This is a genomic window from Streptomyces sp. NPDC098101 (assembly GCF_044760185.1).
Lineage (GTDB): Bacteria > Actinomycetota > Actinomycetes > Streptomycetales > Streptomycetaceae > Streptomyces.
Genome location: NZ_JBIWAS010000001.1, coordinates 1252328 through 1364166, shown reverse-complemented (window position 1 = coordinate 1364166; position 111839 = coordinate 1252328). Strand labels below are relative to the sequence as shown.

General features: G+C 74.2%; 97 protein-coding genes, 1 tRNA gene and 2 pseudogenes (1 of these 100 cut by a window edge). 50 read left to right on the top strand and 50 right to left on the bottom strand.

Annotated features, from left to right (window positions below; genetic code table 11):
* Both ACIQVI_RS05570 and ACIQVI_RS05565 read right to left on the bottom strand, forming a co-directional pair.
* Nucleotides 1–956 carry the beginning of a hypothetical protein gene (locus ACIQVI_RS05570; RefSeq protein WP_403591388.1) on the bottom strand. 1366 nt of this gene lie to the left of the window's left edge, so the window shows 956 of its 2322 coding nt (coding positions 1–956); its start codon is at nucleotides 954–956; its stop codon lies beyond the left edge, outside the window.
* A gap of 3 nt (nucleotides 957–959) precedes the next feature.
* A tRNA-Pro gene (locus ACIQVI_RS05565) sits at nucleotides 960–1031 on the bottom strand.
* Between the two features lie 351 nt (nucleotides 1032–1382).
* Between ACIQVI_RS05565 and ACIQVI_RS05560 the strand changes: the two genes are divergently transcribed.
* Nucleotides 1383–2408 (top strand): LacI family DNA-binding transcriptional regulator, encoded by a 1026-nt coding sequence (locus ACIQVI_RS05560; RefSeq protein ID WP_403591385.1) that lies wholly within the window; start codon nucleotides 1383–1385, stop codon nucleotides 2406–2408.
* Between the two features lie 80 nt (nucleotides 2409–2488).
* Here ACIQVI_RS05560 and ACIQVI_RS05555 read toward each other — a convergent pair whose 3' ends face one another.
* A complete protein-coding gene (locus ACIQVI_RS05555) occupies nucleotides 2489–5266 on the bottom strand; it encodes a glycosyl hydrolase (protein WP_403591382.1) in 2778 nt (925 codons plus the stop codon).
* Between the two features lie 408 nt (nucleotides 5267–5674).
* Here ACIQVI_RS05555 and ACIQVI_RS05550 point away from each other — a divergent pair, with 408 nt between their 5' ends.
* The 4 genes from ACIQVI_RS05550 (at nucleotide 5675) to ACIQVI_RS05535 (ending at nucleotide 10423) form a co-directional block, all read left to right on the top strand.
* Nucleotides 5675–6979, top strand: a complete 1305-nt coding sequence (locus ACIQVI_RS05550; protein WP_403591379.1) for an ABC transporter substrate-binding protein — start codon at nucleotides 5675–5677, stop codon at nucleotides 6977–6979.
* An 84-nt stretch (nucleotides 6980–7063) separates the two neighbouring features.
* A complete protein-coding gene (locus ACIQVI_RS05545; RefSeq protein ID WP_403591376.1) occupies nucleotides 7064–8029 on the top strand; it encodes a carbohydrate ABC transporter permease in 966 nt (321 codons plus the stop codon).
* On the top strand, nucleotides 8026–8946 hold the full coding sequence (locus ACIQVI_RS05540; RefSeq protein WP_351973588.1) for a carbohydrate ABC transporter permease: 921 nt from the start codon (nucleotides 8026–8028) through the stop codon (nucleotides 8944–8946). Before ACIQVI_RS05545 ends, ACIQVI_RS05540 begins: the two co-directional genes overlap by 4 nt.
* 73 nt (nucleotides 8947–9019) lie before the next feature.
* Nucleotides 9020–10423: a GH1 family beta-glucosidase gene (locus tag ACIQVI_RS05535; RefSeq protein WP_403591372.1), complete on the top strand. Its 1404-nt coding sequence runs from the start codon at nucleotides 9020–9022 to the stop codon at nucleotides 10421–10423.
* A gap of 131 nt (nucleotides 10424–10554) precedes the next feature.
* Here ACIQVI_RS05535 and ACIQVI_RS05530 read toward each other — a convergent pair whose 3' ends face one another.
* Both ACIQVI_RS05530 and ACIQVI_RS05525 read right to left on the bottom strand, forming a co-directional pair.
* Entirely contained in the window at nucleotides 10555–11922 is a 1368-nt protein-coding gene (locus ACIQVI_RS05530; RefSeq protein ID WP_351972343.1) for a carbohydrate-binding protein, read from the bottom strand.
* A gap of 196 nt (nucleotides 11923–12118) precedes the next feature.
* Nucleotides 12119–13078, bottom strand: a complete 960-nt coding sequence (locus ACIQVI_RS05525) for a LysR family transcriptional regulator (RefSeq protein ID WP_351972342.1) — start codon at nucleotides 13076–13078, stop codon at nucleotides 12119–12121.
* A gap of 155 nt (nucleotides 13079–13233) precedes the next feature.
* Here ACIQVI_RS05525 and ACIQVI_RS05520 point away from each other — a divergent pair.
* Nucleotides 13234–13899: pseudogene (locus ACIQVI_RS05520) on the top strand (GPP34 family phosphoprotein).
* Nucleotides 13900–14210: 311 nt separating this feature from the next.
* On the opposite strand, the gene ACIQVI_RS05515 reads toward ACIQVI_RS05520, so the two are convergent.
* Nucleotides 14211–15470 carry an aromatic acid exporter family protein gene (locus tag ACIQVI_RS05515; RefSeq protein WP_403591368.1) on the bottom strand — a complete coding sequence of 420 codons (1260 nt, stop codon included), beginning with the start codon at nucleotides 15468–15470 and terminating at the stop codon, nucleotides 14211–14213.
* A 180-nt stretch (nucleotides 15471–15650) separates the two neighbouring features.
* Here ACIQVI_RS05515 and ACIQVI_RS05510 point away from each other — a divergent pair, with 180 nt between their 5' ends.
* Nucleotides 15651–16883: an amidohydrolase gene (locus ACIQVI_RS05510; RefSeq protein ID WP_403591365.1), complete on the top strand. Its 1233-nt coding sequence runs from the start codon at nucleotides 15651–15653 to the stop codon at nucleotides 16881–16883.
* A gap of 26 nt (nucleotides 16884–16909) precedes the next feature.
* Here the strand turns inward: ACIQVI_RS05510 and ACIQVI_RS05505 are convergent, their stop codons facing one another.
* Complete coding sequence (locus ACIQVI_RS05505; RefSeq protein ID WP_403591362.1) at nucleotides 16910–18376, bottom strand: aminotransferase class I/II-fold pyridoxal phosphate-dependent enzyme; 1467 nt, start codon at nucleotides 18374–18376, stop codon at nucleotides 16910–16912.
* 270 nt (nucleotides 18377–18646) lie between these two features.
* Between ACIQVI_RS05505 and ACIQVI_RS05500 the strand changes: the two genes are divergently transcribed.
* The 3 genes from ACIQVI_RS05500 to ACIQVI_RS05490 all read left to right on the top strand — a co-directional run bounded on the left by ACIQVI_RS05500 (nucleotide 18647) and on the right by ACIQVI_RS05490 (nucleotide 23704).
* Nucleotides 18647–20431 (top strand): N-acetylglutaminylglutamine amidotransferase, encoded by a 1785-nt coding sequence (locus tag ACIQVI_RS05500; RefSeq protein WP_403591359.1) that lies wholly within the window; start codon nucleotides 18647–18649, stop codon nucleotides 20429–20431.
* A complete protein-coding gene (locus tag ACIQVI_RS05495) occupies nucleotides 20404–22497 on the top strand; it encodes a S9 family peptidase (protein ID WP_403591356.1) in 2094 nt (697 codons plus the stop codon). The genes ACIQVI_RS05500 and ACIQVI_RS05495 overlap by 28 nt, the downstream gene beginning before the upstream one ends.
* 112 nt (nucleotides 22498–22609) lie before the next feature.
* The gene (locus ACIQVI_RS05490; RefSeq protein ID WP_121833385.1) at nucleotides 22610–23704 is read left to right on the top strand and encodes a glutamate--cysteine ligase; all 1095 of its coding nucleotides are present in this window, start codon (nucleotides 22610–22612) and stop codon (nucleotides 23702–23704) included.
* A 29-nt stretch (nucleotides 23705–23733) separates the two neighbouring features.
* Here the strand turns inward: ACIQVI_RS05490 and ACIQVI_RS05485 are convergent, their stop codons facing one another.
* A complete protein-coding gene (locus ACIQVI_RS05485) occupies nucleotides 23734–24339 on the bottom strand; it encodes a hypothetical protein (RefSeq protein ID WP_403591352.1) in 606 nt (201 codons plus the stop codon).
* Between the two features lie 92 nt (nucleotides 24340–24431).
* Between ACIQVI_RS05485 and ACIQVI_RS05480 the strand changes: the two genes are divergently transcribed.
* A complete protein-coding gene (locus tag ACIQVI_RS05480) occupies nucleotides 24432–24869 on the top strand; it encodes a hypothetical protein (RefSeq protein WP_403591349.1) in 438 nt (145 codons plus the stop codon).
* A 55-nt stretch (nucleotides 24870–24924) separates the two neighbouring features.
* Here the strand turns inward: ACIQVI_RS05480 and ACIQVI_RS05475 are convergent.
* A pseudogene (locus ACIQVI_RS05475) lies at nucleotides 24925–26408 on the bottom strand (dienelactone hydrolase family protein).
* Between the two features lie 177 nt (nucleotides 26409–26585).
* Here ACIQVI_RS05475 and ACIQVI_RS05470 point away from each other — a divergent pair.
* The 8 genes from ACIQVI_RS05470 to ACIQVI_RS05435 all read left to right on the top strand — a co-directional run bounded on the left by ACIQVI_RS05470 (nucleotide 26586) and on the right by ACIQVI_RS05435 (nucleotide 35557).
* Nucleotides 26586–27512 (top strand): MerR family transcriptional regulator, encoded by a 927-nt coding sequence (locus ACIQVI_RS05470; protein ID WP_403591346.1) that lies wholly within the window; start codon nucleotides 26586–26588, stop codon nucleotides 27510–27512.
* 201 nt (nucleotides 27513–27713) lie between these two features.
* The gene (locus ACIQVI_RS05465; RefSeq protein WP_351972878.1) at nucleotides 27714–28481 is read left to right on the top strand and encodes a GntR family transcriptional regulator; all 768 of its coding nucleotides are present in this window, start codon (nucleotides 27714–27716) and stop codon (nucleotides 28479–28481) included.
* A 38-nt stretch (nucleotides 28482–28519) separates the two neighbouring features.
* Complete coding sequence (locus ACIQVI_RS05460; RefSeq protein ID WP_030313017.1) at nucleotides 28520–28747, top strand: ferredoxin family protein; 228 nt, start codon at nucleotides 28520–28522, stop codon at nucleotides 28745–28747.
* 14 nt (nucleotides 28748–28761) lie between these two features.
* Nucleotides 28762–30108 (top strand): ABC transporter substrate-binding protein, encoded by a 1347-nt coding sequence (locus ACIQVI_RS05455; protein ID WP_403591342.1) that lies wholly within the window; start codon nucleotides 28762–28764, stop codon nucleotides 30106–30108.
* 14 nt (nucleotides 30109–30122) lie between these two features.
* The gene (locus ACIQVI_RS05450) at nucleotides 30123–31019 is read left to right on the top strand and encodes an ABC transporter permease (RefSeq protein ID WP_403591339.1); all 897 of its coding nucleotides are present in this window, start codon (nucleotides 30123–30125) and stop codon (nucleotides 31017–31019) included.
* Complete coding sequence (locus ACIQVI_RS05445; protein WP_403591336.1) at nucleotides 31016–31762, top strand: ABC transporter ATP-binding protein; 747 nt, start codon at nucleotides 31016–31018, stop codon at nucleotides 31760–31762. Before ACIQVI_RS05450 ends, ACIQVI_RS05445 begins: the two co-directional genes overlap by 4 nt.
* A 55-nt stretch (nucleotides 31763–31817) precedes the next feature.
* A complete protein-coding gene (locus tag ACIQVI_RS05440; RefSeq protein WP_403591333.1) occupies nucleotides 31818–34556 on the top strand; it encodes a fumarate reductase/succinate dehydrogenase flavoprotein subunit in 2739 nt (912 codons plus the stop codon).
* A 224-nt stretch (nucleotides 34557–34780) separates the two neighbouring features.
* Nucleotides 34781–35557, top strand: a complete 777-nt coding sequence (locus ACIQVI_RS05435) for a VOC family protein (protein ID WP_403592280.1) — start codon at nucleotides 34781–34783, stop codon at nucleotides 35555–35557.
* A 184-nt stretch (nucleotides 35558–35741) separates the two neighbouring features.
* Here the strand turns inward: ACIQVI_RS05435 and ACIQVI_RS05430 are convergent, their stop codons facing one another.
* The gene (locus tag ACIQVI_RS05430) at nucleotides 35742–37211 is read right to left on the bottom strand and encodes an MFS transporter (protein ID WP_403591330.1); all 1470 of its coding nucleotides are present in this window, start codon (nucleotides 37209–37211) and stop codon (nucleotides 35742–35744) included.
* A 121-nt stretch (nucleotides 37212–37332) separates the two neighbouring features.
* Here ACIQVI_RS05430 and ACIQVI_RS05425 point away from each other — a divergent pair, with 121 nt between their 5' ends.
* Together ACIQVI_RS05425 and ACIQVI_RS05420 are read left to right on the top strand one after the other, a co-directional pair.
* A complete protein-coding gene (locus ACIQVI_RS05425; protein ID WP_351973537.1) occupies nucleotides 37333–37788 on the top strand; it encodes a MarR family transcriptional regulator in 456 nt (151 codons plus the stop codon).
* 293 nt (nucleotides 37789–38081) lie between these two features.
* Complete coding sequence (locus tag ACIQVI_RS05420; protein WP_403591327.1) at nucleotides 38082–41063, top strand: carbohydrate binding domain-containing protein; 2982 nt, start codon at nucleotides 38082–38084, stop codon at nucleotides 41061–41063.
* A 48-nt stretch (nucleotides 41064–41111) separates the two neighbouring features.
* Here the strand turns inward: ACIQVI_RS05420 and ACIQVI_RS05415 are convergent, their stop codons facing one another.
* Both ACIQVI_RS05415 and ACIQVI_RS05410 read right to left on the bottom strand, forming a co-directional pair.
* Nucleotides 41112–41678 carry a TetR/AcrR family transcriptional regulator gene (locus ACIQVI_RS05415; RefSeq protein ID WP_403591325.1) on the bottom strand — a complete coding sequence of 189 codons (567 nt, stop codon included), beginning with the start codon at nucleotides 41676–41678 and terminating at the stop codon, nucleotides 41112–41114.
* Entirely contained in the window at nucleotides 41675–42037 is a 363-nt protein-coding gene (locus tag ACIQVI_RS05410; RefSeq protein WP_403592276.1) for a DUF1304 domain-containing protein, read from the bottom strand. The genes ACIQVI_RS05415 and ACIQVI_RS05410 overlap by 4 nt, the downstream gene beginning before the upstream one ends.
* A 227-nt stretch (nucleotides 42038–42264) precedes the next feature.
* Between ACIQVI_RS05410 and ACIQVI_RS05405 the strand changes: the two genes are divergently transcribed.
* From ACIQVI_RS05405 to ACIQVI_RS05395, 3 genes are all read left to right on the top strand, one after another.
* Complete coding sequence (locus tag ACIQVI_RS05405; protein WP_403591322.1) at nucleotides 42265–44142, top strand: S8 family peptidase; 1878 nt, start codon at nucleotides 42265–42267, stop codon at nucleotides 44140–44142.
* A 220-nt stretch (nucleotides 44143–44362) separates the two neighbouring features.
* Nucleotides 44363–45292 (top strand): diiron oxygenase, encoded by a 930-nt coding sequence (locus ACIQVI_RS05400; protein WP_403591320.1) that lies wholly within the window; start codon nucleotides 44363–44365, stop codon nucleotides 45290–45292.
* 64 nt (nucleotides 45293–45356) lie between these two features.
* On the top strand, nucleotides 45357–47015 hold the full coding sequence (locus ACIQVI_RS05395) for an FAD-dependent oxidoreductase (RefSeq protein ID WP_403591317.1): 1659 nt from the start codon (nucleotides 45357–45359) through the stop codon (nucleotides 47013–47015).
* A gap of 96 nt (nucleotides 47016–47111) precedes the next feature.
* On the opposite strand, the gene ACIQVI_RS05390 is transcribed toward ACIQVI_RS05395, so the two are convergent.
* Together ACIQVI_RS05390 and ACIQVI_RS05385 are read right to left on the bottom strand one after the other, a co-directional pair.
* On the bottom strand, nucleotides 47112–47690 hold the full coding sequence (locus tag ACIQVI_RS05390; RefSeq protein ID WP_403591315.1) for a Type-2Aa cytolytic delta-endotoxin: 579 nt from the start codon (nucleotides 47688–47690) through the stop codon (nucleotides 47112–47114).
* Between the two features lie 153 nt (nucleotides 47691–47843).
* Entirely contained in the window at nucleotides 47844–48680 is an 837-nt protein-coding gene (locus ACIQVI_RS05385; RefSeq protein WP_403591312.1) for a LysR family substrate-binding domain-containing protein, read from the bottom strand.
* Between the two features lie 63 nt (nucleotides 48681–48743).
* On the opposite strand from ACIQVI_RS05385, the gene ACIQVI_RS05380 reads away from it, so the two are divergent.
* The 4 genes from ACIQVI_RS05380 to ACIQVI_RS05365 all read left to right on the top strand — a co-directional run bounded on the left by ACIQVI_RS05380 (nucleotide 48744) and on the right by ACIQVI_RS05365 (nucleotide 51631).
* Entirely contained in the window at nucleotides 48744–49142 is a 399-nt protein-coding gene (locus ACIQVI_RS05380) for a DUF5997 family protein (RefSeq protein ID WP_351972820.1), read from the top strand.
* Between the two features lie 105 nt (nucleotides 49143–49247).
* On the top strand, nucleotides 49248–50189 hold the full coding sequence (locus ACIQVI_RS05375; protein ID WP_403591308.1) for a universal stress protein: 942 nt from the start codon (nucleotides 49248–49250) through the stop codon (nucleotides 50187–50189).
* A gap of 24 nt (nucleotides 50190–50213) precedes the next feature.
* Nucleotides 50214–50714, top strand: coding sequence for an NUDIX hydrolase (locus tag ACIQVI_RS05370; RefSeq protein ID WP_403591305.1), 501 nt, complete (start codon nucleotides 50214–50216; stop codon nucleotides 50712–50714).
* A 122-nt stretch (nucleotides 50715–50836) separates the two neighbouring features.
* Complete coding sequence (locus ACIQVI_RS05365; RefSeq protein ID WP_403591302.1) at nucleotides 50837–51631, top strand: VOC family protein; 795 nt, start codon at nucleotides 50837–50839, stop codon at nucleotides 51629–51631.
* A 19-nt stretch (nucleotides 51632–51650) separates the two neighbouring features.
* Here ACIQVI_RS05365 and ACIQVI_RS05360 read toward each other — a convergent pair whose 3' ends face one another.
* From ACIQVI_RS05360 to ACIQVI_RS05315, 10 genes are all read right to left on the bottom strand, one after another.
* Nucleotides 51651–51845, bottom strand: a complete 195-nt coding sequence (locus ACIQVI_RS05360) for a hypothetical protein (RefSeq protein ID WP_351972816.1) — start codon at nucleotides 51843–51845, stop codon at nucleotides 51651–51653.
* A gap of 198 nt (nucleotides 51846–52043) precedes the next feature.
* The gene (locus ACIQVI_RS05355; protein WP_403591299.1) at nucleotides 52044–52715 is read right to left on the bottom strand and encodes an ABC transporter ATP-binding protein; all 672 of its coding nucleotides are present in this window, start codon (nucleotides 52713–52715) and stop codon (nucleotides 52044–52046) included.
* On the bottom strand, nucleotides 52708–53736 hold the full coding sequence (locus tag ACIQVI_RS05350; protein WP_403592273.1) for an ABC transporter ATP-binding protein: 1029 nt from the start codon (nucleotides 53734–53736) through the stop codon (nucleotides 52708–52710). Before ACIQVI_RS05350 ends, ACIQVI_RS05355 begins: the two co-directional genes overlap by 8 nt.
* A 38-nt stretch (nucleotides 53737–53774) precedes the next feature.
* Nucleotides 53775–54611: an ABC transporter permease gene (locus tag ACIQVI_RS05345; RefSeq protein WP_351972814.1), complete on the bottom strand. Its 837-nt coding sequence runs from the start codon at nucleotides 54609–54611 to the stop codon at nucleotides 53775–53777.
* Nucleotides 54604–55596: an ABC transporter permease gene (locus ACIQVI_RS05340; RefSeq protein ID WP_383407401.1), complete on the bottom strand. Its 993-nt coding sequence runs from the start codon at nucleotides 55594–55596 to the stop codon at nucleotides 54604–54606. The genes ACIQVI_RS05345 and ACIQVI_RS05340 overlap by 8 nt, the downstream gene beginning before the upstream one ends.
* A complete protein-coding gene (locus ACIQVI_RS05335; protein ID WP_403591295.1) occupies nucleotides 55593–57209 on the bottom strand; it encodes an ABC transporter substrate-binding protein in 1617 nt (538 codons plus the stop codon). Before ACIQVI_RS05335 ends, ACIQVI_RS05340 begins: the two co-directional genes overlap by 4 nt.
* An 88-nt stretch (nucleotides 57210–57297) precedes the next feature.
* The gene (locus tag ACIQVI_RS05330; RefSeq protein ID WP_403591292.1) at nucleotides 57298–58383 is read right to left on the bottom strand and encodes an acyl-CoA dehydrogenase family protein; all 1086 of its coding nucleotides are present in this window, start codon (nucleotides 58381–58383) and stop codon (nucleotides 57298–57300) included.
* Nucleotides 58380–59582, bottom strand: coding sequence for an acyl-CoA dehydrogenase family protein (locus ACIQVI_RS05325; RefSeq protein ID WP_403591289.1), 1203 nt, complete (start codon nucleotides 59580–59582; stop codon nucleotides 58380–58382). Before ACIQVI_RS05325 ends, ACIQVI_RS05330 begins: the two co-directional genes overlap by 4 nt.
* Nucleotides 59579–60547 carry an NADPH:quinone oxidoreductase family protein gene (locus tag ACIQVI_RS05320; protein WP_403591286.1) on the bottom strand — a complete coding sequence of 323 codons (969 nt, stop codon included), beginning with the start codon at nucleotides 60545–60547 and terminating at the stop codon, nucleotides 59579–59581. The genes ACIQVI_RS05325 and ACIQVI_RS05320 overlap by 4 nt, the downstream gene beginning before the upstream one ends.
* 165 nt (nucleotides 60548–60712) lie before the next feature.
* Nucleotides 60713–61300: a helix-turn-helix domain-containing protein gene (locus ACIQVI_RS05315; protein ID WP_403591283.1), complete on the bottom strand. Its 588-nt coding sequence runs from the start codon at nucleotides 61298–61300 to the stop codon at nucleotides 60713–60715.
* Between the two features lie 68 nt (nucleotides 61301–61368).
* On the opposite strand from ACIQVI_RS05315, the gene ACIQVI_RS05310 reads away from it, so the two are divergent.
* Entirely contained in the window at nucleotides 61369–62313 is a 945-nt protein-coding gene (locus tag ACIQVI_RS05310) for an NAD(P)/FAD-dependent oxidoreductase (protein ID WP_403591280.1), read from the top strand.
* A gap of 18 nt (nucleotides 62314–62331) precedes the next feature.
* On the opposite strand, the gene ACIQVI_RS05305 is transcribed toward ACIQVI_RS05310, so the two are convergent.
* On the bottom strand, nucleotides 62332–63075 hold the full coding sequence (locus ACIQVI_RS05305; protein ID WP_403591278.1) for a PIG-L deacetylase family protein: 744 nt from the start codon (nucleotides 63073–63075) through the stop codon (nucleotides 62332–62334).
* Complete coding sequence (locus tag ACIQVI_RS05300) at nucleotides 63072–64004, bottom strand: SIS domain-containing protein (RefSeq protein WP_403591275.1); 933 nt, start codon at nucleotides 64002–64004, stop codon at nucleotides 63072–63074. The genes ACIQVI_RS05305 and ACIQVI_RS05300 overlap by 4 nt, the downstream gene beginning before the upstream one ends.
* Nucleotides 64005–64165: 161 nt before the next feature.
* On the opposite strand from ACIQVI_RS05300, the gene ACIQVI_RS05295 reads away from it, so the two are divergent.
* On the top strand, nucleotides 64166–64825 hold the full coding sequence (locus tag ACIQVI_RS05295) for a hypothetical protein (protein WP_403591272.1): 660 nt from the start codon (nucleotides 64166–64168) through the stop codon (nucleotides 64823–64825).
* A 72-nt stretch (nucleotides 64826–64897) separates the two neighbouring features.
* Here ACIQVI_RS05295 and ACIQVI_RS05290 read toward each other — a convergent pair whose 3' ends face one another.
* The 9 genes from ACIQVI_RS05290 to sigJ all read right to left on the bottom strand — a co-directional run bounded on the left by ACIQVI_RS05290 (nucleotide 64898) and on the right by sigJ (nucleotide 75063).
* Nucleotides 64898–66010 carry a glycoside hydrolase family 5 protein gene (locus ACIQVI_RS05290; RefSeq protein ID WP_351971277.1) on the bottom strand — a complete coding sequence of 371 codons (1113 nt, stop codon included), beginning with the start codon at nucleotides 66008–66010 and terminating at the stop codon, nucleotides 64898–64900.
* 177 nt (nucleotides 66011–66187) lie between these two features.
* Nucleotides 66188–67135 carry an ABC transporter substrate-binding protein gene (locus tag ACIQVI_RS05285; protein ID WP_351971278.1) on the bottom strand — a complete coding sequence of 316 codons (948 nt, stop codon included), beginning with the start codon at nucleotides 67133–67135 and terminating at the stop codon, nucleotides 66188–66190.
* Nucleotides 67132–67806, bottom strand: coding sequence for an ABC transporter permease (locus ACIQVI_RS05280; RefSeq protein WP_403591269.1), 675 nt, complete (start codon nucleotides 67804–67806; stop codon nucleotides 67132–67134). Before ACIQVI_RS05280 ends, ACIQVI_RS05285 begins: the two co-directional genes overlap by 4 nt.
* On the bottom strand, nucleotides 67803–68483 hold the full coding sequence (locus ACIQVI_RS05275; protein ID WP_403591266.1) for an ABC transporter permease: 681 nt from the start codon (nucleotides 68481–68483) through the stop codon (nucleotides 67803–67805). Before ACIQVI_RS05275 ends, ACIQVI_RS05280 begins: the two co-directional genes overlap by 4 nt.
* A gap of 127 nt (nucleotides 68484–68610) precedes the next feature.
* Nucleotides 68611–68997, bottom strand: a complete 387-nt coding sequence (locus ACIQVI_RS05270; protein WP_351971281.1) for a VOC family protein — start codon at nucleotides 68995–68997, stop codon at nucleotides 68611–68613.
* An 88-nt stretch (nucleotides 68998–69085) separates the two neighbouring features.
* Entirely contained in the window at nucleotides 69086–69916 is an 831-nt protein-coding gene (gene nadE / locus ACIQVI_RS05265; RefSeq protein WP_403591262.1) for an ammonia-dependent NAD(+) synthetase, read from the bottom strand.
* 266 nt (nucleotides 69917–70182) lie between these two features.
* Nucleotides 70183–72279: an ATP-binding protein gene (locus ACIQVI_RS05260; RefSeq protein ID WP_403591259.1), complete on the bottom strand. Its 2097-nt coding sequence runs from the start codon at nucleotides 72277–72279 to the stop codon at nucleotides 70183–70185.
* A gap of 73 nt (nucleotides 72280–72352) precedes the next feature.
* A complete protein-coding gene (locus ACIQVI_RS05255) occupies nucleotides 72353–74029 on the bottom strand; it encodes a molybdopterin-dependent oxidoreductase (protein WP_403591256.1) in 1677 nt (558 codons plus the stop codon).
* Nucleotides 74030–74118: 89 nt separating this feature from the next.
* Complete coding sequence (gene sigJ / locus ACIQVI_RS05250) at nucleotides 74119–75063, bottom strand: RNA polymerase sigma factor SigJ (protein ID WP_403591253.1); 945 nt, start codon at nucleotides 75061–75063, stop codon at nucleotides 74119–74121.
* Nucleotides 75064–75195: 132 nt separating this feature from the next.
* Between sigJ and ACIQVI_RS05245 the strand changes: the two genes are divergently transcribed.
* Nucleotides 75196–75564 (top strand): hypothetical protein, encoded by a 369-nt coding sequence (locus tag ACIQVI_RS05245; RefSeq protein WP_403591250.1) that lies wholly within the window; start codon nucleotides 75196–75198, stop codon nucleotides 75562–75564.
* A 21-nt stretch (nucleotides 75565–75585) separates the two neighbouring features.
* On the opposite strand, the gene ACIQVI_RS05240 is transcribed toward ACIQVI_RS05245, so the two are convergent.
* The 4 genes from ACIQVI_RS05240 to ACIQVI_RS05225 are packed head-to-tail and all read right to left on the bottom strand — an operon-like array spanning nucleotide 75586 to nucleotide 78844.
* Nucleotides 75586–76527, bottom strand: coding sequence for an amino acid ABC transporter permease (locus ACIQVI_RS05240; protein WP_403591249.1), 942 nt, complete (start codon nucleotides 76525–76527; stop codon nucleotides 75586–75588).
* Nucleotides 76524–77189 carry an amino acid ABC transporter permease gene (locus tag ACIQVI_RS05235; RefSeq protein ID WP_403591246.1) on the bottom strand — a complete coding sequence of 222 codons (666 nt, stop codon included), beginning with the start codon at nucleotides 77187–77189 and terminating at the stop codon, nucleotides 76524–76526. Before ACIQVI_RS05235 ends, ACIQVI_RS05240 begins: the two co-directional genes overlap by 4 nt.
* Nucleotides 77190–77199: 10 nt before the next feature.
* A complete protein-coding gene (locus ACIQVI_RS05230) occupies nucleotides 77200–78048 on the bottom strand; it encodes a glutamate ABC transporter substrate-binding protein (RefSeq protein ID WP_383412095.1) in 849 nt (282 codons plus the stop codon).
* A gap of 40 nt (nucleotides 78049–78088) precedes the next feature.
* Nucleotides 78089–78844, bottom strand: a complete 756-nt coding sequence (locus ACIQVI_RS05225; protein ID WP_403592270.1) for an amino acid ABC transporter ATP-binding protein — start codon at nucleotides 78842–78844, stop codon at nucleotides 78089–78091.
* Between the two features lie 289 nt (nucleotides 78845–79133).
* On the opposite strand from ACIQVI_RS05225, the gene ACIQVI_RS05220 reads away from it, so the two are divergent.
* From ACIQVI_RS05220 to ACIQVI_RS05210, 3 genes are all read left to right on the top strand, one after another.
* Nucleotides 79134–79592, top strand: a complete 459-nt coding sequence (locus ACIQVI_RS05220) for a Crp/Fnr family transcriptional regulator (RefSeq protein ID WP_403591242.1) — start codon at nucleotides 79134–79136, stop codon at nucleotides 79590–79592.
* Nucleotides 79593–79760: 168 nt separating this feature from the next.
* Entirely contained in the window at nucleotides 79761–81110 is a 1350-nt protein-coding gene (locus tag ACIQVI_RS05215; protein WP_403591240.1) for a carboxyl transferase domain-containing protein, read from the top strand.
* A 107-nt stretch (nucleotides 81111–81217) separates the two neighbouring features.
* Nucleotides 81218–81373 carry a hypothetical protein gene (locus ACIQVI_RS05210; protein ID WP_062760470.1) on the top strand — a complete coding sequence of 52 codons (156 nt, stop codon included), beginning with the start codon at nucleotides 81218–81220 and terminating at the stop codon, nucleotides 81371–81373.
* 106 nt (nucleotides 81374–81479) lie between these two features.
* On the opposite strand, the gene ACIQVI_RS05205 is transcribed toward ACIQVI_RS05210, so the two are convergent.
* On the bottom strand, nucleotides 81480–81803 hold the full coding sequence (locus ACIQVI_RS05205) for a plasmid stabilization protein (RefSeq protein WP_403591238.1): 324 nt from the start codon (nucleotides 81801–81803) through the stop codon (nucleotides 81480–81482).
* 176 nt (nucleotides 81804–81979) lie between these two features.
* On the opposite strand from ACIQVI_RS05205, the gene ACIQVI_RS05200 reads away from it, so the two are divergent.
* Complete coding sequence (locus ACIQVI_RS05200; RefSeq protein ID WP_403591236.1) at nucleotides 81980–82894, top strand: SigB/SigF/SigG family RNA polymerase sigma factor; 915 nt, start codon at nucleotides 81980–81982, stop codon at nucleotides 82892–82894.
* Here the strand turns inward: ACIQVI_RS05200 and ACIQVI_RS05195 are convergent.
* Both ACIQVI_RS05195 and ACIQVI_RS05190 read right to left on the bottom strand, forming a co-directional pair.
* Nucleotides 82854–83318, bottom strand: coding sequence for an ATP-binding protein (locus ACIQVI_RS05195; RefSeq protein ID WP_403591233.1), 465 nt, complete (start codon nucleotides 83316–83318; stop codon nucleotides 82854–82856). The two genes, ACIQVI_RS05200 and ACIQVI_RS05195, sit on opposite strands and share 41 nt — an antisense overlap.
* A complete protein-coding gene (locus ACIQVI_RS05190; protein ID WP_403591230.1) occupies nucleotides 83311–83724 on the bottom strand; it encodes an STAS domain-containing protein in 414 nt (137 codons plus the stop codon). Before ACIQVI_RS05190 ends, ACIQVI_RS05195 begins: the two co-directional genes overlap by 8 nt.
* Nucleotides 83725–83987: 263 nt before the next feature.
* On the opposite strand from ACIQVI_RS05190, the gene ACIQVI_RS05185 reads away from it, so the two are divergent.
* Complete coding sequence (locus ACIQVI_RS05185; protein ID WP_351971984.1) at nucleotides 83988–84578, top strand: isochorismatase family protein; 591 nt, start codon at nucleotides 83988–83990, stop codon at nucleotides 84576–84578.
* A 40-nt stretch (nucleotides 84579–84618) separates the two neighbouring features.
* Here the strand turns inward: ACIQVI_RS05185 and ACIQVI_RS05180 are convergent, their stop codons facing one another.
* From ACIQVI_RS05180 to ACIQVI_RS05155, 6 genes are all read right to left on the bottom strand, one after another.
* Nucleotides 84619–84978 carry a hypothetical protein gene (locus ACIQVI_RS05180; RefSeq protein WP_351971985.1) on the bottom strand — a complete coding sequence of 120 codons (360 nt, stop codon included), beginning with the start codon at nucleotides 84976–84978 and terminating at the stop codon, nucleotides 84619–84621.
* Nucleotides 84979–85021: 43 nt separating this feature from the next.
* On the bottom strand, nucleotides 85022–86782 hold the full coding sequence (locus tag ACIQVI_RS05175; RefSeq protein ID WP_403591226.1) for a tetratricopeptide repeat protein: 1761 nt from the start codon (nucleotides 86780–86782) through the stop codon (nucleotides 85022–85024).
* 252 nt (nucleotides 86783–87034) lie between these two features.
* Complete coding sequence (locus ACIQVI_RS05170) at nucleotides 87035–88114, bottom strand: hypothetical protein (RefSeq protein WP_351971987.1); 1080 nt, start codon at nucleotides 88112–88114, stop codon at nucleotides 87035–87037.
* Nucleotides 88115–88364: 250 nt separating this feature from the next.
* Nucleotides 88365–89075 carry a 4'-phosphopantetheinyl transferase family protein gene (locus ACIQVI_RS05165; protein ID WP_403591223.1) on the bottom strand — a complete coding sequence of 237 codons (711 nt, stop codon included), beginning with the start codon at nucleotides 89073–89075 and terminating at the stop codon, nucleotides 88365–88367.
* A gap of 10 nt (nucleotides 89076–89085) precedes the next feature.
* On the bottom strand, nucleotides 89086–89316 hold the full coding sequence (locus ACIQVI_RS05160; protein WP_053642658.1) for an acyl carrier protein: 231 nt from the start codon (nucleotides 89314–89316) through the stop codon (nucleotides 89086–89088).
* A 72-nt stretch (nucleotides 89317–89388) separates the two neighbouring features.
* A complete protein-coding gene (locus ACIQVI_RS05155) occupies nucleotides 89389–90246 on the bottom strand; it encodes a hypothetical protein (protein WP_403591219.1) in 858 nt (285 codons plus the stop codon).
* A gap of 475 nt (nucleotides 90247–90721) precedes the next feature.
* Here ACIQVI_RS05155 and ACIQVI_RS05150 point away from each other — a divergent pair, with 475 nt between their 5' ends.
* From ACIQVI_RS05150 to ACIQVI_RS05120, 7 genes are all read left to right on the top strand, one after another.
* Nucleotides 90722–91810 (top strand): phytanoyl-CoA dioxygenase family protein, encoded by a 1089-nt coding sequence (locus ACIQVI_RS05150; protein ID WP_403591216.1) that lies wholly within the window; start codon nucleotides 90722–90724, stop codon nucleotides 91808–91810.
* Nucleotides 91792–93108, top strand: a complete 1317-nt coding sequence (locus ACIQVI_RS05145; RefSeq protein ID WP_403591213.1) for a DUF6271 family protein — start codon at nucleotides 91792–91794, stop codon at nucleotides 93106–93108. The genes ACIQVI_RS05150 and ACIQVI_RS05145 overlap by 19 nt, the downstream gene beginning before the upstream one ends.
* 46 nt (nucleotides 93109–93154) lie before the next feature.
* The gene (locus ACIQVI_RS05140) at nucleotides 93155–94882 is read left to right on the top strand and encodes a condensation domain-containing protein (protein WP_403591211.1); all 1728 of its coding nucleotides are present in this window, start codon (nucleotides 93155–93157) and stop codon (nucleotides 94880–94882) included.
* Nucleotides 94879–96168, top strand: a complete 1290-nt coding sequence (locus tag ACIQVI_RS05135; protein WP_351971993.1) for an MFS transporter — start codon at nucleotides 94879–94881, stop codon at nucleotides 96166–96168. Before ACIQVI_RS05140 ends, ACIQVI_RS05135 begins: the two co-directional genes overlap by 4 nt.
* 128 nt (nucleotides 96169–96296) lie before the next feature.
* Nucleotides 96297–97274, top strand: a complete 978-nt coding sequence (locus ACIQVI_RS05130; RefSeq protein ID WP_403591208.1) for a hypothetical protein — start codon at nucleotides 96297–96299, stop codon at nucleotides 97272–97274.
* A gap of 256 nt (nucleotides 97275–97530) precedes the next feature.
* Nucleotides 97531–99393 (top strand): HSP90 family protein, encoded by a 1863-nt coding sequence (locus tag ACIQVI_RS05125; RefSeq protein ID WP_351971995.1) that lies wholly within the window; start codon nucleotides 97531–97533, stop codon nucleotides 99391–99393.
* Nucleotides 99394–102378: a hypothetical protein gene (locus tag ACIQVI_RS05120; RefSeq protein ID WP_403591205.1), complete on the top strand. Its 2985-nt coding sequence runs from the start codon at nucleotides 99394–99396 to the stop codon at nucleotides 102376–102378.
* Nucleotides 102379–102434: 56 nt separating this feature from the next.
* Here the strand turns inward: ACIQVI_RS05120 and ACIQVI_RS05115 are convergent, their stop codons facing one another.
* Entirely contained in the window at nucleotides 102435–103733 is a 1299-nt protein-coding gene (locus tag ACIQVI_RS05115; RefSeq protein WP_403591202.1) for a ricin-type beta-trefoil lectin domain protein, read from the bottom strand.
* 212 nt (nucleotides 103734–103945) lie between these two features.
* On the opposite strand from ACIQVI_RS05115, the gene tpx reads away from it, so the two are divergent.
* Nucleotides 103946–104446 (top strand): thiol peroxidase, encoded by a 501-nt coding sequence (gene tpx, locus ACIQVI_RS05110; RefSeq protein ID WP_121829256.1) that lies wholly within the window; start codon nucleotides 103946–103948, stop codon nucleotides 104444–104446.
* Between the two features lie 84 nt (nucleotides 104447–104530).
* Here the strand turns inward: tpx and ACIQVI_RS05105 are convergent, their stop codons facing one another.
* A complete protein-coding gene (locus tag ACIQVI_RS05105) occupies nucleotides 104531–104947 on the bottom strand; it encodes a Fur family transcriptional regulator (protein ID WP_351972579.1) in 417 nt (138 codons plus the stop codon).
* Nucleotides 104948–105196: 249 nt separating this feature from the next.
* On the opposite strand from ACIQVI_RS05105, the gene katG reads away from it, so the two are divergent.
* From katG to ACIQVI_RS05075, 6 genes are all read left to right on the top strand, one after another.
* Nucleotides 105197–107449 carry a catalase/peroxidase HPI gene (katG, locus tag ACIQVI_RS05100; protein WP_403591199.1) on the top strand — a complete coding sequence of 751 codons (2253 nt, stop codon included), beginning with the start codon at nucleotides 105197–105199 and terminating at the stop codon, nucleotides 107447–107449.
* Nucleotides 107450–107696: 247 nt separating this feature from the next.
* Nucleotides 107697–108092, top strand: a complete 396-nt coding sequence (locus ACIQVI_RS05095; RefSeq protein WP_351972581.1) for an amphi-Trp domain-containing protein — start codon at nucleotides 107697–107699, stop codon at nucleotides 108090–108092.
* A 135-nt stretch (nucleotides 108093–108227) separates the two neighbouring features.
* Complete coding sequence (locus ACIQVI_RS05090; protein WP_351972582.1) at nucleotides 108228–108698, top strand: DUF6325 family protein; 471 nt, start codon at nucleotides 108228–108230, stop codon at nucleotides 108696–108698.
* Between the two features lie 28 nt (nucleotides 108699–108726).
* On the top strand, nucleotides 108727–109017 hold the full coding sequence (locus ACIQVI_RS05085) for an SHOCT domain-containing protein (protein ID WP_403591195.1): 291 nt from the start codon (nucleotides 108727–108729) through the stop codon (nucleotides 109015–109017).
* 68 nt (nucleotides 109018–109085) lie between these two features.
* Nucleotides 109086–110399 carry a DUF2254 family protein gene (locus ACIQVI_RS05080; protein WP_403591192.1) on the top strand — a complete coding sequence of 438 codons (1314 nt, stop codon included), beginning with the start codon at nucleotides 109086–109088 and terminating at the stop codon, nucleotides 110397–110399.
* Between the two features lie 124 nt (nucleotides 110400–110523).
* On the top strand, nucleotides 110524–111357 hold the full coding sequence (locus tag ACIQVI_RS05075; RefSeq protein ID WP_403591189.1) for a class II glutamine amidotransferase: 834 nt from the start codon (nucleotides 110524–110526) through the stop codon (nucleotides 111355–111357).
* Nucleotides 111358–111839: the final 482 nt, after the last annotated feature.

Below are 111839 nucleotides of genomic sequence, written 5' to 3'. Positions count from 1 at the left end.
CGCTTGCGGACCATCGAGGCGACGGCGTGCCGGAGGAGCCCGAGGCGCCGCGCGTCGAGCGGGCGGCCGGCGACGGTCTCCTCCAGGGCCCCGCGCAGGATCCCGGGGTTGCCCTTGGGGTCGCGGTGTCCGCCGCAGCGGGTGTGCTCGCGGGCCAGGACCCGGTAGCGGTCGAGGAGGGCGGCGCCGCGCGCGTGCCACCCGTCGCCGGGGTCGCGGTCGAGGACCCGGTGGTCGGGGCCGGCCGTCTCCAGCCAGTGCCCGAGCAGTTCGTCGGCGAAGGGCCGCCAGACGCGGAGCGCCTCGCGCTGGGTCTCGACGGCGTCGTTCGGGCCCCGGCGGGCCAGGGCGGCGCCCGTCTGCGCGACGGTGCGGCGGTGCACGGCGCCGGTGTCGGGGGCCGGGGCCCCGGACGGGCGCGGGGTGAAGCGCAGCGTGCCGGCGAACGGGCTGATCTCCCGGACGAGTCCGAGGGCCGCCTCGGTCTCCCCCGCGCGCACCAGCCAGGCCACCGTGAGCAGCGCGGCCTCCTCGGGGACGGTCACCTCGTAGCGGGCGCCGTCGAGGAGCGCCCACAGCTCCGCGAGGCCCTCCTCGGTGAGGCAGTGGGCGAAGAGGGCCTCCCGGTCCTCCGGTACGCCGGCCTTCCGCGCCGCCTCGGCCTCGTACGGCAGGAGGGGGCCGCCGGCCCTGGCACCGCCCGTGGCGAAGCCGCCGTGCAGCACCTCCGGGGTCACCCAGGCGGGCAGGCCCCGGACGGGGGTGCGCGAGCCGATCCGCAGCGTGCCGTCGGCCATTCCGGAGAGCACCCGGCGCCAGCCGCGGACCCGTTCCCCGGCACGGGCGCGCGTGGCGGGATCCTCGTGGGTGAGGGCGGTGGTGAAGGCGCGGGCCAGTCGGCCCTCGGCGTAGGAGGCGGAAGGGATCTGCGGCTGCTCGTCAGCGTGGGTGTCCATAAGCCGACGTGGCGGGTTCCGCCCCCGCGCCCTCCGGGTCCCGAGCCCGGCGCTCTGCTGCTGAGCTACACGTCGTAGGGCCCTGACGGTAGTGAGGGCGTCGGGAGGGGGCAACGAGATTTCTCCGGGGCGGGCCACGGGGTCGAGCGGGGTGCGCCCCGGAGTCGCGAGGGGGACGCCGCAGACTCGGGCGGGGTACGCCTTGGAGTCGGCCGGGGTACGCCGCAGACTCAACCGGGGCGGGCTGCAGGCTCGACCGGGGTGCGTGCCGTTCTCCGGCCGGAGCCGGACGCATTCTGCTTGGGAGCGCTCTCAGAAGGTGGGGGCTACAGATATCCTGAACCGGACGAGAACGCGCACCGTACCCGTGCGCGCCCCGCACGATCCGGTACACCGCCCGGCCGACGCAGTCGAGGAGCGCCCGCCTTGCCCGAGCAGACCACGGGGCCCCGCCCCACGCTGGAAGCCGTCGCCGCGCGCGCCGGCGTGTCCCGCGCCACGGCCTCCCGGGTCGTCAACGGGGGCGCGGGCGTGCGCGCTCCCCTGGTCGAGAAGGTCCGCAGAGCCGTCGACGAGCTCGGGTACGTCCCCAACCACGCGGCCCGCACCCTGGTCACCCGGCGCAACGGCGCCGTGGCCGTGATCATCGCGGAGCCCGAGTTCCGGATCTTCTCGGACCCGTTCTTCGAGCAGCAGGTGCGCGGCATCAGCCGGGAACTGACGGCGCACGACTCCCAGTTGGTGCTGCTGTGGGTGGAGGGCCCCGGGGACCACGAGCGGATCGCCCGTTATCTCGGCGGGGGGCACGTGGACGGCGCGCTCGCGTTCTCGCTGCACAGCGACGACGCCCTGCCGGCCGTGATCGAGGGGGCGCGGATCCCGGTGGTCGTCGGCGGGCGTCCGGCCCCCGGCAGCGGTCCGGCCGTGCCCTTCGTCGACTGCGACAACCGGGGCGGCGCCCGGGAGGCGGTGCGGCACCTGGTGGACCTCGGGCGGCGGACCATCGCCCACATCTCCGGTCCGGCCGACCAGACTTCGGCGATCGACCGGCTGCACGGCTACCGGGACGTCCTCCACGACGCCGATCCGGAGCTGCTGTGCGCGGGCGCCTTCACCGAGGAGAGCGGCGCGCGGGCCATGGCGGAGCTGCTCGACCGGCGGCCGGACGTGGACGGGGTGTTCGTCGCCAACGACCTGATGGCGTCGGGCGCGCTGCGCACCCTGCGGGAGCGCGGGGTGCGGGTCCCGGAGGACGTGGCGGTCGTCGGCTTCGACGACATGGCCTCGGTGGTCGACCGGACCTCCCCCGCCCTGACGACCGTGCACCAGGACATCGAGGGCATGGGCCGGCTGATGGTGAAGCTGCTGATGCGGCTGCTCGACGGGACCGGGCCCGAGATCCCGGGCTCCGTGATCACCCCGACCTCGCTGGTCCGCCGCGCCTCCGCCTGATCCCCGTACGGGAGACGGCGGGCCCGGGTGCGTCACCCGGGCCCGCCGCCGTACTCCCCTACGGAATCAGCCGTACGGGATCAGTCGTACGGGATGACCACCACGGACCGGTCCGTGCCCGTCTGGAGCCGCGCGTCGCCGTTGCCGATCGCGCTCCAGACCTCCAGGCGGACCGTCCCGCCGCGCAGGTTGCCGAGCGTGCCGGTGGCCGACTTCAGGCCCCGGGACTGGGCGTACTCCTCCCAGCCCGTCACCGGGTCGGTCGCGAAGTAGTGGTACGTCTCCGTGCGGTCGAAGGTGCCGTCGCCGGTGAGGTCGTAGCTGATCCGGGCCTGCTGGCCGAGGCCGACCGACGTGCCGGCGTCCACCTGGAGCCGGAAGGCGGTCGAACCGCCCGCCTGGAGCGTGCCGTTGACGTTCTTGACGACGTAGACGAGCGGCTTGTTCGGGGTGCCGTCGTGGTTGCCGCCCTGCGCGGAGGCGAGGGTGTCGCTGCCCGCCGCGGCCCCGGTGGCCGTGGTGAGCGTGCCGCCGGTGCGGAGCTGGAAGGTGTTGCCGGAGCCGGGCTCCGGCTCGGGGTCGGGACCGGGGCCCGCCGTGCCGTTGCCGGTGGCGGTGGAACGCGCCGGTACGGAGAGGGACTTGCCGTCGGAGAAGGTGACCGTGCGGGCGGTCGAGCCGTGGTTGTGGGCCACGTAGGTGCGCGTGGTGCCCTTGGCGAAGACGGCGGAGGTGGGGATCGATCCGGTGACGGTGGTGTCGGGGGCGCCGAGCGCGTCGAGCGCGGTGATCCAGTGGTAGGTGTGGGCCTTGGACTCGCCCGCCTCCGGGGTGTAGCCGGCGTTCCCGGCGTCCCACTTGGACTTGGCGGCGCCGGGGTCGGCGAGGGCCTGGAACTCCCAGAGGATGTCGCGCCACTCGACGGCCGGGCCGCCGTTCTCGCGCTCCATCTCGGCGATGTTGCGCCGGATGGCGTCCTTGCGGCCGCCGAGGTGGAGCGAGCCGCCGCTGGTCACGGGCAAGACGTTGATGCCGTGGATCTCCTCGGGGTTGGCGGTCCACCAGGTGGAGTAGGCGCCGCCGCTGCCCCAGACCATGCCGACGGTGTCGTGCTGGAAGGAGCCGGGGAAGACCTGCTGGTCGGCGTCGAACCAGTACTGGGCGATGGCCTCGCCCTCGGTGGTCAGGAGGTATGTGCCGAGGTCGCGCAGGGAGGTGTCGCCGGTGGCCGCGCCCCACAGGACGAGGGCGGCGCTGAGGTTGGTCGACTCGGAGGACGACTCCTGGTTGTTTCCGGCGGCGAAGCCCTGGTGGCCGCTGGCCCAGCTGTGTCCGGCGTAGACGTCGAAGCCGCGCAGGAAGGGGTAGGCGCTGTCGGTGCGGCTGGGGTTGGCGGTGTCGCGGACCAGGGTCTTGACCATGGTCCCCCAGGCGGAGTCGGCGGCCCAGTTCGGGTCGTACTGGGCGACGATCGCGGCGGCGTACACGTAGTAGCCGTAGTGGAAGTGGTGGTCGTTGAGCTCGGTGTCGCTGCCGTAGGAGGCCGGGTAGCCGGTGAGGGTCTTCCAGACCTTGTCGTACGAGAACTCGGTGGCGCCGCCGGCCGTGAACCACTCCTGGAGGCGGCCCTTGATGAGGCCGAGGAGCTTGTCGCGGACCGCGCCCTCGCCGATCTGGTCGGCGAGCGGCACGAGCTGGGCGAGCTTGCCGAGGGCCTTGCCGGTCCAGTACGTGTCGACGGCTCCGGAGAACGGGTCGGAGGAGTTCGCGACCTCGTTCAGGTAGCCGCGCAGCCGGGCCGTGTCGATCCCGCTGCCGGGCAGGCCCGGGAGGGTGGCGGCGGCCTTCTGGGCGGTGGTGAAGGAGGCCGCCTCGCGGACCTTCATGGTGCCCCGGGGCGAGACGTAGGTGTACGGGGTCAGCGGGTCGGTGGTGTGCAGCCACTGGTGGCGGTAGAGCGCCTGGAGGGTGCCGCGCTCGGTGCCCTCCCTGGCCTCGGTGGTGAGGCTGTAGGTGGCGCGGACGGTGCCGGCGTCGTAGCTCCAGCCGACCGTGGAGCCGGTGACGAAGCTGTAGGCGTACTTGCGGTAGGTGGCGAGGGCGTCGGTGGAGGGCAGGACGGCGACGGAGAAGTAGTCCTTGCCGCCGAGTCCGGCGGTGATGGTGGAGCCGGAGACGTTCCAGTCGGTGCCGCTCGGCGAGAAGAGGGCGTAGTGGTGGCCGGCGACGGTGATGCCGAGGACGTTGCCCTGGTCGGAGAAGACGGTCGGCGCGGTGGCGGTGGTGATCCGGGCGTCGCCGCCGGTGCCCCGGGCGTACACGAAGGGCAGGCCGTGGCCGATGGTGGTGCGCAGGGTGCGGGCGCCGTCGGACCAGTAGGGGGTGACGGTCCAGTCGGACCAGGCGTCGGCCTTGGTGTCGGGCGAGTTCAGGCCGGTGAGGCCGAGGGTGAGGTCGCGCTTGTGGGCGAACTCGTACTGGCGCCCGTCGCCGACGATCGCGGGGCTGGTGGGGTAGCCGACCTCCAGGCCGCCGGAGACGGCCTGGTAGGTGAGCGGGTGGCCGTACATGGGGGTGGAGTACGGGTTGTCCCCGTAGCGCTGGAAGGCGAGGGAGGACCACCAGTCGTTGGTGGGGACGGGCTTGCCCTGGGCGGCGGCGGTGACCTTGGGGGTGACCGGGGCGCCGGTGTTGGTGGTGGGTCCGGAGGTACCGGCGGGGCGGGTGTCGGAGTAGCTTCCGGCGCCCGCCGGGACGGTGGCCGCGGCCGCGGGGACGGCGGCGGGGCCGAGTCCCACGGCGGCGAGGGCGGAGACCAGGACCAGCGCTGCGGCGGGCCGGGTGCGGGGGGATGGCATGAAGGGGCACCTCATGTCGTCTGCGGCGGATGGAGCTCGGGGTGGTGCATCGAGGGGGTGGGGCTCCGAGGGGTGAAGCTCGGGGTGGCGCTCGTGGAGGGCGGACGGAGCCGCCTGGACGGGGCGGATGGAGCTCGGACGGGGGGTGCGCGGAGCGGGGAGGACCGTGTTCGGGAGTCCGGAAGTCCGGCCTCCAGAATGGCTGAGAGCGCTCTCAGAGTGACGGAAACGTAAAACCCTGGAAACGAGCGTGTCAAGAGGTTGAACACGGGCGGGAGTTGGGGTTTCCCCTCGTCCGTTACGCCTTCGAGTCTTGACGGATGCACCGCGGCACGGGCACGCTCCCCACGCACGCTTGAGAGCGCTCTCAACCGCTCTCGCTCGTTCCGGAGCCAAGGGAGGCTTCCCATGCCCATCGCCCGAGCCGCCAAGAGAGCCGTCGTCCGCCTGGGTGCGGTCACGCTCGCCGGGGCCCTGCTCGCCGCCTGCGGCGGATCGACGGACGACTCGTCCTCGGACAGCGCGGGAGGGAAGGTCACGATCACCGTCGACCTCTTCGGCTCCTTCGGATACAAGGAGGCCGGGCTCTACGCGGAGTACGAGAAGCTCCACCCCGGCGTCACCATCAAGCAGACGGACACCGAGGACGAGGCCGACTACTGGAAGTCCCTCCAGACCCGGCTCGCCGGCAACGCCGGCCTCGCCGACGTGCAGGGCATCGAGGTGGGCCGCATCGCCTCCGTCGCCCAGCAGCAGGCCGACCGCTTCGAGGACCTGAAGAAGTACGGCGCCGACTCCCTGAAGGACCAGTTCGCCCCGGCCAAGTGGGCCGCCGCCACCGGCAGGGGCGGCGAGGTCCTCGGCCTCGGCACGGACGTCGGCCCGGAGGCCATGTGCTACCGCACCGACCTCTTCAAGCAGGCCGGGCTGCCCACCGACCGCGAGGAGCTCGCGAAGAAGTGGGCCACCTGGGACGGCTACCTGGCCCTCGGCAAGCAGTACAAGGCGAAGGCCCCCGCCAAGAGCGCCTGGCTCGACAGCGTCGGCAGCCTCTACTCGATCATGATCGGCCAGGAGAAGGAGCGCTACTACGACGCCTCCGGGAAGCTGATCTGGGAGCAGAACCCCGCCCTGCGCTCCGCCTGGGACCACGCCGTCCAGGCCGCGAACGACGGTCTGAGCGCCAAGCTCGACCAGTGGTCCCCGCAGTGGAACCAGGCCTTCTCGGCCGGCTCCTTCGCCACCATGCCGTGCCCCGCCTGGATGCTCGGCTACATCAAGGGCCAGGCCGGTGAGGCCGGCAAGGGCAAGTGGGACGTCGCCAAGCTGCCCGGCGGCGCCGGCAACTGGGGCGGGTCCTACCTGGCCGTGCCGAAGGCCGCGAAGCACAAGAAGGAGGCGTACGAGCTGATCAAGTGGCTCACCGCCCCCGAGCAGCAGACCAAGCTCTTCCAGAAGCAGGGCAACTTCCCCTCCGCCACCGGCGCGATCGAGAAGGTCGCCGACGCGAAGGACGCGTTCTTCTCGGACGCCCCCATCGGCAAGATCTTCGGTGAGGCGGCGAAGGAGGCCCCGGTCCAGGTCCTCGGCATCCACGACCAGAACATCGCCCAGCAGATCACCAACGCGCTGAGCGAGGTCGAGCGCAAGGGCGTCTCTCCCGAGAAGGCCTGGTCGAACGCCAAGAAGGGCGTCGAGAACACCATCGGCTGACCCGTGCCGCCGGACGGACGCCCCGGGAACGGGGGGTCCGTCCGCCCCGCCTCCCCCGCTCCGACCCCACCGAAGGGCCGCACCGTGACCCTCACCGCACCCGAGACACCGGCCCCGCCGAAGCCGGCCGCGCCGCCCCGGCGCCCCGGACCCGCCCGGCGGACCTGGCAGAAGGTCTCCCCGTACGCCTACATCACCCCGTTCTTCACCCTGTTCGCCGCCTTCGGCCTCTTCCCGCTGATCTACACGGCCTTCGTCTCGCTGTACCGGGTGGAGCTCCAGACGCCCGGCGACATGGAGTGGCGCGGGCTCGGCAACTACACCGCGCTCTTCGGTGACGAGTACTTCTGGGTCTCGCTGCGCAACACCTTCACCATCGGCGTGCTCTCCACCGTGCCGCAGCTCGTCATGGCCCTCGGCCTGGCGCACCTGCTGAACTACCGGATGCGCGGCCGCACCTTCCTGCGCACGGCGGTGCTGCTGCCGTACGCCACCTCGGTCGCCGCCGCCACCCTCGTCTTCGCCCAGCTCTTCGGGCGGGACTTCGGCCTGATCAACTACGCGCTCGGGCTCGTCGGCATCGACCCGGTCGACTGGCAGAACGGCACGGTGGCCTCGCAGATCGCCGTGTCGACGGTCGTCATCTGGCGCTGGACCGGCTACAACGCGCTGATCTACCTGGCCGGTATGCAGTCGATCCCGGACGAGCTGTACGAGGCGGCCGCGATGGACGGGGCCTCGCGGTGGCGCCAGTTCTTCCACGTCACGCTGCCCGGACTGCGGCCCACCATCCTCTTCACCGTCATCGTCTCCACGATCGGCGCGACCCAGCTGTTCGGCGAGCCGCTGCTCCTCGAAGGGTCGATCTCGGGCGGCATCTCGCACCAGTACCAGACGCTCGGGCTCTACATGTACGAGCAGGGCTGGGGCTTCTTCCACCTGGGCCGGGCCGCCGCCATCGCCTGGGTGATGTTCCTGCTCATCGTGGTGCTGGTCGGGGTCAACGCCCTGATCGCGCGCCGCCGTTCCCGCAAGGAGGCCGGCCGATGACCGCGCCGATCGCCCCGGCGGCGCCCGCCGCTCCCCCGGCCGCCCCGCCCGCCCCGGAGCCCGGCCGGACGCCGCGCCGGGGGGCCTCCCGGGCCGGCCGCACGCTGCACGCGGGCCCGCTCGCGTACGGGATCCTCGTCGTCGCCGTGCTGTTCTCGGCGTTCCCGTTCTACTGGACGATCGTCGCCGCCAGCCGCTCCAACGCCGAGCTGGCGAAGGTCCCGCCGACGCTGCTCCCGGGGCCGAACCTGATCAAGAACTTCGAGGCGGTCCTCGAAGAGGCCGACATCGGCAAGGCGCTGCTCAACTCGTTCCTCGTCTCCGGCTCGATCACCCTCGGCACCGTCCTGTGCTGCACCCTGGCCGGGTTCGCCTTCGCCAAGCTGCGCTTCAGGGGCCGGGGCGCGCTGCTCGCGGTCACCGTCGGCACCATGATGATCCCGCCGCAGCTGGGCGTGATCCCGCTGTTCATGCTGATCGCCGAGCTGGGCTGGGTGAACCAGCTCCAGTCGGTGATCCTGCCGGGCCTGGTCTCCGCGTTCGGCGTGTTCTTCATGCGCCAGTACCTGGTGCAGTCGCTGCCGGACGAACTGATCGAGGCGGCCCGGGTCGACGGCGCGTCCACCGCCAGGATCTTCTGGTCGATCGTCGTGCCGATCGCCCGGCCCGGCATGGCCGTGCTCGGTCTGCTGACCTTCATGGCCTCGTGGAACGACTTCTTCTGGCCCGTCGTCGCCCTGTCCTCCTCCGAGCCCACCGTCCAGGTCGCCCTGCGCCAGCTCGGCGGCGGGTACGTCCACGACCAGTCCGTGATCATGGCCGGCACGCTGCTCGGCACCCTGCCGGTGCTGCTCGTCTTCGGCCTGCTCGGCCGGCAGATCGTCGGCGGCATCATGCAGGGCGCCGTCAAGGGCTGACCGCCCCCGCCCCCTCTCCCGCTCGCCCCTCCTCCTCCCCGCCGAACGTCTCACCCCAGGGAGTTCCCACCCCATGACCGCGCTCGACGCCCGCACCGACTCGACGACCACGCTCCGCTTCCCCGAGGGCTTCCGCTGGGGCACCGCCACGGCCGCCTACCAGATCGAGGGGGCGGCGGCCGAGGACGGCCGCACGCCGTCCATCTGGGACACCTTCAGCCGTACGCCGGGCAAGGTCCGCAACGGCGACACCGGCGACATCGCCGCCGACCACTACCACCGGCTCGACGAGGACGTCGCCCTGATGCGGCGGCTCGGCGTGACCGACTACCGCTTCTCGATCGCCTGGCCCCGGGTCCAGCCCACCGGGCGCGGCCCGGCCGTGCGCAAGGGCCTGGACTTCTACCGGCGGCTGGCGGACTCCCTCCTGGAGGCCGGGATCCGGCCCGTGGCGACCCTCTACCACTGGGACCTGCCGCAGGAGCTGGAGGACGCGGGCGGCTGGCCGCACCGGGAGACCGCGCACCGCTTCGCCGAGTACGCCGGGATCATGGCGGACGCGCTCGGCGACCGGGTGGCGACCTGGACCACGCTCAACGAGCCGTGGTGCGCCGCCTTCCTCGGCTACGGCAACGGCGTGCACGCCCCGGGCCGCACCGACGACCTGGCCGCGCTGCGCGCCGCCCACCACCTGAACCTGGCGCACGGCCTGGGGGCGCGGGCGCTGCGCGGCGCGCTGCCCGGATCGGCCGAGGTCTCCCTGACCCTCAACCTGCACGCCGTACGGGCCCTCACGCAGTCCCCCGAGGACCTGGACGCGGCCCGCCGGATCGACGCCGTCGGCAACCGGATCTTCCTGGACCCGGTCTTCCACGGGCGGCTTCCGGAGGACCTGGTCCGCGACACGGCGTCGGTCACGGACTGGTCGTTCGTGCGGGACGGCGATCTGGAGGCGGCGGCCGCGCCGATCGACTCCCTCGGCATCAACTACTACTCCCCGTCCGTCGTGGCGGCGGGCTCCTCCGAGTCGCCGGCGCCGTGGGCGGGCGCGGAGCGGCACGTCCGGTTCCTGCCGGCGCCGGGGCCGCGCACGGCCATGGACTGGCCGGTGGATGCGAACGGCCTGCACGAGCTGCTGATCCGGCTGCGGGACGAACTGCCCGGCGTACCGCTGGTGATCACGGAGAACGGGGCGGCGTACGACGACTACGCCGACCCGTCGGGGAACGTGAAGGACCCGGAGCGGGTGGCCTATCTGCACGCGCACCTGGCGGCGGTGCACCGCGCCCTGGAGGACGGGGCCGACGTGCGGGGCTACTTCCTGTGGTCGCTCCTGGACAACTTCGAGTGGGCGTACGGCTACAGCAAGCGGTTCGGCATCGTCCACGTGGACTTCGCGACGCAGCGGCGGACGCTGAAGGACAGCGCCCGCTGGTACGCGGAGGTGATCGCCCGGGGCGGCCTCGCGGAGGCGTGAGGACGCGGGGGCGGGCGGGGTCACGGGCCTCCGCGAGGCCGGTGGTGCGGTCGTGCGGGAACGCCGAGGGGGTGCCGCGGCACCCCCTCGGAGCCGCGGCACCCCCGGTCACCGCGCGGACGGGCCCCGCGTCACACGCGCTGCCACAGGGCCGGGACCTTGGACGGCTCCCAGCCGGTCTGGGCCTGGTGGCCCTGGAGGCAGCGGTAGGTGGCGCCGCCGTAGGTCACGGTGTCACCGGCCTTGTAGACCTTGCCGGCCGCCCAGGTGCCGCCCGGCTCGGGCTCGCCGGGACCGGGGCCCGGGCCCGGGTCGGTGGTGGTCTTCAGGGTCAGGCCGTAGTTCTGGAGGATCGGGTTCAGCGGCTGGAAGAAGGTCGTGCCGCCGCTGGAGCAGTTGCCGGAGCCGCCCGAGGTCACGCCCTGGGCCTGGCTGCCGGAGATGTACGAGCCGCCGGAGTCGCCGGGCTCGGCGCAGACGGTCGTGCGGGTGACGCCCGAGATGGTGCCCTCGGGGTAGGTGACGCTGGTGTTGTGCTGTTGCACGGTGCCGCAGTGCCAGCCGGTGGTCGAGCCGGAGCGGCACACGGAGGAGCCGACGGGCTGGAGGACGGAGCCGGTCACCTGGACGTTGGCGCCGCCGGAGCCCTTCACGTACGGGGTGGCGGTCCAGTTGGAGTTGGTGGCGACCCAGGCCATGTCGTTGCCGGGGAAGACCGAGGCCTGGAAGCTGCCCTGGGCGACCTGGTTGAAGCCGCTGGTGGAGGTGCCGGCGCGGCCGCAGTGGCCGGCCGTGGCGAAGCCCTGGGTGGTGCCCTTGGTGATCGGGAAGCCGACGGAGCAGCGTCCGCTGCCGTTCATGTAGTACGCGTCGCCGCCCCGGAGGTCGTACAGCGGGCGGGGCGCCTCGGCGGTGCGGACCACCTTCACCAGGTCGCGGGGGACACCGGTGGCCGCGAGGAGCCGCGCTCCGGCTCCGGCCCGTGCCTCCTCGACGACGAGGACGTTGGCGCGGACGTCGACGTACCGGACGGGCGCCTCGGCGGTGGCGGCCCGGTCCAGGGTCTCCTTGGCCCGCTCCAGGGCGGTCAGGGCGTGCGTCACGACCTTGGCGTTCGCGCCCGAGGCGCGGATCGCGGCCGCGTCGGCGGCGCGGGTGGTGGCCACGGTCAGGGTGCCGGACTCGGCGCCGTCCACCCAGGACCCGGCGAAGGTGCCGCCCAGGTCCAGGCGGAGTCCGGCGGCCCTGGCCCCGGCCTCGGCCTCGTTGGCGAGGCGGTTCTCGGCCTGGGCGCGGGTGAGTCCCAGGTCGCGCTGCATGGCGCGGAGGAGTTCGGGCTGCGCGGAGGCGGTGCCGAGGGCGTCGGCGGCCGTTCTGACGGTGGGGACGCGGTCCTCGCCGTGCGGGGCCGCGGTGGCGGAACCGGCCTGGAGGCCGGCCAGTGCCAGGCCGGCGGCGGCCAGCACGGTACACGCCGTGCGGGCGTGTCGTCGGAGCATGGGGAGTCTCCTCGGTTGGCGGTGGGGGATCTGCTGAAACCGTAGGGATCCCGCCGGGGAGACGGCAGTTGCCAGTCGGCCCCTGCCACGGCGTTATGGCCGGTGGCCGAAGGGGGTGGGGACGCGGGGGTGTTGGGGCGCGGGGCTTTTCGTACGCGGGTGTTCGGGCGCGCGGTCCGGAACGAGCGGGCGCGCGTCAGCGCGGGGTGTTCTCGCGGGGCGCCGGGGCCGGTGCCGGGGCCGTCGTGCGGCCGGCGCTGCGGGCGAGGGCCTCCTCGTGGGCGGCCCGGGTGTGGTGCAGGACGGCGGCGGCCCGGCCGGCGGCTCGGCCCTCGGGGTGCCAGCCGAGCAGGTGCCGCCACACCAGCGGCGCGCCCGCGAGGGGTCTGGTCACCAGGCCGGGGGTGACGGGAAAGGTGGCCCGGCAGAGGCCGACGGCCCGGCCGACCTGGACCAGGTGCACGCAGGAGGCGGTGTCCGTCTCGTACACGCAGGCCGGGGTGAACCCGGCCCGTACGCACGCGGCGGCGAAGCAGTCGCCGAAACAGCCGTCGCCCGGCACGTCGGTCCAGGCCTCCGCCGCCAGTTCGGCCAGGTCGATCTCGGCGCGGGGCGCCAGCGGGTGGTCGGCGGCCAGCATCACGTACACCGGATCGCGGGCCACCTCCGTCCAGGCGAGCCGGCCCGCCTCGGGCGGTCCGCTCTCGCCGCAGACCCCGACGAGGGCGAAGTCGAGCCGGCCCGCGACCACCCCGCCGGCGATCTCGCGCTCCGACCAGGAGGTGTACGTGGTGACCGGCGCTCCGGGGTCGGTGCGGGCGATCCGGTCGACGAGGCCGCCGAGCAGCGGGCCGTGCGTGCCGCCGAGCCGGTAGCCCTCCGCCCCGTCCCGGGCGAACCGCACGGCCTCCTCCTGGAGTTCGCACACGGCGGGCAGCACCACGCGGGCGCGTTCCAGGACGAGATCGCCGAGCGCCGTGGTCCGCACGCCCTCCCGGCCCCGCTCGAACAGCTCCCCGCCCAGGGCGCGTTCGATCCGCTTGAGCTGGGCGCTGAGGGCGGGCTGCGCGAGGCCGAGCGCGGTGGCGGCGCGGGTGAGACTCCCCGCGTCCGCGATGGCCCGGATCGTCTTGAGGTGCCTCAGCTCCAAGTCCATACGGAGAGCTTGGCGTCCCGCGCCCGGGAGGTCCAGACCAACGACGGGCCGCAGGGTGCGGGAACCGGGGGGAACACGTGATCGTCTTGAGGGGCGAAAAGGGCGGCCGACCGGAAGACCGGCGGCCGCGAGGGCACGTAAGCAGGAGGTACTGGGTGACGGTCACGCTCGCGGAGGAGATCATGCTGTTGTCGCTGGACGACGCGTCCGGGGCCGCGCAGGAGAAGCAGTCCGCCTCGTGGGCCGTCGCCGGCGGCATCCTGCTCGACCTCGTCCTGGCCGGGCGCGTGGCGGTCGAGGGGGGACGCCTCCGGGTGACGGACCCGACGCCCACGGGCGTTCCGCTGCTCGACGCGCGGCTGCGGCAGATCGCCGAGTGGGCGGGGCGGAAGAGCCGGGTCCCGAAGGTCACGGAGTGGCTGACGAAGGACCACCCCAAGGCCGTGCGGGCGACGGTCGACAGCCTGTGCGGGCGGGGGCTCGTCCGGGCCGAACAGCACAAGGTCCTGGGGCTCTTCCCGGTCACCCGCTACCCGGAGGCGGACGGCTCCGGGTAGCGGGAGCTGCGGGACAGGCTGCGGGCCGTGGTCCTCGGCGGCGCCCGGCCCGACGTGCGGACGGCCGGCCTCCTCGCCCTCGTGCACGGCGCGAAGCTGCACCGCGTGGCCTTCCCCGAGGTGCCGCGCAAGGAGATCGCCCCGCGCCTGGAGGAGATCGCGGCCGGTCAGTGGGCTTCCGAGGACGTGCGCCGCGCGATCCGCGACATGCAGGCGGCGATGACGGTGATCCTGGCGGCCACGGTGGTCACGATCGCGGGCTGAGTCCTTTCCCGCGGTGTGCTTTCACGCGGGGTCTTCTCGCGCGGTGCGCTTTCGCGCGGGGTCCTCCCCCGTAGGGGCCTTTCTCGCGGTTCCGACCGGACGGGGCCCGGGGCGAGCCCCCACGGCTCGCCCCGGGTCCGGCCCGGTCGGATCCCGCTCCCGCGCGTCCGGGCGGGCCGGGGGCGCCGTACGCCGGGAACCGCTCCGGTGTCCGTCTCCACCGGGGACGGCCCCTCCCCCGCCGGTGGCACCCCCACGACGGCGGCCCACGGCCCTCCGGTACGCGTCGGCAGTCGCGCCGGGACGGTCGGTCACACCGCCCCGGCCTGCTGACCCGGGCCACTCTGCCGCCCGCCGCTCACGTCCCGCTGTCGTTCCGCTAACGTCCGCGCGGGTCCGTCACGGGGGGCGAGGTCCGCCGTGTGCTTGATCTCCTCCAGGATCCGGGCCGCCTCCACGAGGACGGTGCCGTGCACGGGCCACTCCCCCTCGCGGCCGGGGCGGTCGGAGCGGGCCGTGGCCGTCACCTCCGCGTAGCGGCGCTCGGCGTCCTCGACGCGGCGGCGGAGCCGGGCCGGGTCGTCCGGCCCCCGGGGCGGGGCGAGGAGTTCGAGTCCTTCGGCGGTGGCGTGCAGCAGGTCGGCATAGGAGGCGGCGAAGTCCGCCGAGACGGACGCCTCGAAGGGGCGCCGTGGCCCGGAGGGGCGGGGCTCGTACGTCAGGGCGCGGGCGATGGAGCGGACGTGCGTGCCGACGCGCTCGATCATGCCGACGGTCTCGTGGCAGCGCCGGAGCGACTCCTGTGCGCTGCTCCAGGGGCGGCGGGGGTTGAGCCTGGCGTTCTCCTGCTCCCTGTCGAGCGCCGCGCGCGCCCGGGCCGCCTGCGCGGCCAGTTCCTCGCAGCGGCGCGGCCAGTCCTCCTCCCGTACGTCCTCGCCCCCGGTCTTGGCCTCGGCGGTCCTGGCCAGGTCGCGCAGGAGGGTCTGGGCGCGGGCGGTCAGGTCCTCGACCCGACGCCGCGCCGTGGCCGTGTGCGGGGAGGGGGCGAAGGCGAAGTGGGCGGCGAGGCCGCAGCACACCCCGATGGTGGCGGACGCGACCAGGGGGCCGATGTAGTCGATCCGTCCGCCGCCGCCCACGAACGCGAAGAGGGCCACCACCGGCACCTGGGTGCCCTGGCCTCCGAGGAGGTGGAGGCGGGCGACCACGAGGGCGACGAGGGCCAGGACGCCGAGGGTCCAGGCGTGGACGCCGACGGTGCTGCCGAATCCCGCCGCCACGGCCGTGCCGATCGCCATGGCCGCCAGGTACTGGGCCGAGTCCCACATCGAGCGGTAGACCGTGGACTGGAGGGCGAGGAGCGCCGTAAACGGGGCGAACGCCGTGACGTTCGCGGGCAGCAGCCAGGAGGAGAGGCACCAGGCGACGGTGGCGGCGGCCGCGCCCTTGGCCTGGAGCAGAAGGCCGTCGCGCGCCTCGCCGGGCCCTCTTATCGCGTCCGTGAGGGAGGTGCGGGCGGCGTGCCACCGGTCCCGGCACCAGTCGCCCGCCCCGCTCTTCGATTCGGCCATGCCTCTCCCGTCCTCCGTCACCGCTCGTGTCCGCCGCGCCTACCCGCCGCCCGGGGATGTACGTGCGCGCGTCCCGTGGCGCGGGGGTGTCGGGAGAAGAACGGCCGTTCCGGGCATCGTGCGCTCCGGACGTGGAAGACGCGGAGGTGTCGGCGACCGTTCGCACCGGAGGAGGCCCCCGTGTCCCGCACCCCGGAATCCCGTGTCCCGGAATCCGTGTACGCCCGCGTCGGGGAGGAGGTGGCCGCCCGGGCGGACCGCCTCTGGGACGTGGGCCTCGCGCTGCACCGCGAACCCGAGACGGCCTACGAGGAGCACGGGGCGTCCCGGCTCCTCGCGGACGAGCTCGAACGGGAGGGCTTCCGGGTGGAGCGCGGCGTGGCGGGGCTGCCGACCGCCTTCGTCGGACGGTCGGGCGAAGAGGGCGAAGAGGGCGAAAAGGACGGGCGTCCCCGGGTCGCGCTCCTGATGGAGTACGACGCGCTGCCGCTGCTCGGCCACGCCTGCGGGCACAACCTGATCGCGGCGGCCGGCCTCGGCGCGGCGCTCGCCGCGCGGGCGGCGCTGGGTGGGGAGGCCGGGGGGACGCTGCTCGCCGTCGGGGCTCCGGCGGAGGAGCGCGGCGGCGGGAAGGTGACGGAGGTGGAGGCGGGCCTGTTCGAGGGGGTGGACGCGGCGCTGATGTTCCATCCCGGCGTGTACGACTGGGCGTGGGCCCCGCTGACCGCCAGCGCGCAGATCAGGGTGGGGTTCCACGGGCGGGCCGCGCACCCGACGGGCAACCCCACGGAGGGGATCGACGCGCTGGGGGCCCTGATCCAGCTGTTCAACGCGCTGGGCGTGCTGCACAAGCGGCTGCCGTCCGGGTCGCACGTCCAGGGGATCGTGACGGAAGGGGGCCGGGCCACGAACATCGTCCCCGCGTACGCGGAGGGTCTCTTCGGGCTGCGCGGCGGGACCACGGCCGCCCTGGAGGAGCTGGTGGAGGAGCTGCGCACCTGCGCCCGGGGCGTGGCGCTTGCCACCGGTACGACGGTGGAGGTGGCGGACGTGGGTGGCCGGTACGAGCACTTCCGCGACAACGACGTGCTGTCCGGTCTCTTCGCCGGGCACCTGGAGCGGGCGGGCGTCCGGCTGTCGGAGCCCGTGGCGGGGGTGTACCTGGGGTCGTCGGACATCGGGAACGTCAGTACGCGCGTGCCCGCGATCCATCCGTTCGTCGCGATCACGGGCCCGGACGCCTCCGACCACACGCCGGAGTTCGCGGAGGCGGCGGCCGGGCCCCGGGCACGGCGGGTGATGCTCGCGGCGGCCGAGGCGCTCGCCTGCACGGCGGTGGACGTCCTGCTGCGGGCGGACGTGCCGGAGCGGGCCTGGGGCCGCTTCCGGGAGAAGGCCGCCGCGGGGCTGTGACCCCGGCGGGGCCCGGGGCCCGGCGGTCAGTCCTCGACGGTCACGCGTACGGTCCGGACCTCCGGGTCGGCCGCGTCCGGCACGACCATCCCGGCCTCGACGCCGCTGCGCAGGTACCGCAGGACCTCGGCGTTGAGCCGCTCGCCGGGCAGGGCGGCGGGGATGCCGGGCGGGTAGGGCGTGAGCATCTCGGCGGCCACCCGGCCGACGGCCTGCTCCAGGGGCACCTGTTCGGCCCGCCCGAAGAAGGCGTCGCGCGGGAGCGTCGCCTGCTCCAGGCGCAGGTCGGCCGGGTCGGGCACCTCCACCCGGGGTGCGGGGCGCAGTTCGTCGGCGTGCGCGGCGGCGTCGCGCAGGGCGTCGAGGAGGAGCTGGGCGCTGTGGATGTCGTCCGCGTGGGTGAGCTGGGCGCTGGTGCGGCGGTGGTCGGACAGGTGCAGGTTGACGTGGTGGCGCTCGCGGATCCAGTCGGCGACGCGGTATCCGGTGGTGTCGAGGCCGGTGATGTCGACGATGACCTGGAGGGGGTCGAGGTCGGCGGCGCGGCCGGGTCCGCAGAAGTCGTCGCGGCCGTGGACGCGCAGGCCGGCGATGGCGTCGATCCGTGTCCGGACCGTCTTGGCCAGGGAGAGCGCGTCGTCGTAGAGGGCGTGGCCGTGCTGGGCCATCTGGCGGCGCCAGCCGTCGAGGGCCGCGTAGACGAGGACGGAGGGGCTGGTGGTGCCGAGGAGGTCCTCGCGGTTCTTGAGGACCTCGGGCTCGATCAGGTCGCCCTGGAGGTGGAAGACGGAGCCCTGTTCGAGGCCGGAGCCCATCTTGTGGACGGAGGTGACGCAGATGTCCGCGCCGGCGTCCATGGCCCAGGTCGGCAGGTCCGGGTGGAACGGCAGGTGGGCGCCCCAGGCCTCGTCGACGACGAGCGGCACGCCGTGCTCGTGGCAGACGTCGGCGACGGCGGCCAGGTCGGAGCAGGTGCCGTACGGGGTCGGCGTCGTGACCAGGGCGCCCCGGGCGTCCGGGTGCTCGGCGAAGGCGGCGCGGAAGGCGTCGGCGGACGGCGGGTGCGCGAGGTGGAGCTCGGCGTCCCATTGGGGGTCCACCCAGACCGGCACGATTCCGGCGAGCACGAGGCCGGACACCACGGACTTGTGGGCGTCCCGTCCCACGAGCAGCTTCTCGTGGGGGCCGGCGACGGAGAGCATGGCGGCCTTGACGGAGAGCGAGCTGCCGCAGGTCGAGAAGAAGGTGTGCTCCGCGCCGACCGCGTCGGCCATCAGCTCCTGCGCCTTCGCCAGGACGCCCCTGGACGACCTGCGGTCGTCGAGGCCGCTGGTGGCCAGTACGTCGGACCGGAAGACGGCGTCCCCGAGGACCGCGCGCACACGGGCGTCCGCGCCGCGGCCCTGTTTGTGGCCGGGCGGGGTGAAGGGGGTCTGGTTCTCGGCGTGGTACGCGGCCAGGGCGTCGAGCACGGGTGCTTGTGAGTGGTCCATGCTGCTTCGACTGCCCCACGGAAAAGGACAAAAACCCCAGGTGGCGTGGACGGAGGGTGCCCGCACCATGACTCTTCGGAAGGCATGATCCCCGGTCGGCCGGGCACTCGCGATACGGAGCGGGTCGCCGCGCGCCCCGTACCGAGGGGCGCACGGGCGCCTGCTCCCTGTCTTGGAGGAGTCTGCAGTGAGTGATGCACATGAGGTCGAGGAGGGCTGCGAGGCCCCGGACGCGCCGGGGGCGGCGGTGGCACGACGGACGGGTGCGACATGTGCGGTCTGAGCGGTGAGATACGTTTCGACGACCGCCGGCCCGACGTGGCCGCGGTGGAGCGCATGACCGACCGCCTGGCGGCCCGTGGCCCCGACGGCCGGGGCGTCTGGTCGCAGGGCCCGGTGGCCCTGGGGCACCGCCGCCTCAAGATCATCGACCTGTCCGAGCGCGGCGCCCAGCCGATGGCGGACGCCGAGGCCCGGCTGACGGGCGTGTTCAACGGCTGCGTGTACAACTACCAGGAGCTCCGGCGGGAGCTGGAGACCCTGGGGCACCGGTTCTTCTCCACCTCCGACACCGAGGTGGTCCTCAAGGCGTACCACCAGTGGGGCGTCGACTGCGTCGACCGCTTCAAGGGCATGTTCGCCTTCGCCCTCGTGGAGAACGACACCGGCCGGGTCGTGCTCGGCCGCGACCGGCTGGGCATCAAGCCGCTGTACCTGTCCCACGCGCCCGGCCGGCTGCGCTTCGCCTCCACCCTGCCCGCGCTGCTCGCGGGCGGCGGCGTGGACACGTCCCTGGACCCGGTGGCCCTGCACCAGTACCTGAGCTGGCACGCCACGGTGGCGGCCCCGAGGACCGTCCTCAACGGGGTGCGGAAGCTGCCGCCCGCCACGGTGCGCGTGGTGGAGCCGGACGGCTCGTACCGCGACCGGGTCTACTGGCAGCCGTCGTACACCCGCCGCGCCGAGTACGCGGGCATGGACGCGGGCGACTGGCGCGACGCGGTCCTGGACGCGCTGCGGACGGCGGTGCGCCGCCGGATGGTCGCCGACGTGCCGGTCGGCGTGCTGCTCTCCGGCGGCCTCGACTCGTCCCTGATCGTCGGGCTCCTCGCCGAGGAGGGCCAGAAGGACCTGGCCACGTTCAGCGTGGGGTTCGAGGCGGAGGGCGGCGAGGAGGGCGACGAGTTCTACTACTCCGACCTGGTCGCCCGCCACTACGACACCGCGCACCACCAGCTGATGGTCCCCTCGGACCGCGTCTCGACCGCCCTGGACAGCGCGGTCCTGGCCATGAGCGAGCCGATGATCAGCCATGACGTGGTCGCGTTCCACCTGCTGTCGGAGCTGGTCTCCAAGGAAGTGAGCGTCGTCCAGAGCGGGCAGGGCGCCGACGAGGTGTTCGCCGGCTACCGCTGGTATCCGGACCTGGCCTCCGTGCCGCGCGAGGGGGAGCCGGAGCGGTACGCGGAGGTGTACTTCGACCGTCCGCACTCCGACTTCGCCCGGATCCTCCAGCCGCACCTGCTGACCGGCCGCGACGAGTCCGGCCTGTTCGTCCACGAGCACATGGCGGCGCCGGGGGCCGAGACCGCGCTCGACGCGGCGCTGCGGCTCGACACCCACGTCATGCTCGTCGACGACCCGGTCAAGCGCGTGGACAACATGACCATGGACTGGGGCCTGGAGGCCCGGGTGCCGTTCCTGGACCACGAGCTGGTCGAGCTGGCGGCGGCCTGCCCGCCGGAGCTGAAGCTGGCCCGGGGCGGCAAGGGCGTCCTGAAGGACGCGGGCCGCAAGCTGCTGCCGCGCGAGGTCGTGGACCGGCCCAAGGGGTACTTCCCGGTGCCGGCCATCCGCCACATGGCGGGGCCCGTCCTCGAACGGGTGCGTCAGGCGCTGTCGGCGCCGGAGGCACGCGCGCGGGGCGTCTTCCGGGACGAGTACGTCGCCGAGCTGCTCTCCGCCCCCGACCATCACCGGACGAAGCGAGGAGCGAACGCCCTGTGGCACGTAGCGTTGCTGGAGATATGGCTGCAGACGCACGGGATCGAGTGAGCGGACCGATGTCGGCGGCGCCCGTGCCGGTGCCGCTGGCCGACGCGGCCGGGGCCCGCGACACGCCCCGGCCGCTGGTCGCGCACGGCTGCTGGTACCCGTCCGTGGACCCCACGGGCGAGTGGGTGGCGTTCGTCTGCGACCGCACGGGCGTCCCCCAGCTGTGGACCGGGGCGGTGAACGGCGCGGAGATCCACCTCCTGGACGCGGACCCCGATCCGGTCACGGAGGTGGCCTGGTCCCCCGACGGGCGGTGGATCGCCTACACGGTCGCGCCCGGGGGCGGCGAGCACACCCGCGTCCTGTGCGTACGGCCGGACGGCACCGGCCGCCGGATCGTGGCGGGCGCGGACGCGGGCAGCTCCGCGTACCTGGGCTGCTGGACGCGCGACGGCTCGGCCGTGGCGGTCACGGTGGCCGAGCCGCCCCCGGCGGGCCTCGCCCTGCGCCGAAAGCCAGCCGTCCCGGACCGCGGGACGGCGTTCGCGGACCTGCCCCCGGGCTGGGCGGAGCGCGACGGCCCGGCCACGCTGCTGGGGGGCGCCGGGCACGGCGAGATGGGCCCGGGCCTCGGGGAGGACGTGCTGCAGGACGACGGCGGGAGCGGGCCGGACGGCGGGGCGCCGGACCGGCTCACCGCGTATCTGGTCGATCCCGACGGGCTCGGGTCGCCCGTGCTCGTCGCCGCCGAGTCGGGGGCCGCGACGCTGCGGGTGTGCGACGTCGGGGAGGACGGCCGGTTCGCCCTGGTGCGCCGGGGCCCGCGCGGCCGGCGGGAGGCGGTGGTGGTGCGCACCGCCGACCTCGCGGCCCGGTCCGTCCTGCGGGTCGGCGACGGGGACCCGTGGATCGGCCGGTTCTCGGGGGACGGCCGCACCCTGTGGCTGCGCAGCGACCACGAGCGGCAGTTCGCGGCGCTCCTCGCGGCGTCCCTCGACGAGGACGGCGGACGCGTCGGCCTGTCCGTGGTGGCCGAGCGGGAGGGCAGCGACCTGGAGCTCCTCGCGTTCGCCGAGGACGGGCGCACGGCCGCGCTCGCGTGGAACGTGCGGGGCGCGAGCGAGCTGGAGACCCTGAGCCTGGCCACGGCGGCCCGGCCCCGGGAGGTGCCGCTGCCGCACGAGGTGGTCACCCGGATCGCCCGAGCCGGGCCGGGCGGCGGCATGGTCCTCGCCCTGTCGGGCTCGCAGCGCCGCCCCGGCGTGTGGTGGGCGTCCCCGGGGGCGCTGTCGGCGCGCACGTCCTGGTCGTCGCGGGACGAGGACGCCGTGCCTCCGGGCCGGCCGCCCGTGCGGCCCGTACCGCTGCGGCCGGTGGCCCGCGACGGGCTGCACCTGGGCGGCTGGTACTACCGGGCGCCCGGGCGCGACGCGGGGCGTCCGGCGCCGTGCGTGATCCATCTGCACGGCGGGCCGGAGGAGCAGGAGCGGCCCGTGTTCGACCCGCTCTACCACGAGCTGCTCGGCCGGGGCCTGGACGTCTTCGCGCCCGACGTGCGCGGCTCTTCCGGCTGGGGCAGGTCGTTCGTGGACGCCGACCTCGGTACGGGGCGGTTCGCGGCGCTCGACGACGTGGCCGACTGCGCGGCGCACGTGGTCCTGGACGGCCTGGCCGATCCGACGCGGCTCGCGGTGATGGGGCGCTCGTACGGCGGCTATCTGACGATGGCGTCCCTCGTGTGGCACCCGGAGCTGTTCCGCACCGGGGTCGCGGTGTGCGGGATGTCGGACCTCGCGACGTTCTTCGCGGGGACGGAGCCGTGGATCGCCGAATCGGCGGCGCACAAGTACGGCCATCCGGTGCGCGACCGGGAGCTGCTGCGCGCGCTGTCCCCGATGAGCCGGGTCGACGAGCTGCGGGTCCCGCTGCTCGCGGTGCACGGCGAGCACGACACGAACGTTCCGCCGGGCGAGTCGGAGCAGATGGTGCGGGCCGCGCGGGAGCGGGGCCTGCCGGCGGAGATGCTCACGCTCCGCGACGAGGGGCACGAGTTCCGGCGGGCGGACAACCGGCGGCTGTTCCGCCGGACCGCCGCCGACTGGATGCAGCGGCACCTGGGCCGCTGAGCGGCGCCGTACCCCCTCACCGTCCGCGATCGGACGGTCGCACACGTGTGACCTGCGGAAAGCGGTGACCGTGGGACCGATTTCCGCCGCCGATCGGGGGTAGTCGGGAGACATGATCACTATTGGGGTCGAGGAAGAGTACCTGCTGCTCGATCCGGACACATGCCTTCCGGTGCCGCTCGGTGACCAGGTGCGGGCGTCCGCCGGACTGCAACCGATCGTCGAGGGCTCCGAGGTCCAGTCGGAGCTGCTCCAGGCCCAGGTGGAGGTCGCCACGCCCGTCTGCACCGACCTGGAGGAGGTCGGCGGCCACCTGCTGCGCCTGCGGCACGCGCTGGGCATGGCGGCGGAGAAGCACGGCTGTCTGCTCGCCGCCTGCGCGACGGCCCCCTATCGGGAGACGGCGCCCGTGCCGGTCACCCGGAAGGCCCGCTACCTCGCGATGTCCTCCCAGGCCCCGCAGCTCGTGGCCGAGCAGCTGGTCAACGGGATGCACGTGCACGCGGCCGTGCCGGACCGCGAGATGGGCGTCGCCGTCTTGAGCCGCATCCGGGTGTGGCTGCCGGTCCTGGTGGCCATGTCCGCGAACTCGCCCCTGTGGGACGGCGGCGACACCGGGTTCGCGAGCTGGCGGACGGTGATCTTCGGCCGGTGGCCGGTCAGCGGTCCGCCGCCGCGCTTCACCTCGCTCGCGGACCACGAGGAGCGCGTCCAGGCGCTCCTCGACACCGGCATCATCACCGACACCGGCCAGCTGTACTGGCAGGCCCGCCTCTCGGACCGCTATCCCACGGTCGAGGTGCGGTGCGCCGACGTCCAGCTGCGCGCCGACGAGGCGGTCATGTTCGCCGGGATCGTCCGGGCGCTGGTCGCCACCGCGATCGACGAGGAGAAGGCCGGGGTCCCGCTCCCCGACTGCTCGTCCGAACTCCTCCAGGCGTCCAACTGGCACGCCGCCCGGCACGGTCTGAGCGGCCTCCTGGTCGACCCGGAGGGGCGGTCGCGCCGGGCGGGCGACGTGCTGTGCTCGCTGCTCGACCACATCAGGCCCGCCCTGGACGAGTCCGGCGACACCCGCGAGGTGTCCTCCCTGCTGCACCGGCTGCTCCAGGAGGGCACCTCGGCGGACCGCCAGCGTCGCGCCCTGGCCGAGGGCGGCCTCCCGGACCTGGTCAAGCTGATCACCACGGAGACGGTCGCGCCCTGATCACCGCGAAGCCCTTCCCCGGCTCCGGTTCATCCCCGGAGCCGGGGAAGGGCTTCGCCGTCGCGCGGCTCGCGGCGCTGTTCGAGCCAGAAGAGGTAGCCGCGCAGGTGGTCCTCCAGCCCGTCGTCGATGTGGGCGACGAAGTCCCGGTGCCCCCGGGCCGCGTCGTGGTAGTGCGGGAGGTAGACCGGGTCGGCGTTGAACCCCCAGTGGGGGTGGGCGTCCGCTCCCCAGTCGGCGGCGACGGCGACGGCCCACTCCCGGACGCGGCCCCGGTCCCGCCACCAGTCCTGGACGGCTTCCACCGTCCAGTGGTCGTCGCCGTCCCAGTTGTAGCCCCGGTACAGCTCCAGCCTGCACCCGTGGATCAGGTTCTCGGTCTGGTACGCGTCGACCGGCTGGCGGTAGACGAACTCGAACCCGAAGCCGCCGCCCAGGTCGTCGTCGTAGGCGATGTGGTCCGGGGCGTCCCTGCGCCCGAGGGCCAGGCTGTCGGTCTCGGCGGCGTAGAACGGCCCGGGCACGTTGCGCCAGTTCCGCTGCTCCCACACGCCCGTGAAGAGTTCTTCCGCCTTCTCCCCGACGTCCTCGACCACGCGGCGGGCGGTGGGCAGCGGATTCCAGTATCCGGTCACGGGCCCATCCTGCACGGCGGCGCCGGACCCGGACGACGGGCCCCGGGGAAAACGCCTGTCGGCGCGGGCGGCGGGCACCCTACCGTAGCCCCGTGCACCGACACCACGGACGCGGCCGGCGCCCCGCCCGCCGGGCCGGGGGGACGGGCGCCGCTGCGGACGTCCCGCCCTTCGACGTCGTGGGCGCCGACGTCGTGCTCGTCGGGTACTTCTCCGCCCGGCAGCGGGACTTCGCCGCCCTGATGGACGCGGCGGCGGCCGGTCTGGCGGCCCGGGGCGCCCGGGTCGTGGCGCGTGCCGTGCAGCGGCGTGGGGTCTCGCACGGAGGGGCGCGGAAGATGTCCCTTCCGTTCTCCTCGCGGACGCTCCTGAGCGGTGGGAAGGTCCACGAGGTGGCGGAGATCCGCGAGCGGGCGGAAGCGGACGCGGTGGTCTTCCTCAACAGGCTGACCGCGCATCAGCGGCTTTCCCTGAGAGGCCTCTTCGGCTGCCCGGTCGTCGGTCTCGCGGAGATCCCGCCGCCGGTGTGAGCCGACCGGGATCGCGGGCGCCTACGGTCACCCCGGCCACAAGCACGTACGGTCGTCACTCCTCAAGGAGCGCGAGCACCGCCGCCATCGCCCGCTCCACCGCCTCCGCCGACTCCTCGGTGGGGTTGAGCAGTTCGAAGCTGTGGCGGCCGTGCGGCACGTCGACGGTCTCGACGCGGGCCCCGCGCTTCCCGGCGGCGGTCAGGAACTCCTCGACCGTCGCCGCGATCGCCGGGTGCTCCCGGCCGGCCCGGGTCAGGACCACCGGTGGCCCGTCGGCCGTGCCCACCGCGTCGACCGGGCGGAAGCAGGGCTCCACCGCCTCCCAGCCGGGCGGCGGCGCGAGCATCGGGTAGGTGGCGGCCACGCACCGCAGCCATGGCGGGGGCGCGGCGAGCCAGTCCGCCGCGAGGAGCCCGCCGCCGGAGAAGAACCAGAGCGCGATCCGCTCCCGGTCGACGCGCGGGTCGGCGCGGACGAGCGCGACGGCCCCGGCGAGGTCGTCGGCGGCGCGGGCGTAGTCGGTGAGCGCGTGGAGCCGGTGGTCCGGGGTGGTGCCGACGACGCCCGCGCCGGCCGCGAGGCGTCCGTACCCCTGGAGGAACGGCGTGTCACGCGGGGTGGGCCGCTGCTCGGGGTCGACCGGGCCGCCGTGGACGAAGACGATCGCCGGCCGGGGCCCCTCGGCGTCCGGGAGGTGGAGGTCGACCCGGCCGTGCCGTTCGCGCGGGACCTCGGGGATGTCCCGTACGCCTTCGAGGAAGGGCCGGAGGTGCGTCGGCCGCTCGTCCGCGGGGGAGGTCACCCGCCGGCCCCGCCCGCCGCCGCGCGGAGCAGGGTCTCCGCGAGCGCGGCGGGCGCGGAGAGCATCGGCCAGTGTCCGGTGGCGAGTTCGAGGAAGCGGATCCGGTCGTCGGCCAGCGCGCGGAACCGGGGCGGGCCCGACTCCACCAGCATCTCGACCATGGCGACGGTCGATCCGGCGACCGTGCACAGGACGCCGGTGACCGGCAGGGCGGAGGCCGCCCCGGTCAGGCGGAGCGGTGTGGTGAGCGTGGCGGCCGGCTGGGGCGCGGCGAGGCGCTCCAGGCGTACGAGGGCGTCCTCGGGGACGCCTTCGAGGTCGCCCCAGCGGGACCGGGTCTCCCGCGTCGGCGGCGGGACCAGTCCGTCCGCGCCGGGCCGGCCCCCGGGGTCGGGCACGGAGCGCGCGGCCGGTTCCCCGTCCTGCGGCAGGAGCGTGTCCAGGGCGACGATCCGGGCGATCCGTCCGGGCCGCCGGTCGGCGGCGCCGAGGACCGGGTGGAGCCCGTACCCGTGGCCCACGAGGACCACCTCGGCCGCCGTGAGGCCGTCGACCAGCCGCACCAGGTCCTCGACGTGCGTCTCCAGACCGATCCCGGCCCCTTCGTGCCGGTCGTCCATGCCCGTCAGGGTCACCGGGTGCGCCTCGGCACCCGCCCTCCGGAGCAGGGCCGCCGTCCCCTCCCACACCCATCCGCCGGTGAAACTGCCCGCCACCAGTACGAACGCCGCCATGCGCGTCTCCTCGCCTCTTCCTCCGGGGCCGTGTCGCCGTCTCCGACGCTAGGAGCTCCCCCTGCGGGAGGTTCAAGGGCCGCCACCGGTGCCCCCGTCGGAGCGGCGGGCCGGGCCCGGCGTCAGAATGGGGGTGCTCGTGGATGGTCGGTCTCCTCCGGGGAGGTGGGTGTCGCGGTGTCCGAAGGCCTGTGGAGCATCGGGGAGTTGGCGGCCCGCGCGGGCGTGACCGTCAAGGCCGTGCGGTACTACTCCGATCGCGGTCTGCTGCCCGAGGCGGCCCGTAGTTCCGGCGGGCACCGCAGGTACGGGCCGGGGGCGCTCGACCGGCTCCGGCTGATCCGTTCGCTGCGTGCGCTCGATCTGCCGGTGCCCGAGGTGGAACGGGTCCTCGACCGGGACGGGGTGTCGGCGGAGGTCCTCGTGGACCGGCTGCGGGACGTGGGCTCCCGGCTGGCCGCGCTGCGCTGGCAGGAGGCCGCCCTGCGGTCGCTCCGGGAGTGCCCCGCCGGGGAGCGCGCGGACCGGGCGCGGCTGCTCGGCGCCGTGCCCGCGCCGCCCGACACGGACGCCCTGGTCCGGTTCTGGCGCCGGATCCTGCCCGTGCGCCTTCCGGGACGGGTGGTCTCCCTGGTCCTGGACGCGGTGGTGCCGCCGCCCCCGGCGGAGCCCAGCCCCGCACGCGTCCTGGACTTCGCCCGGCTGCACGCGCTCGTCTCCGGCCCGCTCCCCGGCAGTGCCGAGTGCCGGCGGGCGCAGCCGCTGCCGGAGGGCGCGTACCGGCCGGACGTGCTGTACGAGGGCCTGGCCGAGGCGTACGCGCTCGCCGAGGCGGAACGGCGGACCGGGCGGACCGGCGGGGCCCTGGAGTGCTTCGTCTCGGCGTACGCCACCGCGCAGGGTGTCCGGGACACCCCGGACTTCCGGCGCGGCCTGGTCCCGGTGCTGACCCGGAGCGACAGCGCCCTGATCCGGCGCTACTGGAAGCTCGCCGACGGCCTGTTCGGGCCGGGCGAACCGGTCCTCGGCATCCTCCACCACCGGCTCTCCGTCGCCCTGCGCCATGAAGTCGACGGGCGCGCGGTCGGCGGGCACGCGGTCTGACGCGTACCCGGACCCCCGGTCCGACGGCCCCGGACCCGATCCGCATGGTGGGCGGCCGGCCGTCCACGTACTGGGCTGCCGGGTGGCGGAACTCCCCGCCCCCTTGACGTATCCGCTGGTCAGAGGGGTACGGAGGGGGCGTCAGGTGGCGCAATACTGCGGCAACACCACGACGGCCGGTCCGCCGCTACGTTCCGTGTCATGCCCGCCGAACCCGCTCCCGCCGCCCGCCCCGTCGCCGCCGCCCGTCGTCGGCGCCTCCGGGCGGACCGGGCGCGGCAGCTCGCCGACCTGCTGCGCCACCAGATCCTGGCGGGCGGCTTTCCCGGCGGGGTGCTCCCCCTGGAGGACGTCATCGCGGCCGACTACCGGGCCAGCCGGAACACCGTGCGGCAGGCCCTGGACCTGCTGCGCGGCGAGCAGCTGGTCGACCGGCAGCCGGGGGTCGGCACGGTGGTGGTCGGCGAGAAGTACCCGCACGGCCTGGACCGGCTCCAGGGGCTCGCCGAGACCCTCCACGAGCACGGGAGGGTCACCAACGAGGTGCGGACCGTGGGGCCGGTCGGGGCGCCGGGACCGGTGGCCCACCGGCTCGGGCTTCCCGAGCACTCCGACGTGCTGTGCATCGAGCGGCTGCGGCGCCTCAACGGGCTGCCGCTCTCCCTGGACCTGTCCTACCTGCCGATGGACATCGGGGCCGCGCTCCTCGACTGCGACCTGGAGAACACGGACGTCTTCCGGCTCCTGGAGCAGCTGACCGGCTCTCCGCTCGGGCACGCGGAGATCACCCTGGAGGCCGTCAACGCCGACGCGCACTCCGCCGCCGTGCTCCAGGCCCCGCGCGGGGCGGCCGTCCTGATGCTGGAGCGGCTGACGTGCCTGCCCGACGGGCGGCCGGTGGACCTGGAGTTCATCCGCTTCCGCGGCGACCGCATCACCATGAGCGGCGTTCTGCGCCGCGCCCTCTGAAACCCCGACGACACCCCACCCTTTCCCTGGAGACAGCCATGCCTCTGGTCCCCCAGCGCGCCGACGTGCCCGTGACCATCGACGAGTCGAAGTGCATCGACGGCTGCACGCTCTGCGTCGACATGTGTCCGCTCGACTCGCTCGCGATCCGCGAGGAAGACGGCAAGGCGTACATGCACGTCGACGAGTGCTGGTACTGCGGCCCGTGCGCGGCGCGCTGCCCCACCGGCGCGGTCACCGTCAACATGCCCTACCTGCTCCGGTGAAAGGCCGAACCTCCATGTCCACCAGAAAACTCGCCCTCCCGCTCGCCCTGCTCCTGCTGCCGCTCGCCACCGCCTGCGGGTCCGGGACCGACGACGGGGTCGGGGCGAAGTCGGTGACGGTGACCGTCGGTTACCAGTCGAAGACCATCAACACCGTCACCGCCGGCACCCTGCTGCGCTCCCTCGGTCACTTCGAGGAGGAACTCGCGGCGCAGGGCCGGAAGGACGGCGTCACCTACCGGGTGAACTGGCAGGACTACGCGACCGGGGCCCCGATCACCGCGCAGATGACGGCGGGGAAGATCGACATCGGTTCGATGGGCGACTTCCCGCTGCTCCTCAACGCGGCGCGCGGCAAGCAGCTCAAGCAGCCGACGCGGCTGGTGTCGGTGACCGGCTACAACCTGCGGGGCGGTCTCAACACCGTGGTGACAGCGCCCGGTTCGCCGCTGCGGTCGCTGACGGACCTGAAGGGCCGCAAGGTGTCCACCAGCGTCGGTTCGGCCGCCGACGGCACCCTGGTCCGGGCGCTCCAGCGGGCCGGGCTCGACCCGGCGAAGGACGTGCGGAAGCTCAACCAGCAGCCGAGCGTGGGCGCTTCGGCCCTGGCGGCGGGCAGCGTCGACGCGCTGTCCCAGTTCGTCGCCTGGCCCGGTCTGCTCGCCTTCCAGGGCCGGGCGACGGCGCTGTACGACGGGGCCGAGCTGGACCTGCCGACCTTCCACGGCGTCACCGTCCGCGAGGCGTTCGCGAAGGAGCGGCCGGCGGTGCTCGACGCGTTCCTGCGGGCGCAGCGGCGGGCCACGGACGAGCTGCGGGCCCGGCCGGTCGCGGCCGCCGAGTCGGTGGCGAAGGAGACGGGGCTGCCCGCCGAGGTGGTCTACCTCTACAACGGCGCCCGGGGCATCGCCACCTTCGACCCGGCGCTCCGGCCCGAGCTGGTCGCCGCGCTCAAGGAGGACGTGCCGGTCCTGGCGGCGGCCGGCCTGGTGAAGGAGGTCGACGTGGACGCCTTCGTCGACCCGGCCCCGCTGGAGCGGGCGGTGCCGGCCGCCGCCTACCCGGAGGCCGCCGCCCCGAAGCCGGAGCTGTGGCTGAAGGGGCAGGGCTCGACCCGTACGTTCGACAGCCCCGGCGCGCTCCTGGAGGCGGTCGCGGAGGCCGGGGCGGACCGGGTGCGGGCCGCGTACGTGCCGGACGCGGTGACCGGGACGCCCTGGTTCGCGGACCGGGCCGTGTGGGTGCGGGACGGCCGCGAGTGGCGCGCCTTCGTGACCCGGGCGGGCGCGGAGCGGTACGTCGCCGGGCACGCCGGTGCCCGGATCGTCGGGTACGCGCAGGCCGTGGGGTCGGCGTCGTGAGCGCGCGAAGGACCGTGTCCGCGCGCACGGGCCCGTCGCCCGCGGTCCGCCGTCTGGTCCGGATCGCCTCGCCGCTCGCGGCCCTCGGCCTGTGGCAGCTGCTGACCTCCCTGGACGTCAACCTGTGGCTGCGGTTCGAGCAGTTCCCCACGGTCGTGGAGGTCGCCTCCGCGTTCGCCGACCGGGTCGGCACCGGGGCGTACTGGCAGGACCTCGGGCACAGTCTGCGCCGGATCACGGTCGGCTTCCTGCTCGCGGCCGTCCTGGGGGTGGCGGCCGGGACGGCCGTGGCCCGGTCCCGGTGGGCCGCCGACGTCCTGGGCCCGCTGGTGGAGGCGGTGCGGCCGGTCCCGGCCATCGCCCTGGTGCCGGTGGCGATCCTGCTGCTGCCCACCAACGAGCAGGGCATCGTCTTCATCACCTGCGCCGCCGCCCTCTTCCCGGTCCTGGTGTCGACCCGGCACGCGGTGCGGGCCCTGAGCCCGGTGTGGGAGGAGGCCGTGCTGACCCTGGGCGGGAGCCGGGCCCGGGTGCTGTTCTCGGTGGTCCTGCCGGGCGCCCTGCCGGGGATCTTCGGCGGCCTGTCCGTGGGGATCGGCGTCTCGTGGATCTGTGTGATCTCGGCGGAGATGATCTCCGGCGAGTACGGGGTGGGCTACCGCACCTGGCAGGACTACACGGTCGTCGACTACCCCGGGGTCTTCGTCGGCATGGCCACCATCGGCGCGCTCGGCTGGCTCACCTCCACCGCCGTGGAGACCCTCGGCCGCCGGGTCACCGCCTGGCTGCCGCGCCCGGCCGGGCGGGGCGGGCCCGGCCCCGGCCGGACGGCGGGCGCCCCGGCTCCCGCCGCCCCCGCCCGTACGCCCTCCCGTTCCGTACCCCTGCCCGAGAAGGAGCCGGTGTCATGAGCGCCACGAGCACGGTGAACGCCACGGGCGCGGAACTCGCCCTGCACGACGTGCGGTTGGGGCATCCGGACGGGTCCGCCGTGTCCGGTCCCGTGGGGCTGCGGATCGCGCCCGGCGAACTCCTCACCGTGGTCGGCCCCTCCGGCTGCGGCAAGACGACCCTGCTGCGCACGCTCGCCGGGCTGCTGCCGCCCCTGGAGGGGCGGGTCACGCAGGACGGGGAGCCGGTGCGCGGACCCGGCGCCGACCGGGCGCTCGTCTTCCAGCACGACGCCCTGCTGCCGTGGCGGACGGTCCGCGCCAACGTGGAGCTGCCGCTCGCGATCCGCCGGGTCCCCCGGGCCGGGCGGCGCCGTTCGGCGGAGGAGTGGCTGGAGCGGGTCGGGCTCGGCGAGCACGCCGGCCGACTGCCGCACCAGCTGTCCGGCGGGCAGCGGCAGCGGGTCCAGCTGGCCCGCGCCCTGGCCGGGCGGCCCCGCGCGGTCCTGATGGACGAGCCGTTCGGCGCGCTCGACGCGCACACCCGGGCCGGGATGCAGGACCTCCTGGTGGAGATCCTGCGCGGGACGGGCGCGACCGTCGTCTTCGTCACGCACGACGTGGACGAGGCGCTCCACCTCGGTGACCGGGTCGCCCTGTTCGCGTCCGGCGAGGTCCTGGACGTCCCGCATCCGCGCGTGCGGGACGCCCTGCGCGCGCCCGCGACGGCCGCGCTGCGCCGCCGCGTCCTCGACTCCCTCTGACCGACGCCCCCGGCCGGCCCCGCCCGCCCCCTACGCACTCCGAAAGGCATCCCCCGTGGACACCCCCCTGACCGTCCCCGACCCCGCCGACGCGACCGAGCTCTCCTGCGACGTGCTCGTCGTCGGCGGCGGGACCGCCGGCACGATGGCCGCGCTGACCGCCGCCGAACGCGGGGCGAGCGTGCTGCTCCTGGAGAAGGCGCACGTCCGGCACTCCGGCGCCCTCGCCATGGGGATGGACGGCGTCAACAACGCGGTCGTGCCGGGCCGGGCCGAACCGGACGACTACGTCGCCGAGATCACCCGCGCCAACGACGGCCTCGTCGACCAGTCGACGGTCCGGCAGACGGCGACCCGGGGCTTCGCGATGGTGCGGCGGCTGGAGTCGTACGGGGTGAAGTTCGAGAAGGACGAGCACGGCGAGTACGCGGTCCGGCAGGTGCACCGGTCCGGCTCGTACGTGCTGCCGATGCCGGAGGGCAAGGACGTCAAGAAGGTCCTCTACCGGCAGCTGCGGCGGCGCGAGATGCGGGAGCGGATCCGGATCGAGAACCGGGTCATGCCGGTCCGGGTCCTCACCCACCCGGACGACGGGCGGGCCGTCGGCGTCGCCGGCTTCCACACCCGTACGGGCGAGTTCGTGATCGTGCGGGCGGGGGCCGTGATCCTGGCGACGGGCGCCTGCGGGCGGCTCGGCCTGCCCGCGTCGGGCTATCTGTACGGCACGTACGAGAACCCGACGAACGCGGGCGACGGCTACGCGATGGCGTACCACGCGGGGGCGGCGCTCACCGGGATCGAGTGCTTCCAGGTCAATCCGCTCATCAAGGACTACAACGGTCCGGCCTGCGCCTACGTCGCCAACCCGTTCGGCGGGTACCAGGTGAACCGGCACGGCGAGCGGTTCGTGGAGTCGGACTACTGGTCGGGGCAGATGATGGCCGAGTTCGCGGCCGAACTCGCCTCGGACCGGGGGCCGGTGTACCTGAAGCTGAGCCATCTGCCCGAGGAGACGGTCGGCGCCGTCGAGTCGATCCTGCACACCACGGAGCGCCCCACCCGGGGCACGTTCCACGCGGGGCGCGGCCACGACTACCGGACGCACGACATCGAGATGCACATCTCCGAGATCGGCCTGTGCGGGGGCCATTCGGCCTCGGGGGTACGGGTGGACGCGCACGCCCGGACGACCGTGCCCCGGCTGTACGCGGCCGGCGACCTGGCCTCCGTACCGCACAACTACATGATCGGCGCGTTCGTCTTCGGCGACCTGGCGGGCGAGGACGCGGCGAAGCACACGGCGTACGAGGGGGAGCTCGACCGGCAACAGATCGCGGACGCGCACGAGTTGGTCTACCGGCCGCTACGGAACCCGTCCGGCCCTCCGCAGCCGCAGGTCGAGTACAAGCTGCGGCGGTTCGTCAACGACTACGTGGCGCCGCCGAAGACCGGCGCGAAGCTCTCCCTCGCGGTGGAGGCGTTCGACCGGATGTCCGGGGAGATCGCAGGGATGGGGGCGCGCACGGCCCACGAGCTGATGCGGTGCGCGGAGGTGTCGTTCATCCGGGACTGCGCCGAGATGGCGGCGCGGGCCTCGCTGGCCCGGACGGAGTCGCGGTGGGGGCTCTACCACGAGCGGCTCGACCACCCGGAGCGGGACGACACGGCCTGGCTGCACCACCTGGACCTGCGCAAGTCGGCTTCGGGGACGATGGAGTTCACGGCGCGGCCGGTGGAGCCGTATCTGGTGCCGGTGCCGGAGTTCGCGCCGCCGGGCGGGCCCGAGCGGCACCTGGGCGAGGTGGAGCTCGTGCCGGTGGCCACGGCGGGGCCCCGGGACGCGGTCCCGGCGGCGCGGCCGGCCGCGGACGCGGTCGTCGCACCGGCACCGGAGGACCCCGCGACGGCGGTCTCTCCCCGGCTCCTGGAGCTGCTCGGCCTCGTCGAGGACTCCCCCGGTCTGGACGCGCTCGGCCCGTATCTGGACGACGCCGATCCGGCGGTGCGGGCCGCCGCCGTCACCGCCCTCGGGGAGACCGCTCCGGCCGGGACGGGTCCCGCGCTCGCCGCGCGGCTGCGGGACGGTTCGCCCCGGGTGCGGGCCGCCGCGGCGGCGGCCCTGCGCGAGCTGGTCGAGGTGCTGCCGGCCGAGCAGGCGCTCGGGGACGGGCTGCGGGAGGCCCTCGGCGTGCCCGACCCGGCCGTGCGGGCCGCCGCGCTCGACGTGCTGCGGGCGCTGCGGCTCGGGGACGCCCCGCTGTACGCGGCGGCGCTCGGCGCGGCGGAGGTGGACGTACGGGTGGGGGCCGTCCGGGCGCTGGTCTCGGTGGACGCGGTCGCGGAGCTGGCGCGGGCCGCCGCCGACCCGGCGCGCGAGGTGCGGGTCGCGGTGGCCCGGGGTCTCGCGGCCGTACGGGATCCCCGGCCCGGGCCGCTCGCGCCGCTGCTCGACGACGCCGATCCGCTGGTCGGGGGCGCGGCCCTCGCCGCCCTGGCGGGCACCGGCTGCCCGCCGGAGTACGCGGCGCGGGCCGCCGCCGCGCTCGGCGCGCCCGCCTGGCAGGTGCGGGCCGGGGCCGCGACCGCGCTCCGGGCGGCCCCGGCCGGCCTCGCCGTACCGGCCCTGGCCCCGGTGCTCTCGGACCCGAACGCGGACGTGCGGAAGACGGCCGTCCTCTCGCTCCTCGCCCACCGGGACGACCCGGCGGCCCGGGCCGCCCTGGCCGGGGCGGCCGACGATCCCGACGCGGACGTCCGCGCCTACGCGGCCCGGGCGGCGCACGCGGTCCGCTGAGCCTCCCGGCCCGCCGGGCCGCTCCCCCTCGACCGGGTGGTGATCGGCGGCACGTGGGTGAATCCGCGCATGGGGACCCGTGGAACGGGGAAGGGGGCGCACGGCGCACTCCGGGCGTGACGGGCACCCTGGTGCCGCAGGGGGCACCCTGGTACACGGACGCGCTCTGGACGCAGGACGACGAGGAGGTGGCGCCGGTGGCGGGACCGACGACCGTGGAGGCCATGGGAGCACCGTGCTGGCTGAACCTGTCCGCACGGGATCTCGGTACGGCGGAGCGGTTCTACGGGGCCGTGCTGGGCTGGACGTTCCGGCGGGGGGCCCTCGGCGACGCGTACGTGGTGGGCGAGCGGGACGGGGTGCCGGTGGCCGGGATCGCGGCCGTGGCGGCGGAGATGCAGGTGCCGGTGGCCTGGACGGTCTTCTTCGCCGTCGACGACGCCGACGCGGCGGTCGCGCGGATCCGGGAGCGCGGCGGCACCGTCGGCGTGGGCCCGGTGGCGTTTCCGCCCCGGGGCCGCGCGGCGCTCGCCACCGACCCGGAGGGCGCGGCGTTCGGGGTGTGGGAGGGGCGGCTGGTGTCGCGCTGGCACGTGGGCGAGCGGCAGGCTCCGGCCTGGCTGGAACTGCACACCCGCAACGCGTTCGACGCGGCCGTGTTCTACGGCGGGGTGCTCCGGTGGGCGGACGCCGTCCCGGGCTCCTGCGAGGTCTCGTACGAGGACGAGCGGGTGGTCCTGCGGCGCGACGGCGAGGCCGTCGCCCGGCTGAACAGCGGGCCGGTCGAGTCCGCCTCCCCCCGGCCGCAGCTGCGGCCGCGCTGGCTCGTGCGCTTCCGGGTGCCGGATCTGGAGACGGCGGAGGAGGCGGTCCTGAAGCACGGCGGATCGGTGGTGCCGGGCGGCGAGTGGGGCGGGGTGCGCGAGCCGGACGGCGGGGCGCGGCGCGCGGTGGTGCGGGATCCGGACGGGGCGCTGTTCACACTGGAGGCGGAGGACTGAGTCCCGGGGCACGTACCCCTTGGGTGTCTCTGCGAGGGCCCCGGTGACCGTGTGTTCCACGGTCGCCGGGGCCCTTCGGCGTCCGGCGGGCCGCCTCTGCGACCGGCTCGCCGGACGCCGAAGGGCGGCGCCGTCGCGGGATCCGTCCCCACGTGTCCCGCGACGGCGCCGCCCGGTCGGGGGATCAGGCGGTGGCCTCGGCTTCCGCCGCGGCCGTGGAGGGGGCGCGTACGGCCCCGGCCTCCGCCCCGGCGGGACCGGCGGCGAACCGGGCCGGGATGAGGGCGGCGACGACCGCGGCCACGAGACCGACCCCGCAGCCGATGAGCATGGCGACGCGGAAGCCGTCCTCGGAGGGCAGCGCGTGGCCGCCGAGGGTGGTGGTCATCTGGGCGAGGACGACGCCGATGACGGCGGCGGAGACGGAGGTGCCGATGGAGCGCATGAGGGTGTTGAAGCTGTTGGCCGAGGCGGTCTCCTCCTGCGGCACCGCGCCCATGATGAGCGCCGGCATGGCCCCGTAGGCGAGTCCGACGCCCGTGTTGCAGACGAGGGTGACGGCGAGCAGGCCCCAGGTGGAGCCCATCAGGGCGAGGGAGGAGCCGTAGCCGGCGGAGATGACGAGGGCGCCGACGGAGAGCGTGACCTTGGGGCCCCGGGCGGCCGAGAGCTTGGCGCCGAGCGGGGCCAGGACCATCATCATCAGGCCGGCCGGGGCCATCCACAGGCCCATGGCCATCATCGACTGGCCGAGGCCGTAGCCGGTGGCCTCGGGGAGCTGGAAGAGCTGGGGGACGACCAGGGACTGGGCGTACATGGCGAAGCCGACCAGGACCGAGGCGGCGTTGGTCATCAGGACGACCGGGCGGGCGGTGACCCGCAGGTCGACGAGGGGGTCGGGGATGCGCAGCTCCCACGCGCCCCAGGCGAGCAGGACGACGGCCGAGGCGGCGAAGAGGCCGAGGGTGGTGGCGCTGCCCCAGCCCCAGCTCGCGCCCTTGGAGACGGCGAGGAGCAGGGCGACGAGTCCGGTGCCGAGGCCGAGCGCGCCGGGCAGGTCGAAGCGGCCGGGGGCGGCGGCGCGGCGGCCGGCGGGGACGAGGCGCCAGATCAGGGCGCCGACGAGGACGCTGAGGCCGGCGGCGACCCAGAAGAGGACGCGCCAGCTGGCGTTCTCGGCGACGGCGGCGGAGAAGGGCAGGCCGAGGGCGCCGCCGACGCCCATGGAGGCGCTCATGAGGGCGATGGAGCCGCCCAGTTTCTCCGGCGGCAGGATGTCGCGGAGCAGGCTGATGCCGAGGGGGACGACGCCCATGCCGAGGCCCTGGAGGCCGCGTCCGACGATCATCGGGACGACGGAGGAGGCGAGCGCGCAGACGACGGACCCGGCGACGAGCGGGACCACGGAGACGAGCAGGACCCGCCGCTTGCCGAGGGTGTCGCCGAGCCGGCCGGCGACGGGGGTGGCGACGGCGCCCGCGAGGAGGGTGGCGGTGATCACCCAGGAGGCGTTGGACGCGGTGGTGCCGAGCAGCCTCGGGAGGTCGCCGATGAGCGGCACCACCAGGGTCTGCATGAGTGCGGCCACGATGCCCGCGAGCGCGAGGACGCCGACGACGCCTCCGGGTCGGGCGTCGGGCTTGGAGCCGTCCACGTGTTCTCCTCGGTTCTTCACGACGATGTTTATGCATCATGCACATCGCGTGCCGAATACACAAATCATGCATGATGCACATCGCATCACCGCAGGAGAGAATGCCCCCATGGACAAGCCCGTGGACAAGCCCACCGATCTGGTCGAGTTCGAGACCATGCTGCTCGGCCGGCACGCGCACCTGTACGCGCCCCGCTCCCGCGCGGGCGGCGGCCAGCTCGACCGCAGCGCGTACGTCCTGCTGAGCCGTATCCGGATGCACGGGCCGATGTCCATCGGGCAGCTCAGCGAGGCCTTCGGCCTCGACGCGTCCACCCTCAACCGGCAGACCGCCGCGATGCTGCGCGCCGGGGTCGTGGAGCGCATCCCCGACCCGGACGGCGGCATCGCCCGCAAGTTCCGCATCACGGCCGAGGGCGAACGCCGCCTGGAGGCCGACCGCACCTCGAACATCGCGGGCCTGGAACGCGTGATGGAGCACTGGTCCCCCGAGGACGTCTCCCGCTTCGCCGCCTTCCTCGAACGCTTCAACCGCGACATCGAGCGCCTGGAGGGCCGGCCCTGGCCGCGCCCCTGAACGGGGTCCGGCCACACATTCCGGCAAGCGGCCGCGGCAAGGGCGGAAAGTTCCACCGGGAGCCCTCGGTCACAGACGCGCGACCCCTCGCCCGTGGACGCCGCGGGCGCCTCGGCCATGCCCGCCGGGGCCCGGTCCGCCGCGTCCAAACCCTTTACGCACGGGGCGACCGGCGGTAACTTCCGGCCAGCGCAAGATGTTTCTGCAATTTTCCGACTGCGTTTCCAACGGGCTTCGCCCTCCTACCCGGGGAGAGCTCTGTCCGGACGCACGGCCCCCGCCTGGAGATTCGGATGACACGCACCCGCCCACGGTCACCGGCGCGCCCCCTCGCCGTCCTGGCCGTCGCCGCCGCCGGCGTCGTCGGCCTCGTCGCCGCACCGCCCGGGACTCCCTCCCCGCGCACCGCCCCCGTCGCCGCCGCCGTCGAGAACACGGCGACGGTCTACTACTGGACGAAGACGAAGAACTGGGCCCGGTACAACCTCCATTACGCGCCCGACGGCGGCTCCTGGACCGCCGTCCCCGGCACCGCCATGGAGGCCGCCTGTACGGACTGGGTGAAGAAGACCGTCCCCCTCGGCGCGGCCGCCGGCCTCCGGGCCACCTTCAACGACGGCGGCGGCACCTGGGACAACAACGGCGGCAAGGACTACGCCCTGGGGACGGGCGCCGTCACCGTCAGGGACGGGGTCGTCGCCCACTCCGACCCCTGCGCCGACACCCCGCCCGCCGAGTCCCGCAAGGCCACCGTCTACTACTCCGCCGCCTCCCTCGGCTGGTCCACCGTCAACGTCCACTACCAGCCGGCCGGCGGCGCCTGGACCACCGCCCCCGGCGTCGGTATGCAGGCCGCCTGCGCCGGCTGGTGGAAGCGGGAGCTCGACCTCGGGACGGCCACCGGCCTCAAGGCCGCCTTCAACAACGGCAACGGCACCTGGGACAACAACGGCGGTTCCGACTACGCCCTCGGCACGGGCGTCTCCACCGTCCGGAACCGGACGGTGACGCCGAACGCCGCCGACCCCTGCGCCGCCACCCCGCCCGACACCCAGGCCCCCACCGCCCCCGCCGGTCTCACCGCGAAGGCCGACGGCACCTCCGTGCTGCTCGCCTGGAACCCGTCCACCGACGACCGGGGCGTCACCGCGTACCAGGTCACCCGCACCGGGGGCGGCGGCGGGGCGGTCGTCACCGACGTCGGGTCCACGGTCTTCTCCGACACCGGTCTGGCCGAACGGACCGCGTACACCTACACGGTGCGGGCCGTGGACGCCGCCGGGAACCTCTCGGCCTCTTCCTCCCCCGCCACCGCGACCACGGGCGAGAAGCCCGCGACCCCGGCGACCGGCAAGCCGCTGGGCACCGACCCGCGCAAGGACCCGATCTACTTCGTCCTCACCGCCCGCTTCCACGACGGCGACCCGTCGAACAACCGGGGCGGGAGCCAGCACGCCAAGTCGGGCAACGCGGCCAACGACGACCCCATGTTCCGGGGCGACTTCAAGGGCCTGATCCAGAAGCTCGACTACGTCAAGGGCCTCGGCTTCTCGGCGATCTGGGTCACCCCGGTCGTCCTCAACCGCTCGGACTACGACTACCACGGCTACCACGGCTGGGACTTCTACCGGGTCGACCCGCGCCTGGAGTCGGCCGGCGCCTCCTACCAGGACCTGATCGACGCCGCCCACGCCAAGGGCATGAAGATCTACCAGGACGTCGTCTACAACCACTCCTCCCGCTGGGGCGCCAAGGGCCTGTTCACGCCCACCGTGTACGGCGTGCGGGACGGTCAGTGGAGCTGGTACTACGACGAGAGGCAGCCCGGCTTCGAGTACGACGGCCTGACGGTCGACCCGAAGAGCGGTAAGTCGTACTACAACGGCGACCTGTGGTCGACGGCCGAGCCGACCGGCAACACCTGTGTGAACTGGGGGAAGCCGACCGGCGGGAAGAGCGCCGAGGGCTACACCGTCTACAACTGCCAGTGGCCGAGCCCCACGTCCGGCATGTTCCCGAAGGCGCTCTACCACCAGTGCTGGATCGGCAACTGGGAGGGCGAGGACTCCCGCTCCTGCTGGCTCCACGAGGACCTGGCGGACTTCGACACGGAGAAGCCGGCCGTCCAGAACTACCTGATCGGCGCGTACGACAAGTACATCGACATGGGGGTCGACGGCTTCCGCGTGGACACCGCCGTGCACATCCCTCGCACCACCTGGAACCGCCGCTTCCTGCCCGCCATCCAGGAGCGGGTGGCCCGGCGCCACGGCGCGGAGGCCGCGAAGAACTTCTTCGTCTTCGGCGAGGTCGCCGCCTTCGTCAACGACAAGTGGAACCGCGGCTCGGTCAACCACTCGGCGCAGTTCTACACCTGGAAGGAGCGCAAGGAGTACGACCTGGACGACGGCAAGGCCGCCCTGGAGATGTACGACTACGAACAGCGGCGGGGCACGGGCGACCAGCCCACCTCCACCAACGCCTTCCTGAACGGCAACAGCTACCACGCGCCCGACCACAGCCGGTCCTCCGGCATGAACGTCATCGACATGCGTATGCACATGAACTTCGGTGACGCGCAGAACGCCTTCTCCAACGGCAAGGACTCCGACGACAGCTACAACGACGCCACCTACAACGTCGTCTACGTCGACAGCCACGACTACGGCCCCAACAAGTCGAGCGAGCGGTACGCGGGCGGCACCGACGCCTGGGCCGAGAACATGTCCCTGATGTGGACGTTCCGCGGCATCCCGACGCTGTACTACGGCTCCGAGATCGAGTTCCAGAAGGGGAAGAAGATCGACTGCGGGCCGTCCTGCCCGCTCGCCGACACCGGCCGCGCCTACTTCGGCGCGCACCTCGCCGGCTCCGTCACCGCCTCCGGCTTCTCCACGGTCTCGTCGGCGTCCGGCACGGTCGCCACCACCCTCCAGCAGCCCCTGGTCCGGCACGTGCAGCGGCTCAACCAGATCCGCCGGGCGGTCCCCGCGCTCCAGACGGGCCAGTACTCCACGGAGGGCGTCTCGGGCGGCATGGCGTTCAAGCGCCGCTACACCGACGCGGGCACGGACAGCTTCGCGCTCGTCACGGTCTCGGGCGGCGCCACCTACACCGGCATCCCCGACGGCACGTACACCGACGCCGTCACCGGTGACGTCCGGACCGTCACGAACGGCACCCTCGCGGTCGCCGCGCCCGGCAAGGGCAACCTGCGGGTGTACGTCCTGAACGGCCCCGGCCGGATCGGCACCGCCGGACCGTACCTCAAGTAACGGCGCCATGGCCGCCGGTCGGGGCCCGTACGGGGTCCCGGCCGGCGGCTACGCCAGCGGCGCGCGGTGCAGGGCGATCAGGAGGCGCCAGACCCGGTGGGCGACCTCCTCGGGGGCGCCCTCGACCAGGCCGTGCAGCCAGTCGGCGAGCACCCCGGCGAAGGCGGCGGCCACGGCCGACGCGACGAGGCCGGGCTCCGGGGCGCCGACCAGGGCCCGTTCGGCGAGGCTGCGGGCGCGCAGGTCCTCGTGGAGGACCAGGCCGAGCGGCCCGCCGCCGCCCGGGCGCAGCAGCTCCCGGTAGAGCCCGGCGTGCGGGGCGAGCCCGGCGAAGAAGGCGAGCAGCGCGGGCGGCGGGGTCGCCGGGTCGGGCAGGCCGCGCCAGGCGTGCAGGGCGTCGACCGCGTCGCGGACCACGTCGGCGCAGGCGTCGACGGCCAGCGCCTCCAGGTCTCCGTAGTGGAGGTAGAAGGTGGCGCGGCCGACCCCGGCGCGGCGCACCAGGGCGGCGACGGTGACCTCGGCCAGCGGGGTGTCCGCGCAGGCGTCGAGGAGGGCGCGGCGGAGCCGGGCCCGGGTCCGGGCGGCGCGGGGGTCCTCGGTGGCAGGGGTCACCGGGCGAGCAGGACGGCGCCGAGGGCCAGCGCGCCGGGGAGCGCCTGGGCGACCAGGATGCGGCGGTTCGCGGTGAGGCCGCCATACACGCCGGCGACGAGGACGCAGGAGAGGAAGAAGACCTGGACCCGGTGGCCCGTGGGGTCCCCGGCGATCAGGCCCCAGACGAGGCCGGCGGCCAGGAAGCCGTTGTAGAGGCCCTGGTTCGCGGCGAGCGGGGCGGTCGCGCGGGCCAACTCGGCGTCGAAGCCGGACAGTCCGCGCCCCGGCGCCTTCTCCCACAGGAACATCTCCAGAACCAGGATGTACACGTGCAGGGCGGCCACCAAGCCCACCAGCACGTTCGCCGTCGTCTCCATCGTCGTCTCCCGCCACTCATATTTACTGGACAGGTGTCCAGCATACATGGACAGCTGTCCGGGAAATTTCGTCGTCTTGACGCTGTTCGATCAAAAGTGCGTAACGCGAACGGGCTTCTCGGACAGAACACTTCCTTCCGGAGGGCGATTCTGGGATCTTGCGTCCACCCCACACATCACAGGGCCCGGCAAGCGCCTCAGGCGCCACCGGGCCATCGGAGGACGCAATGTTTTCCCTCATATCCGGCCGTACGGCCGGCCGGTCGAGAACCTCGGCCATATCCGTCGCGGCCCTCGGCACGATCGTGGCGCTCGCCACCCCCGCCGGACTCGCCCACGCAGCAACGTCGGACACCGCGCCCGTCGCGGCCCGTTCGACGGGGGCGAGCACGGCCACCACCACGGGCGCGGCCACCACCGCGGGCAAGGCCGCCACCGCGAAGGCGGCTCCCGCCGCCGCTCCGGCCGCCTGGGCCGCGGGCACGCGCGCGTACCTGGTGATCACGGCCCCCGGCGGCACCTCCGCCGTGACCGGCGCCGTGGCGACCAAGGGCGGTTCGGTCTTCGCGACCTACGACGCGATCGGCGTGATCGTGGCGCACTCGACGTCCGCGTCGTTCGCCGCCTCGATGCGCACGGTCTCCGGCGTCCAGCAGGTCGGCGCGACCCGTACGTCCGACGTCCCGGCCGACGCCTACAACCCGGCGCTCCCGGCCAACCCGTCGCAGTCGACGACCACGCTCACCGAGTCCAACCGCTGGGACATGACCCAGATCAAGGCCGACCAGGCCTGGGCGGTCACCACCGGTTCGGCGTCGGTGAAGGTCGGCGTCCTGGACACCGGCGTGGACGACCAGCACCAGGACATCGCGCCCAACTTCAACGCCGCCGACTCGGCCTCCTGCGCCTACGGCAAGGCGGACGCGCGGGCGGGCGCCTGGCGGGACGTCGACACCCACGGCACGCACGTCGCGGGCACGATCGCGGCCGCCAAGAACGGCAAGGGCGTCATCGGCGTCGCACCGGGCGTGAAGATCTCCTCGGTCCGCATCGCGGAGCCGGGCAGCACGCTGTTCTTCGCGGAGAACACGATCTGCGGCTTCGTGTGGGCCGGCGACCACGGCTTCAAGGTCACCAACAACAGCTACTACACGGACCCGTGGCAGTTCAACTGCCCGGACAACCTGGACCAGGCCGCCATCATCGAGGGTGTCCGCCGGGCGCAGGAGTACGCCGAGGGCAAGGGCTCGCTCCAGGTCGCCGCCGCCGGCAACTCCAACTACGACCTGGCGAACAAGACGACCGACACGGCGAGCCCCAACGACTCGACCCCGGTCACCCGCACCATCACGAACGCCTGCATCGACATCCCGACCGAGCTGCCCGGCGTCGTGACCGTCGCCGCGCAGGGCAACGGCGGCGCCAAGGCCTCGTACTCGAACTTCGGCAACGGCGTCATCGACATCGCGGCCCCGGGCGGCGACGGCTCCTCGGGCGTCTACTCGACGCTCCCGGGCGGCAAGTACGGCAACCTGAACGGCACCTCGATGGCGTCCCCGCACGTGGCCGGCGTCGCGGCGCTGATCGCGAGCGTGAACCCGTCCTTCACCCCGGCGCAGATCCGGGACCAGCTGGGCGTCCAGGCGACCGACCGGGCCTGCCCGTCGGACACCCGCTGCAAGGGCACCACGACCAAGAACGGCTTCTTCGGCGAGGGCGCGGTCGACGCCCTGAAGGCCGTCGGCGGCTCGACCCCGCCGCCCGGGAAGTACTTCGAGAACCTGACGGACGTGACGGTCCCCGACAACACCACGGTCGAGAGCCCGATCACCGTCAGCGGCGTGACCGGCAACGCGCCGGCCGCCCTCAAGGTGGGCGTGGACATCAAGCACACCTACATCGGTGACCTGAAGGTCGACCTGGTGGCCCCGGACGGCAGCGTCTACACGCTGCACAACCGGACCGGCGGCAGCGCGGACAACATCGTCCAGACCTACACCGTCAACGCCTCGTCCGAGGTGGCGAACGGGGTCTGGAAGCTCCGCGTGAACGACAACGCGAGCCAGGACTCGGGCAGGATCGACGCCTGGAACCTGACCTTCTGACACCGCGCGACCCCCTGACGGGGCCGGAGCCGCCACGGCTCCGGCCCCGTTCGCGCGTTCGCGGCGGGGGTTCGCGCGCGTGCGCCGGAAAGGTTTCGGAAACAAGTCCTTACCGAGGGGTAGGCCTACCCGGGCACCTTGCTATACGTTCCGTCTAACAAGCTTGCTAGACGGGACGTCTAACAAGCTCCGCGTCGATCGCGACCCAAGGAGCCGCACCATGGCAAGCAGCACCGTTCGCCCGGACAGCCACGACGGAGCCGAGGACGAGAACGTCTCGGACGCGGACGTCGCCGAGCGGCTGCTCCGATCCGCCGCCAAGCTCTCGTACGACCCCGCGGCCGAGGTGGACTGGAACACCCCCCTCGACAAGAACTTCCACGGCCAGAGCCCCGAGTGGAACAGCCTCTACGGCACGGCCTACTGGAACGAGATGACCGAGGAGCAGCGCAAGGAGCTGACCCGGCAGGAGGCCGCCTCGGTCGCCAGCACCGGCATCTGGTTCGAGATGATCCTCCAGCAGATGGTGCTGCGGGACATGTACGCGAAGGACCCCACCGACCCCCGCTTCCAGTGGGCCCTGACCGAGATCGCGGACGAGTGCCGCCACTCGATCATGTTCGGCCGCGGCTCCGCGAAGCTCGGCGCCCCCGCCTACCGGCCGCGCCGCGCGGTGCTCGAACTGGGCCGCGCCTTCAAGACCGTGGGCTTCGGCGAGGCCGCGTACGCCGCGATCCTCGTCGCCGAGGAGGTCCTCGACGTCATGCAGCGCGACTGGATGCGCGACGAGCGGGTCGCCCCCTTCGTGCGCACCATCAGCAACATCCACGTGGTCGAGGAGTCCCGGCACATGAAGTTCGCCCGGGACGAGACGCGCCGCCGCCTCGCACGGGCGAGCACGGCCCGCCGCCACTTCCACGCCCTGGTCGTCGCCATCGCCTCGTACTACATCGTCACCAGCATGGTCAGCCCCGACGTGTACGCGCAGGCCGGACTCGACCCGGAGCGGGCGCGCCGCGAGGCCGCGGCCAACGAGCACTACAAGTCCCAGCTGCGCTCCAGCTGCGCCGGGCTCATGGAGTTCCTCGCCTCGGCCCGGCTGCTCACCCGGCCCGCGCTCCTCATCTACAAGCGCGCCAGCCTGATCTGACCCCGCGTCCGCACCGCGCGCCCGTCCCGGCCTCCGGCCCCCGCACCCGAACCGAGTCGACGACATGACCTACGCGATCACCCAGACCTGCTGCAACGACGCGACCTGCGTCGCCGTCTGCCCGGTCAACTGCATCCACCCGGCGCCCGGGGAACCGGACTTCGGCACCACGGAGATGCTGTACATCGACCCCAGGAGCTGCATCGACTGCGGCGCCTGCGCCGACGCCTGCCCGGTCGACGCGATCTTCCCGGCGGACCGCCTCACCGGGCGGCTGCGGGAGTACGAGGCGATCAACGCGGAGTACTACGCGGACCGCGAGCCCGCCCCGGCCGTGGCCTCGCCCAACTTCCACGCCTGGGACGAGCCCTCCTTCCCGCGCTCGCTCCCGTCCGACTTCGCCCCGCTGCGGATCGCGGTCGTCGGCACGGGACCGGCCGGCATGTACGCCGCCGAGGACCTGCTCCTGCACACCAACGCCGAGGTGACGCTGATCGACCGGCTGCCGGTGGCCGGCGGACTCGTCCGGTACGGGGTGGCGCCCGACCACCCGGCGACCAAGGGCGCCGGGGAGACCTTCGCCCGCTTCCACTCCCACCCCCGGGTCCGGATGCGGCTCGGCGTGGAGATCGGCCGGGACGTCACCACCGAGGAGCTGGCCGCCCACCACGACGCGGTGATCTACGCGGTGGGCGCGCCCGCCGACCGCCGGCTCGGCGTCCCCGGCGAGGACCTGCCGGGCAGCGTCTCCGCCACCTCCGTCGTCTCCTGGTACAACGCGCACCCGGAGACCGGCGCGGACGCCGTCCCGCTCTCCGCCGAGCGGGTCGTCGTGGTCGGTAACGGCAACGTGGCGCTCGACGTGGCCCGCGTCCTCGTCATGGACCCGGCCGACCTCGCGGGCACGGACATCGCCGACCACGCCCTCGCCGCCCTGAGCGGCAGCCGGGTCCGCGAGGTGGTGCTGCTCGGCCGCCGGGGTCCCGAGCACGCCGCGTACACCTCCTCCGAACTCCTCGCCCTCAAGCACCTCCCGGGCGTGGACCTGGTCGTCGACGACCGGGACCCGCGCACCGGCGCCGCGATCGGCGCGGCGGCGGCCGGGGAGAAGGCGGCGCTGCTCCGGGACGTGGCCCGGGAGGCGGTGGACTGGACGCGGCCGCCCGCGCCGGACCGGCGCCGGATCGTGCTGCGCTTCCACTCCGCGCCGGTCGAGGCGCTCGGCACCGACGCGGTGCGGGCGGTCCGGGTGACCGAGGACGGGTCGGAGTCCGGTACGGAGATCGGGGCGGGGCTGCTCGTCCGGGCCGTCGGCTACCGGGGCGTGGCGCTGCCGGGCCTGCCGTTCGACGAGGCGACGGGCACCGTGCCGCACGAGGGCGGGCGGATCGGCGGACTGCCGGGCGGCTACGTCGTGGGCTGGATCAAGCGCGGGCCCTCCGGCGGCATCGGGGCCAACCGGGCGTGCGCGGAGGAGACGGTCGGGACGCTGCTCGCGGACGCGGTCGCGGGGGCGCTGCCGAAGCCGACGGGCACGTCGGCGGAGTTCCGCAGGCTGGCCAGGAGCCGCAGCAAGGGGCTCGTCGACGCGCGCGGTCTCGCGGCCATCGACCGGACCGAGCGGGCGCGGGGCCGGGACGCGGGCCGCCCCCGGGTCAAGCTCGCCACGGTGCCGGAGCTGGTCGCGGCGGCGCGGGGCAGCCGCTGGCGCCGGCCGGTCTGACCGGCGGAACGAAAAAGCCGTACGGGTACGGGGTCCGGCCCGGGACGGCGGGCCGGTGGACGCCCCGGTGGCACGGGGGTGTGCCGGGGCGGTCCGTCAGGCCACGAGGTCCAGGGTCTGGCGGATCACGATCGCGTTCAGCCGCACCGCGAAGGGCACGACGTCCGTCAGGTCGAGCGCGACGGCCCGCGCCTTCGGCAGCTCGACGGTCACGTCCACGCAGAAGGCCAGGGCGTACATGTGCTCCCCGGTCTCCTCGTCCTGGAGGGCGAAGAACAGGTCCCGGTAGAAGCGGGTGCGCTCCCCGGTCTCCTCGTAGAAGGAGAGGCCGGGCTGCCCCTCCTGGGCGGCGAGGCCCGTGAAGGCCGCGACGAGCTCCCGCTCGACGGTGGCCCAGAAGCCGGCGTCCGCGCACTCGGGCGGGAGCGCCTGCCGGACGGCCTCCTTGAGGGAGAGGACCATGACCAGGACGGGGGCGTGCTCCTGGAGCCCCCAGCCCCTGACCATCCGCACCACGCTGCTGTCCGGGACGGCGGCGGCCGCCTCCCGTATCGCCTCGAAGTCGAAGTTGACGGTCGCCGGGGCGATCGCCTCCTGGAACACCCGGTCGATGGACCGGGCCTGGTCGAGGTGGTCGGGACCCACCTCGACGACGGTCCTGAAACTGGCGGCCAAAGCTCCTCCTGTGTGAATCCGCGTGAATCCGCGTGAATCCGTGCGATCACCGTGATCTCTGCGATCCCGGTGATCAGGAGGGGTCAGTATGCCGAGCGGGCCCCGGGCGGGCGGGACGTGTCCGGCGTACGGACGCACCGGCCCGGACGGGGCTCAGGACCTGCGGCGCGGCTTCCCGCTCCGGCCGCCGCGCGCGGAGCCCCCGGTGCCGCCCTTGCGGGCCGCGGGCCGTCCCGCCGTACGGGAACCGGCCCCGGGCTTGCCGGACTTGGCCGGCTTCCCGGACTTGGCGGGCTTCTGCTCCTTCTGGCCCTTGCGCTCCTCCGCGCGGCGGCCCCGGGTGCTGTTCACCGTCCGGCCGCGCACGATGCCGATGAACTCCTCCACCAGGTCGGGGGCCTCGTCGGCGGCCGGCCACGACAGGGCGACGCGGGACTGCGGGACCTCGTTGAGCGTCCGGTAGGTGAGGTCCTTGCGGTGGTGCAGCCGGGCGAGCGACTGGGGGACGGCGAGCAGGCCGACCCCGGCCGCGACGAGTTCGACCGCGTCGGCGGTGGTCGCCGGGCGCTCGAACGCCGGACGGCCCGGCGGGCGCTCCCAGCCGAGGGTGTCGTCGAGGGGGTGCAGCACGAGCTCGTCGGCGAGGTCCTCCGCCGACACCTCCTCGACCTCCGCGAACAGATGGTCCTTGGGGACCACGACGACCGTCGTCTCCGTGTAGAGCGGGATCGCGCTGAGGTCGTCCCCGTCGACGGGCAGCCGGACGAGGCCCGCGTCCGCCGCGCCCTCCCGGAGCGCGCCGAAGGCCTCGGCCGGGGTCACGGCGTGGAGGGTGAGCGGTACGTCGGGCAGGCGCTCGTTCCAGATCCGCACCCACTTCGAAGGGGTCACGCCCGGCACGTACGCGAGCCGGAACGAGGGGGTCTCCGGGGAGGAGCCGGAGGGAGAGTCCGGGAGGGGGTCCGAGGAGGAAGCGTCCGTGCCTGTCACTCCGCCAGGTTACCGGTAGCCGCCGTGGTCGGAGTCCGTCCACATGCTCGATACCCTGGTCCCATGACGTCGCACCAGAACACCCAGACGATGAAGCCCGCGACCGCGGCGAAGAAGCTGGGTGTGTACCTCGAGGCCACCCCCGCGGAGTTCCAGGAGGGTGTCGTCTCGCGCACCGAGCTGAACGAGCTCCAGGCGAACCCGCCCGCCTGGCTCCAGGAGCTCCGGAAGAACGGCCCGCACCCCCGCCCGGTGGTCGCGTCGAAGCTGGGCGTCTCCATCGCCGGTCTCGCGCGCGGCGGCATCACCGAGCCCCTCACCACGGAGCAGATCGACGCGCTCAAGCAGGAGTCCCCGGAGTGGCTCCAGAAGGAGCGGGCCACCCAGGCGGAGGTCCGCAAGGAGACCGTCCGCATCAAGGAGCGCGACGCGGAGCGGGCGCGCCGCGCGCAGGAGGCCTGACCGCTCCCCCGCGCTCGTCCTCTCCTTCTTTTCTCCCTCCTCCGGCCCGGTCACGACCGGGCCGGACCGGTGTGGCGCGGGGGCCGGTGAGGGAGGCATCCCCTCATGAGTGACACGAACCCCGCGCACCGGCCGCCGGTCGTCGTCGGCGTGGACGGGTCCGAGCACGGCCTGCGGGCCCTGGAATGGGCCCTGAGCACCGCGGAGGGCACCGGCTCCCCGCTGGTCGTGGCCCACGTCCGCCCCGAGGGCCTCCAGCTCGGCGCCGCCCGCGTCGAGTCCCAGGGCGTGGTCCCGGAGCTTCCCGACACCGTGCTGAACGGCGTGGCGGCCGAAATGGAGCGGCGCGGCCCCCGCGTCCCCGTGCGGTACGAGTCCCTCGACGGGTCCGTGACCGACGCCCTGGCGGCGGTCGCCCGGGGCGCCCGCCTCCTGGTGACCGGCTCCCGGGGCCGCGGCGGCTTCACGAGCCTGCTGCTCGGCTCGACGAGCCGCACCCTGGCCGCGAGCGCGCCCTGCCCGCTCGTCGTCGTCCCCCACGAGGCCCGTACGGCCGTCCCGGAGGGCGGGACGGGGGCGGGTCGGGTGCTCCTGGGCCTGCATCCGGAGGAGACCCCGGACGAGGTGCCGGCCTTCGCCTTCGAGGAGGCGCACCACCGGGGCGTGCCCCTGGAGGCCGTGACCGCGTTCCGGCTGCCCCCGCCGCAGGGCGCCCTGCTCGCCGCGCCGTCCCCGGCGCTCCAGGTGCCGCCCCCGCTGCCCCTGGCGGACGACGCCGAAGAGCTCGTACGGGGAGCGGAGCGGGAGCAGGAGGAGCGCCTGCGGCCCTTCGCCGCGCGGTGGCCGGGCGTGGAGCTGCGCCCGGTGGTGGTGCCGGGGGACGCGGCGGGGCGTCTGGTGGAGGGCTCGCGGGACGCGGGCCTGGTGGTCGTGGGGCGGCACCACCGGCACCGCTTCGGCTCGCTGCTCGTCGGGTCCGTCGCCCACGCCGTGCTGCACGAGGCCCACTGCCCGGTGGCGGTGGTCCCCCCGGCCCCCGCCGGATGAGGCGGGACTGGTAGAAGAGGGGCCATGCCCCCCTCCGAGCACGCCGCCGCGGCCCCGCGCAACGTCCAGCCTCCCCCCGCCCACGCCTCCCTCGGCGCGGGGGTCGTCGTGACCGACGGCTCCGGCCGGGTCCTCCTCGGCCTGCACCGCTCCGGGGTGTGGGAGCTGCCGGGCGGCAAGGTCGAGCCGGGCGAGTCCGTGGAGGCCGCGGCGGTCCGCGAGCTGGCCGAGGAGACGGCGCTCGTCGCGGACGCGGCCGACGTGGAGGTCCTCGGGCTGATCCTGGACTCGGTCACCTCCGCGCGGCTGACCCGGGTGACGGTGGCCACGGCGGTGGGCGCCTTCGGCGGGACGCCGGCCGTGACCGAGCCCGACAAGATCGAGCGCTGGGAGTGGACGGACCCGGACCGGCTGCCGGAGGCGCTGTTCCTGCCGTCGGCCCAGGTGCTGCGGATGTGGCGGCCCGACCTACCGATCCCCGACGGTCCGTTCCACCGGTACGCGATGGACCGGCTGCCGGGCTGACGGGGCCCCGGCCGGGGCGTACGGGCCGGCACCGGCCGTCCGGCGTCGCCGAGCGGGGTGCGGCGGCCCTGACTAGCGTGGCTCACAGGAAGCACGTCATCGAGCGGAAAAGAGTCACCGTCATGGCCGCACGACCCGAGGGCACGCCGATCTGGACCGACGCGATGTTCACCGACGCCGAGGGCGCCAAGACGTTCTACGACGACGTGCTCGGCTGGACCTTCGCCGAGGCCTCCACGGAGTTCGGCGACTACACCCAGGCCTACAAGAACGGGAAGGCGGTCGCGGCCGTCGTCCCGCCGATGCCGGGGCAGGACACCCCGCCGCAGTCGGCCTGGTGTCTCTACTTCTCCTCGTCGGACGCCGCCGCCACGGCGGAGCGGATCAGGACCGCGGGCGGCACCGTCCTGATGGAGCCGATGCGGATCGGCGACTCCGGGACGATGTGCCTCGCCCGGGACCCGGCGGGCGTCGTGTTCGGCGTCTGGCAGCCGGGCGCGCACCAGGGCTTCGAGCTGGAGGGCGAGACCGGCTCGTACGCCTGGGCGGAGGTGTTCACCCGGGAGCCGGAGAAGTCCGACGCCTTCTTCACGTCCGTCTTCGGCTACGGCTCGAAGAGGATCAAGGACGAGGAGGTGGACTACCGGGTCTTCGACCTGGGGGGCGACCCCGTCCTCGGGCGGATGACGATGACCGACGACTTCCCGCCGGAGGTCCCCTCGTACATCCAGGTCTACTTCGCCGTCGACAACTGCGACAAGGCCGTCGAGGCGGCGGAGCGGCTCTCCGGGCGGAAGGTCTTCGGGCCGATGGACAGCCCGTTCGGCCGGTTCGCGGCGATCCTGGACCCGCAGGGGGCCGCCTTCGCCGTGATCGACATGAGGACCACGGTGGGCGAGATGCCCGAGATGGAGTGAGCCGCCCCGCGCCCGGGGGTCACGGCTTGAGGCCGGAGACCACGTCGGCGGTGGCGGCGACGCCCTCGTGGATGGTGGGCGCCATGCTGGTCCCGGCGAGGAAGAAGCCGAGCAGGGCGCAGACGATCGCGTGCGAGAGCTTCAGACCGCCGTTCCGCAGGAAGATCACGGCCAGGATCAGCAGGAGCAGCACCACAGAAATGGAAACGGCCATCGCCTTCACGTCCCTCCGACGCCGCACCGGAATTGCGGCTTTCGGCGGACAGTGTGGCGGAATGCGCGCTCCGTCCGGGCGTATGGCGGGGCGGCCATCCGGGTGAGATCCCGCCGGGCGGGTCGGCGCGGGCGGCCGGGGGCTTCCGTGATCCCGGGTCGGCGCCCGGTCCGTCGACGGGACCACGGGACGGTCGGGTCAGGGGTTCTTCCCGGCGGGCAGGCAGTCCGCCCAGTCGACCGTGCGGTCGCACCAGCGGTTCAGGAGGACCCGGTCGTGGCCGACGGCGAGGAGGCCCGCGCCGGTCTCCGCGCGGTAGGCCTCGACGGCGGCGACCAGGGCGGCCGTGGTGGAGGCGTCGAGCATGGCGGTCATCTCGTCGCAGATCAGCCAGCGGGGGCGCAGGGTCAGGGCGCGGGCGAGGCAGGCGCGCTGGAGCTGTCCGTCGCTGACCTCGTGGGGGCGGCGGACGAGCAGGTCGGGGGTGAGGCCGACGGCCGGGGCCAGCTCGGCCAGGCGTGCGGGGGCCTCGGCGCGGCGGCCGGTGGCACGCAGCGGCTCGACCACGAGGTCCGCGAGGGTGAGCCGGGGGTCGGCGGCGGTGCGGGGCTGCTGGAAGACGACGCCGACGGCGGTGCGCAGCGCGCGCGGGGCGCGGTGGCGCCAGGCCCGCACCTCGGTGCCGTCCAGGACGAGCCGGCCCGCGTCGGGGCGGTGGAGGAGGGCGGCGACCCGGGCGAGGGTGGACTTGCCGCAGCCGCTGGGGCCGAGGAGGCCGACGGAGGCGCCGGGGGCGACGGTGAGGGAGGCGCCCCGGAAGACGGGGGCGCGGCGGTCGTAGCCGGCGGTGACGGCGTCGAGTTCAAGCACGGGGGTGCTCCGGGTGGTGGCAGGCCACCCCGGCCGTGGGCTCGGGGCGGGTGGCGCAGAGGTCGGTGGCGCGCGGGCAGCGCGGGGCGAAGGCGCAGCCGCCGGGCAGGTCGGTGAGTTCCGGGGGCATTCCGGGGATCGGGGCGAAGGCCCGGTCGGGGAGGGCGTCGAGCAGGCCACGGGCGTAGGGGTGGCGGGGGCCGACGGGGCCGAAGAAGCGGTGGGCGGGGGCGATCTCGACGATCCGGCCCGCGTACATGACGGCGACGCGGTCCGCGATCCGCTCGGCAGCGGCCAGGTCGTGGGTGATGAGGAGCAGGGCGCGGCCGTCGTCGGCGTGGCGGCGCAGCTCGTCCACGGTGCGGTCGACGAGGTCGCGGTCGAGGCCGGTGGTGGGTTCGTCGGCGAGCAGCAGCCGGGCGTCGCCGATGAGGGCGAGGGCGGTGGCGGCGCGCTGGGCGAGGCCGCCGGAGAGCTCGTGCGGGTGGCGGTCGAGGTGGTCGGCGGGGAAGGCGGTCCGCCCGGCGGCTTCCTCGGCGGCCCCGCGCCGGGCGCGGCGGGCGGTGCCGGTGAGGGCCCGGACGGTCTCCTCCAGGTGGGACCGTACGGTGCGGACGGGGGTGAGGTGGGCGGCGGGGCTCTGCGGTACGAGGCCGACGCGGCGGCCCCGTACGGTGCGGGCGAGGGTCTTCTCGTCGGCGGCGAGCAGGTCGACGGCGCTCCCGCCGTCCGTGGTCTCCCCGCCCGTGCCGTGTTGGCCGTCGGGGCCCGCGAGCAGGGCCGTGCCGGAGGTCTCGGCGTTGCCCGGGAGCAGGCCGAGGAGGGCGGAGGCGAGGACGGACTTGCCGCAGCCGCTCTCGCCGACGAGGGCGAGGCACTCCCCCGCCGCGAGGTCGAAGTCGGCGTCGCTGACGGCGTCGACGGTGCGGCCGCCGCGCAGCCGGAAGCGGACGGTGAGGCCCCGGACGCTGAGGACGGCGTCCTCGGCCCGCTCGGCGGTGACGGCGTCGAGCGCGCGCAGGAGCTTGTCCCCGGGAGCCCGGGAGGCGTTCGGGGCGGTCACAGCATCAGCTCCGATCGGCGGCGCGGGTTGAGCCGGTCGCGCCACACGCCCGCGAGTCCGGCGATGGCGAGGGTCGGCACGATGAGGAGGAGGCCGGGGAAGAGGGTGGGCCACCAGTACCCGGCGAGGAGCGAGGAGCGGGCGTTCTGCACCAGGTTGCCGAGGCTGGCCTGGTGGCTGGGGAGGCCGAGGCCGAGGAAGGACAGCGCGGACTCGTGCCACATGGCGTGCGGGACCATCAGGACGGCGGCGAGTCCGGCCTGCGGCAGGACGGCGGGCAGCAGGTGCCGGACGGCGACGCGCCACCGTCCCGCGCCGCCGGAGACGGCGGCGTCCACGAAGGGCCGGGTGCGCAGCGAGAGGACCTCGGAGCGCACGATCCGGGCGGTGGAGAGCCAGTGGGTGACGGCCACGGAGACGATGACGGGCCAGACGCCGGGCCGGAAGAGGGCGACGACGAAGATGCCGAGCAGCAGGTGCGGCACGGAGGAGAAGGCGTCGACGAGCCGCATGAGGGTGCGGTCGGCCCAGCCGCCGAGCGCGCCGGCGGCGGCTCCGACGGTGGTGCCGATGACGGTGGCGACGAGCGCGGCGACGAGTCCGACGAGGAGCGAGACCCGCAGGCCGTAGACGCAGCGCAGGAGGAGGTCGCGGCCGAGGTCGTCGGTGCCGAAGGGGTGGTCCCAGGACGGCGGCAGGAGCTTGCGGGAGAGGTCGACGGCCTGTTCGTCGAGCTGGACGAGCGGCGGCACGAGCAGCACGGCGAGGAGGACGGCCGCGACGGTGACGGCGGAGGTCCAGAACCGGATCCGGTGGGTGCGCGGGTCAGCCATCGAAGCCCACCCTCGGGTCGGCCAGTCCGTACAGCAGGTCGGAGAGGAGGTTGCCGAGGAGGACGGCGGCGGTGGCGAGGACGGTGAGCGCGGCGAGCAGCGGGAAGTCCACGGAGGTGGCGGCCGTGACGGTGGCGGCGGCGATGCCGGGCCAGCTGAAGACGGTCTCCACGAGCAGGGCGCCGGTGATCAGTTCGGGGACGCGGGAGCCGACGAGGGTGAGCATGGGCAGCATTCCGGAGCGGAGGGCGTGGCCGGTGAGGACGGTCCGCTCGCGCAGGCCGCGGGCGCGGGCGCCGCGCACGGGGTCCTCGTCGAGGGCGTCGCCGACGCCCTGGCGGACGTACAGGAAGAACCACGGGAGCTGGGAGACGCCGAGGACGAGGGCGGGCAGCACGAGGTGGCGGGCGACCTGGTCGAAGGTGACGGTGTCGCTCGCGGTGTCGGTGAGGCCGCCGGCGGGCAGGACGCCCAGCTTCAGGGCGAAGAACCAGATGGCGAGGAGGCCGAGCCAGAAGGCGGGGGCGGCTTCCAGGGTGTACGCGGCGGAGCTGACGGCCCGGTCGAGGAGGCCGCCGCGGCGGCGTCCGGCGAGGACGCCGAGGAGGGTGCCGAGCGCGATGGCCACGGCGAAGGCGGTGGCGGCGAGCAGGACGGACCAGCCCAGGCGCTCGGTGACGACCTCGGCGACGGGCCGGCGCATGACGGCGGAGTCGCCGAAGTCGCCGGTGAGGGCGGCGGTGAGCCAGTCCCACCAGCGGGTGAGGAGGGGCCGGTCGACGCCGAGGTTGGCGCGGAGCTGGTCGAGGTTCTCCTGCGAGGCGGTGAGCCCGGCGGTGCCGGCGTAGGCCTTGACGGGGTCGAACGGGGAGGCCTCGGCGACGGCGAACACCGCGAGGGTGACGCCGAGGAGGACGGGGACGGCGGCCAGGGCGCGCCGTCCCGTCATCCGCGCCATGGCCCCCCAGGGGAGGCGGCGCTTCACTTCTGCGCCGCTCCGGCGCCCTTGGGCTTCCAGGTCTCGACGTTCCACCAGGGGCCGGCGGCGAGGCCGTGGTCGTGCGGCTCGGTCTGGGTGCTCAGGCCGTCCCATGAGTCGTTCACGACGTAGAGGTGGTCGATGTGGGTGAGGAAGGTGTAGCCGGGGTTCTTCACCAGTTCGCGCTGGACGGTGTCGTACGCGGCGTGCCGCTTGGCGGGGTCGTCGGTGCGGCGGCCGTCCTCCAGGGCCTTGTCGACGGTCTTGTTGTCGTACCAGGCCATGTTGTTGAAGCCGTCGCCGCCGAGGGAGGACTTCAGGAGGAGGTACTGGTCGAAGTCGGGGTCGCCGGGCGAGCCGCCGCCGGCGAGGACCGCGTCGGTCTTCATCCGGGGCTCGATGACCTCCCAGGTGCCGGCCTGGGTGGTGATGTCGATGCCGGCCTTCTTGGCGTCGGAGGCGTAGGCGAGGGCGTGGTCCTGGCGGAGCTTGTCGCCGGAGAGGTACCAGAGCGGGAAGGCGGCGCGGACGCCGTCCTTGACGCGGACGCCGTCGGGGCCGGGCTTCCAGCCGGCCTCGTCGAGGATCTTCTGCGCCCCGGCGAGGTCGTGGCGGCGCTCGGTGCCCTCGGTGAACCAGGGGCTGCCGGTGGGGACGGGCCCGTAGGCGGGCTTTCCGGCGCCTTCGAGGATCTTGTCGACCATGGCTTCGCGGTCGACGGCGAGGTCGAGGGCGCGGCGGACGGCGGTGTCTCCGGTCACCCGGTGGTGGGTGGGGAGGGTGACCGTGCGGTAGTCGTAGGTCTTCGCCGCCCAGGTCTTCTTGCCCTTGTCGGTCTTGAAGCCGGCGGCGAGGTTGGGCGGCAGGATGGCGCCGTCGAGGTCGCCCGCGCGCAGCCGGGTGGCGCGGACGTCGTCGTCCTTGATGATCGCCATGGTGAACTTCTTCACCAGCGGCGCGCCGTTCCAGTAGGCGGGGTTGGCCCGGAAGGTGAGCTTCTCGCCCTTGGACCAGCCGGTGAGGACGTACGGTCCGGTGCCGATCGGCTCGGTGGTGAAGGGGCCGGTGTTGACGTCCTGCTTCGCGGCGACGTGCTCGGGGGCGATGGCGTGGACGGTGCGCTCGGCGAAGGGCGCGTAGGGGTACTTGAGCCGGAAGACGACGGTGTCGTCGCCGACCGCCTCGACGCTCTTGAGCGCGTCGAGCTCGGTGCGGGAGGGGTTGTTCGTCTTCGGGTCGAGGATCGTCCGGTACGTGAAGACGACGTCCTTCGCGGTGAAGGGGGCGCCGTCGCTGAAGGCCACGTTGTCGCGGAGGTTGTAGGTGTAGGTGAGGCCGCCGTCGCTGACGTGGGGCAGTTCGCGGGCGAGGGCGGGCTTCAGCTTCATGTCGGCGTCGAAGGCGAGGAGGCCGTCGAATATCTTCGAGTTGCCGTCCTTGCCGTAGCCGAGGAGGGGGCTGAGGCTGTCGGGCTCGTAGGCGATGCCGACGACCGCGGAATCCTTGGGCCCGCCGGTGCCGTCGGCGGTGGAGCCGGGGTTCGTGCAGGCCGCGGCGGTGAGGGCGAGGGAACCCGCCAGTACCGTGGCCGCCGCGTTGCGGATGGATCGGGCGGTCATCGTGTCCGTACCCCTTTTGAAGATCAACTGTTTTTGCCAACAGGTTGCAATTAAACAGTATGTATAAGGGGTACGGACAGACGGCCCCTTACACGGGTGCGGGGAGGTCCGCCAGGGCGGCGATCGTGTCCTGGTGGCGGCCCGCCGGGCCGAACGCGATCTGGTCGGCCTTGGCCCGCTTCAGGGCCAGGTGGGCGGGGTGCTCCCAGGTCATCCCGATCCCGCCGTGCAGCTGGACGCACTCCTCGGCGGCGCGGACCGCGACCTCGGAGCAGTACGCCTGGGCGACGGCCACGGTGAGCGGGGCGTCCTCGGCGCCCCGGGCGAGGGCGTCGGCGGCGGCGCGGGCGACCGCCCTGGCGCCGACGACGTCCAGCCAGAGCCGGGCCATGCGGTGCTTCAGGGCCTGGAAGGAGCCGACGGGCCGGTTGAACTGGTGGCGCTCGCGGGTGTACCGGACGGTGTCCTCCAGGCACCGCTCGGCCAGGCCGAGCTGCTCGGAGGCGAGCAGTCCGGCGCCCGCGAGGAGGCCGCGGCGGACGGCCGCGCGGGTCACGTCCGGGCCGGCGAGCCGGGTGCCGGTGCCGGGTTCCGCGGTGACCCGGGCGAGCGGGCGGGTGAGGTCGAGCGGGGTCTGCGGCTCGACCGTCGCCTCGCCCGCCGGTACGGCGTACAGGCCGTCGGCGCGCGGGACGAGGAGGACGTCGGCGGCGGGGGCGTCGGCCACGGCGGGCACGGCGGGGCCGTGCGGCGGCTCCGCGTCCGGCGCCGTCGACAGGGGTGCGGCGAGGACCGCGACCGTGCCGCCGCCCGCGACGGCGGCGAGCAGTTCGGCCGCCGGGGCGCTCTCCGCCGCGAGGGCGAGCAGGGTCTCGGTGGCCACCACCGCGCTCGTGAGGTACGGCAGCGGGGTGACCGCGCGGCCCAGCTCCTCCAGGACGACGGCGGCCTCGCGGTGGCTCGCGCCCTGGCCGCCGAGCTTCTCGGGGACGAGAAGTCCGGCGGCGCCGATGTCGGCCGCGAGGGACTTCCAGAGGCCGGGGACGTACGGGGTGTCCGTCTCGATCCGGCCGAGGAGGACCGTGTGGCCGGCCCGGTCGGCGAGCAGGGCGCGGACGGCCGCCCGCAGGTCGTCCTCGGTGTCGGAGTAGAGGAGGTCCAGTCGGTCCGTCATCGCGCGAGGTCCTTCCAGGGGACGTCCTTGTCGTTGCGGGGCTCGGAGGGCAGGCCGAGGACCCGCTCGGCGACGATGTTGAGGAGCACCTCGCTGGTGCCGCCCTCGATCGAGTTGCCCTTGGAGCGCAGATAGCGGTAGCCGGCGTCGCGGCCGGTGAAGTCGACCAGTTCGGGGCGGGTCATGGCCCACTCCCCGTACAGCAGGCCCTCGTCGCCGAGGAGTTCGACCTCCAGGCCGCTGAGGGCCTGGTTGAGCCGGGCGAAGCCGAGCTTCGTGGCGCTGCCCTCGGGGCCGGGCCGGCCCGCGACGAGCTGCTGGCGGAGGCGTTCGCCGGTGAGCCGGGCGACCTCCGCGTCGACCCAGAGGCCGAGGAGGCGCCGGTGCAGGTCGTGGGTGCGCAGTTCGGGGCGCTCGCGCCAGGTGGCGGCGACCTTCCCGATCATGCCGCCCTCGCGGGGGATCCGGGCGCCGCCGATGGAGACCCGCTCGTTCATCAGGGTGGTTTGGGCGACCCGCCAGCCGTCGCCGGGCTCGCCGAGGCGGTGGGCGTCGGGGATGCGGACGCCGGTGAGGAAGACCTCGTTGAACTCGGCCTCGCCGGTGATCTGGCGCAGCGGCCTGACCTCCACGCCGGGGTCGGTCATGTCGCAGACGAAGTAGGTGATGCCCCGGTGCTTGGGGGCGTCCGGGTCGGTGCGGGCGATGAGGATGGCCCAGCGGGCGAGGTGGGCGCTGGAGGTCCACACCTTCTGCCCGTCGACCACCCAGTGGTCGCCGTCCCGGACGGCCCGGGTGCCGAGGGCGGCGAGGTCGGATCCCGCGCCGGGCTCGCTGAAGAGCTGGCACCACACCTCCTCGCCGACCCACAGCGGCTTCAGGAAGCGGCGCTTGACCTCGTCGGAGCCGTGGGCGAGGAGGGTGGGGGCGGCCATGCCGAGGCCGATGCCGATCCGGCGCGGGTCGTTGTCGGGGGCGCCCGCGGCGGCGAGTTCGGCGTCGACGACCGCCTGGAGGGCGCGGGGCGCGTCGAGTCCGCCGAGGCCGGCGGGGTAGTGGACCCAGGCGAGTCCGGCGTCGAAGCGGGCGCGCAGGAAGTCGGTGCGGTCGGTGGTGGCGGGCGGGTGGTCGGCGAGGAGCTTCCGGGTGAGCGCCCGGAGCGCGTCGGCGTCGACCGCCCCCGGGGTCGTGCGGGTCACGCCTCGGCTCCTTCCGGGAGGACGACCAGGCGGCCGGTGGTGGTGCCGTCGGCGACGCGCCGGACGGCGTCGGCCGCGCCCGCGAAGGGGACGCGCTCCGCGACGAGCGGCTTGATCAGGCCCTTGGCGGCGTAGGCGGTGAGGATCTCGTGGCAGCGGCCGATCGAGGCGGGGTCCTTCGCCGCGTAGAGGCCCCAGTGGAGGCCGAGGACCGAGTAGTTCTTGACCAGGGCGTGGTTGAGGGCGGGCGTGGGGACGGTGCCGCTGGCGAAGCCGACGACCACGATCCGGCCCTCGAAGGCGACGCACTTCGCGGACTGCCGGTAGGCGTCGCCGCCGACCGGGTCGTAGATCACGTCGGCGCCCCGGCCGCCGGTCGCCTCCTTGACGGCGGCGACGACGTCCTCGGAGCGCCGGTCGATCACCAGGTCGCAGCCGAGGTCGCGGGCGACGGCGGCCTTCTCGGGGCCGCCGACGACGCCGATGACGGTGGCGCCGGCCGCCTTGCCGAGCTGGACGGCCGCGCTGCCGACGCCGCCCGCCGCCGCGTGGACGAGGAGGGTCTCGCCCTCCTTCAGGGCGGCGCGGCGGTGCAGGCCGAACCAGCCGGTCTGGTAGCCGATGTGGAGCGCGGCGGCCTCGGCGTCGTCGAGGGCCTCGGGGGCCGGGAGCAGTCCGGCGGCGTCGGCGAGGGCGTGGTCGGCGAAGCCGCCGTGCGGGAGGGCGGTGGTGGCGATGACCCGGCGGCCGTCCTCGGTCTCGGCGCAGATCTCGACGCCGGGGGTGAAGGGCAGCGGGGGGCGCACCTGGTAGTGGCCGCGGCAGAGCAGCGCGTCGGGGAAGTTGACGTTCGCGGCGCGGACCTTCAGGAGGACCTGGCCCTCGCCGGGGACGGGCGGTTCCACCTCTTCGCGGCGCATCACCGCGTCGGGTTCGCCGTTCTCGTACACACGCCATGCCTGCATCCGGGAGCCTCCTCCGTACCGTGCGGTCGGTTGCATACTAAGCGGTCGCTTGCATCCGGGGAACAGGCCGGCCGGACTTCTCGGTGACGGTTCGGCGGACTCCTCGGAGGGAGGCGGATCGGCCCGGTTCCCCGGGCGCGGGTCAGCCCGCCTCTCGGGTACGGATCAGCCCGACTTCTCGGGCCGGGCCCTGACGTGCATCCGCTCCCCCTGCGGCCCGAACAGGCTCAGGAACTCCACCGGCCCCTCGGCGGTCGGCCCGAACCAGTGCGGGACGCGCGTGTCGAACTCGGCCGCCTCCCCCGCCGTCAGGACGACCTCGCGCCCGCCGAGGTGGAGCCGGAGCCGGCCGGAGAGCACGTACAGCCACTCGTACCCCTCGTGCACCCGGGGCTCCGGGCACTCGTAGGGCTTCTCCTGGATCACCTTGTACGCCTGGAGGCCGCCGGGCTGCCGGGTCAGCGGGTACATCGTGCGCCCGTGCCGCACGATCGGCTTGGCCTTGACGCGGGGGTCGCCCACGGGCGGCGCGCCGACCAGTTCGTCGAGCGGGACCTGATGGGCGCGGGCGAGCGGCAGGAGCAGTTCGAGGCTGGGTCTGCGCTGCCCGGATTCCAGCCGGGAGAGGGTGCTCACGGAGATGCCGGTGGCGGCGGAGAGCTCGGCCAGGGTCACCCCGCGGCTCCGGCGGACGCGGCGGAGGCGGGGGCCGACCTCGTTCAGGACGGCGTCGATGCGGTCGTCTTCGGTCATGGACCCAGTGTTGCAGAAACGGCAAGTTACCTTGCTCGTACGGCAGGGTCGGAGTGAGCCTCGATCCCATGAACGCACACACGGAGCAGTACGAGGTGGTGGTCGTCGGCGGCGGCGCGGCCGGGCTCAGCGCGGCGCTGGTCCTGGGCAGGTCCCGGCGGCGGACCCTGGTGGTCGACGCGGGCGAGCCCCGCAACGCCCCCACGCCCCACATGCAGGGCGTCCTCTCCCGGGACGGCATGAGCCCCGCCGCGTACCTGGCGGCGGGCCGGGAGGAGATCGCCGCGTACGGGGTGGAGTGGCGGGCCGGCCGGGTGACGGGCGCGGCGCCGGACGGGCGGGACGGCTTCACCGTGACGCTCGCGGACGGCACGGAGGTCGGGACGCGGCGGCTCGTGGTGACGACCGGGCTCGTCGACGAGCTGCCGGAGATCGACGGGGTGGCCGGGCGGTGGGGCCGGGACGTGCTGCACTGCCCGTACTGCCACGGCTGGGAGGTGCGCGACCGGGCGTTCGGCGTGATCGCCCACCCGGAGATGCCCGCGCACCAGGCGCTGATGGTCTCCCACTGGTCGTCGGACGTGACGCTCTTCCTGCACACCGCCGCCGGGCTCTCCGAGCGGGAGGCGGCGCTGCTCGACGCGGCCGGGGTGGAGGTCGTGACCGGCGAGGTCGCCGGGCTCGCGGTGGAGGACGACCGGCTGACCGGGGTCCGGCTCGCCGACGGGCGGTTCGTGCCGCGCGAGGTGGTCTTCGTCGGGGCGAACCGCCTCGCGGCCCGGGACGGGGTGCTGCGGCAGCTCGGGGCGAAGCTGGACGAGACGCCGTTCGGGGAGTTCGTCGCGGTGGACGCGACGGGCCGCACCAGCGTGCCCGGGGTGTGGGCGGCGGGGAACGTGACCGGCCCGCAGGAGCAGGTGGTCAACGCGGTGGGCCTGGGCTACCGGGCGGGCGTCGCGATCAACACCGAGCTGCTGTTCGGCGACCTGGAGGCGGCGGTGGAGGGCGCCTGAGACGGCGGCCCCCACCCGTCAGCGGGGGAACAGCTCGAAGGTGACGGCGGGGCGGCCGCCGAAGCGGTCGGCCGCCTGCCCGGTCGTCTCGGCGAGGAAGGAGCGGACGTACTCCTCCGGGTCCTGGTCCGTCAGGGCCTCGATGTAGGTGCGGTGGCAGAGGAGCGAGCGGACCGCGCGCTCCAGGCCGGGGCCCGCGTCGACGGCGTGGGTGGGGGTGCTGGAGGCGGCGACGGCGACCCAGCGGACGCCGTCCCACGGCTCCAGGCCCCGTTCCTCCAGCTCGGGGAAGATCCAGCGGTTCCCGGCGTCGGCGGCCGCGTCCAGGACGGCGCGGCCGACGGCCAGGTGGTCGGGGGTGTTCCACGGGGCGCCGGGGCCGCTGCCCCAGGTGTCGCGGTGGTTGAGGGTGACGACGAGTTCGGGGCGGTGGCGGCGGATCGCGGCCGCGATGTCGCGGCGCAGCCCGGTGCCGTACTCGACCACGCCGTCCCGGTGGTCGAGGAACTCGACGGCTTCCACGCCGACGACGGCGGCGCTGTCGCGCTGTTCGCGCTCGCGCAGGGGGCCGCAGACGTCCGGGGCGAGGGAGTCGATGCCGGCCTCGCCGCGGGTGGCGAGGACGTAGACGACCTCCTTCCCGGCGTCCGTCCAGCCGGCGACGGCGGCCGCGCAGCCGTACTCCAGGTCGTCCGGGTGGGCGACGACGGCGAGGGCGCGCCGCCAGTCGCCGGGCAGCTCGGCGAGGTCGTTTCCGGTCATGACCGCAGGATACGGGCCGCCTCCGGGCCGGTCGGGCGGAACGCACCGGCGAGGATCACCGACCGCGAGACGTGCCGGGGCCGGTCGGGGTTGAGGCCGCGCCGGTCGGCGAGGGCGACCGCGAGCCGCTGGGCGCGGACGAGGGCGGCGACGGGGTCGATGGCGTCGGCGGCGAACAGCGCGCCGGTGGACTCGACTTCGTCGCGGAGGCCGGAGGGGGCGGGGCCGAGGCACCAGACGAGGCTGGAGCGGTCGCTGATGCTGATCGGGCCGTGGCGGTACTCCATCGCCGCGTACGACTCCGTCCAGGCGCGGGCCGCCTCGCGCAGTTTGAGGGCGGCGTCGTCGGCGAGCCCGACCGTCCAGCCGGTGCCGAGGAAGGTGAACTGGCCGCGCCGCTCCCAGGCGGCGGGCAGCCGCTCGTACAGGACGAGTTCGGCGTCCGCGATCGCCGGGCCGAGGTCCACGCCGAGTCCGGCGCGCAGGAGCTGGAGGGCGGTGGTGGCGAACCGGGTCTGGAGGACGGAGCGTTCGTCGGCGAAGCCGAGGTCGAGGACGCGGTCGGCGAGCCGCCCGGCGGGGCTGTCGGGGGCGCCGGTGAGGACGAGCGCGGGGACGCGTCCGGCGGCGTGGGCCAGGAGGTCCACGACCTCGGTGGTGGTGCCGGAGCGGGTGAGGGCCACGATCCGGTCGTAGCCGCGCCCGAGCGGGGTCGCGTCGGAGGCGGGGAAGGCGTCGGTCTCCCCCGCGCCGAGGGACTCGCGCAGGGCCGCGTAGGCGCGGGCCATGAAGTACGAGGTACCGCAGCCGACGACCGCGACGCGCTCGCCCCGGTCCGGCAGCAGACCGGCGTACCGCACGGCGTCCTCCGCGGCCCGGCGCCAGCAGTCGGGCTGTCCGGCGATCTCCGCGCCGACGTGGGTGCTCATGTCCGGGTCCTCTCCTCGCGGGGGGCCTCGGGGCCCTGTCGCGAGTTCTACCGGCGCGCGCCGGGGACGCACCATGTGCAAGGGGGGTCCACCGCTTGGACTTTTGCGCGCGGCCGGCGGCGGAGACCGCGTTGTCGGAGGCCTCCGCTTGAATGCCCCCCATGACTGTCCATGACGTGGCCCTCATGCTCCCCTCACCCGCCGACCTGCGGAACCTGTGCCGTTCACTGGCGATGCTCGACGCGATCCTGAGCCCGAACTGGGAGGGCCGCCACCACTCCTTCGACACCGGCTGGGCCGAGGGCGAGGAGGCGGCCTCCATGCGCGACGGTTCGGGGGACGAGTACTCCCTCGTGTTCTCCGCGACCGGGGTCTACGTGCGCGGCTTCGCCCACGAAGCGCCGATGAGCCCGTACGGCAACGACGGCGAACCCTGGCCGGGAGTCCTCGACGACGTCCCGGAGGCCTTCCGGCGCTTCGTCGGGGAGCCCGCGTTCACCGACGAGGACGGCGTGCCGGTGGTGACGGTCTGTCTGTGGCGGGGCCCCACGGACGACCGGTGGCACCACGGCACGATCGACTTCCCCGCCGGCCACGAGGACCCCGACGGCGCGACGACCCTGTTCCCGCTCCTGCTCGACCCCTCGCCGGAGGCCTTCCGGCGCTTCGCCGAGGAGTACTACGAGGTCCCCGTCGACCTGGGGGCGGTGCGCGCGGTGTACGCCCTGGAGCCGCTGAGCCAGGACCTCGTCTCCTCGCTGAACCCGGAGGTCGCCCTCGCGGACCTGGCCGGGGACGTCGCGGAGATCGGGTATCCGTGAGCGGCGTTCGGGCCTCGTCCCCGGCCGGGGGCCGGCGGTCGGCGGGGGTGGAGCGGCCGGTGCCGCGCCGGGTCAGGAGGTCGGGAAGTCGTCCGCCGTCCTGATCCGGTCACGGACCCAGACGCCGGCGGGCTTGAGCGACCCGGTGCCGGTCCAGGGGCCGCCCTTGCCGCAGGTGCCGGTCTTGAAGACCGCGCCGCTGCGCTCGTCGTCGGAGAAGTTCCAGTTGACCCAGCTGATCTTCTTGGCGGCCATCAGGTCGAGGTACTTCTGCGTCATCGTGAAGTCGTTGGAGCCCTCGCCCGCGTAGTTCTGGGTGCCGAACTCGGTGACGAAGACGGGCAGCTTGTCGGCGGCGCGGGAGAGGGTCTTCAGGTACTCGTCCCGGTGCGAGTACGCGTAGAAGTGGAAGGTGTACATGATGTTGGCCGCGTTCACCGGCTGGGAGACGACCTCGGACTCGGTCGCGCCCTCCGAGACGCCGAACGAGGACCACGCGCGCGTGCCGACGAGGACCGGGGTCTCGGGGTCCTGGGCGCGGACGACGGGGATGAGCTGCTCGGCGTAGCTCTTGATCCGGGACCAGGACACGCCGCTGGGCTCGTTGGCGATCTCGTACAGCAGGTTGGTCTTGCTGTTGTGGCGCTTGGCGATCTCGGTGAAGAAGGTCTTGGCGCGGGAGAGGTTGTGGTGGGGGTCGCCCGGGTCGAGCATGTGCCAGTCGACGATCACGTACATGCCGCGCGCGGTGGCCTGCTCGATGAGCGAGTGGGCGAGGTCGGTGTACTTGCGCGGGTCGGTCTCGTAACCGTCCTCCTGGACGTACGTGGAGACGCGCAGGACGTCGGCCTTCCAGTCCTTGGCGAGGGCGTCGAGCGAACCGCCCGTCAGACACTGGGAGTACCACTGGGTGCCGTGCGAGGACATGCCCCGGAGCTGGATCGGCTTGCCGTACCGGTTGCAGAGCTTGGTGCCGCAGACCTTGAGCTGTCCGTTGACGGCGGCCGGGGTGGTGGCGGCCGCCTTGGACGGAGCGGCGGGGGTGGGGGCGGGGGCGGCGTTCACGGCCGAGGGGGCTGCGGCGAGGCCGAGGAGCAGGGTGCCGAGGGCGGTGCCGGCGATGCCGAGGCGGCGTGCGCGGGGGCGTGCGGTGCGTGCGGTTCGTACGGTTCGTGCGGACGTCATGGGGGTCTCCACGGAACGGCGAACGGGGTTAGGGACCCGGAGGGTTGACGCCTCCGGGACTGGAAGGAAACCTTCCTAACGGATGAATAGCAGGGCCCGGGACCGCCCCGCAAGGGTCACGACGGGAGACGCTGTTCAGCGGGCTGGAAACGGGCCGGTCGGAGGAGCCCCGTGGCGTCAGTCCGCCAAGAGGCCCTTCCGCACCAGGTAGTTGCGCGCCACGTCCTCCGGCAGACGGCGCCAGCTGTCCACCTGCTCGTTGAGGTTCGCCAGGTCGGCGGTGGTCAGGACGGTGTTGAGCAGGTCGAGCGCGCGGACGACGCCCTCGCTCCCGGCGCGCGCCCGGTTGACCACGGGCACGACGAGGTCGGCGTTCTGCAGGCGCTTGTCGTCGGCGAGCAGCACGAGCCCGAAGTCGTCGAGGGTGGCGTCGGTGGTCGTGGTCAGGACCAGCTGGTCCCGGCCGCTCCGGACGGCCTGCTTCGCCTGGGTCGTACCGACGCCCTTGGGGTCGACGGCGGTCACGTCGATGCCGTACACCTCCCGCAGGCCGGGGGCGCAGTACGGCCGCCGGACGCATTCGTCACCGGCCGCGAGGCGGACGGGGAGGCCGGTGGCGCCGAGGTCGCTGAGGGTCTTCAGGCGGTGCTCGGCGGCGAAGGCGGCGGTGACGGCGAAGGCGTTCTGGTCGACGGCCCGGCCGGGGTCGAGGACGGTCAGGCCGCGCGGCCCGGCGAGGGCCCGGAGCGCCGTCATGGTGGCGGCCGGGTCGGGCGAGCCGACGGCCGGCGCGTCCGGCCCGTTGGCCTTGGCGTTCAGCCAGTCGGCGAAGGTCGCCGCGTACTCCGGCACGACGTCGATCTGCCCGTTCTCCAGGGCCGGTTCGTACAGCTCGCGGTTGGTGACGGTGAGGATCTTCGTGCGGTGTCCGGCGTCTTCGAGCAGCAGGGCGTACATCCGGGCGAGCAGGTCGCTCTCGGTGAATCCGGCCGAGCCGACGGTCAGCCGGCGGCCGTCGTCGGGACGTCCGGTGACGGCGTCCCGGTCCTCCAGGGACGGGCCCGCCGCGCAGCCCGCGCAGAGCGCCGCGAGGAGGCCGAGGGCGACGGGCCGGGACGCCCTCACGCGCCGCTCCCCCGGATCCCGGCGGGGATCAGCCGCCGGACGCCCTCGAAGACCCCCTCCACCAGGAGGGCGAGCGCCGCGACCAGGCAGGCCCCGGCGACGACCTGCGGGGTGGAGGCGAGGTTGAAGCCGGCGGTGATGATCCGGCCGAGCCCGCCGCCGCCCGCGAGCGCGGCCACGGTGGCGGTGGCGACCAGCTGGACGGCGGCGATCCGCACGCCGGTGAGGACCATCGGCAGCGCGAGGGGCAGTTCGACCCGGGCGAGGACCTGGCCGCCCGTCATGCCCGTGCCCCGGGCGGCCCGTACGACGTCGGGGTCGACGCCCCGCATCCCGACGTACGCGTTGGTGAGCAGCGGGGGCACGGCGAACAGGACGAGGGCGATGATCGTCGGCCACTCGCCGTACGGGCCGAGCGGGCTGAGCAGGAGCAGGACGAGGACGGCGAAGGTGGGGACGGCCCGGCCGGCGTTGGCGAGGTTCATCGCGAGTCCGCCGCCCCTGCCGAGGTGTCCGAGGACCAGGGCCGTGGGGAGGGCGATCGCGCAGCTCAGGGCGAGGCAGACGACGGTGAGGAAGACGTGCTCGCCGAGCCGGTGCCAGACGCCGTTCTCGCCGGACCAGTGGGCGGCGGTGGTGAGCCAGGACCAGGCGGCGGAGACGGTGTTCACGCGGACCGCGCCCGGGTCCAGGGGGTGAGCAGCCGCTGCGCGCCGAGGAGGAGCAGGTCGGCGGCGACGGCGATGACCACGCAGAGGACGGAGGCGGTGAGGACCTGGGCCTTGAAGTAGGTGTTCATCCCGGCGTAGACGAGGTTGCCGAGGCCGCCGTGGCCGACGATCGCGCCGATGGTGACCAGGGAGACGGCGGAGACGGTGGCGAGGCGCAGCCCGGCCATGGCGGCGGGCAGGGCGAGGGGCAGCTCGACGGCGAGGAGGAGCCGCAGCGGCCCGTAACCGAGGCCGCGCGCGGCCCGCCGGGTCTCCTCGGGGACGGCCCGGAGCCCGGCGAGGAGGTTCCGGACGAGGAGCGTGAGCGAGTACAGGACGAGACCGGCCACGACGAGGGCGGCGGAGAGTCCGTACAGGGGCAGGAGCAGCGAGAACATCGCGAGCGCCGGGATCGTGTAGAGGAGCGTGGTGATCCCGAGGACGGGGGCCGCGACCCAGCGCAGGCGGCGGGCGGCGATCGCCAGGGGCAGGGCGATCAGGAGGGCGAGGGCGACGGAGGCGCCGGTCAGCTGGAGGTGCTGGACGACGGCGTCGGCGAGGATCTCCCGGCGGGAGGAGAGGTAGGCGCCGCAGATCCACTCGTTGCGGGCGAGGCAGTCGTCGGGCGGCGCGGTCACGCTCCCATTCGAGGCGGTACGGGTGCCGGGCGCACCCCGGCCGGGCCCGTTCGGGCCACGGAGGGGCGGGGGTCCGGCGCCGGGGCGCGGGACGCGCCGGAGGGCCCCGTCCGGGGCGGCCGGGCGGTCAGGACTCCTGGAGGACGGACAGGACGTTGCCCGCCGGGTCCGTGAACCAGGCGACGGCCGGGCCGCCCCCGCCGCGCACGATGCCCTTGTCGTCGGCGTCGAAGCCGGGGTAGCGCTCCAGGGCGACGCCCCGCCCCGTCAGCTCGTCGACGGCCCGCTCGATGTCGTCGACCCGGAAGTTGAGGATCGTGAAGGAGGCGGGGGCGTGGTCCTCCTTGGGGTAGACGAGGACGCGCGCGCCGCCCGCCAGGGTGAGGAGGAGCATCTCCATGCCCTCCGGTCCCGATTCCTCCACCTCCAGGCCGAGGGTCTCGCCGTAGAACCGCCGGGCGGCGTCGAGGTCGTCGACCGAGAAGCCGCTGAACGCCGAGGTCTCGCCGAACATGGCGCACTCCCTTCCGGAGTCCGTTCCGGGGGCCTCCGGCGAGGCCCCCTTCCAGGATCCGCCGCCGGAGCGGAGTCCGCCGCTCCGCTCAGGGCGCGATCGGCAGCTGCCGCTTGTGCTCGGTGAGCTCGTAGCGGCGGACGATCGCGTCGAAGGCGGCCTCGCCGACCGGCTTGCCCTCCAGGAAGTCGTCGATCTCGTCGTACGTGACGCCGAGCGCGTCCTCGTCGGGCTTGCCCGGGTCGAGGGTCTCCAGGTCGGCCGTGGGGACCTTCCGCACCAGGTTGTCCGGGGCGCCCAGCTCGGCGGCGACCGCGCGGACGCGCCGCTTGGTCAGACCGGTCAGCGGGACGACGTCGGCGGCGCCGTCGCCGAACTTGGTGAAGAAGCCGGAGACGGCCTCGGCCGCGTGGTCGGTGCCGACGACGAGGCCGTCGTGGGCACCGGCGACCGCGTACTGGGCGATCATCCGCTGACGGGCCTTGATGTTGCCCTGGACGAAGTCCTGGTGGTGGGCGTCGCGGAAGGCGACGTCACCGGCGAGGCAGGCCTCCAGGGCCGCGTCGCTCGCCGCCTTCACGTCCACGGTGAGGACCTTGTCGGGGCGGATGAAGTCGAGGGCGGTCTGCGCGTCCTTCTCGTCGGCCTGGACGCCGTAGGGCAGGCGCATCGCGTAGAACACGGCGTCGTGGCCGGCGGCGCGGGCGCGCTCCACGGCGAGCTGGCAGAGCCGGCCCGCGGTGGTGGAGTCGACGCCGCCGCTGATGCCGAGCACCAGCGCGCGCAGTCCGGTGGAGGTGAGCCGCTCGGTGAGGAAGGCCACCCGGCGCTCGATCTCCACCGCCGGGTCGAAGGTTTCGGACACCTGGAGGTCCCGGGCGATCTGCTGCTGGAGGGCGGTGGACGCCGGGTCGGTCACGTGAGGTCTCCTCGTCGGGGGTCGTTCGCTCGTACGGGCCGTGGCGCTCGTCCGCGCGTACGGCTCGCACTGCTCGTACAGGGCCGACTCTACGCACCGGCGCGGCGTGCCGTCGCCCCGCACCGTCCCGGTGCGTTCCGGCAGGTCGGGCGGTACGCGCGGCGGTGGCGGCCGGTGCCGCGCGCCGGTCCCGTGGCGCGTGCCGGTCCCGTGGCGCGGGTGCCCGGGTGCGCCGGGTGCTCAGGGTCCGCCGGGTGCGCGACGCGTCAGGCGTGCCCGGGGCCGCGCAGTGCGCGGTCGAGGCCGTCCTGCGGGAGGCCGGTGAGGGCGCGGAGGAAGATCTCCTCGTAGGCGGGCTCGCCGATCGAGGCGCGGACCGTGTCCGTGTACTTCTCGTGCAGGGCCCGCAGGCCGGGCAGGCCGCGCCGGGGCTGGCCGGTGGAGCGCCAGTACGCCTCCCCGGTGCCGGAGACGTCCGCGGCGCGCTCGCCCTCGCCGGCCGCCGCGAGGGCGGTGGCCAGGACGTCGAGGCCGAGGGCGACGCCGAGGCTCGCGCCGAGGCGGCGGGTGCCTTCGAGCATGGCGCGGGCGTGCACGGAGGCGGCGGCCGGGTCGCCCTCCAGGAGGCCGGTGAGGGCGAGCTGGTACTCCAAGGCGGTGCGGGTCCAGTGCTCGTCGAGCTCCTCGCACAGGGCGCGCAGGCGGAGCGCCCGCTCCCGGGCCTCCGCGAGCCGGCCCAGGCCGGTGAGGGCGAAGACCCGCACGAGGTGGCAGCGGAGCCGGGCGGCGGAGTCGGCGGGGCCGCCGCGGGCGGCGTCGAGGACGTGGCCCACGACGACGTCGGCGGCCGTCGGGCGGCCGGTGGTGAGGGCGAGGAGTCCGGCGAGGGCGGCGGCGTCGAGGGTGAGGTCGCCGGGCCGGTCGCGGCCGGTCGCGGTCCCGGCGGGCTCGGCGTATTCGGCGTGCCGGGCCTCGCGGGCGCACCGCTCGCTGACGTCCTGGGCGGGGCCGAACTCGCCCTGGAGCACCAGGGTGACGCCGAGGGCCCACAGGGCGCGGGCCCGGACGCGGCCGCGCGCCTCGCTGAGGACCAGGGCCTGTTCGAGGCCGTCGCGGGCCTCGCGGAGGCGGCCCCGGCAGGACCAGGCGAAGGCGACGGAGCCGACCAGGTCGAGGGCCGCGTCGGGGTCGGTGCGCAGCAGCCGGTCGAGGGCGGTGCGCAGATCGGTGTGGTGGGCGTCGACGGTCCGGTACCAGCGGAGCTGGCGGGCGCCGTGCCACTCGGTCTCGGCCCGGCGGGCCAGGCCCCGGAAGTGGGCGGCGTGCCGGTCGGCGACGGTTCCGGCCTCGCCGGTGCGGTCCAGCCAGGTCGCCCCGTACTCGCGGATCGTGTCGAGCATCCGGTGGCGCCCGGCGGCGTCGGGCGGGCGGACCACGGAGGAGCGGACGAGGCCGTCGAGCGCCTCCGGCAGGGTCGCGCGGTCCAGCGGGCCGCCGCCGCACACGGCGGTCGCGGACGCGAGGTCGAAGGGGCCCCGGAAGACGGAGAGCCGGGCCCAGAGGAGGCGTTCGAGCGGGGTGCTCAGCTCGTGGCTCCAGCCGATGGCGGCGCGCAGGGTCTGGTGGCGGCCGGGCCAGACGCGCTCGGTGTGGGCGAGCAGGTCGAAGCGGGCGCCGGGCGGGGCGTCGAGGCGGGAGCCGAGCTGGTCGCGCACGGCTTCGGCGCCCTGGAGGCGGATCTGGGCGGCGGCGAGTTCGAGGGCGAGCGGGATGCCCTCCAGGCGTACGCAGATCTCCCCGGCGGGCCCGGCGGCGGGGAAGTCCTCCCCGGCGGCCCGGCGGAGCAGGGCCAGGGCGTCCGGTCCGGCGGGCGGCAGCGGGTCGAGGGCGATCGTCTCCTCCCCCGCGACGCCGAGGGGGCGGCGGCTGGTGGCCAGGACGGTGAGGCCGGGGGCGGCGGCGAGGAGTTCGGCGACGAGCCGGGCGCAGGGCTCGGCCAGGTGCTCGCAGGAGTCCAGGACGAGCAGCAGCCGGTCGTCGGCGAGGCGGCGGCAGAGGCCGGCGGCGGACGTGCCGGGGGTGTGGTCGGCGAGGTCCACGGAGTCGGCGACGAGGGCGACGAGGAGCCGCTCGCCGTCGAGCTGGCCGAGGTCGGTCCACCAGGCCCCGTCCGGGTACCGCTCGGCGGCCCGGTGTGCGGCGCGCAGCGCGAGCCGGGTCTTCCCGACTCCCCCGACGCCGGTCACGGTGACGAGGCGGTGCTCCGCCAACGCGGCGGAGACGCGCTCCAGTTCCGTGCGGCGCCCCACGAAACCGGGGTTCTCGTCCGGCAGATGTCCACGCACGGAAGCAGTGTCCCTCATCCATCCCCCGAACGGGTGAGCGCGGCGGCTTCGTTACGCACCTACGGCCACGGGCGCCCACGACCACGCGTGCCTATGCCCCGCCCTCGACGGTCACGACGACCGAGTGCCACCCCTGGGCGCCGTCGGGCATGGTCTTGGTGCGCCGCTCGGGCTGGGTGGCGCCGGTGCCGTCGGTGGCGCGGACGGTGAGGGTGTGGCGGCCGGGCGTGGCCGTCCAGGGGTACGTCCACTGGCGCCAGGTGTCGCGGGTGTCCTCGGCGGCGAGGCGCGCCTCCTGCCAGGGGCCGTCGTCGACCCGCACCTCGACCCGGCGGATGCCCCGGTGCTGGGCCCAGGCGACCCCGGCGACCATGACGGTTCCGGCGGCGGGGCGGCCGAAGGGGCGGGGGGTGTCGATGCGGGACTGGGTCTTCACGGGGGCCTCGGCGGCCCAGCCGCGCGGGACCCAGTAGGCGTCGTAGGCGTCGAAGGTGGTGAGCTCGATCGACTCGATCCACTTGCAGGCGGAGACGTAGCCGAAGAGGCCGGGGACGACCATGCGGACGGGGAAGCCGTGCTCGAAGGGGAGGGGTTCGCCGTTCATGCCGAAGGCGAGGAGGGCGTCGCGGCCGTCCATGACGTCCTCGACGGGGGTGCCGATGGTCATGCCGTCGACGGAGCGGGCCACCAGTTGGTCGGCGGGTCCGCCCTCGGAGGGCGGCCGGACCCCGGCCTCGCGCAGCAGCTCGGCGAGGGGGACGCCGAGCCAGCGGGCGTTGCCGACGTACGGGCCGCCGACCTCGTTGGAGACGCAGGCCAGGGTGATGTCCCGCTCGACCGTCCGCCGGGCCATGAGGTCCCGCAGGGTGAGGGTCAGCTCCTCGCGGACGCCCGCGCCGTGGAGGCGCAGGCGCCAGCGGTCCGCGTTCACCTTGGGGACGACGAGCGCGGTGTCGACCCGGTAGAAGTCCCGGTTGGGGGTGGTGAAGGGGCTGATGCCGGGGACGGCGAGCCGGGCCCCGGCGGGGAGGGGCGGCGCCGGGGACGCCGGCCGGGGCAGGCGCAGGGCCGCCCGGGAGGCGGCCGCGTTCTCCTCGGCGGGCGAGCCGGCGGCCCGGCCGAGGGCGGCGGCGCCGGTCGCGGCGAGGCCGGTGGTCGCGGCCACGAGGAGAAAGCTCCTGCGGTCCGCGCGGGCGGCCCGGGTCCCGGCCCCGGGCACACCCTCGCTCCCGGCATCGGGCGCGCTCCCGACCCCGCTCCCAACACCGGTCTCAATCACCGCACCCGGTCGCGGGGCGAGGAGGCGGCCCATGAGGACGTACAGGAGGAGCGCCCCCGCGGCGGCTCCGACGAGGGAGGGGACGGCGTCGACGGCGGACTCCGAGTCCGGGCGGGTGACGGCGGCGAGCGCCCCGAGGACGCCGAAGGCGCCGACCGCCGCCGAGCCGAGGACGCGGCGGCGCAGCGCGAGCAGACCGATCCCGACGGCGAGGAGCGCGAGGAGGAGCAGGATGCCGAGCTGGAGGACGGCCTTGTCGTCCTCGCCGAAGGTCCGGATCGCCCAGTCCTTGAGGACCGCCGGGGTCCGGTCGACGACGGCGCCGCCGACGGCCACGACGGGGCTCGCCTCGGGCCGCACCCGGGAGGCGACGAGGTCCGCGACGGCCAGGGAGACGTACGCGGCGACGAGGCCGCCGAGCGCGGCGAGGAGACGGTCGGTGCGGGTGGCTTCGCGGACGGGCCGGAGCGTGTCCCTGGTGGCGTTCATGCTGAGTACTTCGCCACGGATCGCCTCGCGGATGGGTGCTTTCGGGGTGTCCTCGGGGTCCCTTCACCCCGGGGAGGGACCCCGGCCCGTCAGCCGTGACGGGGCGGGCCCTGAGGGGCGTCGGGGAAGTCCCCCACCCACGGCCGCAGCTTCTCCGGGTTGCGGACCACCCAGATCCGGGCGACGCGCCCGCCGGCGACGTCGAACGCGGCCACGGTCGCGACGACGCCGTCGCGCCGGGCCACCAGGCCGGGCGCGCCGTTGACCGACCGCTCCAGGAGTTCGAGCCCGGGGGCCCTGTCGGCGATGGCGACCATGTACTGGGCGATGCGCGCACCGCCCTCGACCGGGCGCAGGACGGTGCCGACCATGCCGCCGCCGTCGGCGGTCATCACGGCGTCCGGGTCGAGGAGGCCGACGAGGGCCGGGACGTCCTTGCTCTCCCACGCCTCCTTGACGCGCCTGACCACGTCGGGCCGGCCGGTCGCCGGCACCGGGCCGGACGCGGTGTCCACCCGCCGCCGGGCGGAGGAGGCCAGTTGTTTGCAGGCGGCGGGGGTCCGGCCGAGGACGCCCGCGATCTCGGCGAACGGGTATCGGAAGACGTCGTGCAGGACGAACGCCACCCGCTCGGCGGGCGTCATCGACTCCAGGACGACGAGGAAGGCCATGGCCACCGACTCGTCCAGGACGATCCGGTCGGCGGGGTCCCCGGGGCCGTCCGGGGACCCCGCGCGGTCCCACTCGGCGCGGTCGGGCAGCGGCTCGGGGAGCCAGGCGCCGACGTAGCGTTCGCGGCGGGCCCGTGCCGAGCCGAGCAGGTCCAGGCAGATGCGGCCGGTCACCGTCGTCAGCCAGGCCCCCGGGGACAGGATCTCCTCCCGCCGGCTGCTCGACAGCCCGTACCAGCGCGCGTAGGCGTCCTGTACGGCGTCCTCGGCCTCGGTCGCCGAACCGAGCAGCCGGTAGGCGACGTTGATCAGCCGGCCCCGCTCACCGGCCGTGCCGTCCGTGCCGATTCCGGCAGTTCCCATGTTCAGGCCGCCCCCGCCCCGTCTTCCGCGGCCCCGCCTTACCTTTCGCGGGCCCGCGTCGTCGAACAGGTGAGACCTTATCGATCCACTGCCCGGGGGCGGGAAGCCCGGGGCGGAAAAGGGGACTGTGACATGGCCACCCAGGTGACGGCACACGCGGAGCGCGGCTTCTCCTTCCTGAGGACCGCGATCGTCCTGCAGACCCTGACGCTCTTCCTCCAGGCTGTCTCCGCCGGGCTGCTGCTGACCTCGTCGGCCGGGGGAACACTGCACGACGTCGGGGCCCGGGTGATGTACGGGGCGTCGATGCTGTACGTGCTCGCGGCGGTGCTGGCGTGGAAGCCGGGCGGCGGTTCGCTCCGGCCCGTGTGGCACGCGTCGGGCTTCCTCGTCCTCGCCTCGGTCCAGGTGGTGGTCGGCATCGCGCACGTCCCGGCGGTCCACGTCCCGCTGGGCGTCCTGATGTTCGGTCTGAGCGTGCTGGCCCTCGCCCGGCGCTGAGGTCCCGGGCCGCCCGCCGCGTCAGGGTTTCCCCGGGCGGTCCCCGTGCTCGCCCGGTACGGCCAGTTCCTCCACCGCGTCCGCCCCGACGACCGCGCCCGTGGACCGCTTGCCGCGCCGCAGGCGGCCTTCGAGGCGGGAGGCGAAGGCGGTGAGCGCGAAGTTGAGGAGCACGAAGATCACGGCGACGACGGTGAAGCAGGCGATCGTGTTGGCCCCGTAGTTGGCGCTCGCCGGGCGGACCGAGGCGAGGAGTTCGGAGAAGCCGAGCATCGCGCCGCCGAGCGCGGTGTCCTTGACGATGACGACGAGCTGGCTGACCAGGGCGGGCAGCATGGCGGTGACCGACTGCGGCAGGAGGACGTACGCCATGGTCTGGCCCTTGCGCATTCCGATGGCCCGGGCCGCGTCGGTCTGTCCCGCGGGCAGGGAGAGGATGCCGGCGCGGACGACCTCCGCGAGGACGGAGGCGTTGTAGAGGACGAGGCCGGTGACGACGGCGTACAGGGGGCGGGTGTCCGGGCTGATGTCGGTGAACTCGGAGTAGGCGGCGTTCGCGAAGAGCATCAGGATGAGGACGGGGATCGCCCGGAAGAACTCGACGACGGTGCCGGCCGCGCCGCGCACGGCACGGTGGTCGGAGAGGCGGGAGACGCCGAGGAGGGCGCCGAGGGGCAGGGCGATCACCATGGAGAGGGCGGCGGCGATCACGGTGTTCTTCAGGCCGGGCAGGAGGTACGTCTCCCAGACGCGGGCGTCCGTGAAGAAGGGCGCCCACTTGGACCAGGCGAGCTGGTTCTTGTCGGCGAGGCTCGCGACCACCCACCCCGCGACGGCGGCGAGCGCGACCAGGAAGAGCAGGGTCCACAGGAGGTTGCGCCGCCGGGCGAGCGGCCCGGGGACGTCGTAGAGGACGGTGGGGGTGTCCTTCCGCGGCCTTCTCCGCCCGCTCCGGGCGCTCATCGTCGCACCGCCACCTTCTTGGCCACCCAGCCGAGGAACAGGCCGGTGGGCAGGGTGAGGCAGAGGAAGCCGACGGCGAAGATCGCGGAGATCAGGATGAGCTGGGCCTCGTTCTCGATCATCTCCCGCATCAGCAGGGCGGCTTCGGCGACGCCGATGGCGGCGGCCACGGTGGTGTTCTTGGTGAGGGCGATGAGGACGTTGGCGAGGGGGCCGACGACGGAGCGGAAGGCCTGCGGGAGCACGACGAGCCGCAGGACCTGGGGGAAGTTCAGGCCGATGGCGCGGGCGGCCTCGACCTGTCCGAGGGGGACGGTGTTGATGCCGGAGCGGAGCGCCTCGCAGACGAACGCGCTGGTGTAGGCGGTGAGTCCGAGGACGGCGAGGCGGAAGTTGATGGTGGTGAACCGTTCGGCGCCCATGTCGACCCCGAGGGTCTGGAAGAGGCCGAGCGAGGTGAAGACGATGATGACGGTGAGCGGGATGTTGCGGACGACGTTGACGTAGACGGTGCCGAAGCCCCGCATGAGGGGGACGGGGCCGACCCGCATGGCGGCGAGCAGCGTCCCCCAGACCAGGGAGCCGATCGCGGAGTAGACGGTGAGCTGCACCGTCACCCAGAAGGCTCCGAGCAGGTCGTACCCCTGGAGGAAGTCGAACACGGCGGGCCGCTCACTTCACGACGACGCCGATCTTCGGTGCGGGTTCGTTCTGGTATCCGGCCGGGCCGAAGTTCTTCTTCACCGCCGCGTCCCAGGAGCCGTCGGCGACCATCTTCTCCAGGGCCGTGTTGATCCTGTCCTTGAGGTCGCTGCCCTTCTGGACGCCGATGCCGTAGTTCTCGTTGCTCATCTTGAAGCCGCCGAGCTTGAACTTGTCCTTGAACTCGCTCTGCGAGGCGTACCCGGCGAGGATCGAGTCGTCGGTGGTGACGGCGTCGATGACGCCGTTCTCCAGGCCGGTCAGGCACTCGGAGTAGCCGCCGTACTCCTGGAGCTGGGCGTCGGGGGCGAGCTTCGTCTTGACGTTCTGCGCGGAGGTGGATCCGGTGACCGAGCAGAGCTTCTTGTCGTTCAGGTCGGACGGCTGCTTGATCGAGTCGTCGTCGGCGCGGATCAGGACGTCCTGGTGGGCGAGGAGGTAGGGGCCGGCGAAGTCGACCTTCTGCGCCCGTTCGTCGTTGATCGAGTACGAGGCCGCGATGAAGTCCACGTCGCCGCGCTGGAGCAGGGTCTCGCGGTCGGCGCTCTTGGCCTCCTTCCACACGATGGTCGACGGGTCGTGGCCGAGCTCCTTGGCGACGTAGGTCGCCACGTCGACGTCGAAGCCGGTGTACGTGCCGTCGGGGGTCTTCAGGCCGACGCCGGGCTGGTCGAACTTGATGCCGACGGTGATCTCGTCCTCCCCGTGGTCGCGGGGGACGGCGGCGTTCGCGAATCCGGCGGAGGTGAGGGAGAGGACGACGGCCGCGGCGGCGGCCGTGAGGGACCTGCCGGTCCTGAGCGGGTTCATGAGGATCACCCCAGGGGGTCTTTCGGCCGGGTCTCGGCCCGGTGCTTGCTCAGTGGTGGAGGATCTTGGAGAGGAAGTCCTTGGCGCGGTCGCTGCGCGGTGCGGTGAAGAACTCCTCGGGGGTCGTCGCCTCGACGATGCTCCCGTCGGCCATGAAGACGACCCGGTGGGCGGCGGAGCGGGCGAAACCCATCTCGTGGGTGACGACCACCATCGTCATGCCGTCCCGGGCGAGTTGCCGCATGACCTCCAGGACCTCGTTGATCATCTCGGGGTCGAGCGCGGAGGTCGGCTCGTCGAAGAGCATCACCTTCGGATCCATGGCGAGGGCGCGGGCGATGGCCACGCGCTGCTGCTGGCCCCCGGAGAGCTGGGCCGGGTACTTGTCCGCCTGCGAGGCGACCCCGACCCGGTCGAGGAGTTCGCGGGCCCGTTCCTCGGCCGTCTTCCGGTCCTTCTTGCGGACCTTGATCTGTCCCAGGGTGACGTTGCCGAGGACGGTCTTGTGCGCGAAGAGGTCGAACGACTGGAAGACCATGCCGACGTCGGCCCTGAGGGCGGCCAGTTCGCGTCCCTCGGCCGGCAGGGGCCGTCCGTCGACGACGATCTCGCCCGCGTCGACGGTCTCCAGGCGGTTGACCGCCCGGCACAGCGTGGACTTCCCGGAGCCGGAGGGGCCGACGACCACGACGACCTCGCCCCGGTGGACCGTGAGGTCGACGGAGCGCAGGACGTGCAGGGTGCCGAAGTGCTTGTCGACCCCGCGCAGCACCACGAGCGCGTCACCGCCGTCCGGGCCGGGCACGGCACCCTCCTGGGTCACGCCCCCCGCCTACGGGTCACGCCCCCCGTTCCGGGTCGCACCGCCCTCACTCGCCGGGGCCCCTCCTCACGTTCATGCTCCGCCCTCCGTCCGGCCCGCGCACGCCGGGCGGGGACGGGCCGGACGGCAGGACGTACGGAGGGGCATACGGAGGGGGCGTACGGAGGGTGAGCGGGCGTTCCGGGGGCGTGACGGCGGGCGGATCCTGCGCGCGCGGCGGCTCCTTGGCCGACACTGGGGGTGGGAGTCGAGTGTCCGAGGAGGGTCCGCCATGAGCAGTACCACGCCCAAGGTCAGCACGTTGCCCCCGGAGCACCGGGAACGCCTGATGGCCTTCGCCGAGGACGTGTACTTCGAGTCCGGTCACCGCCTCTTCGAGGAGCACCAGCACGCCGACCGGTTCTGGATCGTGAAGACGGGCGCGGTGACGCTCGACGCGCGGGTGCCGGGGCGCGGGGCGCCCGTGATCGAGACGCTGCACCACGGCGAGCTGGTCGGGCTCTCGTGGATGTTCCCGCCGTACCTGTGCCAGTCGGGGGCCGAGGCGATGACGCCGGTGCGGGCGTACGAGTTCAACGCCCCGGCGGTCCGGTCGATGTGCGGCTCCGATCCGGAGTTCGGCGCCTCGGTCCTGTTCTGGCTGGGCTCGATCCTGGCGCACCGCCTCCAGGTGACCCGGGTCCGGCTCCTGGACCTGTACGCGCCGCACGGGAGCGGGATCATGGCCTGAGACCGGCCGGGCGGGGCCGCCCCGGGGCGGTGCCGGACCGGGCGGTACGGTGGGGGCGCACCGCTGATCCCTCCGTACGCGCGTTCCGTCCGTACGCGTGCTCCACCCGTACGCGCGATCCGTCCGTACGCGTTCCCGTACGCACCGGCGACCGGCTGCGAGGCCCGCATGACCGATCCGACGACGGCACGGGGAGCGATCGCCCTCGTGACCGACGAGTTCACCGAACTGCCCTTCGACGAGGGCCCCCTGACCGGTGACGGGCCGATCGGCTGGCCCGGGTACTCCGCCGCGCACGCCCGTGCCGCCGCCCGGACCGGCGAGACCGAGTCGGTGGTCTGCGGGACGGGCACGGTGGGCGGGGTCGAGGCGGTCCTGATCTCCTTCGAGTTCGGGTTCCTGGGCGGTTCCCTCGGCGAGCGGACGGGGGCGCGGGCCGTCGCGGCCCACGCCCTGGCCCGGGCGCGGCGGCTGCCCGTGGTGGTCCTGCCGGCCACCGGCGGCAGCCGGATGCACGAGGGGATGCGGGCCCTCCTCCAGCTCCAGAACCTGGCCCGCGAGTCGGAGCTGACCCGGGCCGCCGGGCTGCCGCAGATCGCGGTCCTGCGGGATCCGACGACCGGGGGCGGCTGGGCCACCCTCGGCGCGGGCTCCGACGTCGTCCTGGCCCTGCCCGGCGCCCAGGTCGCCTTCGCCGGGTCCCGGGTGCGGCCGCCGGACGCGGACCCGGCCGCGTACACCGCGGAGGCGCAGCTCGCGCACGGGCACGTGGACGCGATCGTGCCGCCGGAGGCGCTGCGCGCCGTCCTCGGGCGGTGGCTGTCCCTGCTGACCCGCCCGGCGCGGGGCCCGGTGCCGCCGCCGTACGCGCTCGGGGACCCCGGCGCGGCGCCCGCCGCGAGCGGCCGGGAGGCCGTGGCGCGGGCCCGGCACCCAGAAAGGCCCCGGGCCGGGGCGTACCTCGACGCCCACTTCATCCTGCGCGAGGAGATCTCCGGGGACCGCTGCGGCGGTGTCGACCCGGGCGTGCGGTGCGGTTTCGGGCGGCTGCCCGACGGGCGCACCGTCGCCTACGCGGCGCAGTGCGGCACCGCGACCCGTCCGGCCGGCTTCCGCACGGCCGCCCGGCTGGTGCGCCTCGCGGGTCGCCTCGGCGTCCCGGTGCTCACGCTGGTCGACACCCCGGGGGCCGCCAACGACGCGGAGGCGGAGCGCTCGGGCGCGGGCAGCGCGATCGCGGACCTGTTCGCCGCCGTCGCGAGCGCGCGCACCCCGCTGACCTCGCTGCTCGTCGGGGAGGGCGGCTCGGGCGGGGCGCTGGCGCTCGCGGCCCCGGGGAACACCTGGGTCACCCCGGACGCGTACTTCTCCGTCATCGCGCCCGAGGCGGCCGCGGCCATCTTGAAGCGCCCTCCCGGGGAGGCCGGTGAGACCGCCGACCGGCTCCGGCTGCGGCCCCTGGACCTGGTCGACCTCGGGATCGCCCGGGGTGTGGTGGGGCCCCGGCCCGTGTCGTAGGAACGTGCGCGGCGGCGCATGACCGCGAGGGGAGCGGGCAGGGGCGGTGTAGCGGGTGTCCGGGCGGACGAGCGCCGGACGACACCGTGAATGACGGAGGTGACGTCATGGTTCCCCTGCTCCTCGTCCTCCTGGTGATCCTGGTCCTCTTCGGCGCGGGCTTCGCGGTCGACGTGCTTTGGTACATCGCCATCGCCCTGCTGGTGCTGTGGGTGCTCGGCTTCTTCATGCGCAGCGGCAGCGGCCGCTGGTACCGCTGGTGAGTCCTTGGTGAGCGGAGGCGTTCTTCGTGCCGTGGCCCGGACGGTGACCGTCCGGGCCACGGCACGAAGGGACACGGCACGAGAACCGTTCAGCGGGCCGGGGCCGTCACTGGCCCAGGGCCTTCTTCAGCTCCGCCTTGTCCATCGAGGAGCGGCCGTGGACGTTGCGGCGCTTGGCCTCGGCGTAGAGCTGGTCGTACGTCGGTCCCTGCGCGCCGCTGTGCGCGTTCTTGCCGCCCCGGCGCGCGGAGGACATGTCCTGCGTGGAGCTCTTGCTGGCGGTCTTGGACTCGCCGCTCCTCGCCCGCTCCTTGTTGACCGTGCGCGCGGCGATCTCCTCGGCGCGCTTCTCGCTCTCGCCCCGGTCCAGGGCGCTGTCCTTGATGTGCTCGTACTGTCGCTCCCGCTTGGGGCTCGATCCGCGCGGCATCGTTCGCTCCTCTCGGCCGGAGACGGCTCCGTCTCCTCGCTGCACGGCTTCCCCGGGAAATCGTGCCAAACCCCTTGATACGGGGCATCCTGATTCAAGACGTTTGACCGGCGGACCCGCGCCGTCGCCCTTTTCACGGGGCCGGGGCAGGTCCCGCGCACCGTCGAAGGAGCCTCATGTCCACCCCCCGCGTTCCGTCCGTCACCCTCGGCCACGCCCCTGAGGTCGCCGGGATTCCCGGGAATCCGGGGGCGTCGATGCGCCGGACGGCCCTGGACGGACTGCCCGAGCTGACCCACCCCACCACCGTCTCCACCGACGACGCCCAACCCCTCTCCGCCGCCCTCCTCACCCGCCTGGCCGAACTCGAAGAAGGCACCCCCGAACACGCCTACGTCCGCAACACCCTCGTCGAACTCAACCTCAGCCTCGTCAAATTCGCCGCCCGCCGCTTCCGCAACCGCGCCGAACCCACCGAAGACATCATCCAGGTCGGCACCATCGGACTCATCAAAGCCATCAACCGCTTCGACCCGGACCGCGCCGTCGACTTCTCCGCCTTCGCCCTGCCCACCATCGTCGGCGAAATGAAACGCTTCTTCCGCGACACCAGCTGGGCCGTCCGCGTCCCCCGACGCCTCCAAGAACTCCGCATCGACCTCGCCAAAACCGCCGACCACCTCGAACAACACCTCGGCCGCCGCCCCACCCGCACCGAACTCGCCCACCACCTCCACCTGAGCGAGGAAGAGGTCGCGGAAGGACAGCTCGCCGCCCACGGGTACGCCACCCGCTCCCTCGACACGCCCGCGGGGGACGACGAGGAGACCTCCGGTGCGAAGCCCCGGCATCTGGCGACCGCCGAGCCCGCCTACGAGCTGATCGAGTCCCTGGCCGCGCTGCGGCCCCTGCTCGACCGGCTCGACGAGCGCGACCGGCGGATCCTGTCGCTGCGGTTCGGGGAGGAGCTCACGCAGGCCGAGATCGGCCGGCGGATCGGGCTCTCCCAGATGCAGGTCTCGCGGCTGCTCACCCGTGTCCTCGGTGAGCTCAGAGCAGCTCTGCTGGAGGACGGTCCGGAACCCGGCTGATCTCCAGCCACACCACCTTGCCCGCCGCCCCCGCACCCCTGGCCTCGTAGCCCCACGCCCCCGCCAGCCTGTCCAGCACCATCAGCCCGTGCCCGCCGGGCAGTGCGGGCGAGCGGGGTGCGCGCGGCCGGGGCGGTTCGGGGCTGGGGTCGGAGACCTCCACCCGCAGGCGTCCCCGTTCGTGCCGCAGGACGAACTCCACGGGGCCCCCGGCGTGCAGACAGGCGTTGGTGACCACCTCGGACACCAGCAGCAGGACGTCCTCGGCCCGCTCCTCCCCCGCCTCGCTCCCCGCCGGAATCCACCCCCAGTCCGCCAACGCCTCCGCCGTGAAGTCCCGGCAGCGCGACACCACCCGCCGCGCCCCGCGCAGCGGCAGCCTCCGGACCTGGACGCCGTCCGCGCCGGCGTCGCCGTCAGTCACGGCCGGCTCCGCCGTCGTGCGGCGCCGGATCGGCCAGGGCCCGGTCGGTGTCCTCGTACACCCGGAAGACGGCCCTGGCCCCGGTGATGTCGAACATCCGGTCCACCGGCGGGCGCAGCCCGGCGAGGTCCAGGTGTCCGCCGGTCTCCCGCATCCGCAGGCGGGCCTTCAGGAGGGCGTTGAGCCCCGTCGAGTCGCAGAAGCCGAGGCCCGAGCAGTCGACGACGATCCGCCGGGCCCGGGCGTGCTCCTCCACCGCCTCGCGCAGGGGCGCGACCGTGTCGTGGTCGAGCTCCCCGCCCAGTTCGAGCACCACCACCCCGTCGGCCGTCCCGGGCCGGACCCGTACGTCGAACCGGGCACGGCCGGGCGTCCGCCACGCCCCTGCGCCGCCGTCCACGTCCATGGGCTCGCCCCTCTCCTCGTCCCTCTCGGTGGCTCTTCCCTCCCCCCAGTTTCGGGCAGGTGGCGCCGGATGACCTCCCTGGAGCGCGCGGCGGGGGCCGGGGGTCCCGTCCGGGGCGTCCGCCGGCGGTCCGGCGGTTCCCTCCCGGGAGGCCCGTTTCCATGATCCCGATCGGGTGAACGGCGGGCGTGCGCCCCACCCGGGACGCCTTGGGGGCGGGACGATGCCGGGGAATCTTCCACCCCCGAGGAAAGGCCGCTCCCGTGCGCCGTGCCCTGATCGTCGTCGATGTACAGAAGGACTTCTGCGAGGGGGGCGACGTCCCCGTGAGCGGCGCGACCGAGCTGGCCGTCGCCCTCGCCGGCCTGGTCCGGGGCGCCGGTGACCGGTACGCGCACGTGGTCGCCACCCGTGACCACCACATCGACCCGGGCGGGCACTTCTCGGACGAGCCCGACTTCGAGGACTCCTTCCCGGTGCACTGCGTCGCCGGCACCGAGGGCGCCGAGTTCCATCCGGACTTCGCGGCCGCCGTCGCCTCCGGGGCCGTGGAGGAGGTCTTCCTCAAGGGCGCCCACTCCGCCTCGAAGAGCGGCTTCGAGGGCGCGACCGAGGGCGGTACGCCGCTGGGCGACTGGCTGCGCGCCCGTGGGGTGGACGGGGTCGACGTCGTCGGGATCGGTACGGACCACTGCGTGAAGGCCACCGCCTTCGGCGGGGTCCGGGAGGGCTTCGACGTGCGGGTCCTCCTCGACCACACGGTCGGCGTGGCCGCCGACACCACGGACCGCGCGCTCGACGAGCTGCGCGCGGCGGGCGTCGGGCTGAGCGGGCGGCCCGTGGTCCTGGTCTGACCGGGGCCGTACGACGGGGGCCGCCTCCGGCGGGCGGCCTTCAGATGCCGGGGCCGTAGCCCGGGTCGGGGTCCTGGCGCGGGTGCCACACGGCGGCCAGGAGCCAGAGGCCCAGGGCCACGACGGCCGCGCAGACGAGGGCCGCCGCCCACGGGCGGAGCCACCGCGTGGCCGCCGCCCAGGTCAGGGGCGGGACGACGAGCCCGGCGAAGAGGATGAGCGGCAGGTCGACGAGGATCACGCCCCAGTCCCGGGCGTGCGCCTCGAAACCGCCGTCGATGCTGTACGCGGCCCGGGGCAGCGCGAAGGCGCCCGCGACCGTGACGCCGAGGACGGCGAGCAGACAGCCGACGGCGCTCTCCATCCGGTCGCGGGACTCCTCCGAGGGGTTCTCGCTCATGCCCGGGAGGGACGCGGGGCGGCCCCGTCCGGTTCCGTACGTCCTACCGCCCCGGTTCCGGGGCGTGGCGGCGCAGCTCCCGCGCCGCGCGCTCGGTGTCGCGGGCCGTGTCGCGGTGACCGTGTCTCCGCAGGTGCCGGCCGAGCCAGGTCAGGGATTCGGCGAGCGCGGCGACGTCGTTGTTCGGGTGGATCCGGTCCAGGTGCCGCAGGTGGCGGACGGCCTCCGCCGTGGGGGCCGCCACCTCGTCGTGCCGGTCCAGGCGGGCGAGGCGGAGGGCGAGGTTGGCGAGGGCGTGGACGAGTCCGGGCAGGTGGGCGGCGGGGTCTTCGCGGTGGAGGCTCCGGTGGATCTCCAGGGACTCTTCCGTGGCGGCGAGCGCCTCGGCGTGGCGGTCGGCGTCGCAGAGCCGGACGCTCAGGTTGTTGAGCACCCGGGCCAGCTCGCCCCGGTACGCGGCCGGGTCGGCGTGGGCGAGCTGCCGGAAGAGCGCCGCGGACTCGGTCGCGGGGGCGACGGCGTCGCGGTGGCGGCCGAGCACGGCCAGCCGGCTGCCCAGGCTGTCGGCGGCGTCGGCGAGCAGGGGCCGTACGGTCTCGGGCGCGTCGACGAGATGGCGCCGGCAGAGGTGCACGGCCTCGTCGACCGCCTCCAGCGCCTCCGCGCGGCGGCCGGACCAGGCCCGTACGAAAGCGAGGTGGTGCAGCGTACGGGCGAGCGAGACGGCACCGGCGGTTCCCGTGCCGACGGCCGCCGCCCGCCCGAGGGCGAGGGCCTCGGTCAGGGGCTCGACGGCGAGCCCGGGCCGCCCGGAGTCGGCGAGGGCGAGGCCCTGGGCGTTGAGGCGGTCGATCCGCTCGAAGAGGGTGGGGCCGGCCGGGCCGGGGATCGTGGGACCGTCCTCCGGGCGGCCGGAAGCCGTCGTCCCGTCCGGGGTCCTCGTCCAGGCCGCGATTCCCTCCTCATATGTGAGGCGGTGGCCGTGGAGGGCGAACAGGTGGTCGAGGAAGGCGGTGGCGGCCGGTTCGCGGGCGGTGATCTCGGCGTGGAGGGCGGCCGCCTCGGCGAAGTACGGGCGCGCCTCGCCGGTGCGGCCGAGGCCGAGGAGCGTGCGGCCCGTCGCGAACGCGGCCACCGCGTGCCCGCCCAGGTCCCCGACCTCGCGTCCGTCCGCCGTCCCGGCCGTTTCGCGGTACGCGGCGACCGACGCGCGCAAGGGGACGAGGGCCTCCTCCTGGCGTCCCATCTCCCCCATTTTGACGCCGAGTTCCTGGAGGGCCGAGGCGAGTTCCGTCCGGCCCGTCCCGTTCGCCCGGTCGACGAGGAGGCGCCGTGTCTCCACCGCCTCCTCGATGCGGTCGAGGGCTTCGTGGTGGTGGCCCGTCTCGGCGAGCCGGCCACCGAGGACGAGGAGCGCGCCGGCCAGTTCGGCCCTGCTCCCCTCGACGCCTTCCGCGACGAGTCCGCGCCAGACCTCCACCGCTTCCCGGGCCGCCCCGAGCCCCTCCCGGTGCCGGCCGAGGGCGCCGAGGCCCAGAGCCTGCCGCTGGAGCGCGATGCCCAGGCCCGGGAGGTGCTCCCCGGAGAGCCGCCGGTACGCCTCGGCGGCCTCTCCCAGGACGTCCACCGACTCCGCCGTCCGACCCGGTTCCGTCGCGAGCAGCGAGCCGAACCGCAGGAGGGTGTAGCCGAGTCGGGGAAGGTACCGGCCGGGGTCGGCGCGTGCGGCGCGCCGGAGGGCGGCGACGGTCCGCCCCAGCTCGTCGAGCGGCGTCCCCGCCCCCGGTGTCTCCCGCTCCGCCATGACGCTCCCCCTCGTCCGTCCGTGCCGGAGGGCCATGGTCGCCCGCGTCGGTGAAATCCGCGTGAAGCCGCCTTCACCGGCCGGAGGCCGCCCCGGGGGGCGTGCGCTTCCCCGCCGTTCGCCGTCCGGGGCCCGGCGGGCGCCCCTGGGGGACGGGCCCGGTGGTTCCTCAGGACCGTGCTCGTCCCCGGAGCCGTACGCCGGCCGGGAAGCAACCGCCGCTGTCGGCCGGAGCGTTCGGCAACGGCCTGCTCAGGCCTGGGACACCTGCCCGGTCGCCGCGTTCCAGAACAGCCTCCCGTTCTGGAAGTTCTGGATCCGGCCTCCGGGTGCGTCCTGCTCGGGCGAGACGGGACCTCCGATGCCGGATCCGCCGGCGCCCATGGACTTCCAGTGCGCGTGGATGGCGCCGAAGATCTCGACCGCCCCGGTCTGCGGGGTCCAGAAGATCGAGGCCTCGGGCTTCCCCTGGAGGTGGAGCGCCTTGAAGGTGCTCATGCGACCGCTGCCGCTGCTGAACTCGTCGGTGATCGGGTAGCCGAACTGTTCGCGCCCGATCTGCAGCCAGCGGCCGTTGATGGCGCCCCACACACCGTGGGCACCCGTCTCCGGGTGCCACGAGATGACGCCGGCCGAGAAGTTCATGGAGCGACCCTGTCCGTCGAAGGTGGGGATCTCTCCGGAGACCGGCCGGCCGACCGGTGAGTTGCCGGCACCCAGCGCGATCCAGCGGTCGCGGATCGCCCCGAAGATGTCGGGCGACACGTCGAACGTCACGCGGTAGCGTCCGCCGTCGCCGTTGTACGAGAGGACCTTCGGCACCAGGTCCCCGGTGGCCCGCTGGAGTTCGGGGTGTTCGTACCGGAGCTCCTGAGTGCCGACGTGGTCGTCGTCGAGGGCGAACGGGATGGGAAGGTCCACACCGTTCAGCGCTTCGTTGATCTCCCTGACCAGCTTCGACCGCACGAGGTCGAGCGGCTCGCCGATCGACGACGCCAGCGACTTGGGGACGACGAGGCGCAGGAGATGCTGGTACTGCTCCGGCACGCCGTTGTCGTTCTCTATCACCGAGCCGACGAAGATCGCCTGATCCGGGTCGGCCAGCGGCGCCGTCCAGAACGGCTGGAAGGGCTGGCCCTTCGTGTCGCCCTCGGCGAAGCCTTCGAAGATGCCGAACCGCCAGACGTCGAACGAGGGAACGGGGATGGGAATCCCCTCGACGTTGACGTGTGCCCCGAGGTTGACCGTGCTCATCAGGACGTAGATCTCGTCGTCGCCGACCTCGTCCGTTTCCTCGTCGCAGCGGATATCACGCAGTGAAACGAATGTCATGATTCGCTCCCAACCAGTTTCGACCGGTACGAGTCGTCCAGTCACCGGCGTCCGCGATTCCGGCGGAACAGCTCTCGTGCTCCGCCGTATCGGGATCGAGCGAACATTGGACCGGAAACCGGCACTCGCGCCCTCCGTGAAGGCCCGCCGCGAACGATGGTCCGTCGTCTCCGGCATTGCTCTCGTCGAGCTGTGCCCGCGCCCGGTCAAGGGCGCGTGAAGCGGCCCGTCATCCGCGGCATGGCCGCTGTCACCGGTCTTCGCTCCGTTGTTCTTCAGCCCCCATGTCTTCGTCCCGGCCTCGTGCTCCGCCGTAGGACGCCCCTCTCTTCCACACTGCACCCGTTCGACCGACATCGCGAATCACGGGGGCCTCGGCCGCGACCGCCACGACCGCCCCCCGTTCGTCGTCGGTCCATTCGAGGAGCCGGAGGCCGGGTCCGCCGCCCGCCTTGAACAGGGCCTCGCCCCGTACCCACAGCCGGAGCAGCGCCGGGCCGGGGTCCGGCAGGGCGGCGGCCTCGCGCAGGTCGGCCTCGGGCAGGACCCGCCGCAGGACGGACGGGGGTCCCGGCCGGCGCGTCGCGGGCTCCACGTCGACGCCGACCGGGCCGGGGCCGACGGCGGCCGCGACCAGGCCGTCGGCGTGGCTCATGCTGACGCCGAGTCCGGGCCGGCCGGCGAGGTAGGGGCGCCCGTGGCCGTCGCCGTCGCACGCGGCGCAGTGCTGCTCGGGGCCGGACTCGCCGGGGGACAGTCCGGTGAACCGGGCGGCGCACAGGCGCACCAGGAGGCGCGCCGCGAGGACGTCGTCGCGGCGGGCGGGGATCCGCGTCCGGTCGAGGCGCCGCCGTTCCCACGGCGCGAGGAGCCCCTCGTGCAGCTCCGGGCGGGCCAGGACCTCGGCGGTGGTCGCCACCGCGGCGAGGACCGTACGGCCCCCGCCCGCCCACCCGTTCACCGGCGGGTGGTCATCCGGCGGCGCTGAGGAAGCGCTGCCGGACGCGGCCGAGCGTGCGGAAGTCGTCGATGGTGACCTCCTGGAGGTCGATGGAGCGGCCGGAGAGCTCCTCCAGGAGGTCGACGAACTCCAGGAAGTCCATGGAGTCGATGAGACGGGCCTCGATGAGGTCCTCGTCGGGGTCGATCGGTCCGTCGAGGCCGGGGTTCTTCTCGTGAAGCCACTCGGCGATGCGTTCCATGGGGTGGGGTCGCTCCTTACTGAACCGGTTGTGCGCTGTGCGGGGTGTGCGTGCGGGCGGGGGCCCGGCGGGTCAGGCGGCGGCCTCGCGCAGGCGGTCGAGGGCCCGCCCGGGGGTGCCGTGGGCGAGGAGCATCGCGTGGACCCAGCGCTCGACGCCGAAGGCGACGCAGGCGCTGTACGCCGGTCCTTCGGCGCCCGCGCGGATGTCCAGGCGCTCGCCGAAGAAGTTGCGGTGCCGGTTCACGGAGGCGATCGCCGTGCCGTCGGGGGCGCTGAACTCGTGCTTGACCGGGTCGAGGGCCATCAGCCGGGCCCGGGAGCCGCCCTTGTCGTAGAAGGGGTCGTCGGCGACGGCCCGGGTGAGGTCGAGACCGAGGCGTCCGGCCAGCTCCTGGACGAACGCGGTCCCCTGCTCCAGGTGTGCGAGGGCGCCCTGCTGGGTGCCGAGGTAGAGGACCTCGCGCATGTGGAAGCCCCACAGGCGCCGCAGGCCGTCGAAGTGGGTCTCGTTGCGGAAGCAGCGGCCGGTCGCGGAGAGCCGCAGGCCCTCCTCGCCGACGTCCCGGCCCTCCAGGGAGAGCAGCAGTCCGTAGCAGGTGGCGGACGGCAGCAGGTAGCCGGTCGGCCGGAGCGGGAGTCCGGCCGGGGCCTCTCCGGCCGCCAGGCCGTCGAGCGCGTCGGGCGCGAACCGTCCGGCGGAGACGCCGAGGTGGGGAAAGTTGCGGAAGAAGTCGAGGCGGGCGAGGCCCTCCACGGAGAGCAGCGGCGGTCCCACCACCTCGGGGGCGGAGAGCCGGGCGGCCAGGCCGGTGAGCAGCTCGTCCAGGCCGCGCAGCAGCGCGGTGTGGTCCGGGTCCAGGGTGATCAGGCCCGGTCCGGGGCTCCTCAGACCGCCGTCGGGCAGGACCGTGGTGCCGGGTGTGCTCATGGGGAACCGCTCCCTCTGGGGTGGGCGAAGAGTCGGGGGCGCCGGCGGGACGGGCGGACGCGCCGCGGCCCGGTCCGCGGCCGCGGACGGCCTCACGGGTGGCCTCGCGGGCGGACGGCGCCGGTCGCGGCACGGCGGAAAGTCGACTGACGAACCGTCAGGAACCGGGCCGCGCAAGGGGACAGTAAGCCAGTTCCCCCTCTGTTGTCTAGACCAAAGTAACCGCCATGACAACGTTTGCCCGGATCCCTCCACGTCTCAACTCGGCGTATTGAGATGGCACTTGCCAACCGCTAAGGTCTAAACCAATTCTTTCGCACGGCGTGGCGTCTGACCAGCGCCACGGCACGTCCGGCCGTCCGTGCCGTCCGCCGCCGCTCCCTTCGCCGGGGGTCGCCGCGTGCTGCCCGCCGGCCGGGGAGGAGCGCTCCCCGCCCCGGACCTCCTCCCCCGACTCCCGCCCCTGGAGGGACCCATGACGACCCCCGCCCCGCACCGCCCGCCGCGCCGCCCTCATCTGTACCGGGCGGCCTCGGACCTGCCGTACTTCAGCGCGGACGGCGAGTCCTACCTCGCGCAGACCACCCTGCGGGAGCTGAGGAAGTCGCGGCCGCTGCGGGTGCTGTCCGAGGAGGACTTCGCGCACTGGCAGACGTACGGCTACGTCGTCGTCCGGGAGGCGGTCCCGGCGGAGGCGGCCCGGCGGCTCCTGGACTTCGCCTGGGACTTCCAGGGGCTCGACCCGGAGCGGCCGGACACCTGGTACGAGGACCGGCCGTTCCGCTCCGAACTCGACCGCCAGCTGCACGTCTACGGCTTCGTGGAGGCGTACCACCACCAGCTCCTGTGGGACAGCCGCCAGTCGCAGCGGGTGTACGACGCCTTCGTGGACGTGTGGGACTGCGAGGAGCTGTGGGTCACCCAGGACCGGCTCAACCTCAACCCGCCCAACATCGGGAACCGCGACCGCGCCCTGATCGAGCCCACCGACCGGGGCTTCGACATCGAGCTGCACTGGGACATCGACACCACGCTCGGCGTGCCGCCGCAGCGGGTGCAGGGGATCATCGCGCTCAACGAGACCCGGCCCGAGTCGGGCGGGTTCCAGTGCTGCCCGGAGCTGTTCCGGCGGTTCGAGGAGTGGAAGGTCGGCCAGCCCGCCGACCGGGACCCGCTCCGGCCCGCCGCGGACCGGGCCGAGTACCCCGTCGTCCGCCCCGACCTGCGCCCCGGCGACCTGCTCATCTGGAACGGGCTCCTCGCCCACGGGGTGGCCCGCAACACCTCGGAGGACCAGGTGCGGGCCGTCCAGTACCTGTCGATGATGCCCGCCCTGGAGGAGCACGAGCGGCTGCGGAGGTCCCGGGTCGACTCCTGGCGGCACCTGCGCACCCCGCGCTGGAACCGCACCCTGGTCGGCGACCCCGTGCGGCACGAGTCCGAGCGCTACCCCACGGCCGTCCTGAACGAGCTGGGCGGCCGGCTGCTCGGACTCACCTCGTGGAAGGACCGCGACGGGCACGGGAGCAAGGACGGGGAGCCGTCGTGCGCCGCGTCTGCCTGACCCTCCCCACCGACCGGGCCTGCGCCGCGACCCTGCGGGCGGTCGCCGAGGAGGCCGCGTACGGCGCCCGGCACTTCGGCGTCGAGGTGCGCCTGCTGGTCCTGGACTCCTCCGGACCCGCCGCCCTCGCCGCCCACCGGGAGGCGGTGGCCGCGCTGCCGCCGGAACCCGGCGTGGTCGTCCACCACTTCGACGAGGACGAGCAGCGGGACTTCCTGCGCCGGGCGGTCGCCCGGTCCGGGGTCGCCGAGCCGGACCGGGTGCTCGGCCTGATGCTGCCGTCCGGGGTCTCCTACGGGGCCTGCACCAACCGGGCCTTCCTGATCGCGGAGGCCCTGGGCTGCGCCTCGGTGCACCGCAGGGACTCCGACAGCCGCTACCAGTACCTGGACGGGAAGCCCGTCTTCCCGATCCACCACGAACTGACGGCGCTGGGCCGGCGGGCCGCCGACGTGGCGGGGGCCGTGTCGCGGAGCAGGCTCGACCCGGCGCTCGCGGACCGGCCGGTGGCGGTGGTCGGCGGCTCGTTCGTCGGCGAGATGTCCGTGGACGTGGCGGAGATCCGGGCCCTCGACCCCCTCGTGTACGACGACCTCGTCGGCCTGACGGTCCCGGCCGGGTATCCGGAGGTCTGGCGGCGCAACCTCGTCGACGAGGCGTTCCGGGGCGCCGGGACCGCCGCGTTCACCGGGGACCTCACCACGCTCACCACCGTCGGCCCCACGCGCGTGGACATGTGCAACGTGGCCTTCGCGCGCGGGGTGTACGGCCGGGTGCCGCTGCCGCCCGCCACCGACACCATCGGCAGCGACTACTTCCTCCTCCACCTGGTGCACGGCGCCCGGCTGCCCGGCGTCCTGCACAACCGGCACATCGTCAACTTCCACACGCCCGAGCGCCGTTCGGACGCGGGCTTCCTCGCGTACCAGCTGCGGCTGACGAAGTTCCTGCTCGCCGTCCCGCACCTCCAAGCCGTGTACGCCGGGGCGGCGGCGGCCGGTGACGGGCTGCTGGACGGCGACGGGCTCCTCCGCGCCTCCGCCGTCGCCGCGCTGGTCGGGGACGGCACGGGGATCGATCCGGTGGAGAACGGCGAGCGGTTCGACGTGGTCGAGCGCTCCTACCGCAAGCTCGGCGGCCGGTACGCGGCCGCCGCCGACGTCCTCGCCGCCCGCCGCGAGCGCCTCCTCGACGAGGCGCGGCGGGACATGGCGGACTTCGCCCTGCTCCTCGACGCCTGGGCACCCCTGGTCCGCGCGGGCGCGGAGCGTCCCCCGTCCCCGAAAGGCACCGCATGAGCCGCCGTCCACGGTCCCTCCCCCGGCCCGGGGCGGTGGCCGCCCCGTGACCGCGTACGAACGGGACCTGCCGCGCCCGGCGAGGACCCGTACCGTCACCGTCGCCCACGCGGGCGGCGCGGAGCGCCGGGGCCCGGTCACGATGGGCCAGGCCAACATGATCCGGTGCATGGTGCGGGACGAGCCCGAGCACATCAACATCCACGCCGTGTGGCCGGTGCCCGCCGGGACCCGGACGGACGCGGTGATCGACGCGCTGCGCGCCCTGGTCGTACGGCACGAGGCGCTGCGCACCACGTTCCCGCACGCCGAGGGGGCCGTGCCCCGCGAGCAGGTGGTGGCGGCCGGGGGCGAGTTCACGGTCACCGTCCTCGACCACGACGCGCTCCCCCCGGACGCCGGACGGTACGCCGACGCCGTGGCCCGCCGGGCCCGCGTCGAACGCTTCCGGCTCGACCGGGACTTCGGCCTGCGGATCTCCCTCGTCACCGCGGCCGGCTCGCCGGTCTTCGTCGCGCTCGCGGCGAGCCACGCCGTGACGGACGTCAGCGCCCTCGCCGTCCTGGAGGAGGACTGGCTGGCCCTCCTGACCGGCGAACCCTTGCCGCCGCAGAGCGCCTTCACCCCGCTGGAACTCGCCGCCGAGGAGGCGACCCCGGCCGGGCTCCGGAAGTCGGCGGCGTCGCTGCGGTACTGGGAGCGGATCATCCGGACCGGCCCGCAGGCCATGTGCGACGGGCCGGGCGCCGAGGGCACCGAGGCCGACACGCCGGAGGTGACGCTCCGGTCCCTGCGGGGCGCGCGGGCGCTCGCCCGGGTGGCGGAGCGCACCGGCGGGCTGCCGTCCACGGTGCTGCTCACGGCCTGGTGCGCGCTGGTCGCCCACCGGACCGGCCAGGACGTCTGCGTGGCCGCCGTCCCGACCTCCAACCGGTTCCACGACCGGCTCGCCCGCTCGGTGAACACCGTGTCGCAGGACGCGCTGCTCGCCCTCGACGTCCGGGTGCCGTCCTTCGACGCGCTGCTCGCCAAGGCGTGGGGCGCGGCGCTCGACGCCTACCGGCACAGCCGGTTCGACGCGGTCGCCCTGTGGGAGATGATCGACCGGACGACCTTCGAGCGCGGCAGCCGGTTCGCGCGGGACGTGGTCCTCAACGACGTGAGCGCGCTGTCGGAGGCCGGGGGGACGGAGCCGGACGGGCCGGACCTCGCACTGGGCCGGGGCCCGTCCCAGGTCCTGCCGACCCGGCTCCTCGCCTTCGTGCACGAGACGGCGCCCCTGCTGCGGATCGGCCTGTGGGCCGACCCCGCGCTGTTCGCCCCGGACGAGGCCGAGGGGTTCCTGACCGGTCTCGTACGGCTCCTGGAGGCGGCCGCCGAGGGGGACGTGCCGCTCGCTTCGCTGACCGGGGTGACCGGGGTCCGTCCGGTGGAGCGCGGCCCGGACTGGATCCGGGTGGACGGCTCCTGGGTCTCGCCGCCGGCCGTGGCCGATGCCCTGGGCGGCGCCCTCGGAGGCGTACCCGTGCACGTCGCGGCGGACGGGTCCGGGGAAGGCCTCACCGCGTTCGTCGCCTCCGGCGGCGTCCCTCCGACCCCGGCGGAGGCCCACGCGGCGCTGATGCGCGTCCTCCCGGGCCGCCCCGGGGTCCTCGCCCCCCGCCGGTACGTGATCGTCCAGGGCCCGCCGGAGGAGGCGGACCGGACGGACGCGTGGCTCCGGCGGCACATCCTCACCGAAGGGAACGGCCGGACTCCGGCGGATCCGACATGACGACGAACGACCTGACGACGCACGACGCGCCCGGGGAGCCGGAGCCCGGCTCCCCGCCCAGCCCGTGGCGTTCGAGCCGCTTCCGGCTCTTCTTCACCGCCCGCAGCACCTCGCTGCTCGCCGACGGCATGTTGATGGTCTCGCTGACCACCGCCGTGCTCGGCGCGGGGTACGGGGCCTCCGGCGTGGGGTACGCGCTGGCCGCGTGGATGGCGCCGATCGTCCTCCTGGTGCTCTTCGGCGGCGTCCTCGCCGACCGGTTCACCCCGCAGGTGATGATGGTCGGCGCCGACGTGGTGCGCATGGTGGCCATGCTCGCGCTCGCGGGGCTGCTCGCCCTCGGGGACGTACGGCTGTGGCACGTCATGGCGCTGCTCGCGGTCAGCGGCGCGGCGACCGCGATGTTCCAGCCCGGACTGGCGAGCCTGGTGCCGCGGGTCGCCGAGGACATCCAGCGGGCCAACGCGCTGCTGCGGATCTCGGAGTCGATCTGCACCCTGCTCGGCCCCGGCCTCGCCGGTCTCCTCGTGGCGTACTGGGACGTGGCGGGCTCCTTCCTGGTGATCGCGGCGTTCTACGCGTGCAGTGCCCTGGGCCTCGCGCCGCTGCGGAGGCTCGGCACGGCCCCGGACGGGACCGACGAGCCGATCTGGCAGCGGCTCGCCACGGGCTGGCACGAGTTCCGGTCCCGTTCCTGGCTGTGGGGCGTCATCGCCGTGTGGGCCGTCTACGGCCTGTTCGTCTTCGGTCCGGCCCTGCCGCTGGGCGCCGCGCTCCTCACCGAGCAGCACGGCGCCGACGGGTACGGCTGGATCGCCTCCGCCGACGGCGCGGGCACGATCGTCGGCGGGCTGCTCGGGATGCGGGTGCGGCCCCGGCGGCCGCTCGTCGCGGGCGCGTGCGCCATGTTCTTCTTCTCCCTCAACCCCCTGGCCCCCGCCCTGGGCTGGTCGTTCGGGCTCACGGCCGCCACCGGCGTCCTGGCGGGCTGCGGGTTCGCCTTCTGGGGCGTCATGTGGGCGACGAGCGTGCAGTCGCACATCCCGCTGGCCGTCCTGAGCCGCGTCTCGGCCTACGACGTCGCCGGGTCCATCATGGTCATCCCGGTGGGCCGGGCCCTGGCCGGTCCCGCGGCCGAGTCCGTGGGCGCCGACCGGGTGCTGCTCTTCTCGTCCGTCATGGGCCTGGTGTGCATCGCGGTCATGCTGGCCGTGCCCGCCGTCCGGGCGCTGCGCCGGGCGCCGGAGAAGTCCTCCGGGGCGGAGCGGGCGGTCGCGGACGGCTGAGCGGCGGGGTCCCGGCTCCGGACCCCGGGTAAACAGATGTGCGATTGTCGTACGCGCGTGATAGTCACTACCTCCACGGGGCGAGTGATCACTGCCCGCCCCGTTCGTACGGAACAAGGGGTGGGGACATGGCGTTGCTCCGTGGCTGGGGGCTCACGCTGGGGAAGAGGGCGGGCCGGCCCGTCGCACGGCTGGAGAAGGACTCGGACGATCCCGAGGTGCTCCGCCTGAAGGGGGCCGCCGCCGCGGCGGACTGGGCCACCGTGCGGGAGGTGCTCGAAGCGCGTCCCGAGGACGAGGGCCGGACGGACCTCCTGTGGACCGTCTGCGACACCGCCGGGGTCGAGAAGTGGATCACCGGGGTGATCGAGGCCGAGCCGGGGGCGGCGCTGCCCCGGCTCGTGGCGGGGCTCCGGCACGTCAGCTGGGGCTGGGAGGCCCGGACCTCGGCCCGCGCCAAGGACGTCTCGCGGGAGCAGTTCGAGGTCTTCCACGAGCGGCTGCGCACGGCCGAGCGGTGGCTGTACGAGGCGGCCGAGATCGAGCCGGGCTGGGCCTCGCCCTGGTACTGCCTCCAGGTCAGCGGGCGCGGTCTGGAGGTCGGGCAGGAGGTCGCGCGGCGCCGGTTCGAGGCGACCGTGCGGCGCGCCCCGCACCATCTGGAGGCGCACCAGCAGCAGTTGCAGCAGGTCTGCCGGAAGTGGGGCGGTTCGCACGAGGAGATGCACGCCTTCGCGCGCACGTCCATGCTGAACGCCCCGGGCGGCACCCTGCTCGGCCAGCTCGTCGCGGTCGCGCACCTGGAGGAGTGGCTCTCCCTCGACTCCGGTCCCGACGCGACCTACATCCGCCGGCCCGAGGTGGCGGCCTCCCTGAACGAGGCCGCGGACCACTCGTACCGGCACCCTGACTTCGTCCGCCGGGGCGGCTGGGTGCAGGTGCTCAACAGCTTCGCCATGGCCTTCTCGCTCGCCGGGGACCGCGAGGCCGCCCGGGAGTGCTTCCGGGCCACCGAGGGACGGGTCAGCGAGTTCCCCTGGTCCTACCTGAACGGCTCCGACCCCGTCGCGGCCTACCGCGAGCGGCGCTCGGCGGCCGGTCGCTGAACCGGCGGGGCGACCGGGTTCCGCACCGGGCCTGCGGCTGTACAGGACATCCCTGTCCGTTCAGGCCCCCTGTCCGTACGGGACCGCTGTCCGTCCAGGACCGTCGTCCTCGCAGGGCCGCCGTCCTTACAGGACCGCTGTCCGTACGGAACCGCCGGTCGTAGAAGGCCGGCCCGTCGCCCCCTCCCCCACTTCCCTCCCTCCTTCCTCCCTCCCGCCCGTCGTCGCGGGCGCGTTCACCGAAAGACTTCACCGGGTGTCTCCTTCCGAGTCAGCGCACACCTTCCAGGTCGACCTGCGCGGTCTGGTCGACCTGCTCTCCCACCACCTCTACTCCAGCCCCCGCGTCTACCTGCGCGAGCTGCTCCAGAACGCCGTGGACGCCATCACGGCCCGGCAGGCGCTCGACCCCGACGCGCCCGGCGCCATCACGGTCCGCACCGGTGACGTCCTCACCGTCACGGACACCGGCGTCGGTCTGACCGAGGCCGACGTCCACCGCTTCCTCGCCACCATCGGGCGCAGCTCCAAGCGGACCGCCGACGGCGCCCTGGACGGGGCCGGGCTCGACGCGGCGCGCGGGGAGTTCATCGGCCAGTTCGGCATCGGCCTGCTCGCCTGCTTCGTCGTGGCCGACGAGATCACCGTGGTCAGCCGGTCCGCGTCGGACCCGTCGGCGCCCGCCGTCGAGTGGCGCGGCCACTCCGACGGCCGCTACACCATCCGGACCCTGCCCGCCGCGGAGGTGCCCGAGCCGGGCACCACCGTCCGGCTCGTGCCGCGCGCCGACAACGCCGAGTGGACGAGCCCGGGGCAGGTCGTCTCCCTCGCCCGGCACTACGGCGGGCTCCTGCGGCACGAGGTCACCGTCGTCGACTCCCGGGGCGAGGAGCACCGGATCAACGAGGCGCCGCCGTGGGAGCGGAGCCACCGCTCCCCGCTGGCCCGCCGCGAGGCCCTCACCGCGTACTGCCGCGACCTGTTCGACTTCACCCCGCTCGACAGCATCGAGCTCGACCTGCCGGCGGCCGGTCTGCGCGGCGTCGCGTACGTGCTGCCGACGGCCGTCAGCCCGGCGCAGCGCGCGGGGCACCGGGTGCACCTCAAGGGGATGCTGCTCACCGACAAGGCGCCCGAACTCCTCCCGGAGTGGGCGTTCTTCGTGCGCTGCGTGGTCGACACGACCAGCCTGCGGCCCACCGCGTCGCGCGAGTCGCTGTACGAGGACGGCACGCTGTCCGCCGTACGGGACGCCCTGGGCGACCGGATCCGGGACTGGCTCACCGGGCTCGCCGCCAGCGACCCGGCGCTCCTGCACCGCTTCATCGACACCCACCACCTCGCGGTCAAGGCGCTCGCCCGCTACGACGACGAGCTGCTGCGGGTCGTGCTGCCGTGGCTGCCGTTCGAGACCACCGACGGCAACGTGACCCTGGAGGAGTTCGTACGGACCCACCCGACGGTCCTGGTCACCCGGAGCGTCGAGGAGTTCCGCCAGGTCGCCCCCATCGCGGCGGCCGCCGGTCTGGGCGTCGTCAACGGCGGCTACACCTACGACCGCGACCTGGTGCACCGGCTGCCCGAGATCCGGCCGGGCACGTCCGTCACGGACCTGGACCCTGCCACGGTCACCGCGCACCTGGACGCCGTGGACCCGACCGCCGAGCTGCGGGCGGCGGGCTTCCTCGCGGTCGCCCGGGAGACGATCGCCGTCCACGACTGCGACGTCGTGCTGCGCGACTTCCAGCCGGTCACCGCGCCCGCGCTGCTCCTGGACAACCGGGAGGCGCGCCACGAGCGGACGCGGGCGGGCCTGGCCGCCGACAGCGACGGCCTGTGGGCCGACATCCTCGGCTCGCTGCGCCACGAGACGCCGCGCGCGCAGCTCGTCCTGAACCACCTCAACCCGCTGGTCCGCCAGGCGATCACGATCGACGAGCGCGGGCTCGCCGTGACGACCGCCGAGGCCCTCTACGGCCAGGCGCTGCTGCTCAGCCGCCGTCCGCTGCGGGCGAGCGAGAGCGCCCTGCTCAACCGGGCCTTCATCGGCCTGCTGACCCACGCCATGCACCGTCCGGACGCGGCGGCACCCGGCTCCGAGCCCCGGAAGGAACTGTAGATGCTGGACACGCCCGAGGCCGTCGTCGAGGCGCTGCGCGAGAACCACGACTGCCCGCACGGACTCCAGCGGACCGTCACGGCCGAGGAGCTCGTCGAGGCCGCCGAGGTCTTCGACGAGCCCGACACCCTCGTCACGGCCCTCCTGGAGCTGATGACGGCGTACGAGTTCACCGGCGAGCAGCGCAAGTCCCCGGTGGTCTTCGCCCGGCTGCTCAAGCTGTGGGACACCGCTCCGAAGTCCTTCAGCCAGTGGGAGGCCCACCAGGTCTTCTGGCGGTTCAAGTGGGTGACGACGTCCCTGCTCCAGGTGCCGGAGATGCCCCTCGACACCGTGCGGGGCTGGATCGACACGATGCGGAAGCGGTACGAGGAGGCCGGGCACGGGATGCAGCCGGTGGCGGCGATGCGCCACCACGTGGCCGCCCACACCGGCACGGGCGTCGAGGACGCCTACGACCTGTGGGCCACCCGGCCCCGTACCGAGCTGAGCGACTGCGAGGCCTGCGAGACCCGGCACCACGCCTGGCACCGGGTGGCGGCGGGCGACGACGCCGGGGCCCTCGACGTCTGGCGGCCCGTCCTGGAGGGCGAGCAGAGCTGCAGCGAGGAGCCGCAGATGAGCCAGGCGCGCGCCCTGCTGCCGCTGCTGCGCCTGGGCCGTACGGACGAGGCGCGCTCCCACCACCTCACCGGCTACCGGCGGGTCCGGGGCGGCACCGGGGCGCAGCACGAGGTCGGTCTGCACCTGGAGTTCTGCGCGCTCTCACGGAACGAGGGCCGGGGCCTGGAGGTCCTCGCGGAGAACCGTCCGCTGTTCGAGGCGACCGGCGCGCCGCTCGACCGCCTGGGCTTCCTGACCGGCGTGGAGGTGCTGCTCGCCCGCCTGGTGGAGGACGGGCACGCGGAGACGCCGGTGGCGGGGCCGCCGGGGCGGAACTGGACCGCCGGGGAACTCCTCGGCCACGTCCGCGCCGAGGCGGACCGGCTCGCCGCCGCCTTCGACGCGCGCAACGGCACCACCGCCGTCGGGGACCGGCGCCGGGAGCGCCTGGCCCGGCGCCCGCTGCTCGACGAGCCGCTGCCGCTCGGCCTGCGGACGGCCGCCCCGGCCCGCACCCCCGCGGGTACGGCCCCGGCGGCCGCCGTCGCCGGCGGTTCCGGGGCGCCCGAGGTCCCCGGGGACTTCGTCGCCCTGGTGACCGAGGCGCGGCGGCTGGCCCGCCTCGGCCACCCCGGGGACACCCGGCTGTGGTCCCGGATCGCCGAGCGGCTCGCGGACGGCTCGGCCCCGCAGGACGACCGGGTCGGGCCGGAGGACCTGCTGCGGGCCGAGCTCGCCGAGGAGCGCGCGTACCGGCTCAGGCAGCGGGACGAGGACACGGAGGGCGGCGCCGAGTTGGAGACGGCCGCCGGGCTCTACGAGGAGCTGGGGATGCCGTGGCAGGCCCTCGCCGCCCGGGCGAAGGCCCTCGCGTGGACGACCGGCGAGGACGACGCCGACGCCGGGCGCGACGAGGCGGCCCGGGTCCGGTTCGAGGGGATCCTACGCGAGGCGGAACGGCTGCGGGACGAGGCCCCGCTGACCGGTGAGGAGCCGGGCGACGCCGAGCGCGCGGCCGGTGCCGACGCGGCGGCGGACCGCGTCCTCGCCCACCTCACCGTGCTGTACTCCGCCGCCTACGCCGCCTATCAGGAGGTGATGCGGCGGGAGCCGGAGGAGCCCGGTCCCGCCGCGGAGCGGTTCGAGCGGGCCGTGGGGGCGCTGCGCGCCGAGGCGGAGCGCCTGGGCGTGCCCCACCACACGGCCAACGCGCGCCAGTTCGTCGCGGACGTGGCCGGCCGCCGGGGCGACGTCGCCCTCGCCGAGGCGGAGCTGCGCGCGGCCCTCGTGGACGTCGAGGCCTCCGACCGGCCCTGGCGGGGCTCGCGGCCGCGCGCCCTGCTCGCCCAGATCATGCTGTCCCGGCAGGAGCCGGCGGAGGCGGCGGAGCTGCTGCACCGGGCGCTCGCGGACGCGGTGCGGTACGACGACGCGGACTTCCCGCTGGCTCCGACGTACTCCCTGCTCGGTCACGCGTCCTCGCACCTCGGGGACCACGCCGGGGCCGTGCGCCACCTCTCCGAGGCGGCCGCGCGGTTCGACGCGGACGGGGAGCACGAGGAGGCCGCGGGCGTACGGCTCCAGCTGGCCGACGTCCTGGTGGAGTCGGGGCGGCAGGCGGACGCCGTGGCGGTCCTGGAGTCGCTCCTGTCCGAGGAGTCGGCCGCCGCCCTGGACGAGCGGATGGTGGCCCAGATCCGGCTGTCCCTGGCGCGGGGGCTGCGGGAGCTGGAGGAGTACCTGCCGTCGGCGGAGGAGTTCCTGCGGCTGGCGGGCACGGTCTCCGGGTGGGAGGACGACGCCCCGATCCGCACCCTGGTGACGGCGGACACGGCGATCGCGCTGGCGCTCGCCGACCGGTGGGAGGCGGCGGACACCGCGTACGAGCGGGCCTTCGCCGCGCACGCGGAGGCGCCGAACCCGCCCCTGCTCGCGCGGATGACGCGCGAGTTCGCCCGTCTGACGGCGGCGGCCCGGGGGGCCGAGGGCGTGGAGGACGCGCTCGCGCACCTGGTGCGGGGCGACGCGGTCCTGGACGCCGTGCCGGCGGACACCGAGTCCTTCGCCGTCTGGTACGAGCGCGGCGAGGTGCACTACCGCAGGGCCAGGGTCCTGACGGAGGCGGAGCGCTTCGAGGAGGCGCTGGCCGAGGCGGAGGCCGCGATCGGCGTCCACGAGGAGGGCGGCGAGCACGGCGAGCTGCCGAGGGCCGAGGCGGTGCGGTTCGCCGCCCTGGTCGAGGGGAACGGGCTCGGCCGGACGAATGAGGCGATCGCCCGGCTGACGACGGCGGCGGCGCGCTGCCGGAAGGCGGGCCACCCCGAGGCGGCGCACGTCCTCGACGCCCTGCGGGGGGAGTACCTGGCCCGGCCCCGGGGCTGAGCCCCCGGGGCCGGGTGACGGTGGACGGGCGGCCGCCGGGTCGCCCGTCCGCCCTCCTACCGGGTCACCGTCCACTTCTGGTTGGCGGTGCCCCCGCAGGTCCAGATCTGGAGCCGGGTGCCGTTGGCGGAGCTGTTGCCGGTGGCGTCCAGGCACTTGTTCGCGCGCGGGTTCACCACGTCCCGGGCGTCGTTGGCGACCCAGCGCTGGGCCTCCGTGCCGTTGCAGTCCCACAGTTGGAGGGGCGTTCCGTCGGCGGTTCCTGCGGAGGTGACGTCGAGGCACTTGCCGAGCGCGCGAATGGTGCCGTCCGTGCCGACGGTCCACCGCTGGGCGGCGGTGCCGTTGCAGTCGTAGAGCTGGACGGGGGTGCCGTTCGCGGTGTTGGCGGCGGCGACGTCGACGCACTTGCCGCCGATCCCGGTGATCGGTCCGCCGCCGGCCGGGACGTCGGAGGTGGTGACGCGGACGTGGTCGACGAGGAGCTGGCTCGGGAAGGGGGTCGAGCCGTTCGGGTCGCCGGGCCAGTAGCCGCCGACCGCGAGGTTGAGGATCAGGAAGAAGGGCTTGTCGAAGACCCAGGTCCGGCCGCCGAGGTCGGCGGGCGTGCGGGTCTGGTACACGTTGCCGTCCACGGACCAGGTGATCCGGCCCGGCGACCAGTCGACGGCGAAGGTGTGGAAGGCGTCGGCGAAGGCCTGTCCGCCGGGCAGGGTGTATCCGGCGCCGATGCCGCCGGAGCCCGAGTAGCCGGGGCCGTGCAGGGTGCCGTGGACGGTGGAGGGCTCGAAGCCGACGTTCTCCATGACGTCGATCTCGCCCGAGTTCGGCCAGCCGACCTGGCCGATGTCGTTGCCGAGCATCCAGAACGCGGGCCACATGCCCTGGCCGCGCGGCACCTTCATGCGGGCCTCGACGCGGCCGTACCGGGTGGTGAACTTCCCGGAGGTGTTGAGCCGCGCCGAGGTGTACTCGCACCGCCCGTACCAGCACTGGTAGTTGCCCGGGTTCTCCTTGCGGGCGGTGATGACCAGGTGGCCCTGGCCGTCGAGCGCGGCGTTGCGGTTTCCGGCCGTGTAGTACTGCCGCTCGTGGTTGTTGACGTTGTCGCCGGTCTCGATCTGCCACTTGCTCCCGTCCACGGCGGCGCCCGCGGGGCCGTCGAAGTCGTCGGAGAAGGTGACGGCGGCCGCCCCGGCGGCGGGCTGGAGGGCGGCGGGGGCTCCGGCGGCGGGCGCGGCTCCCCCGGCGGGGCCGGCCGAGGCCGCGGGGCCGAGCGCCGTGACGGCGAGGGCCAGGGCGAGGGCGGACAGGGCGGAGGACAGCGTGCGCCGTCGTGCGCGGGAGGAGGTCATGGCTCTCTCTTCCGTCGGGTGTGGGGGGACGGCGCCGTGGACGCGCGCCATCGATGCATGTCAGGTACATGACACACATGAAGACGGACCGCTTCGCCGCCCACCTGATTTAAGAAGTGAAGGAAGGGGGCGTCAAGAGGTGTGACCGCGCGAGCGGTCCGGACTCCGTACGATTCCCCTCGTTGCCATTCGTACCTCTTAAGGAGACTTCCATGGCCCAGGTCACGCTGAAGGGCAGCCCGGTGCAGGTCAACGGCGCCCTGCCGGTTCCCGGCAGCCAGGCGCCCGACTTCACGCTCGTCGCCGAGGGTCTCGCCGACAAGTCGCTGAAGGACTTCGCCGGCGTGCGCAAGGTCCTCAACATCTTCCCGAGCGTCGACACCCCGACGTGCGCCTCCTCCGTTCGCGCCTTCAACAAGAAGGCCGGCGAGCTGGAGAACACCGTGGTGCTCTGCATCTCGGCCGACCTCCCCTTCGCGCAGGCGCGCTTCTGCGGTGCCGAGGGCCTGGAGAACGTCAAGAACCTCTCGACGCTCCGGGGCCGCGAGTTCCACACCAACTATGGCGTGGAGATCGCGGACGGGCCGCTGGCCGGTCTGACCGCCCGCGCGGTCGTCGTCCTCGACGAGAACGACACGGTCCTGCACGCGCAGCTCGTGGGCGAGATCGCGGACGAGCCCGGCTACGACGAGGCGCTCGCCGTCCTGAAGTAGTACCCCGGCGGCCCCTGAGCGGGAGCCGCCACCCCGGAGGGGGCCGTCACCGACACCGGTGGCGGCCCCCTTCCGCGTACGCGCTCATCCCCCCGAGCAGTCCGGGCACAGTCCCCGGTACGTCACGTCCGCCTTCTCCACGGCGAAGCCGAAGCGCTCCTCCGCCGGCAGGACGGCCAGCGGGTCCCCCGTCGGGCGGACGTCCCGGATGAGCCCGCAGCCCGAGCAGACCAGGTGCTGGTGCGCCCGGTGCGCGTTCGGGTCGTAGCGCTTGGCCCGTCCGTCCGTGGAGAGCTCCACGACCTCCCCCAGGGCGACGAGCTCGCCGAGGGTGTTGTAGACCGTCGCCCGCGCGATCTCCGGCAGCCGTGCGACGGCGCGCGCGTGCACCTCGTCCGCCGTGAGGTGGACGTGGTCGCCGGTCAGGACCTCCGCGACCACGCGCCGCTGGGACGTCATCCGCCAGCCGCGGGATCTCAGCCGTTCCAGCAGGTCGCTCATATCGGTTCACCTCTTCGACTCGGCACGGGCCCGTGGTGACCGGTGTGCGGCCGGTGCTCCTCGGACAGGATCTGGCGTTGTTCTTGACTTGGACAAGGTCCATTGTAGGATCGGTTCCGTTAATGGCCAAGGGACAGGAAGACCTCAGCGCGGCGGGAGATCCGATACGTGACGGCTCTCCGGGCACGGCCCGGCCGCTCCGATCGCACTTCCTGAGCACTGTTGTCCGCCAGGTCCGGAAGGATTCCGATGTCTGAGAACCGCGTGCCCGAGAACGAAGCGCCCGAGAACCACGACGCGATCGTCGTGGACGCGAAGCCGGCCGAAGCCGGGGGCGGTTGCCCGGTCGCCCACGGCCGCGCCGCCCACCCGACCCAGGGCGGCGGGAACAACCAGTGGTGGCCGAACCGGCTGAACCTGAAGATCCTGGCGAAGAACCCCGCCGTGGCCAACCCGCTGGGCGAGGACTTCGACTACGCCGCGGCCTTCCGGAACCTCGACCTGGCGGCCGTCAAGCGCGACATAGCCGAGGTCCTCACCACCTCCCAGGACTGGTGGCCCGCCGACTTCGGCCACTACGGCCCCCTGATGGTCCGGATGGCGTGGCACAGCGCGGGCACGTACCGCATCAGCGACGGCCGCGGCGGCGCCGGGGCCGGTCAGCAGCGCTTCGCGCCGCTCAACAGCTGGCCGGACAACGTCAACCTGGACAAGGCCCGCCGCCTGCTCTGGCCGGTCAAGAAGAAGTACGGCCAGAACCTCTCCTGGGCCGACCTCCTGATCCTCACCGGCAACGTGGCCCTGGAGACGATGGGCTTCGAGACCTTCGGCTTCGCCGGCGGCCGCGCGGACGTGTGGGAGCCCGACGAGGACGTCTACTGGGGCCCCGAGACCGTCTGGCTGGACGACAAGCGCTACACGGGCGACCGCGAGCTGGAGGAGCCCCTCGGCGCGGTGCAGATGGGCCTCATCTACGTCAACCCCGAGGGCCCGAACGGCAACCCGGACCCGGTCGCGGCGGCCCGCGACATCCGGGAGACCTTCCGCCGGATGGCGATGAACGACGAGGAGACCGTCGCGCTCATCGCCGGTGGCCACACCTTCGGCAAGGCGCACGGCGCCGGTCCGTCGGAGAACGTCGGCGACGACCCCGAGGCCGCGCCGATCGAGGCCCAGGGCTTCGGCTGGGCGAACTCCCACGGCACCGGCAAGGGCGGCGACACGATCACCAGCGGTCTGGAGGTCACCTGGACCACCACCCCCGCGCGGTGGGGCCACGACTTCTTCAAGCACCTCTTCGAGTACGACTACGAGCTCTCCAAGAGCCCGGCCGGCGCCCACCAGTGGGTGGCGAAGGACGCCGAGGCGATCATCCCCGACGCGCACGACCCGTCGAAGAAGCACCTCCCGACGATGCTCACCACCGACCTGTCGCTGCGCTTCGACCCGGCGTACGAGCAGATCTCGCGGCGCTTCTACGAGAACCCGGAGCAGTTCGCGGACGCCTTCGCCCGCGCCTGGTACAAGCTGACCCACCGTGACCTGGGTCCGATCTCCCGCTACCTCGGCCCGGAGGTCCCCTCCGAGGTCCTGCTGTGGCAGGACCCGCTGCCGGAGCGCGAGGGCGAGCTCCTGGACGCGGCGGACGTCGCCTCCCTCAAGGAGCGGATCCTCGCCTCGGACCTGACCGTCGCGCAGCTCGTCTCCGCGGCCTGGGCCTCGGCCTCCTCCTTCCGGGGCAGCGACAAGCGGGGCGGCGCCAACGGCGGCCGCATCCGCCTGGAGCCGCAGCGCAACTGGGAGGTCAACGACCCGGAGCAGCTGGCGCAGGTCCTCCGTGTCCTCGAAGGCGTCAAGGCCGCCTTCGACGCCGAGGGCGACAAGAAGGTCTCGATCGCCGACCTGGTCGTGCTCGCGGGCTCCGCCGCCGTGGAGAAGGCCGCCAAGGACGCGGGCTTCGACGTCGAGGTGCCGTTCGCGCCGGGCCGGGTGGACGCCAGCCAGGAGCAGACGGACGTGGAGTCCTTCGCCGCCCTGGAGCCCAGGGCCGACGGCTTCCGCAACCACCTCGGCAAGGGCAGCAGGCTCCCGGCCGAGTTCCTCCTGGTCGACCGGGCCAACCTGCTGAACCTGAGCGCCCCCGAACTGACGGTCCTCGTCGGCGGTCTGCGCGTCCTGGGCGCCAACCACCAGGGCTCGAAGCACGGCGTCCTGACCACGACCCCGGGCACCCTGACCAACGACTTCTTCGTCAACCTGCTCGACATGGACACCATCTGGCGTCCGGTGGCCGGTGACGCGGACCTCTTCGAGGCCCACGACGCCGCGACGGGCACGGTCCGGTGGACCGGCACCCGCGCCGACCTCGTCTTCGGCTCCAACAGCGAGCTGCGCGCGCTGGCCGAGGTCTACGCGAGCGACGACGCGAAGGAGAAGTTCGTGAAGGACTTCGTCTCCGCGTGGGACAAGGTGATGAACCTGGACCGGTTCGACCTCGTCTGACCCTCCCCCGCCCGCGGCCGGACGACGCCCCCCGTCACCCGGCCGCGGCACGTCCGGCCCGGACGGCGCCCCCCGCCGTCCGGGCCGGTCCCGTTTTTCCTCCGGGGTGCGGCGGGCACGGCCACGGCGCACGCTGGGTACGAGACGCGGCCGGGTCCGGAACGACGGCGGGTCCCCGGGCGACCGCGTCCGGCGGCCCCGCCGTCCGGGCGCCGGACACTTCCAGCACCCGAACCGGAGACAGACCATGAAGGACCTCACATTCGAGCAGAAGCGCCCCGTGTCACGCCTCGAGGCCGCCGAACAGCTCATGGAGCTCGCGACGGCCCTGAAGGAGGGCGGGGAGGTCGAGTGGAACATCGGCCACGGCACGCTGAGCCTGCGCGTTCCCGACGAGCTCCACAGCGAGATCGAGGTCGAGATCGGGGAGGGCAGGGTCGAGCTGGAGATCGAACTGGAGTGGTCGACCGCCCGGCACCGCCCGGCACCGCCGAAGCCCCCGGCGGGAGCGGAGGAGAAGGAGGCGAAGGCGGCACGGCGCAAGAGCGTCGCCCCCAAGCCCAAGCCCAAGCGCGCCGCCACCTCCACCGGCAGCGGCACCCGCAGGACCGCCTCCGCGAAGCGTTCCGCCGCGACGTCCTGACCCGGTACGCGGGTGCGCGCACGACCCCCCGGTGTTGCAATGGGAGGCGACGCCCACCCGGCCGGACGCACGGGGCCGCTGGATCACAGGCCTGTCGCGCATCCGGGACGGACAACCACCCGACGAGGAGTCGCCATGAGCGTCGACGACACGTCCGACGGCACGCCCGAGATGGGCCCCGTCGACTACCTGGTCCTGGAGTTTCCCGGCAACCGGATGACCGGCGAGGGGCTGGCCCATCTGCTCGACCTGGTCGACCGGCACGTCATCCGCGTCCTCGACCTCGCCTTCGTGCGCAAGGACGTGGACGGCTCCGTCGTCGCGCTGGAGATCGCCGACCTCGACGGGGACGGGGAGCTCGACCTCGCCGTCTTCGACGGGGCGTCCTCCGGCCTGCTCGACGAGGACGACCTGCGGGAGGCCGCGGCCGCCGTCGAACCGGGCAGCTCGGCCGGCGTCATCGTGTACGAGAACCTGTGGGCCGCGCCCCTGGCGGCGGCGCTGCGGCGCGGCGGTGCCCGCATGGTCGCCGGCGGGAGGATCCCCGCCGAGGACCTCCTGGCCTCCCTGGAGGCCGTCGAGGCCGAAGCGGGCTTCTCCTCCTGACAGCCCTCCGAGCACAAGGAGTTCCGTCATGCCCGGACTTCTGCGCGGCGTCGCCCGCACCGCGGTCATCTCCGGCACGGCCACCGCCGTGTCCAACCGCGTCTCCCGCCGTCAGGCCGGCCGCTGGGCGCGGCAGGAAGAGGAGTGCGCCCCTCAGCCCCAGCAGAGTTACGCGGCGGCGGCGCCTCCTCCGCCTCCGGCCGCGACGCCGATGGACGCCAAGATCTCCCAGCTCCAGCAGCTCGGCCAGCTCAAGGACCAGGGAGTGCTGAGCCCGGAGGAGTTCGAAGCGCAGAAGAGCCGCATCCTCGCGTCCTGAACCGGACGGGCGCCGGGCGGGGTGCGGGCGCGTCGGACGGGGGCCGCAGTCGACCCTGAGGAGGCCGGATGTCGGGCCATGCCGACGGTCCCGCCCGTCCCGGGACGCGGGAACGGCGCCGGCGCGCCACGTCGTTCCGGCGGCCCGGGCGCGCCGTGCGCAGGGACCTGTCGCAACTGCTGTGCGCGGTCGCCGGTCTGGGCCTCGGACTGCTGGCCCCGCTGGTCACCGGAGGTCCGCGGGTGGACGCGGGCCGGGTGGTCAGCGTGCTGTTCACCCTGGGCTTCGGCGTCATCAGCCTGGTGAGCATCATCTATTCGGTGCTGTTCCTGGTCGTGCAGTTCTCCGCGAGCACGTTCACCCCCCGCCTCGGTCTGTTCCGTCACGAACCGGTGGTCTGGCGGACGTTCGCCTTCACGATCGGCCTCTTCGTCTTCTGCATCACCTCGGGCCTGGCCATCGGCTCCCGGGAGAGCGTCTCCGTCTTCGTCCCGTGCGCGGCCGTGCTCCTCACCCTGGTCGCGCTCGGCCTGATGCGGACCCTGCAGATGAGGGCGTTCGACTCGATCCAGCTCGGCCACTCGCTCAGCGCGATCGCCACCCGCGCGCACAGCCTGTACGACGGCCTGTACGTCCACCCGTACGCACCGCCCGGAACGGACACCACCGCCGATACGAGGACGGGCACGAGTACGGGCACGGGCACGGAGGTGCGCTGGACGGGGCCGCCGGCCGTGCTGCAGGGCATCGACGTACCCGCCCTCCTGGACGCCGCCCGGGAGCACGACCTCTCGGTCGTCTTCCGCGTGGCCCCCGGCGCCACCTTGACGGAGGGCACGGTGATCGCCCGGGTGACCGGGGACGAGGCACGGGCGGCGCTCCTTCCCGGGTTCCTGTCGACGGGGGTGGAGCGCGCCTTCGACCAGGACCCCGAACTGCCCTTCCGGCTCCTCGCCGACATCGCCCTGCGCGCCCTGTCGCCCGCGGTGAACGATCCGGCCACGGCGGTGGAGGTGCTGGACCGCCTGGAGGACCTGCTGGTCCGCCTCGCCGGCCGGGACCTGGCCGTCGGCCGGTTCCACGACTCCGCCGGACGGCTCCGGGTGGGCGTTCCCGTCCCGGACTGGGAGCGCTACGTCCGGACCGCCGTCGACGACGTGCTGTTCGCCGCCACCGGGTCCCCGATGGCGCTGCGCAGGACCCGCGACCTCCTGCGCACGCTGCTGGAGCGGGCCCCCGAGGAGCGGCGGGCCGTCCTGCTCGACCGGTTCCGGTGGGCCGAGCGGACCGGCGCGGAGGCGTACCCGCTCGTCTGGACGGACGGCGCCGGAGCGGGCCGGGAGGGGCCCTCGGCAGGACCTCCGCATGGCACTCCCGGATGAGGGGACCGAGAATGGGAGGGCCGGACGGGATCTCCCCGACGGGCCGGACAGGATCTCTCCGGCGGGCCGGACGAAATCTCCCCGGCGCCGCTCCCGGAGCACGGCAGGGACCCAGGTGATGCGCATGTGTCGATGGCTCGCGTACTCGGGCACACCCGTACTGCTCGACACCATCCTGTACAAGCCCGCGCACTCCCTGATCGACCAGAGCCTGCACTCCAAGCTCGGCGTGGAGACCACCAACGGCGACGGGTTCGGGGTCGGCTGGTACACGGAGGGCGTCGAGTCCCCGGCGCTCTTCCGCGAGATCGGTCCCGCCTGGAGCAACCGGAACCTGCGGGAGCTGGCGGACCACGTCAGCTCGCCGCTGTTCTTCGCGCACATCAGGGCGTCGACGGGGACGGCGGTGCAGCAGTCGAACTGTCACCCGTTCCGGCACGGCCGCTGGATGTTCATGCACAACGGCGCCGTCGCGGAGTTCCACCGGGTGCGCCGCGCCCTCACGCTGCTCGTCGACCCGGCGCTGTACGCGGACCTCGAAGGGACGACGGACTCCGAGGTCATGTTCTACCTGGCCCTCACCTTCGGCCTCGACCGGGACCCGCCCGCCGCCGTCGCCCGGATGGCGGGGGTGGTGGAGCGCGTCGGCCGCGAGCACGGGGTGGAGTTCCCCCTGCAGATGACGCTCGCCATCACCGACGGCGAGCGCCTCTGGGCCTTCCGCTACTCCAGCGAGCGCGCCTCCCGGTCGCTCTTCTACAGCAGCCGGGTGGAGGCGCTGCGCCGACTGCACCCCGACGTCACGTTCCTGCGCGGCGCCTCGGAGCAGACCCGCCTCATCGTCTCCGAACCCCTGGGCGACCTGCCCGGCGCCTGGAACGAGGTGCCGGAGAGCAGTTACGGCGTCGTCCAGCCGGGCGGCGACGAACTGCATCCGTTCGCGCCGACGGCGGCGTGAAAAGGGGCAGCCGCCCTGCGCGACGGGGCCGACTCGCATCGCGGAGGAACAGTGGAGGAACGGCCCGACGGGGATTCGCCGACCGGGCGACTTCTACGCCTCCTGGCAGGACACGGCTTTCCTCGCGGGCAGTTCGTACCGACTGCCGGAGGCGGCCCGGCGGCTGAGCGGCGCCGACGAGTTGTTCTACCACGCCTGGTTCGGCTCCTCGGCCGACCAGTGGCTGAACGCCCCGGTCATGACGCCGGACGCGCCGGTGCTCCGGGTCGGGCTGCCGGACCGCGTGCCTACTACCCCTGCCCCGTCGCCGACGTGCGCGAGGTCGGCTCGTACCGGCTGCCTGAGGCGGCCCGGCGGCTGAGCGGCGCCGACGAGTTGTTCTACCGCGCCTGGTTCGGCTCCTCGGCCGACCAGTGGCTGAACGCCCCGGTCATGACGCCGGACGCGCCGGTGCTCCGGGTCGGGCTGCCGGACCGCGTGCC

What these genes read in the sequence shown, in the direction of transcription:
- tpx (WP_121829256.1), top strand. Translation starts at nt 103,946, where the DNA reads ATGGCCCAGGTCACGCTGAAGGGCAGCCCGGTGCAGGTCAACGGCGCC.
- ACIQVI_RS05370 (WP_403591305.1), top strand. Translation starts at nt 50,214, where the DNA reads ATGCCCCCCTCCGAGCACGCCGCCGCGGCCCCGCGCAACGTCCAGCCT.
- ACIQVI_RS05465 (WP_351972878.1), top strand. Translation starts at nt 27,714, where the DNA reads ATGCCCGCCGAACCCGCTCCCGCCGCCCGCCCCGTCGCCGCCGCCCGT.
- ACIQVI_RS05300 (WP_403591275.1), bottom strand. Translation starts at nt 64,004, where the DNA reads ATGAGCACCCACGTCGGCGCGGAGATCGCCGGACAGCCCGACTGCTGG.
- ACIQVI_RS05395 (WP_403591317.1), top strand. Translation starts at nt 45,357, where the DNA reads ATGACCTACGCGATCACCCAGACCTGCTGCAACGACGCGACCTGCGTC.
- ACIQVI_RS05410 (WP_403592276.1), bottom strand. Translation starts at nt 42,037, where the DNA reads ATGGAGACGACGGCGAACGTGCTGGTGGGCTTGGTGGCCGCCCTGCAC.
- ACIQVI_RS05200 (WP_403591236.1), top strand. Translation starts at nt 81,980, where the DNA reads ATGTCCACCCCCCGCGTTCCGTCCGTCACCCTCGGCCACGCCCCTGAG.
- ACIQVI_RS05175 (WP_403591226.1), bottom strand. Translation starts at nt 86,782, where the DNA reads ATGGCGGAGCGGGAGACACCGGGGGCGGGGACGCCGCTCGACGAGCTG.
- ACIQVI_RS05455 (WP_403591342.1), top strand. Translation starts at nt 28,762, where the DNA reads ATGTCCACCAGAAAACTCGCCCTCCCGCTCGCCCTGCTCCTGCTGCCG.
- ACIQVI_RS05555 (WP_403591382.1), bottom strand. Translation starts at nt 5,266, where the DNA reads ATGCCATCCCCCCGCACCCGGCCCGCCGCAGCGCTGGTCCTGGTCTCC.
- sigJ (WP_403591253.1), bottom strand. Translation starts at nt 75,063, where the DNA reads ATGGGAACTGCCGGAATCGGCACGGACGGCACGGCCGGTGAGCGGGGC.
- ACIQVI_RS05400 (WP_403591320.1), top strand. Translation starts at nt 44,363, where the DNA reads ATGGCAAGCAGCACCGTTCGCCCGGACAGCCACGACGGAGCCGAGGAC.
- ACIQVI_RS05495 (WP_403591356.1), top strand. Translation starts at nt 20,404, where the DNA reads ATGGCTGCAGACGCACGGGATCGAGTGAGCGGACCGATGTCGGCGGCG.
- katG (WP_403591199.1), top strand. Translation starts at nt 105,197, where the DNA reads ATGTCTGAGAACCGCGTGCCCGAGAACGAAGCGCCCGAGAACCACGAC.
- ACIQVI_RS05295 (WP_403591272.1), top strand. Translation starts at nt 64,166, where the DNA reads ATGACTGTCCATGACGTGGCCCTCATGCTCCCCTCACCCGCCGACCTG.
- ACIQVI_RS05525 (WP_351972342.1), bottom strand. Translation starts at nt 13,078, where the DNA reads ATGGACTTGGAGCTGAGGCACCTCAAGACGATCCGGGCCATCGCGGAC.
- ACIQVI_RS05120 (WP_403591205.1), top strand. Translation starts at nt 99,394, where the DNA reads ATGCTGGACACGCCCGAGGCCGTCGTCGAGGCGCTGCGCGAGAACCAC.
- ACIQVI_RS05075 (WP_403591189.1), top strand. Translation starts at nt 110,524, where the DNA reads ATGTGTCGATGGCTCGCGTACTCGGGCACACCCGTACTGCTCGACACC.
- ACIQVI_RS05155 (WP_403591219.1), bottom strand. Translation starts at nt 90,246, where the DNA reads ATGAGCACACCCGGCACCACGGTCCTGCCCGACGGCGGTCTGAGGAGC.
- ACIQVI_RS05500 (WP_403591359.1), top strand. Translation starts at nt 18,647, where the DNA reads ATGTGCGGTCTGAGCGGTGAGATACGTTTCGACGACCGCCGGCCCGAC.
- ACIQVI_RS05435 (WP_403592280.1), top strand. Translation starts at nt 34,781, where the DNA reads ATGGGAGCACCGTGCTGGCTGAACCTGTCCGCACGGGATCTCGGTACG.
- ACIQVI_RS05245 (WP_403591250.1), top strand. Translation starts at nt 75,196, where the DNA reads ATGGCCACCCAGGTGACGGCACACGCGGAGCGCGGCTTCTCCTTCCTG.
- ACIQVI_RS05255 (WP_403591256.1), bottom strand. Translation starts at nt 74,029, where the DNA reads ATGAACGCCACCAGGGACACGCTCCGGCCCGTCCGCGAAGCCACCCGC.
- ACIQVI_RS05540 (WP_351973588.1), top strand. Translation starts at nt 8,026, where the DNA reads ATGACCGCGCCGATCGCCCCGGCGGCGCCCGCCGCTCCCCCGGCCGCC.
- ACIQVI_RS05260 (WP_403591259.1), bottom strand. Translation starts at nt 72,279, where the DNA reads ATGAGGGACACTGCTTCCGTGCGTGGACATCTGCCGGACGAGAACCCC.
- ACIQVI_RS05150 (WP_403591216.1), top strand. Translation starts at nt 90,722, where the DNA reads ATGACGACCCCCGCCCCGCACCGCCCGCCGCGCCGCCCTCATCTGTAC.
- ACIQVI_RS05290 (WP_351971277.1), bottom strand. Translation starts at nt 66,010, where the DNA reads ATGACGTCCGCACGAACCGTACGAACCGCACGCACCGCACGCCCCCGC.
- ACIQVI_RS05080 (WP_403591192.1), top strand. Translation starts at nt 109,086, where the DNA reads ATGTCGGGCCATGCCGACGGTCCCGCCCGTCCCGGGACGCGGGAACGG.
- ACIQVI_RS05335 (WP_403591295.1), bottom strand. Translation starts at nt 57,209, where the DNA reads ATGACCGCCCGATCCATCCGCAACGCGGCGGCCACGGTACTGGCGGGT.
- ACIQVI_RS05305 (WP_403591278.1), bottom strand. Translation starts at nt 63,075, where the DNA reads ATGACCGGAAACGACCTCGCCGAGCTGCCCGGCGACTGGCGGCGCGCC.
- ACIQVI_RS05130 (WP_403591208.1), top strand. Translation starts at nt 96,297, where the DNA reads ATGGCGTTGCTCCGTGGCTGGGGGCTCACGCTGGGGAAGAGGGCGGGC.
- ACIQVI_RS05180 (WP_351971985.1), bottom strand. Translation starts at nt 84,978, where the DNA reads ATGAGCGAGAACCCCTCGGAGGAGTCCCGCGACCGGATGGAGAGCGCC.
- ACIQVI_RS05535 (WP_403591372.1), top strand. Translation starts at nt 9,020, where the DNA reads ATGACCGCGCTCGACGCCCGCACCGACTCGACGACCACGCTCCGCTTC.
- ACIQVI_RS05190 (WP_403591230.1), bottom strand. Translation starts at nt 83,724, where the DNA reads ATGGACGTGGACGGCGGCGCAGGGGCGTGGCGGACGCCCGGCCGTGCC.
- ACIQVI_RS05090 (WP_351972582.1), top strand. Translation starts at nt 108,228, where the DNA reads ATGAGCGTCGACGACACGTCCGACGGCACGCCCGAGATGGGCCCCGTC.
- ACIQVI_RS05345 (WP_351972814.1), bottom strand. Translation starts at nt 54,611, where the DNA reads ATGGCTGACCCGCGCACCCACCGGATCCGGTTCTGGACCTCCGCCGTC.
- ACIQVI_RS05170 (WP_351971987.1), bottom strand. Translation starts at nt 88,114, where the DNA reads ATGACATTCGTTTCACTGCGTGATATCCGCTGCGACGAGGAAACGGAC.
- ACIQVI_RS05240 (WP_403591249.1), bottom strand. Translation starts at nt 76,527, where the DNA reads ATGAGCGCCCGGAGCGGGCGGAGAAGGCCGCGGAAGGACACCCCCACC.
- ACIQVI_RS05105 (WP_351972579.1), bottom strand. Translation starts at nt 104,947, where the DNA reads ATGAGCGACCTGCTGGAACGGCTGAGATCCCGCGGCTGGCGGATGACG.
- ACIQVI_RS05530 (WP_351972343.1), bottom strand. Translation starts at nt 11,922, where the DNA reads ATGCTCCGACGACACGCCCGCACGGCGTGTACCGTGCTGGCCGCCGCC.
- ACIQVI_RS05515 (WP_403591368.1), bottom strand. Translation starts at nt 15,470, where the DNA reads ATGGCCGAATCGAAGAGCGGGGCGGGCGACTGGTGCCGGGACCGGTGG.
- ACIQVI_RS05375 (WP_403591308.1), top strand. Translation starts at nt 49,248, where the DNA reads ATGAGTGACACGAACCCCGCGCACCGGCCGCCGGTCGTCGTCGGCGTG.
- ACIQVI_RS05215 (WP_403591240.1), top strand. Translation starts at nt 79,761, where the DNA reads ATGACCGATCCGACGACGGCACGGGGAGCGATCGCCCTCGTGACCGAC.
- ACIQVI_RS05085 (WP_403591195.1), top strand. Translation starts at nt 108,727, where the DNA reads ATGCCCGGACTTCTGCGCGGCGTCGCCCGCACCGCGGTCATCTCCGGC.
- ACIQVI_RS05505 (WP_403591362.1), bottom strand. Translation starts at nt 18,376, where the DNA reads ATGGACCACTCACAAGCACCCGTGCTCGACGCCCTGGCCGCGTACCAC.
- ACIQVI_RS05160 (WP_053642658.1), bottom strand. Translation starts at nt 89,316, where the DNA reads ATGGAACGCATCGCCGAGTGGCTTCACGAGAAGAACCCCGGCCTCGAC.
- ACIQVI_RS05420 (WP_403591327.1), top strand. Translation starts at nt 38,082, where the DNA reads ATGACACGCACCCGCCCACGGTCACCGGCGCGCCCCCTCGCCGTCCTG.
- ACIQVI_RS05365 (WP_403591302.1), top strand. Translation starts at nt 50,837, where the DNA reads ATGGCCGCACGACCCGAGGGCACGCCGATCTGGACCGACGCGATGTTC.
- ACIQVI_RS05460 (WP_030313017.1), top strand. Translation starts at nt 28,520, where the DNA reads ATGCCTCTGGTCCCCCAGCGCGCCGACGTGCCCGTGACCATCGACGAG.
- ACIQVI_RS05445 (WP_403591336.1), top strand. Translation starts at nt 31,016, where the DNA reads ATGAGCGCCACGAGCACGGTGAACGCCACGGGCGCGGAACTCGCCCTG.
- ACIQVI_RS05320 (WP_403591286.1), bottom strand. Translation starts at nt 60,547, where the DNA reads ATGCAGGCATGGCGTGTGTACGAGAACGGCGAACCCGACGCGGTGATG.
- ACIQVI_RS05210 (WP_062760470.1), top strand. Translation starts at nt 81,218, where the DNA reads ATGGTTCCCCTGCTCCTCGTCCTCCTGGTGATCCTGGTCCTCTTCGGC.
- ACIQVI_RS05205 (WP_403591238.1), bottom strand. Translation starts at nt 81,803, where the DNA reads ATGCCGCGCGGATCGAGCCCCAAGCGGGAGCGACAGTACGAGCACATC.
- ACIQVI_RS05135 (WP_351971993.1), top strand. Translation starts at nt 94,879, where the DNA reads ATGACGACGAACGACCTGACGACGCACGACGCGCCCGGGGAGCCGGAG.
- ACIQVI_RS05490 (WP_121833385.1), top strand. Translation starts at nt 22,610, where the DNA reads ATGATCACTATTGGGGTCGAGGAAGAGTACCTGCTGCTCGATCCGGAC.
- ACIQVI_RS05405 (WP_403591322.1), top strand. Translation starts at nt 42,265, where the DNA reads ATGTTTTCCCTCATATCCGGCCGTACGGCCGGCCGGTCGAGAACCTCG.
- ACIQVI_RS05310 (WP_403591280.1), top strand. Translation starts at nt 61,369, where the DNA reads ATGAACGCACACACGGAGCAGTACGAGGTGGTGGTCGTCGGCGGCGGC.
- ACIQVI_RS05380 (WP_351972820.1), top strand. Translation starts at nt 48,744, where the DNA reads ATGACGTCGCACCAGAACACCCAGACGATGAAGCCCGCGACCGCGGCG.
- ACIQVI_RS05550 (WP_403591379.1), top strand. Translation starts at nt 5,675, where the DNA reads ATGCCCATCGCCCGAGCCGCCAAGAGAGCCGTCGTCCGCCTGGGTGCG.
- ACIQVI_RS05360 (WP_351972816.1), bottom strand. Translation starts at nt 51,845, where the DNA reads ATGGCCGTTTCCATTTCTGTGGTGCTGCTCCTGCTGATCCTGGCCGTG.
- ACIQVI_RS05095 (WP_351972581.1), top strand. Translation starts at nt 107,697, where the DNA reads ATGAAGGACCTCACATTCGAGCAGAAGCGCCCCGTGTCACGCCTCGAG.
- ACIQVI_RS05270 (WP_351971281.1), bottom strand. Translation starts at nt 68,997, where the DNA reads ATGTTCGGCGAGACCTCGGCGTTCAGCGGCTTCTCGGTCGACGACCTC.
- ACIQVI_RS05220 (WP_403591242.1), top strand. Translation starts at nt 79,134, where the DNA reads ATGAGCAGTACCACGCCCAAGGTCAGCACGTTGCCCCCGGAGCACCGG.
- ACIQVI_RS05330 (WP_403591292.1), bottom strand. Translation starts at nt 58,383, where the DNA reads ATGACGGACCGACTGGACCTCCTCTACTCCGACACCGAGGACGACCTG.
- ACIQVI_RS05315 (WP_403591283.1), bottom strand. Translation starts at nt 61,300, where the DNA reads ATGACCGAAGACGACCGCATCGACGCCGTCCTGAACGAGGTCGGCCCC.
- ACIQVI_RS05115 (WP_403591202.1), bottom strand. Translation starts at nt 103,733, where the DNA reads ATGACCTCCTCCCGCGCACGACGGCGCACGCTGTCCTCCGCCCTGTCC.